The organism is Sporosarcina sp. FSL K6-1508, assembly GCF_038007465.1.
Classification (GTDB): domain Bacteria; phylum Bacillota; class Bacilli; order Bacillales_A; family Planococcaceae; genus Sporosarcina; species Sporosarcina psychrophila_B.
This window is the reverse complement of the sequence record NZ_JBBOXF010000001.1, coordinates 2,514,043-2,629,385: the sequence shown is the minus strand read 5'-3', so window position 1 is coordinate 2,629,385 and position 115,343 is coordinate 2,514,043. Positions and strand designations below refer to the sequence as shown.

At 40.4% G+C, this 115,343-nt stretch carries 104 protein-coding genes, 2 riboswitches and 1 other annotated feature (1 of these 107 running past the window's edge); of the genes, 21 read left to right on the top strand and 83 right to left on the bottom strand.

Going from position 1 to position 115,343, the window contains the following annotated elements; all coding sequences use genetic code 11:
- Window positions 1-394: 394 nt before the first annotated feature.
- From MKZ11_RS13055 to MKZ11_RS12945, 23 genes are all read right to left on the bottom strand, one after another.
- Entirely contained in the window at window positions 395-1,351 is a 957-nt protein-coding gene (locus MKZ11_RS13055; RefSeq protein WP_340794851.1) for a GNAT family N-acetyltransferase, read from the bottom strand.
- Between the two features lie 13 nt (window positions 1,352-1,364).
- Window positions 1,365-2,342: an N-acetylglucosamine kinase gene (locus tag MKZ11_RS13050; RefSeq protein WP_340794850.1), complete on the bottom strand. Its 978-nt coding sequence runs from the start codon at window positions 2,340-2,342 to the stop codon at window positions 1,365-1,367.
- Window positions 2,343-2,415: 73 nt separating this feature from the next.
- A complete protein-coding gene (locus MKZ11_RS13045; protein WP_340797008.1) occupies window positions 2,416-3,288 on the bottom strand; it encodes a MurR/RpiR family transcriptional regulator in 873 nt (290 codons plus the stop codon).
- A 52-nt stretch (window positions 3,289-3,340) separates the two neighbouring features.
- Window positions 3,341-5,482, bottom strand: a complete 2,142-nt coding sequence (locus MKZ11_RS13040; RefSeq protein WP_340794849.1) for a metallophosphoesterase family protein — start codon at window positions 5,480-5,482, stop codon at window positions 3,341-3,343.
- Between the two features lie 24 nt (window positions 5,483-5,506).
- Window positions 5,507-6,418 (bottom strand): N-acetylmuramic acid 6-phosphate etherase, encoded by a 912-nt coding sequence (gene murQ / locus MKZ11_RS13035; RefSeq protein ID WP_340794848.1) that lies wholly within the window; start codon window positions 6,416-6,418, stop codon window positions 5,507-5,509.
- Window positions 6,419-6,428: 10 nt separating this feature from the next.
- Window positions 6,429-7,577, bottom strand: coding sequence for an exo-beta-N-acetylmuramidase NamZ family protein (locus MKZ11_RS13030; RefSeq protein ID WP_340794847.1), 1,149 nt, complete (start codon window positions 7,575-7,577; stop codon window positions 6,429-6,431).
- A 47-nt stretch (window positions 7,578-7,624) separates the two neighbouring features.
- The gene (locus MKZ11_RS13025; protein ID WP_340794846.1) at window positions 7,625-8,242 is read right to left on the bottom strand and encodes a YesL family protein; all 618 of its coding nucleotides are present in this window, start codon (window positions 8,240-8,242) and stop codon (window positions 7,625-7,627) included.
- Between the two features lie 65 nt (window positions 8,243-8,307).
- Complete coding sequence (locus MKZ11_RS13020; RefSeq protein ID WP_340794845.1) at window positions 8,308-9,198, bottom strand: carbohydrate ABC transporter permease; 891 nt, start codon at window positions 9,196-9,198, stop codon at window positions 8,308-8,310.
- Between the two features lie 10 nt (window positions 9,199-9,208).
- Window positions 9,209-10,162 carry an ABC transporter permease gene (locus MKZ11_RS13015; protein ID WP_340794844.1) on the bottom strand — a complete coding sequence of 318 codons (954 nt, stop codon included), beginning with the start codon at window positions 10,160-10,162 and terminating at the stop codon, window positions 9,209-9,211.
- A 106-nt stretch (window positions 10,163-10,268) separates the two neighbouring features.
- Window positions 10,269-11,876 carry an extracellular solute-binding protein gene (locus MKZ11_RS13010; protein WP_340794843.1) on the bottom strand — a complete coding sequence of 536 codons (1,608 nt, stop codon included), beginning with the start codon at window positions 11,874-11,876 and terminating at the stop codon, window positions 10,269-10,271.
- 91 nt (window positions 11,877-11,967) lie between these two features.
- Complete coding sequence (locus tag MKZ11_RS13005; RefSeq protein WP_340794842.1) at window positions 11,968-13,596, bottom strand: glycoside hydrolase family 3 protein; 1,629 nt, start codon at window positions 13,594-13,596, stop codon at window positions 11,968-11,970.
- Between the two features lie 1,243 nt (window positions 13,597-14,839).
- On the bottom strand, window positions 14,840-15,721 hold the full coding sequence (locus MKZ11_RS13000; RefSeq protein WP_340794841.1) for a helix-turn-helix transcriptional regulator: 882 nt from the start codon (window positions 15,719-15,721) through the stop codon (window positions 14,840-14,842).
- 527 nt (window positions 15,722-16,248) lie between these two features.
- Complete coding sequence (gene xylF / locus MKZ11_RS12995) at window positions 16,249-17,319, bottom strand: D-xylose ABC transporter substrate-binding protein (RefSeq protein ID WP_340794840.1); 1,071 nt, start codon at window positions 17,317-17,319, stop codon at window positions 16,249-16,251.
- A gap of 12 nt (window positions 17,320-17,331) precedes the next feature.
- On the bottom strand, window positions 17,332-17,445 hold the full coding sequence (locus tag MKZ11_RS12990) for a helix-turn-helix domain-containing protein (RefSeq protein WP_340794839.1): 114 nt from the start codon (window positions 17,443-17,445) through the stop codon (window positions 17,332-17,334).
- On the bottom strand, window positions 17,426-18,877 hold the full coding sequence (locus MKZ11_RS12985) for a response regulator (protein ID WP_340794838.1): 1,452 nt from the start codon (window positions 18,875-18,877) through the stop codon (window positions 17,426-17,428). The genes MKZ11_RS12990 and MKZ11_RS12985 overlap by 20 nt, the downstream gene beginning before the upstream one ends.
- Complete coding sequence (locus MKZ11_RS12980) at window positions 18,858-20,318, bottom strand: sensor histidine kinase (RefSeq protein ID WP_340794837.1); 1,461 nt, start codon at window positions 20,316-20,318, stop codon at window positions 18,858-18,860. Before MKZ11_RS12980 ends, MKZ11_RS12985 begins: the two co-directional genes overlap by 20 nt.
- Window positions 20,315-21,295 carry a substrate-binding domain-containing protein gene (locus MKZ11_RS12975; RefSeq protein ID WP_340794836.1) on the bottom strand — a complete coding sequence of 327 codons (981 nt, stop codon included), beginning with the start codon at window positions 21,293-21,295 and terminating at the stop codon, window positions 20,315-20,317. The genes MKZ11_RS12980 and MKZ11_RS12975 overlap by 4 nt, the downstream gene beginning before the upstream one ends.
- 124 nt (window positions 21,296-21,419) lie before the next feature.
- Entirely contained in the window at window positions 21,420-22,538 is a 1,119-nt protein-coding gene (locus tag MKZ11_RS12970; RefSeq protein ID WP_340797007.1) for a sugar ABC transporter permease, read from the bottom strand.
- Between the two features lie 68 nt (window positions 22,539-22,606).
- The gene (locus tag MKZ11_RS12965) at window positions 22,607-24,127 is read right to left on the bottom strand and encodes a sugar ABC transporter ATP-binding protein (RefSeq protein ID WP_340794835.1); all 1,521 of its coding nucleotides are present in this window, start codon (window positions 24,125-24,127) and stop codon (window positions 22,607-22,609) included.
- 90 nt (window positions 24,128-24,217) lie between these two features.
- Window positions 24,218-25,324, bottom strand: a complete 1,107-nt coding sequence (locus tag MKZ11_RS12960) for a sugar ABC transporter substrate-binding protein (protein WP_340794834.1) — start codon at window positions 25,322-25,324, stop codon at window positions 24,218-24,220.
- Window positions 25,325-25,670: 346 nt separating this feature from the next.
- Window positions 25,671-27,485, bottom strand: coding sequence for an ABC transporter substrate-binding protein (locus MKZ11_RS12955; RefSeq protein WP_340794833.1), 1,815 nt, complete (start codon window positions 27,483-27,485; stop codon window positions 25,671-25,673).
- 30 nt (window positions 27,486-27,515) lie between these two features.
- Window positions 27,516-29,012, bottom strand: a complete 1,497-nt coding sequence (locus MKZ11_RS12950) for an ABC transporter permease (protein WP_340794832.1) — start codon at window positions 29,010-29,012, stop codon at window positions 27,516-27,518.
- 13 nt (window positions 29,013-29,025) lie between these two features.
- A complete protein-coding gene (locus MKZ11_RS12945) occupies window positions 29,026-30,447 on the bottom strand; it encodes an ABC transporter permease (protein ID WP_445326997.1) in 1,422 nt (473 codons plus the stop codon).
- Window positions 30,448-30,571: 124 nt separating this feature from the next.
- Between MKZ11_RS12945 and MKZ11_RS12940 the strand changes: the two genes are divergently transcribed.
- Complete coding sequence (locus MKZ11_RS12940) at window positions 30,572-32,311, top strand: ABC transporter ATP-binding protein (protein WP_340794831.1); 1,740 nt, start codon at window positions 30,572-30,574, stop codon at window positions 32,309-32,311.
- Between the two features lie 183 nt (window positions 32,312-32,494).
- Here MKZ11_RS12940 and MKZ11_RS12935 read toward each other — a convergent pair whose 3' ends face one another.
- The 7 genes from MKZ11_RS12935 to MKZ11_RS12905 all read right to left on the bottom strand — a co-directional run bounded on the left by MKZ11_RS12935 (window position 32,495) and on the right by MKZ11_RS12905 (window position 38,476).
- On the bottom strand, window positions 32,495-33,586 hold the full coding sequence (locus MKZ11_RS12935) for a sensor histidine kinase (protein WP_340794830.1): 1,092 nt from the start codon (window positions 33,584-33,586) through the stop codon (window positions 32,495-32,497).
- Window positions 33,570-34,256 carry a response regulator transcription factor gene (locus MKZ11_RS12930; protein WP_340794829.1) on the bottom strand — a complete coding sequence of 229 codons (687 nt, stop codon included), beginning with the start codon at window positions 34,254-34,256 and terminating at the stop codon, window positions 33,570-33,572. The genes MKZ11_RS12935 and MKZ11_RS12930 overlap by 17 nt, the downstream gene beginning before the upstream one ends.
- A gap of 39 nt (window positions 34,257-34,295) precedes the next feature.
- Entirely contained in the window at window positions 34,296-34,868 is a 573-nt protein-coding gene (locus MKZ11_RS12925; protein WP_340794828.1) for a TlpA disulfide reductase family protein, read from the bottom strand.
- Window positions 34,869-34,886: 18 nt separating this feature from the next.
- On the bottom strand, window positions 34,887-35,645 hold the full coding sequence (locus MKZ11_RS12920) for a cytochrome c biogenesis CcdA family protein (RefSeq protein WP_340794827.1): 759 nt from the start codon (window positions 35,643-35,645) through the stop codon (window positions 34,887-34,889).
- Window positions 35,632-36,291 carry a hypothetical protein gene (locus MKZ11_RS12915; RefSeq protein WP_340794826.1) on the bottom strand — a complete coding sequence of 220 codons (660 nt, stop codon included), beginning with the start codon at window positions 36,289-36,291 and terminating at the stop codon, window positions 35,632-35,634. The genes MKZ11_RS12920 and MKZ11_RS12915 overlap by 14 nt, the downstream gene beginning before the upstream one ends.
- A gap of 471 nt (window positions 36,292-36,762) precedes the next feature.
- Window positions 36,763-37,503, bottom strand: a complete 741-nt coding sequence (locus MKZ11_RS12910) for an alpha/beta fold hydrolase (protein WP_340794825.1) — start codon at window positions 37,501-37,503, stop codon at window positions 36,763-36,765.
- Between the two features lie 199 nt (window positions 37,504-37,702).
- Complete coding sequence (locus MKZ11_RS12905; protein ID WP_340794824.1) at window positions 37,703-38,476, bottom strand: nucleotidyltransferase; 774 nt, start codon at window positions 38,474-38,476, stop codon at window positions 37,703-37,705.
- A 772-nt stretch (window positions 38,477-39,248) separates the two neighbouring features.
- On the opposite strand from MKZ11_RS12905, the gene MKZ11_RS12900 reads away from it, so the two are divergent.
- From MKZ11_RS12900 to MKZ11_RS12885, 4 genes are read left to right on the top strand one after another with little or no spacing between them, the layout of a single operon-like run.
- Complete coding sequence (locus MKZ11_RS12900) at window positions 39,249-40,331, top strand: iron-siderophore ABC transporter substrate-binding protein (protein ID WP_340794823.1); 1,083 nt, start codon at window positions 39,249-39,251, stop codon at window positions 40,329-40,331.
- Entirely contained in the window at window positions 40,324-41,364 is a 1,041-nt protein-coding gene (locus MKZ11_RS12895) for a FecCD family ABC transporter permease (protein WP_340794822.1), read from the top strand. Before MKZ11_RS12900 ends, MKZ11_RS12895 begins: the two co-directional genes overlap by 8 nt.
- Window positions 41,361-42,392: a FecCD family ABC transporter permease gene (locus MKZ11_RS12890; RefSeq protein ID WP_340794821.1), complete on the top strand. Its 1,032-nt coding sequence runs from the start codon at window positions 41,361-41,363 to the stop codon at window positions 42,390-42,392. The genes MKZ11_RS12895 and MKZ11_RS12890 overlap by 4 nt, the downstream gene beginning before the upstream one ends.
- Entirely contained in the window at window positions 42,392-43,207 is an 816-nt protein-coding gene (locus MKZ11_RS12885; RefSeq protein WP_340794820.1) for an ABC transporter ATP-binding protein, read from the top strand. Before MKZ11_RS12890 ends, MKZ11_RS12885 begins: the two co-directional genes overlap by 1 nt.
- 513 nt (window positions 43,208-43,720) lie before the next feature.
- Here MKZ11_RS12885 and MKZ11_RS12880 read toward each other — a convergent pair.
- The gene (locus MKZ11_RS12880) at window positions 43,721-44,104 is read right to left on the bottom strand and encodes a VOC family protein (RefSeq protein ID WP_067207969.1); all 384 of its coding nucleotides are present in this window, start codon (window positions 44,102-44,104) and stop codon (window positions 43,721-43,723) included.
- A gap of 579 nt (window positions 44,105-44,683) precedes the next feature.
- Entirely contained in the window at window positions 44,684-44,833 is a 150-nt protein-coding gene (locus tag MKZ11_RS12875) for a hypothetical protein (RefSeq protein ID WP_340794819.1), read from the bottom strand.
- Between the two features lie 199 nt (window positions 44,834-45,032).
- Here MKZ11_RS12875 and MKZ11_RS12870 point away from each other — a divergent pair, with 199 nt between their 5' ends.
- Complete coding sequence (locus MKZ11_RS12870) at window positions 45,033-46,217, top strand: IS256 family transposase (protein ID WP_340792598.1); 1,185 nt, start codon at window positions 45,033-45,035, stop codon at window positions 46,215-46,217.
- 925 nt (window positions 46,218-47,142) lie between these two features.
- On the opposite strand, the gene MKZ11_RS12865 is transcribed toward MKZ11_RS12870, so the two are convergent.
- The 11 genes from MKZ11_RS12865 to MKZ11_RS12815 all read right to left on the bottom strand — a co-directional run bounded on the left by MKZ11_RS12865 (window position 47,143) and on the right by MKZ11_RS12815 (window position 55,027).
- A complete protein-coding gene (locus MKZ11_RS12865) occupies window positions 47,143-47,637 on the bottom strand; it encodes a metallophosphoesterase (protein WP_340794818.1) in 495 nt (164 codons plus the stop codon).
- Window positions 47,634-48,248, bottom strand: a complete 615-nt coding sequence (locus MKZ11_RS12860) for an XTP/dITP diphosphatase (RefSeq protein WP_340794817.1) — start codon at window positions 48,246-48,248, stop codon at window positions 47,634-47,636. Before MKZ11_RS12860 ends, MKZ11_RS12865 begins: the two co-directional genes overlap by 4 nt.
- Complete coding sequence (gene rph, locus MKZ11_RS12855) at window positions 48,245-49,003, bottom strand: ribonuclease PH (RefSeq protein ID WP_340794816.1); 759 nt, start codon at window positions 49,001-49,003, stop codon at window positions 48,245-48,247. Before rph ends, MKZ11_RS12860 begins: the two co-directional genes overlap by 4 nt.
- A gap of 100 nt (window positions 49,004-49,103) precedes the next feature.
- The gene (gene racE, locus MKZ11_RS12850) at window positions 49,104-49,898 is read right to left on the bottom strand and encodes a glutamate racemase (protein WP_340794815.1); all 795 of its coding nucleotides are present in this window, start codon (window positions 49,896-49,898) and stop codon (window positions 49,104-49,106) included.
- Window positions 49,899-49,907: 9 nt separating this feature from the next.
- Entirely contained in the window at window positions 49,908-50,315 is a 408-nt protein-coding gene (locus MKZ11_RS12845; protein ID WP_340797005.1) for a MarR family winged helix-turn-helix transcriptional regulator, read from the bottom strand.
- Between the two features lie 271 nt (window positions 50,316-50,586).
- On the bottom strand, window positions 50,587-50,811 hold the full coding sequence (locus tag MKZ11_RS12840; RefSeq protein ID WP_340794814.1) for a helix-turn-helix domain-containing protein: 225 nt from the start codon (window positions 50,809-50,811) through the stop codon (window positions 50,587-50,589).
- Between the two features lie 74 nt (window positions 50,812-50,885).
- A complete protein-coding gene (locus tag MKZ11_RS12835; protein WP_340794813.1) occupies window positions 50,886-51,329 on the bottom strand; it encodes an acyl-CoA thioesterase in 444 nt (147 codons plus the stop codon).
- A 145-nt stretch (window positions 51,330-51,474) separates the two neighbouring features.
- Complete coding sequence (sdhB, locus tag MKZ11_RS12830) at window positions 51,475-52,281, bottom strand: succinate dehydrogenase iron-sulfur subunit (RefSeq protein WP_340794812.1); 807 nt, start codon at window positions 52,279-52,281, stop codon at window positions 51,475-51,477.
- 5 nt (window positions 52,282-52,286) lie between these two features.
- Window positions 52,287-54,041, bottom strand: a complete 1,755-nt coding sequence (gene sdhA, locus MKZ11_RS12825; RefSeq protein ID WP_340794811.1) for a succinate dehydrogenase flavoprotein subunit — start codon at window positions 54,039-54,041, stop codon at window positions 52,287-52,289.
- Between the two features lie 214 nt (window positions 54,042-54,255).
- Window positions 54,256-54,864: a succinate dehydrogenase cytochrome b558 subunit gene (locus MKZ11_RS12820; protein WP_340794810.1), complete on the bottom strand. Its 609-nt coding sequence runs from the start codon at window positions 54,862-54,864 to the stop codon at window positions 54,256-54,258.
- Window positions 54,865-54,895: 31 nt separating this feature from the next.
- Complete coding sequence (locus tag MKZ11_RS12815; RefSeq protein ID WP_340794809.1) at window positions 54,896-55,027, bottom strand: hypothetical protein; 132 nt, start codon at window positions 55,025-55,027, stop codon at window positions 54,896-54,898.
- Window positions 55,028-55,101: 74 nt separating this feature from the next.
- Here MKZ11_RS12815 and MKZ11_RS12810 point away from each other — a divergent pair, with 74 nt between their 5' ends.
- Window positions 55,102-55,518 carry a DUF2507 domain-containing protein gene (locus tag MKZ11_RS12810; protein ID WP_340794808.1) on the top strand — a complete coding sequence of 139 codons (417 nt, stop codon included), beginning with the start codon at window positions 55,102-55,104 and terminating at the stop codon, window positions 55,516-55,518.
- Window positions 55,519-55,570: 52 nt separating this feature from the next.
- Here MKZ11_RS12810 and MKZ11_RS12805 read toward each other — a convergent pair whose 3' ends face one another.
- From MKZ11_RS12805 to zapA, 13 genes are all read right to left on the bottom strand, one after another.
- Window positions 55,571-56,788 (bottom strand): aspartate kinase, encoded by a 1,218-nt coding sequence (locus MKZ11_RS12805; RefSeq protein WP_340794807.1) that lies wholly within the window; start codon window positions 56,786-56,788, stop codon window positions 55,571-55,573.
- An 87-nt stretch (window positions 56,789-56,875) separates the two neighbouring features.
- Window positions 56,876-57,055, bottom strand: a riboswitch (Lysine riboswitch).
- Window positions 57,056-57,343: 288 nt separating this feature from the next.
- A complete protein-coding gene (uvrC, locus tag MKZ11_RS12800; protein WP_340794806.1) occupies window positions 57,344-59,137 on the bottom strand; it encodes an excinuclease ABC subunit UvrC in 1,794 nt (597 codons plus the stop codon).
- A 178-nt stretch (window positions 59,138-59,315) separates the two neighbouring features.
- The gene (trxA, locus tag MKZ11_RS12795; protein WP_186670203.1) at window positions 59,316-59,630 is read right to left on the bottom strand and encodes a thioredoxin; all 315 of its coding nucleotides are present in this window, start codon (window positions 59,628-59,630) and stop codon (window positions 59,316-59,318) included.
- 169 nt (window positions 59,631-59,799) lie between these two features.
- On the bottom strand, window positions 59,800-60,774 hold the full coding sequence (locus MKZ11_RS12790; RefSeq protein ID WP_340794805.1) for an electron transfer flavoprotein subunit alpha/FixB family protein: 975 nt from the start codon (window positions 60,772-60,774) through the stop codon (window positions 59,800-59,802).
- Between the two features lie 42 nt (window positions 60,775-60,816).
- The gene (locus MKZ11_RS12785) at window positions 60,817-61,590 is read right to left on the bottom strand and encodes an electron transfer flavoprotein subunit beta/FixA family protein (protein WP_340794804.1); all 774 of its coding nucleotides are present in this window, start codon (window positions 61,588-61,590) and stop codon (window positions 60,817-60,819) included.
- Window positions 61,591-61,615: 25 nt separating this feature from the next.
- Complete coding sequence (locus MKZ11_RS12780; protein WP_340794803.1) at window positions 61,616-62,389, bottom strand: enoyl-CoA hydratase; 774 nt, start codon at window positions 62,387-62,389, stop codon at window positions 61,616-61,618.
- 124 nt (window positions 62,390-62,513) lie between these two features.
- Window positions 62,514-63,095, bottom strand: coding sequence for a TetR/AcrR family transcriptional regulator (locus MKZ11_RS12775; protein WP_340794802.1), 582 nt, complete (start codon window positions 63,093-63,095; stop codon window positions 62,514-62,516).
- Between the two features lie 89 nt (window positions 63,096-63,184).
- The gene (locus tag MKZ11_RS12770) at window positions 63,185-64,882 is read right to left on the bottom strand and encodes an AMP-binding protein (RefSeq protein ID WP_340794801.1); all 1,698 of its coding nucleotides are present in this window, start codon (window positions 64,880-64,882) and stop codon (window positions 63,185-63,187) included.
- 321 nt (window positions 64,883-65,203) lie between these two features.
- Window positions 65,204-65,617: a DUF350 domain-containing protein gene (locus MKZ11_RS12765; RefSeq protein WP_340794800.1), complete on the bottom strand. Its 414-nt coding sequence runs from the start codon at window positions 65,615-65,617 to the stop codon at window positions 65,204-65,206.
- A gap of 128 nt (window positions 65,618-65,745) precedes the next feature.
- Window positions 65,746-68,055, bottom strand: a complete 2,310-nt coding sequence (locus tag MKZ11_RS12760) for an endonuclease MutS2 (protein WP_445327048.1) — start codon at window positions 68,053-68,055, stop codon at window positions 65,746-65,748.
- Between the two features lie 64 nt (window positions 68,056-68,119).
- Window positions 68,120-69,826, bottom strand: a complete 1,707-nt coding sequence (polX, locus tag MKZ11_RS12755) for a DNA polymerase/3'-5' exonuclease PolX (protein WP_340794798.1) — start codon at window positions 69,824-69,826, stop codon at window positions 68,120-68,122.
- A 101-nt stretch (window positions 69,827-69,927) separates the two neighbouring features.
- Entirely contained in the window at window positions 69,928-70,467 is a 540-nt protein-coding gene (locus MKZ11_RS12750) for a CvpA family protein (RefSeq protein ID WP_340794797.1), read from the bottom strand.
- A gap of 9 nt (window positions 70,468-70,476) precedes the next feature.
- On the bottom strand, window positions 70,477-70,755 hold the full coding sequence (gene zapA, locus MKZ11_RS12745) for a cell division protein ZapA (RefSeq protein WP_445327047.1): 279 nt from the start codon (window positions 70,753-70,755) through the stop codon (window positions 70,477-70,479).
- A gap of 72 nt (window positions 70,756-70,827) precedes the next feature.
- Between zapA and rnhC the strand changes: the two genes are divergently transcribed.
- A complete protein-coding gene (gene rnhC / locus MKZ11_RS12740) occupies window positions 70,828-71,763 on the top strand; it encodes a ribonuclease HIII (RefSeq protein WP_340794795.1) in 936 nt (311 codons plus the stop codon).
- 476 nt (window positions 71,764-72,239) lie between these two features.
- Here rnhC and MKZ11_RS12735 read toward each other — a convergent pair whose 3' ends face one another.
- The 4 genes from MKZ11_RS12735 to MKZ11_RS12720 form a co-directional block, all read right to left on the bottom strand.
- Window positions 72,240-75,398: a DEAD/DEAH box helicase gene (locus MKZ11_RS12735; protein WP_340794794.1), complete on the bottom strand. Its 3,159-nt coding sequence runs from the start codon at window positions 75,396-75,398 to the stop codon at window positions 72,240-72,242.
- A 215-nt stretch (window positions 75,399-75,613) separates the two neighbouring features.
- Complete coding sequence (gene pheT / locus MKZ11_RS12730) at window positions 75,614-78,025, bottom strand: phenylalanine--tRNA ligase subunit beta (protein WP_340794793.1); 2,412 nt, start codon at window positions 78,023-78,025, stop codon at window positions 75,614-75,616.
- A 13-nt stretch (window positions 78,026-78,038) separates the two neighbouring features.
- Window positions 78,039-79,076: a phenylalanine--tRNA ligase subunit alpha gene (pheS, locus tag MKZ11_RS12725; RefSeq protein ID WP_340794792.1), complete on the bottom strand. Its 1,038-nt coding sequence runs from the start codon at window positions 79,074-79,076 to the stop codon at window positions 78,039-78,041.
- Window positions 79,077-79,264: 188 nt separating this feature from the next.
- Window positions 79,265-79,495 (bottom strand) — a binding site (T-box leader).
- 60 nt (window positions 79,496-79,555) lie between these two features.
- Complete coding sequence (locus MKZ11_RS12720) at window positions 79,556-80,320, bottom strand: TrmH family RNA methyltransferase (protein ID WP_340794791.1); 765 nt, start codon at window positions 80,318-80,320, stop codon at window positions 79,556-79,558.
- Window positions 80,321-80,411: 91 nt separating this feature from the next.
- Between MKZ11_RS12720 and sspI the strand changes: the two genes are divergently transcribed.
- On the top strand, window positions 80,412-80,624 hold the full coding sequence (gene sspI / locus MKZ11_RS12715; protein WP_340794790.1) for a small acid-soluble spore protein SspI: 213 nt from the start codon (window positions 80,412-80,414) through the stop codon (window positions 80,622-80,624).
- Between the two features lie 143 nt (window positions 80,625-80,767).
- Here sspI and MKZ11_RS12710 read toward each other — a convergent pair whose 3' ends face one another.
- The 7 genes from MKZ11_RS12710 to MKZ11_RS12680 all read right to left on the bottom strand — a co-directional run bounded on the left by MKZ11_RS12710 (window position 80,768) and on the right by MKZ11_RS12680 (window position 86,754).
- A complete protein-coding gene (locus MKZ11_RS12710) occupies window positions 80,768-81,211 on the bottom strand; it encodes a small multi-drug export protein (protein ID WP_340797004.1) in 444 nt (147 codons plus the stop codon).
- Entirely contained in the window at window positions 81,211-81,699 is a 489-nt protein-coding gene (locus MKZ11_RS12705; RefSeq protein WP_340794789.1) for a hypothetical protein, read from the bottom strand. The genes MKZ11_RS12710 and MKZ11_RS12705 overlap by 1 nt, the downstream gene beginning before the upstream one ends.
- A gap of 2 nt (window positions 81,700-81,701) precedes the next feature.
- Window positions 81,702-81,905 carry a helix-turn-helix transcriptional regulator gene (locus MKZ11_RS12700; protein ID WP_340794788.1) on the bottom strand — a complete coding sequence of 68 codons (204 nt, stop codon included), beginning with the start codon at window positions 81,903-81,905 and terminating at the stop codon, window positions 81,702-81,704.
- Window positions 81,906-82,235: 330 nt separating this feature from the next.
- Window positions 82,236-83,198 (bottom strand): ornithine carbamoyltransferase, encoded by a 963-nt coding sequence (gene argF, locus MKZ11_RS12695; RefSeq protein ID WP_340797003.1) that lies wholly within the window; start codon window positions 83,196-83,198, stop codon window positions 82,236-82,238.
- 144 nt (window positions 83,199-83,342) lie between these two features.
- Window positions 83,343-84,431: a M42 family metallopeptidase gene (locus tag MKZ11_RS12690; RefSeq protein WP_340794787.1), complete on the bottom strand. Its 1,089-nt coding sequence runs from the start codon at window positions 84,429-84,431 to the stop codon at window positions 83,343-83,345.
- Between the two features lie 219 nt (window positions 84,432-84,650).
- Window positions 84,651-85,631, bottom strand: coding sequence for a diaminopimelate dehydrogenase (locus MKZ11_RS12685; protein ID WP_340794786.1), 981 nt, complete (start codon window positions 85,629-85,631; stop codon window positions 84,651-84,653).
- 16 nt (window positions 85,632-85,647) lie between these two features.
- Window positions 85,648-86,754: a hypothetical protein gene (locus MKZ11_RS12680; protein WP_340794785.1), complete on the bottom strand. Its 1,107-nt coding sequence runs from the start codon at window positions 86,752-86,754 to the stop codon at window positions 85,648-85,650.
- Window positions 86,755-86,917: 163 nt separating this feature from the next.
- Between MKZ11_RS12680 and MKZ11_RS12675 the strand changes: the two genes are divergently transcribed.
- From MKZ11_RS12675 to MKZ11_RS12660, 4 genes are all read left to right on the top strand, one after another.
- Window positions 86,918-88,084 carry an MFS transporter gene (locus MKZ11_RS12675; protein ID WP_340794784.1) on the top strand — a complete coding sequence of 389 codons (1,167 nt, stop codon included), beginning with the start codon at window positions 86,918-86,920 and terminating at the stop codon, window positions 88,082-88,084.
- Window positions 88,085-88,111: 27 nt separating this feature from the next.
- Window positions 88,112-88,155: riboswitch (PreQ1 riboswitch) on the top strand.
- An 87-nt stretch (window positions 88,156-88,242) separates the two neighbouring features.
- Window positions 88,243-88,740 carry a preQ(1) synthase gene (gene queF / locus MKZ11_RS12670; protein ID WP_340794783.1) on the top strand — a complete coding sequence of 166 codons (498 nt, stop codon included), beginning with the start codon at window positions 88,243-88,245 and terminating at the stop codon, window positions 88,738-88,740.
- Window positions 88,741-88,757: 17 nt separating this feature from the next.
- A complete protein-coding gene (locus MKZ11_RS12665) occupies window positions 88,758-89,399 on the top strand; it encodes a queuosine precursor transporter (RefSeq protein WP_340794782.1) in 642 nt (213 codons plus the stop codon).
- Window positions 89,400-89,461: 62 nt separating this feature from the next.
- Entirely contained in the window at window positions 89,462-90,007 is a 546-nt protein-coding gene (locus MKZ11_RS12660; RefSeq protein WP_340794781.1) for a DUF488 domain-containing protein, read from the top strand.
- A gap of 58 nt (window positions 90,008-90,065) precedes the next feature.
- Here MKZ11_RS12660 and recQ read toward each other — a convergent pair whose 3' ends face one another.
- The 8 genes from recQ to MKZ11_RS12620 form a co-directional block, all read right to left on the bottom strand.
- Window positions 90,066-91,844 (bottom strand): DNA helicase RecQ, encoded by a 1,779-nt coding sequence (recQ, locus tag MKZ11_RS12655; protein WP_340797001.1) that lies wholly within the window; start codon window positions 91,842-91,844, stop codon window positions 90,066-90,068.
- A 202-nt stretch (window positions 91,845-92,046) separates the two neighbouring features.
- Complete coding sequence (locus MKZ11_RS12650) at window positions 92,047-92,472, bottom strand: hemerythrin domain-containing protein (RefSeq protein ID WP_340794780.1); 426 nt, start codon at window positions 92,470-92,472, stop codon at window positions 92,047-92,049.
- A gap of 174 nt (window positions 92,473-92,646) precedes the next feature.
- Complete coding sequence (locus MKZ11_RS12645; protein WP_340794779.1) at window positions 92,647-93,099, bottom strand: OsmC family protein; 453 nt, start codon at window positions 93,097-93,099, stop codon at window positions 92,647-92,649.
- 127 nt (window positions 93,100-93,226) lie between these two features.
- Complete coding sequence (locus tag MKZ11_RS12640; RefSeq protein WP_340797000.1) at window positions 93,227-94,246, bottom strand: S66 family peptidase; 1,020 nt, start codon at window positions 94,244-94,246, stop codon at window positions 93,227-93,229.
- Between the two features lie 437 nt (window positions 94,247-94,683).
- Window positions 94,684-96,093, bottom strand: coding sequence for a SpoVR family protein (locus tag MKZ11_RS12635; RefSeq protein WP_340794778.1), 1,410 nt, complete (start codon window positions 96,091-96,093; stop codon window positions 94,684-94,686).
- Window positions 96,090-97,256, bottom strand: a complete 1,167-nt coding sequence (gene yhbH / locus MKZ11_RS12630; RefSeq protein WP_340794777.1) for a sporulation protein YhbH — start codon at window positions 97,254-97,256, stop codon at window positions 96,090-96,092. The genes MKZ11_RS12635 and yhbH overlap by 4 nt, the downstream gene beginning before the upstream one ends.
- Window positions 97,257-97,538: 282 nt before the next feature.
- A complete protein-coding gene (locus MKZ11_RS12625) occupies window positions 97,539-99,434 on the bottom strand; it encodes a PrkA family serine protein kinase (protein WP_340794776.1) in 1,896 nt (631 codons plus the stop codon).
- Between the two features lie 126 nt (window positions 99,435-99,560).
- Window positions 99,561-100,388, bottom strand: coding sequence for a DUF368 domain-containing protein (locus MKZ11_RS12620; protein WP_340794775.1), 828 nt, complete (start codon window positions 100,386-100,388; stop codon window positions 99,561-99,563).
- A gap of 194 nt (window positions 100,389-100,582) precedes the next feature.
- Here MKZ11_RS12620 and MKZ11_RS12615 point away from each other — a divergent pair, with 194 nt between their 5' ends.
- The 3 genes from MKZ11_RS12615 (at window position 100,583) to MKZ11_RS12605 (ending at window position 101,641) form a co-directional block, all read left to right on the top strand.
- Window positions 100,583-100,789, top strand: coding sequence for a helix-turn-helix transcriptional regulator (locus MKZ11_RS12615; RefSeq protein WP_340794774.1), 207 nt, complete (start codon window positions 100,583-100,585; stop codon window positions 100,787-100,789).
- Window positions 100,786-101,268, top strand: a complete 483-nt coding sequence (locus MKZ11_RS12610) for a hypothetical protein (protein WP_340794773.1) — start codon at window positions 100,786-100,788, stop codon at window positions 101,266-101,268. Before MKZ11_RS12615 ends, MKZ11_RS12610 begins: the two co-directional genes overlap by 4 nt.
- A gap of 217 nt (window positions 101,269-101,485) precedes the next feature.
- Window positions 101,486-101,641 carry a hypothetical protein gene (locus tag MKZ11_RS12605; RefSeq protein ID WP_340794772.1) on the top strand — a complete coding sequence of 52 codons (156 nt, stop codon included), beginning with the start codon at window positions 101,486-101,488 and terminating at the stop codon, window positions 101,639-101,641.
- A 43-nt stretch (window positions 101,642-101,684) separates the two neighbouring features.
- On the opposite strand, the gene trhO is transcribed toward MKZ11_RS12605, so the two are convergent.
- The gene (gene trhO / locus MKZ11_RS12600; RefSeq protein WP_340794771.1) at window positions 101,685-102,659 is read right to left on the bottom strand and encodes an oxygen-dependent tRNA uridine(34) hydroxylase TrhO; all 975 of its coding nucleotides are present in this window, start codon (window positions 102,657-102,659) and stop codon (window positions 101,685-101,687) included.
- Between the two features lie 411 nt (window positions 102,660-103,070).
- Between trhO and MKZ11_RS12595 the strand changes: the two genes are divergently transcribed.
- From MKZ11_RS12595 to MKZ11_RS12585, 3 genes are all read left to right on the top strand, one after another.
- The gene (locus MKZ11_RS12595) at window positions 103,071-104,585 is read left to right on the top strand and encodes a polysaccharide deacetylase family protein (RefSeq protein WP_340794770.1); all 1,515 of its coding nucleotides are present in this window, start codon (window positions 103,071-103,073) and stop codon (window positions 104,583-104,585) included.
- Between the two features lie 130 nt (window positions 104,586-104,715).
- Entirely contained in the window at window positions 104,716-105,099 is a 384-nt protein-coding gene (locus tag MKZ11_RS12590) for a GntR family transcriptional regulator (protein ID WP_340794769.1), read from the top strand.
- Window positions 105,100-105,102: 3 nt separating this feature from the next.
- Complete coding sequence (locus tag MKZ11_RS12585; protein ID WP_340794768.1) at window positions 105,103-106,209, top strand: DUF1648 domain-containing protein; 1,107 nt, start codon at window positions 105,103-105,105, stop codon at window positions 106,207-106,209.
- Window positions 106,210-106,389: 180 nt separating this feature from the next.
- Here MKZ11_RS12585 and MKZ11_RS12580 read toward each other — a convergent pair whose 3' ends face one another.
- On the bottom strand, window positions 106,390-107,373 hold the full coding sequence (locus MKZ11_RS12580; RefSeq protein ID WP_340794767.1) for an NAD(P)/FAD-dependent oxidoreductase: 984 nt from the start codon (window positions 107,371-107,373) through the stop codon (window positions 106,390-106,392).
- Window positions 107,374-107,656: 283 nt separating this feature from the next.
- Here MKZ11_RS12580 and MKZ11_RS12575 point away from each other — a divergent pair, with 283 nt between their 5' ends.
- Window positions 107,657-107,800, top strand: coding sequence for a methyl-accepting chemotaxis protein (locus MKZ11_RS12575; protein WP_340794766.1), 144 nt, complete (start codon window positions 107,657-107,659; stop codon window positions 107,798-107,800).
- 290 nt (window positions 107,801-108,090) lie between these two features.
- Here the strand turns inward: MKZ11_RS12575 and MKZ11_RS12570 are convergent, their stop codons facing one another.
- Entirely contained in the window at window positions 108,091-108,372 is a 282-nt protein-coding gene (locus MKZ11_RS12570) for a DUF6509 family protein (RefSeq protein WP_340794765.1), read from the bottom strand.
- Window positions 108,373-108,736: 364 nt separating this feature from the next.
- Here MKZ11_RS12570 and MKZ11_RS12565 point away from each other — a divergent pair, with 364 nt between their 5' ends.
- Window positions 108,737-110,434, top strand: a complete 1,698-nt coding sequence (locus MKZ11_RS12565) for a M3 family oligoendopeptidase (protein WP_340794764.1) — start codon at window positions 108,737-108,739, stop codon at window positions 110,432-110,434.
- Between the two features lie 73 nt (window positions 110,435-110,507).
- On the opposite strand, the gene MKZ11_RS12560 is transcribed toward MKZ11_RS12565, so the two are convergent.
- From MKZ11_RS12560 to MKZ11_RS12540, 5 genes are all read right to left on the bottom strand, one after another.
- Entirely contained in the window at window positions 110,508-112,187 is a 1,680-nt protein-coding gene (locus MKZ11_RS12560; protein WP_340794763.1) for a formate--tetrahydrofolate ligase, read from the bottom strand.
- A gap of 104 nt (window positions 112,188-112,291) precedes the next feature.
- The gene (locus MKZ11_RS12555; RefSeq protein WP_340794762.1) at window positions 112,292-113,275 is read right to left on the bottom strand and encodes a zinc-binding dehydrogenase; all 984 of its coding nucleotides are present in this window, start codon (window positions 113,273-113,275) and stop codon (window positions 112,292-112,294) included.
- A 136-nt stretch (window positions 113,276-113,411) separates the two neighbouring features.
- On the bottom strand, window positions 113,412-114,278 hold the full coding sequence (locus MKZ11_RS12550) for a metallophosphoesterase (RefSeq protein ID WP_340794761.1): 867 nt from the start codon (window positions 114,276-114,278) through the stop codon (window positions 113,412-113,414).
- Complete coding sequence (locus MKZ11_RS12545; protein ID WP_340794760.1) at window positions 114,278-114,769, bottom strand: helix-turn-helix domain-containing protein; 492 nt, start codon at window positions 114,767-114,769, stop codon at window positions 114,278-114,280. Before MKZ11_RS12545 ends, MKZ11_RS12550 begins: the two co-directional genes overlap by 1 nt.
- A gap of 91 nt (window positions 114,770-114,860) precedes the next feature.
- Window positions 114,861-115,343, bottom strand: partial view of a dUTP diphosphatase gene (locus MKZ11_RS12540; protein ID WP_340794759.1) — the 3' portion only. Its footprint extends 3 nt past the window's final position; only the last 483 of its 486 coding nucleotides appear in the window; its start codon lies off the right edge, out of view — the gene reads right to left on this strand; it ends in the stop codon at window positions 114,861-114,863.

Sequence of the window (115,343 nt, the reverse complement as noted above, 5' to 3'; positions counted from 1 at the left end):
TGAATTTAAATTTAAAAAGACGACATGTCGCTCTAAATGTCGCCTTCTTTTTTACTATTTTGAATGGGTACTTGGTCCGTCACTCCTATCGATTAAATTAGCACAGAATAGACTTTACTCTTTGGTTTTCCCCTAACCCTTTTCTTGGTTATACATGCTGTTTAAGTCACCATATGGTCAGCTTTATAAACATATATTTTTGCATTTTTATTAAATTCAAATTCTTCTTTCGTGCGACTAATTGATACAGTGCTTTTTGTATATTTTTTGACTAACCCATTAAACCCTCTTTTGACGATTTTTAATTAAAACGTAATTGTGTACACGTGGCATCCAGGATAATATTTTCATTCCTAATAGCTTGAATGTCATATTTCTTCTGATAACATTCAATCTATAGATTTTTTTTGTAAGAATAATATCCTTTCCAAACGTCGTATCCCATTTTTTTATAGAAATCTACTAACCCAGTCCAATCAATGACAATATTATTTATGTCACGACCCCTTAAAAATGTGATTGCGGCTTCAACTACTGCAACCCCATACCCTTGTTTACGTTCATTCGCATCAATACCTAGAGGTCCAATGCCACCTAACTCTTTATCAAAAAGGGGTGCCCAATACACATTTTGAGCAATAAACGGTGATTTAGCATCATTTATTCTAGAAAATCCAATAATTTTGTCATTCTTTTTAAGGACAACAAACTCTCTACCTGTGCCACCTTTTTGAAAATAATGCAACGCCTCATATTCCCATCTACCAGGAAAGCAACGATGAAGAAAATCTAAAAAATCTTCCTTATCCTTTGGATCAAGAATAGAAAACATTGCATTGTCAACTGTCGGTAATGAATTCTTATTATGACCGTCATAATGATTAATTAGGTCATACTCCTCTCCGTAAGCTTCATATCCTTTCCCTTCAAACCATCTTGCTACATCATTAAATTGCTGAGGTATTCCCGGGAAGTAATGCCAAGGATCTTTACCAAGTAGTACTTCCCTCATTCCAGCAGATTTCAACGTTGATTCGGCATGTCTTAATAATTCATCACCAATCCCTTGATTACGATACGTATGATTAACTAGAAGTACTTGTATCCAACCCGTTTCTTTCCTCATTTCAACACTTAGTTGCTCTTGCCACTTTTTCGCAACGATAAAACCAATTACTTTGTCATCACTATCTACAGCTATACGTGATGCTCTATAACAAATATTCTTATCTTGAAAACTGTTTTGCTCAAACAGTTTTCTGCTCATGGGAAAGCTTTCATTTAATTCCTGGTTCCAAAGATTAACTAAGCCCTCTATTCTTTCTTTAGTCCACGATATATACTTCGTCAAAATTCCACCTCTTCTATTTTTCATGTCTACAGAAAGCATCTGTAAACATTTTATTAATCTCTATCTTTTCTTCTAGTAAGGCAGCGATTACAGCTCCACCGACCGGTAATATTTGGGGTATAATAACTTCTATATGACTATCGTTATCTTTGACTGTTCTTTCAATAGATACTTTAAACAACTCATATCTGTTAAATAATCCACCAGCCAGCACAACTGGTATTGCTTCAGTAGCCAGCTCCACAGGGAACAACTTTTTTATCAAAGTAGATATAGCCTTACCTAATTGAATACCGTTTTCATTAATGATATCTTTAGCAATTTGATCGCCATAATCAGCTGCTTCGACTACTAACTTGCTCAAAGAAGCGATCACTCCTTTAGGATTTCCCCCTTGATAGATTGCTCCAACCACACATGGAAGTTCCTTCGCTTCGAAGTATTGTAAAATCAAATCGTGTAAATATGTATATTCAGCTAATCTATCATGGAACATAAAAGCTGCACTTAAACCATCTCTACCAATGGCATATCCACTACCATGGTCACTAAATAAATGCCCCCAGCCCCCTACCCGTCCTTGATCACCTTTTTGATTTATCCCATATGTAATTGCACCTGTTCCAGCAATTTGGACTATCCCTGGTCTTCCCATTGTCCCCGAATATAATGCCGTTATTGCATCATGATTGACAGTAACGTCCACACTGGGAGCAAGCAAAGAAGTGAGTATGTTTTGTACATCCGCTTTGTTAGATTTATTGCCTCCTCCTGCCATTCCTGCAAAAACTCTCGTTACTCGTAAAAAAGATTCATTGTTTTCCGCCCTTAATGTATTTATAAGCTTTGTTAATTCACCTTCGACTATGTCCCTACCCAAACTGTTTAAATTGGAGCCACCAACAGTTGCTTCTGCAACTTTTTCCCCTTTAATATTAGCAATTACCCCTGTTGTTTTTGTGCCGCCCCCGTCAATTCCTAGTACATACATATCTCAATAGCCTCCTCTTACAATAAACAAGCCACCCCTAAATCAAGTTAGCTCCCAATGGAACAAGTACAATTTATTTAGTATTATGGGTCCCATGTGTTAAAAAATTAACAGCATCCCTAGTCGCCTCAAGATGTTTAACTGTTTCATCATATTGCAAAGAGGCTACACCCATAAAGAGTATGTCAATCACTTGAAGTTGACCAATTCTTGATGAAGTTGCACCACTTCTAAAAGTGGACTCTCTTGTTGCCGATGTATACAATTTTATATCCGCATGTTTAGAAACAATTGAGCTTCCATATTTAGTTAAACTAATTGTATGGACACCTTTTTTCTTCGCCAATTCTAGTACTCTGGCAACTTCTAGTGTTTCCCCCGAGAAGGATATAGCGACAACGACGTCATCTTTATTAGCGTTAGCAACAAGTGTTGTAGCAATGTGCATATCTGGAAATGCAAAAGAAGTCTTATCAATTCTTAGAAATTTTTGCTGAGCATCCTGGGCAATTATATTTGAAGCACCTACACCGATAAAATGGACTGTTTTAGCAATCCTTAATAATTGAATGGCCTTTTCAAGCTCTTCTGTATATAACATTTCAGCTGTTTCTCGAATCGTTTTCACGCTATTATTTGTCATCTTATCAATAATTGATAATAACGGTTCATTTGGCTCAATATCACGAAATCCATGCTCAGTTGTCTTCTGAATATCACCAGCAACTCTTAGTTTTAGATCCTGCAATCCTTTTAAATCCAATGATTTACATAACCTAATAACTGCAGCACCGCTCGTTGAACTTTTTTCACCTAGCTCAATTGCCGTTAATGAGATTGCCTCCTGTGGATTTTTTATGATATATGTCGCAATTTTCCTTTCAGATGGCGGCAATGTCGGAAGCATTTCAGTAAGCATAACTAGTCCACCAGTAACAGATGACATGATATCAACCCTTTCTTTTTTCAAAACTAACTTCCTTTTATACGGTTCAAATTCATACAATTTTTATGTGATCAGCATCATTACTTTCTTTTACAATAATTTTCATCTCCGCTCGCTTCCCCGATACCTCAACTATTACCGTAGTATTACCCTTGTCAATTGCTTGAACAATACCTTGTTTATTCACTTTAACAACACTTTCGTTTTTGGAGGACCACTTTTTTCTGACTAAATCGAAATCTGTTATATCAACTATATAGTTTGAAAATAATTTCTTTATTTCAACCTGTATATTAAAACGATGTGAAGTTCCTTTTATCAAACTTAACTCTTTTATTCGAAGATCATTTTTTATCAAAAATACTTTTTCAACATACGGTATGAAATCATATTTAATGCCACTTGATGTCATATGTAGTACACCATGGCCTACTATATTTCCCCGATTATTGGCTACATATCCTTTTGATGCACCATTCCCTGTAATAATATAATTTACATCTTCTACATGCCATTGATCGATGACATGTAAATGTCCAAATAATACTGTAATTTGAGTAGATTTATTTTCCTTTTTGTAATTACCTAAGATTCTTTCTAACTTCATTGCATCTTCCTTTTGCATTTCATGCGAAGTACCAAATCTATCTTTTGTTGGTACATGAGTAATTATGACTATATTCTCTTGTTTATTCTCTGCTAGTAATTGTTCTAAGTAATCCATTTGTGTGGAATCAGAAATACAAATACTTTGATCGTATGCCGTATTTAAGAAAATAAACAATACACTACCATATGTAACGTGATATGTTGGTGATCCAAATAGACCCATATATGAATCAAGGTTGCCCTGGAATGATTCATGATTTCCTGGTACCGTCAGGATGGGTTTATCGCCTAGTAGCAGTAAATTTTCCTGCACACGAATGTATTCATCTTCCATGGACTGATCAACCATATCTCCCATTTGTATAATAAAATCCGTACCCTCATTAACTGCGCTACATAGTCCAGCCTGTCCATATTCATAGGAATGTGTATCTGGAATGACCGAAATCTTGAAATTATTTTTATCTTTAGGCTGATTTAATCCATTAACTGTGAATTTTTTTTTGATTGGGCCTACCTTATTACCTGAGCGATTCATTGCCATTATAGTGAAGTAATGCACACCATCAGTCAGCTCTTTTTTTGATACTGCATACCCCCAACCTGTTTCTTCATGATATGTAACAACCTGTTTTTCGTTGTCTATTGTTACAAGAATGTCCTTTGAATTTACCCCACTTTTTTCATCAATGAGATTAAATGTAATACGCGGTGTATTAGTATATACTAACGCTGTTTTTGTTGGTGTAATATTTGATAATATAGGCTTTCCATAGTCTGGACTAAGGTCAACAGTAATTACCTTTTCTATATACGGAACAGACTTATTGCCCGCGAAGTCCTTAGCTTTTACGACTATATGATATGTACCCTCCTCAACATTATTAAACGAATAACTGATTTTATTTAATTTTTCACAAAAAAAATGTTTTACTTTGTTGTTATTTACTTTTACGATAACCGAATTTGGATCAACACCGGACATATCATCTGTAGCTGTGGCATGAAATGTAAATGAATCCTTATATACCAGATCCTTTTTTGGGTATATGTTGCTAAATGTTGGACCCGATAAATCTTCATCATCTATATATACAAATCGTAAATGATCGATATAAAATATCCCATTATAGCTTGAGTCGCCCTGATACGCCTTATCAATTTCCACAGCATAAATATGCTCAAGCCTTAGTGGAAGTTTCCAATTCTTATCTAATGGTGCGTCCAGGTATTTCCACCCTTGCCAATTTATATTTCCAGCTGTGAGATTAACTGTTTTTCTCCCATCAAAGCCATCTAGGATAGATGCTCGTAACCACGGCGTTTTCCCATCACTATATACCCAAATACCAAGCTTACGCGGCATCACATCCGTACTCAAATTGTCTTTAAATTTGATAAACATTGCACCGTTTCCTGATAACCAACCACTGAAATTGTACTCTATTTTTAAACTACTCTTTCCATACATTGCTTGATCATTGCTAAGGGAGATAACATATGATTTAACAAAGCAATGATTCATTTCATATTTATTCATATTATTATGCTCAAAATCATCAAGTACTTTTTCTTTTAAATTCATAACGGTATCTCCCTTTTACATTTATTATTCTTTCTCACTAGCCAACTCAATAGCTTTTCGAACAAAACCATCTGCTTTAGAAATATTGTCTTTAGCCTCTTGATAGGGGACGTCTGCTTTAATCATAACAATTGCAGTTTTAACTTCATAATTTGCTAGCTCTAAAATGCCTTCAGTCTCAACATACGGAATCTTAGTTATTGTAGATAGAATACTTTTAGCCCGTTCCTTTAGCTTTTTATTACTAACAGACACATCAACCATTAAATTTTCATATATTTTACCCATTTTAATCATTGATGTAGAAGTAATCATATTTAAAATCAATTTATGTGCTGTAGCCGCCTTCATTCTCGTTGACCCAGTGATCACCTCTGGTCCAGTCAGCACATCAATTCTTATATTTGCATATTGACCAATTACTGAATTCTCATTACTAGATAAACTCACTGTTCTTGCTCCAATTCGATTTGCGTAATCCAGTGCCCCTATAACATAGGGAGTCCTTCCACTTGCAGCTATACCGATAACTACATCTTTTTTCGTTAAGTTTCTTTCTGCTAGATCGCTAGCTCCAATTTCTTCACTATCCTCTGCACCTTCTACTGCTTTCTCAATTGCTTTCATACCACCGGCCATTACTGCTTGTACTAAGTCTGGAGATGTACTAAATGTTGGCGGACATTCCACTGCATCAAGAATTCCAAGCCGTCCACTTGTGCCTGCACCTACATAAAAAAGTCTTCCACCAGATTTAAATGATTCACAAACAACCTCCACAGCCTTTTCTATCTCTGGTAAAACATCTTGTATTCTTTTTGCTACACTCATATCTTCATTGTTAATAAGAGTTAATATATTCTTTGTTGACATTTTATCAATGTTCGTCGATTTTTCGTTTCTCATTTCTGTTGTCAATGCCGAAAAATTATCCATTATCATCATCCTAGTTGTATAAGTTGTATGGTTCTTTTAGTTTCTGGAAGTATTCTAGTTGCTTATCAAAACCTTCAATGAATTCTATCGAAGTACCATTTAGTACATTTTCCTTTAACTGTTTTGTCCCCGCTAAAAGATCAAAGAAGTCTCTATTGTTTTTATTTTCTCTGAACTGAAAATCATTTGGATACATTTCAGCTATTGTTTCTACCAATAGTATTCCAGCTTTCAATGAATTTAATTCATTACGATTGACAACGTGCAATTGTATTCCTCCACAAATTTCATCTTTATATTTTTGATATGTAGGAATAAATGATGTTGGTCTTGCTAGTACACCCGCTATCTTCTTTTCATTAAATACTTTTGCCAATCTTTGTCCTTCAATAAATGGTGCTCCTATCCATTCAAATGGTTTCGTTGTCCCTCTACCTTCTGATAAATTAGTACCTTCTATTAAACATGTACCAGGATATAATATGTTCATATCAATGTTTGTTGCGTTTGGAGAAGGAGGTACCCAGAATAAATTAGTATCATCAAAATACATCTGCCGCTTCCACCCCTGCATTGGTACAACAGTTAACTCGCATTCATAACCAAACTCATTTTTATAGAGTAAAGCAAGTTCTGCAACTGTCATTCCATGTCTGTTTGGTATAGGTAATAAGCCAACAAATGATCTAACATCCTCTTCCACTAAATTCCCTTCCATTTTTTCACCTGAAATCGGGTTTGGTCGGTCAAGTACGACAAAGTGTTTTCCATGTTCTCCGCAAGCTTCCATTACATATGCCATTGTATATATATACGTATAATATCTTGAGCCGATGTCCTGAAGATCAAAGACTATCACATCAACAAGGTCCAACATTTCTTTATTCGGTTTTCTAGTTTCTCCATACAGACTGTATACCGGTAGATTTGTATATGGATCGATGGAAGACTTTACTTTTTCCCCTTCCTTTGCATCTCCACGGATTCCATGTTCAGGTGAATATAGCGCAGCCAAGTCAATATCAGAATGTTCATAGAATAAATCAATGGATGGAACCAGGTTTTTATTTACACCAGTCATATTTGTAACAAGCCCAATTCTCTTACCTTTGAATTGACTGAATTCCTTTTCTAAAAAAATATCTAGACCCAGTTTCATTTGTTAACACTTCCTCCTTATTTATCAAATCTCTAACCACTAAATTTTCATACATTTACATGTTCAAATTTAGAAAATGTTTTAGATGCTCCCCACGTTAAAACAAATGCTGTTACGCTCCCCCCAAAGAGAAACAAAAGTGCGGGTATTGTCATATAAGTTATATAATGAATTAACCCAATACCTGCAATTAGGACGATTGTAAGAATAGGATGTATAATTCCAATAATAAACGCCCACCTGATATTTTGAAGAGTGCTCAAGTTGAAGTGAACAAATATTGGAAAAATATACAGTAATATTATTAATAGGATGACACATAAGGCTAGAACACCAAAACTAGCGATAAAGTAAACCATACTTTCTTGAGTCCTCAAAATTTGTAGTTCGATATATAGAATATAACCTATCCCTATTAGGATATATCCCAATAAGTTCGACTTTACAAACTCCTTACGATAGGAATTCCAAAAGGTTGGGAATATTTTTATTTCAACATCTCCAGAGGCCCACTTTCTTGCAACCGCAAACATCCCTGCGGTAGCTGGCATTAGTCCAAAAATGCCTAATCCAACTATTGTAAATACAACCCATAGTATATTAACGTACGCTAACCGCATTGCCCATTCGGAAAATTGATAATAACCTTTTAGAAACCCCTTCATAGTTGTCCCTCCTGTTAGTTGCAGGATTTCATTTCAATTAAACTATGCATATTTCAGTAATAATCTTATTCCTTGATGGATCCAATTAAAACACCCTGAACAAAGAATCTTTGCAAAAATGGATAAGCTATTAGAAGCGGTAAGGATGATACAATAATAACCGCGTATTTAATAAGCCCCCCCGTCCTCACTTGTTCTATCAAGGATTCTGTCTGTTCTCCTGACCCCTCACCTAATTGCATTTGATTTACAACAAGAATTTCCCTTAGAATGAGTTGTAAAGGATATTTATCTCTATCACTCAAATAAATAAGCGCATTAAAATATTGATTCCATAAACCTACTGCATGAAATAGTGACATCACAGCTACAATAGGTAAAGATAATGGAAGAACAATCCGAAGAAATATATAGAAATCCGAGGCCCCATCTATTTTTGAGGCTTCAACTAGCTGATCTGGAATGCTTTGTTGAAAGAATGTACGCGCTACAAGTATTGACCAAGCTCCTACAACTCCCGGAATAACTAAAGCCCACATCGTATCTAACATTCCTAAAGTCTTAATAACTAAGTAAGTTGGTATTAGCCCACCACTAAACATCATCGTGAAAAGGATAATCCACAAAATATATTTACGTCCCATTAACTCTTTTCTTGATAAAGCATATGCACATGGCAACAATACAAACAAATGTATTAATGTACCTACAGTAGTGTAAAAGATAGTATTCCGATACCCTAACCAGATAGATGCGTCTTGCAAAATCAGCTTGTAACCATCAAATGTTATATCTATAGGTAACAGCCACATTTTACCGGAACTCACTGCTGCTGGATCACTTATAGATGCACTAATAACAAATATCAGCGGATAAACGACAATGATAACAATAGCCGTTAAGAATATTTTATTAAGTAAATCAAAACTTTTATCCGGCATACCAACTCTCTTCATATTATCCCCCCTACCATAAGCTATTATTACTTGTTTTTCTGGCAACATAATTAAATGTAATAAGTAAAGCAATGTTAATCAATGAATCGAACAATCCTATTGCTGCAGCAAAACCATATTGCCCTTCTAATAAACCAGCTTGATAAACATAAGTTTGTATCACATCAGACGTTTCTAAGTTCAAACTATTTTGCATTAGCAAAACCTTTTCAAAACCGACTGACATAAAACTACCTATGTTCAAAATAAACAGAACTACAATAGTTGGTAAAATACTCGGTATATTAATATGTAATATCCGTTGCATTCGTGATGCCCCATCGATTTCTGCTGCCTCATGGAGTTCAGGGTTTACTCCCGCTAATGCTGCTAAATAGATAATCGAACCCCACCCTAAAGACTGCCATACACCGGACCATACGAATATATGTCTAAACCACTTTGGACTATCCAAAAAACGAATTTGTTCTCCACCGAAAAGTACTATTAGTTGGTTGACTAATCCGTTAATCGGGTCTAAAAAGATAACAATCATTCCTACAACAACAACAACCGAAATAAAGTGTGGTGCATATGTAAGAGTTTGCGCCCATTTCTTAAATGCGCCATTTTTTAATTCATTTAGTGAAAGTGCTAAAATAATTGGTAATGGGAAAAGTAACAGCTGATACAAACTAAGAATGAGCGTGTTTTTGATTAATCTCCAAAAGTAATAAGAATCAAAGAATCGTGTAAAATGATCGAAACCTATCCATGGGCTTCCCCAGATGCCTTTATTAGCAATGAAGTTTTTAAAAGCGATCTGCACGCCGTACATAGGAATATAGTGAAAAATAATGAAATAACTAAGTGCCGGAAGTAAGAATGCATATAATTGCCAGTTCTTCAAAAAGTTTTTTCTCACTTTATTAAATCCACTATTTACCGGAAGTTTTTTTGGCGATTTTGCCTGGTTTAAATTCATATTTTGACCTCCTTTTAAATTCCTTTATTTGATTAACCGGGGAACGCTATTCCCCGGTTAAATTTAGAAGGTTACACTGAGAACACATTTACTTCTACTTCAATTATTACTTTTGATATCTTTCATATGCACCTTGCTCAATTTTCATATACTCTTCTAATCCCATCTTTTCTATTGTTTTTACATATTCATCCCATTTCGAAAATGAAGTATCTCCTGTTATGAATTTAGCTTGCATTTCAGTCACATACTTACCGAGATCAGCAGCTAAGATTGACATGTTGTCATTCTCCTTTGCTGTGTATGTGAAGCTTGGCCAAACCTCGTCGATAAGATAGGGCTCCAAAACCTTAGTTGCCTCTTTATCTGTTGCTGCATTTTCCGATCCAGTAAAGTAATCATCTGTAACCATGACCGGGTGATTGCCACCTGGATTTATTAAATATTTCGCTAACTCTTGTGTCATTGTTAATCCATCAGGACTATCAGTTATTTTGTCTAATAATACTGGGCCATTTGCTGTTTGTTCATATGTTTCACCCTCAATACCCATAAAGAACATCAAAGCACCTTCATCACTGAAGAAATAGTCCATCCATCTTACAGTTTCTGCAGGGAACTTGTTTTTATCAGTAATAACAAAGTTACCCATTCCCCGGAGTGGAGAAGTTACACCTGTATACATCTTTGTACCATCCGGACCTTCCAAAGCGTTACCTACAACATAGTCTTTTCCAATATCTTCTCCAAACAGTTCAATAGGATTATAGAACTGGGTAGATCCGTATAATTCTTCTGCAGCATTTGCAAGATATTGAGGTACATCAATAGAGTAAATATTTTGCTCAATAAGACCTTCCGTATACAATTTATTCATATATACAAGCATTTCTTTGTATTCGTCCGCTATAGGAAAGAAACGTAGTTCTCCCGACTTCAGATCAGTATCAATCAGCGTATGCAACTGTCCTTTATTTTGAATCCCATATGCACCTGAAATCCAGTGAAGGATGCGCGTCATTGAGACACTGCTTAATGGAACTTCGTCATGTTTTCCATTTCCATTTAAATCAGTCTCTTTAACAGCTTTAAGGTAAGCATAAAGTTCGTCTGTTGTTTCAGGGTTTTTCATGCCCAATTGATCTAGCCAATCCTGCTTAATCCAAGGCTTCGCTCCTATCAGTAATGATTGAAATTCTGGTGAATAAATTGTTGGAAACGAATATATATTTCCATCCGGGAATGTAAGACCCTTTTTAATATCAGGGTACTCTTCAAGTATCTTGCTTAAATTAGGGGCGTGCTTTTCAATTAAGTCATTTAGCGGTATAAATGTCCCTTGCTGACCGTATTTCTGTATATCTGCTACGGGAATAGTCGCCGCATAGAATACATCTGGTAAGGTTCCACTAGCCAATGCCAAGTTTCGCTTCTCTTGCAAACCATCTGCAGGAACTTGATTCCAAGTAATATCAACGTTTGTCATTTTTTCATATTCATCCAAAATTAAAACATTGTTCCAATCATCTGCAGTGGTTGCGGACTTCCCAGCAAAAATATCAAGTTTAATTGTTTCGTTCACAATTGGCATGCCGGATTCATTAAAGTTTTTGCTGTCTGTTTCTACTTCGTTATTTTCCTTATCTTTTCCACTACACGCTGCCAATAGCAACATCACTGAAAGAGCTGGAAATAATACCTTATTAAACTTCATGATCGATATCCTCCTAGTCTTTTTAACTTAATGTCTTGATTTTGGTAAGTTAAGGATTTATATATGAAATCTGTATTCAACTTTGCTCTCTCTATGTATCTCTCACCTCCTTAAATGTATGATTAGTTTCAGCTATTGTAACCGGAAGTTGTCCTTTGACTATTTCTTTTCCAAATATTGCACCTGCAGCAGCTTTCATTGCTAGGTAGGTAAATTCATACGTAGCAATGTATACCGGGACATTCGGAAGATACCTTAAATCGTAAGGGTTCCTCATAGCTACAACAATCAAGGTTGTCCCACTCTTCAGTATACTTTCAATCAAATCAATCTGATGGCTTCCTTCCTTAACCGATAATGTCCCAATAATAACTATGTCGTATTGTATTGCCTTATTAATTATTATCTCTATTTCATCTAGATTTACTGTATTTGAAATTTGATATACATCTGCACTTGGATTGTATTCTTTAACGGCTTCACCCAAAGATGTCTTCGAATCGCTTTTGTCCTCGGCTCCATATACTTGGTTATTTATTGGATTAATAACTAAAACTCGGCTTTTATTATCCGTTGCTAATGGAAGAATCCCATCGTCTTTAACTATTGTCACGCTCTTTTTGAAAATCTCAAACGCTAGCTCTTTGTATTCGTCACTTCCTACAATTTCAGGGACATGCTTCTTATTCTTTAGGGATATAGAATCCCAACTTAGATACTTTTCCTTTAAAACTGTAATCCGTTGAATAGATTGATCTACTAATGTTTCCTCAATCTCACCACTGTTTAATGCACATTGGATTTCTTTAATCGCTCCTATTTGTACATCGTGACTGTGAGAAATCATAACTAAATCTATTCCAGCTTTCAGGGCTGCAACTGCACCTTTTTCCGTTCCGATTGTCTCTGAAATAGCCTTCATTTCCATACAGTCAGTGGTGACAACACCATCAAACCCAATCTTTTCTCGCAATAATCCGTTAATAACTTTTTCTGATAACGTAGCTGGTACACCTTTTTTGTCTTCGATTGCTGGGAAATAGACATGTGCCACCATCACTGTATCTGCACCATCGTTAATGCATTCTATAAAGGGGCGTAATTCAACTTCTTCTAACCTTCTCATATCATGTGAAATTATTGGTAGTTCTAAATGCGAATCGATACTTGAATCCCCATGTCCTGGAAAATGTTTTAAACTTGTTACAATACCAGCTGCCTGCATCCCTCTCATAGCTGCTCGTCCGAATTCAGCAACCTTTTCCGATGAGTCCCCGTAAGATCGAACCCCAATCACCGGATTATCGGGATTATTATTCACATCTAAAACCGGTGCTATGTTCCAATTAATTCCCAATGATTTTAATTCTTTGCCTGTAACGAAGCCAACTATATAAGCATTTTCAGGATCATTTGTTGCTCCTAACGCCATTGCTCCTGGAAAAGTGCTTGTTCCTTTTCCTAAACGACGAACAACTCCATTTTCTTGATCAATACAAATTAAAAGTGGATATATATAACCTGCTTCTTTAGCCTCTCGTTGAAGACTAGTTGTCAAGTCAAGTACCTCATTAGGCGTGCCAATGTTTCGGCTGAATAATATAATTCCACCTATGTGGTAGTCATGAATTAACATCTTTACATTGTCAGGAACTATTTTCCCACTAAATCCAATTACTAATAATTGACCAACTTTTTTATTTTTCTGACTTCCTAGCAAAAAAACACCTTCTTTTATTAGATTTTAGTAATTTCTTATTATCCTCACCGTATATGGAATCGCTTACATTATCACTTTGATTAAGATATTTATCTATAAAAAAACGAACAATTTAACCACTCGAAAATAACTATAATTGATTGACTATTGCACCTAGTACCAATAATTAATAACATAACACAAGTAAACAGGATATGAAACCTCATTTTGAAAATAAAATCATATAGTTGTTTTTATATTTCAGTTCAATATCAATAATACGATATGCTCCTTTTATAATTCCCACTTCTAAACGGTGTGTATCGGGATAATTCAAAGAGGTGCAAGATAAATTGTGAGATAGGATAAGGAATGGATGAGATAATCTTTATAGAGGATTATGAGGTGAGTGAACTGAAATATCGCCTAAACTTTTAATAATATAAGTTTTTAGGCGATATATTTACTTTCAGGTAATTTTTTTCGTTTTCAGGATGAACGAGCATCCTTCTGCCTTTATATAGTAGCCCATTGTAATACCCGCTTGCCCTACGCCGACTATAACCACATCATAGTGTTTTATTAGTTTCGCCTCCTGCATTTTTGGTTACTAATCCCAACAAGCAAGAAGACTTGATCAAAAGTAGTGTTCTTACTGAAAAATCAAAATAGGCAAAAACAATACAAAGTATTAAATATAAAAGCGCAGTTTTATATAATTTAAATTTGGCTAGACTACCGTAATTGAATTAGAGGGAAAAAACCTTAAGGAGGAAAGCACTATTCCAAAAGGAATCCCACCAGAAAATTAGTGTTCCATTTTCGTGACGGGATTATGATATAGCCTATGGGCAGAGTTAAAACTAGTTATGCTATTATTTCAGTAGTTAAATTTACAACTTCTTTTTGATAAACAATAGCATTTTCATAAATACTTATAGATGGCTGAGATAGTTGCCATTAGTACTAATGTAGATATGGTAGAGTACCTGGGTTTCCTCTTCGTATCTTCTGTCAATTTCACGTGTATTCAGTCCAATAAATAAAGAAGTGAGTTCTTCAATGTCAGTTCTCAGTATGAGTGTGATTGTATCAGTGGTAACGACATTTAGAATTTCAGTTTCCCAATACTCGCTGGATTAACTGACTCTTTTGGTATGAAAGGGTTCTATCACTCCGCCCACTTGTTTGCTGTGCATATCATTTAGATCTAGTAAACTGAAACAAAACTGATTCTATCTCACTTTTTAGTACTCCTTTCTAATCAAAATTCTTCAAAAGATAAATTAACTGGTTCATCTAACATCTCAGGAAAAAACTCTATATTCGTCGTCTGTACACTTTCATCCACTTCTTCAAATGAAAATTTGTCCATCCAGATTTCCCCCACCCCTTGCAATAACATCCCGAAAGAAATACTTGCACTTTCTTTTGGGATATCCAAAATAATCGAATAATAATTCCAATCTAAAGTACCAACAATTGGACGGTTGCTCATATTGTCGAACTGCAATACATCACCACTTTGATTATCTACTCGCATCCATGCCCCTGCAAATCTCGCTACATTATCACACTTCACAAAACATGAAAGCTTAATTCTTTTTCCTTTATAATTGTCAGATTTGAATTGTTGCATCATCGTTGCAAACTCATCTTCTTCGAGAACCGTTTCTGATTTTAAATACCCTGATACTCTTCCTTCGTGAACAACTTTATGGTCAACATCCATTTTATAATGATATGGATGACTTCCACTTAAAAACCAACCTTTTATCGGACTTTCCATTTGACTTTTCTCTCCTTCTTTAAATGTAATTATTCTCATCGTTTTTCGAAATTCGCCAGGCGAAAGACCATACAGCTTTTTAAATGAACGGCTAAATGCCTCTTGTGAATTGAATTGAGCATCTAAAGCAATATTAATAATTCGTTCATCCGAATGAATTAATTGTACTGAGGCTAAAGCTAAACGTCTCATTCGTATGTAGTCATCAACACTCATATTTATCGTACTTTGAAAAATCCGATGAAAATGGAATTTTGAGAAGTTGGATGCTCTAGACACATCTTCAAGATAAATCTTTCGATGTAGATTTCTTTCAATCCAATCGAAAGAACATTGAATGACAGCTTCATATTTCAACTTTGCTGGCCACCTTTCCTAAAGTTAATCATACACAGCTTTTAAAAAACCTTTTGATAATAGTTGCGAATTTATAGTTTGTGACGTTTTTACAATTTAGCAATATAAATCAAAATTTATTTGGGTCAAAATGCTAAAGTTGCTTTATCAAAAAGAAAAGAGGATTTAAATAATGAACAAACACATTAAAGTCTGCCTTGCTAGCATAATTCTCGCCACAACAGTAGTTGTTATTCATGGGTTTATAGGCTATTTTTTCGTAAGTAAAATCTTTAATATTTTCAACTTTCGTTCATTAATTCTATTCATTGTTGTGTTTTTTGGAAGCATCACAACCATTGGTGAAGGTACTGAAAGAACTGACTAATTTTCCCAAGAATTCTATCTACCTTCCCAAAATAGACAATAAAAATAACACGCTCAACATTCATTGGATGAATAGAACGTGTTTTGTGTAGTTTAAAAAAACTTACTCTTGTACAATCAATTAACACATTGGCACTAAAACACTTAAACTATACTTCTATTTACTGCAACGTTGTTTTATAAACATCGTCAGGTGAATGAAATCCATCAAAAATAACCGTGCTATCCAAGTTGTGTTTGTTTACAGCAATTGGCGTTAGTAACACAGAAGGGACTTCAATTTTCCCATTATTAACTTTTTGCTCAGCAGGTATTTTCTCACCTTTTGCCATTGCAACCGCTAATTCTGCTATTTGCTGTGTAAGCATCTTAATCGGCTTATAGACTGTCATTGTTTGTGTTCCAGCAACAATTCGCTGTACGCCTGCCAAATCTGCATCCTGCCCGGCAACTGGTACTTGACCGGCTAGTCCAATTGCTGTGAGTGCTTGGATCACTCCACCTGCCGTGGCATCATTCGCAGCAATCACAGCATCAATCTGCTTGTTTGTTGTCCGGAGAGCTTCTTCCATATTGGATTGCGCATTCACTGGAGTCCAATCCTCAGTCCATTGATCATAAACAATGGTAATATCCCCACGATCAATATAGGGACGCAGCACATTGAACACACCTTTTTTCAATAAATGCGCATTGTTATCCGTAATAGCCCCGCCAATATAGACGTAATTCCCATTCGGTACGAGGTCAGTAATCGCTTTGGCCTGCATTTCGCCCACTTGTTCATTATCAAAAGACACATACAGATCGAGATTCGCATTTTTGACAAGTCTGTCATAGGCAATTACTTGTATCCCTGCAAGATGGGCCTTGTGTACAATCGCAGCTGTTGCCTCAGCATTGTGTGGAACAATTACTAAAAGGTCGATCCCGCTTTGAATAAGGGCCTCTGCCTGTGAAATCTGAAGTGCATCATCTCCATTCGCAGCTACAATCTCGACTTCCGCTCCTAGTGCTTCAACGGCATCCCTGAACAAATCTCGATCTTTCAGCCAGCGTTCTTCAAGTAATGTATCCATCGAAAATCCAATACGTATCGGCTCATGCTTCTCACTGGGCGGTGTCGTTTCCTCAGATTCTCCGGTTTCCGGTATCTGCTTTGACGTACTTATACTAGCAACTAGAAGCAAGGCTATCCCCGCAAGACACACGACTCTAATCTTCTGTTTCATCTGCTCCCCCTTTCAAACTTCAGCTTTTTTACTCAATAACGTTCTTCGGTATTCCTTCGGGGATATTCCACACATTTTCTTGAATACCTTGCTGAAATAATTCGGCTCATGATAACCGACCCTCAAATGTAATTTCCTTTAAACTTCTCTCTGGATCATTCAAAAGTTTTTTTGCTTTTTCAATTCGGCACTCCGTCAAAAAATCGATGTAATTAATACCCAATTTTCCCTTGAACATTTTACTAATGTAAATCGGGCTTAAGTTGACCCGTTGCGCGAGAATATCCAATGAAATAGCCTTGTGTGAATGTTCGTAGATGAATTGTTTAATTTGGTGTATCTTATCATCCTCAACCTGATCATAATGCGCGTCGTAGATAGCATTCATGCGTTCCAGCAGAAGAAGCGTTTCCGTTCGTAATTGACGGTAATCCTGTACTTGAAACGGGAAAAAAGGGGCGTTCGCTTCCATTCCCATCTCATCCATAACCCGGTTCGCAACCCAGAGCAACTCGAGCACCCGCTGCTGAGTGTAGATCAGTGAATTCCCTCCATTCTCATGCTGCCGAATCAAATCCAACACACCAGAACGAATGGACACCCAATTCCCTAAACGAATTTGGTCAAAAAAATCTTTCTGTTGCCGCTTGATAATTTGATTGTCCGTTTCTAAACTTAAAGCTGGAACGTCAGCATAAAAACGACTTTTTGCCGCTAGCGTTGTATCTATGGTCGCAATGAGCGCTTCTTGATACGACTGACGTATTTCGTCTAATGGCTCATAAACCTGGCCAATCCCTATAAACCAACCCGAACCCATTTGCTTTTTGCCCAATGATAAAATTGATGCAGCTAATGTAATCGCTTGTAATCGAAAAGATTTCTCCTGATCACGGAACATAATGATAGGAAGCTGACGTCCATATAACGCACCTATCCAAGCAGTTCCGTTTTCGCGCACCTTTTCCTTGATGGATATATAATAGTGCTCTCCCCCCTTCGGCAGTAAGACCACTAGAACAAATTTTTCAGCAGTGGAGCGAATATTCAGCATCTCAACGAGCATATCGATATGTACTTCATGTATATGGTCAAATAATAGCTGTGTCACGATATCTGTTTCCGCTAGTGTCAATGCTTGTTGCCACTTTTCATGCTGTATCTGACTTGTTGCCTCTGCCTCACGTTCACGCCTACATTCCTCTAGAACCCTACCCACTGTGTCGACAATTTCACTTGCCCTACTCGGCTTCAGCAAGTAATCTTTTACACCGAGCTTGATAGCTTCTCTCGCATAATCAAACATATCAAATGCCGTCACCATTACAAACTTGATAGAAGAATGCTCTGCCTGGATTTTTTCTATAGCTTCAAGCCCTGTCATTCCAGGCATCATAATATCCATTAAGATTAAATCCGGTTGAATTACATTTGCTAGTTCAATTGCCAATTTACCATTTTTCCCTTGGTATATAGTAAGATCGGGAAATGCTTTTTGTAAGATTGCCTGCATCCCTTCTCTTTCAATTGGTTCGTCATCAACGATAAGAAGCTTCATCAGCAACTTCCTCCCTTGCCGTTGGAATTTGTATGATTACTTTTGTACCCCGACCTTCCTTGCTATCAATTGCGATTAAATCCTCTGCTCCATAAAATAACTGTAATCTTTTCACCACGTTCTGAAAGCCGATTCCTGTAGAATGTCCTTCCATTGGCGCGACATCTCCATTTATCAGTTGCTCCATTTTCTCTCGAGCTATCCCTTTTCCACTATCTTCGATTTCAATGATGACCCCTGATCCATCCTTCTTAATCCTGAACCATATGATTCCCCCGCTCTCTTCGGGTTCAATAGCATGGATTACGGCATTTTCAATAATGGGCTGAAGGGTTAAACCCGGGATTTTCACCTGTAAGCAAGATTCATCAATGTCAGATTTAAATTGTAAACGATCTCTAAATCGCGCCTTTTGAATTTCCATATACTGATTCAAAACAACCACTTCTTCAAACAACGTTACAGAGCGGTCAATCCGCTTCAAATTATAGCGTAGCAAGCCTGCTACGCTAACTATGAGATCACTTGTCTCCTCCGCACCATCCAAATACGCCTTTTTCGACAATGTGTTCAATGTATTGAATAAAAAGTGTGGGTTTATTTGGCTTTGTAAGCTCCTAAATTGACTCTCTTTCAACAACAACTTGCTTTGCTGAAGCTCATGTTCAAGCTGGGCCTTTTGCCGAATTTCCAATATTAAGTCATTAATGTTTATACGCATTTTATCAAAGGTCTTTGCTAAAAAAGCGATCTCATCATTGGATTTCACGTCAATTCGTTGATTAAAACGACCTTGTGACAATTCATTAGCCGCCTGTGTGAGCTGATGAACCGGTCTCGTAATGCTAATTGAAAACCAATATGTAGCCAATAGTGACACGACGGTGATCAAAAGCAATAACCAGATCCCCAGCTTTTTCAGCTCCTGCGACTGTATGATAATATCCCTATAAAATCGGTCATACGTCTTCAATTCCCGATCTAAAATCGTTAAGGTCATTTCAGATATGTACATAGAAATACGATTTGCTTCATTGAATTGGTTGGTCGAGCCTTCCATGTCTTTTGCCTCTGAAAACATAATGGAGCGATTGGTCGTCTCGATAAGGCTATCGATTAAATGAATATAATTGGTTACTGAAAATGCATTTTCTACGTTTCGCAGCTCCGCTACATCCAGTTGTACCTCTTCAATAAAGGCGATGCTCTTCTCTATCTGTTGCTTATGATTATTTGTCGTGTCGAATAAATAATTATTTAAATTGGTAATTATCTGCTGACTAGCTGTTGTCACTTCATTCATTCGCAAATAACGCTGTAAAATAGCATTGGATTGTTCCTGCGTTTTCTGATTGTAATGCGTAAGCGTCAACCAAATGACCCCCATAATCAGCAACATAACGGAAACGAGGATCCAAATCTTCTTTTGGATTGTTGTCATAGTCCTTCAGCCTCCACTACGACCATGCGCGTTTCGGTAAGATAACCATTCGAATCAAGCGGGACAGTTTCGCCTGAAATCCATTCCATCAACCATTTCACACTCTCACTGCCCATCTCTTCCGGCTTTTGTTCCAAAATCCCATCAAGCTTACCTTGTTTTAATAAAGCTGTTGATTCAGCCCCATCATCAAAGGTATAAATATGATACGGCTCGACCTGCGTGCGTCTTCCTATTTCTTGAATCATCGGCCCTGCATAATTTGCATTGATGGCTATAAAAGCAGAGACCCACGGAACTTCATTCATTGCCTGCTGAGTCGTTGCCATGATTTGTTCCTTTGTATCCGCGGTCCCTCTAATAATTATTTCAATTCCTGGATATCCGCTTATTACATTCTGAATACCGGCTAAACGTTCCTTCTGATAATATGCTTGCTCTTGATCGCCAAGTATAATTACTTCTCCTGTCTGCCCCATTTCTTTTATCAATTGACGGGCAACCACTTTTCCTGCCAAAAATTGATCCGAACCCACGTAGGTTTTTCGCAAGCTCTCTTCCACAGGAACATCGTTTGCTACGGTAATAACAGGAATCCCATAAAAAGCTGCTTTAACCTTTGTCAGCTCTTTAAATTCTTCATTATCTAGCCCTTGTACGATAATTCCGTTCACTTTTGAATGAATGGCAACCTCCATTTTCTTCAAAAAGTCAGCTTGGTTGGTGCCATAGCTTCCCCACACTTCGAGTTGAACATTTTCTTCTTGCGCCTGCTTTACAGCCCCTTTACTGACCTTATTCCAAAAAGGAGTATCAAGCTCTTGCGTAATGAGTACGAGACGAATAGATGCCGGTGCAGAGGAGAGGTTAGCAGGCATCTCACTAGTTGAACGAAAGGCTTTAGTTGCTGATACAATAGTCAAATAGCCAAAAATCACAATGAGCGCGCCAAGCATAAGAACAACTTTTTTCCGCATACACCTTCCTCTTTCCCCATGCTTTTTCCTTTCATCTTACCACTTGCCGAGAAATTAACAATGACTTACAAAACGATATCAGGCACCCCACAAACAGGATGCCTGATTATTCTAGCCTTCACTTTTAAGCCCGTTGCTTACGAGTCATTACGTCGAAGATTACTGCTCCGGCTAAAACACCGCCGCGTATCATATATTGATAGGAAATCCCGACGCCCAGTAAGTTCATCCCGCTTGATAACGAAGCCATCACGATAGCTCCAATTATGGCACCTGTCACTTTTCCAACACCGCCTGCTGACGAAACTCCCCCCACATATGCTGCTGCAATGGCATCAAGCTCAAAGAGAGTTCCGGCTGTCGTCGTTGCGGATTGAAGCCGTGATGTAAAAAGAATTCCGGATAATGCAGCGAGCATTCCCATCGAACCAAAGACGATATATGTAATCTTTTGTACATTGATTCCACTTAAATGTGCAGCCTCCGGGTTACTACCGACTGCATAAATGTGACGACCGAGTACTGTTTTAGTCGTTAAGAAATGGTAGATTACTACAACGAAAATTATAATGACAACCGTCCAAGAAAATCCATTATAGCCTGCTAAAATCCATGTAATATAAGCAATGATAGCTGATATCAAAACAAGCTTTACGCTAAATATCCCCTTAGACATTACATCAAAGCCATACGTCAATTTGTTACGACGATTGGCGATTTCATTGTATATATATAAAAGAACTCCAACAAATCCTACTAATAACGTCAGTAGATGCAAGCCATTAATTTGCATAATCGATGGAATAAATCCATTCCCAATCGCATTGAATTGTTCATCCCTAACAATAATCGTTCCCGTTTTTTCTGTAACCTGGAGGAGTGCACCACGGAAAATCAACATCCCAGCCAGCGTAGCAACGAATGATGGAATTCCAATTTTAGCAACTAATACCCCGTTAAATAATCCAATGATAGCGCCTAAAATTAAAATCAGTGGAATAGTAATCCATACTGACAAGCCCATTTGCGTCAAGAAAATGGCTGTAATCGCACCTAGAAATCCTGCTAAAAAGCCCACCGATAAATCAATATGACGAATGACGATAACAAGGGTCATCCCAACTGCTAAAACCGCAATATAACCAGCAGAATCCAGTAAGTTACTTATGTTTCGAGAAGACATAAACAAGCCGTTCGTCATAATCGTAAATGTTAACAAAATAACGATTAACGCAATATACATCCCGTAATCTCGAATATTGGCTTTGACGAGCGCTTTAGTTTCTTTATAAAATCCCAACGTTATCCCTCCTATTGCGTCGCAAGTTCCATAATCGCTTCTTGTGTCGCTTCCTTCATGGCCAGTTCTCCTTTGATCGAGCCATTTGCCATAACATAGATACGATCACTCATCCCTAGCACCTCACCAAGTTCAGAGGAGATCATAATAATACTCATACCTTCGTCAATCAACTGATTCATAATCGTATAAATTTCGAATTTCGCCCCAACATCGATTCCCCTTGTCGGTTCATCTAAGATTAAGATCTTAGGTCCAGTAAACAACCATTTCCCAAGCGAAACTTTTTGTTGGTTTCCCCCACTCAATTTGCCAACTATTTGCTCTAGTGAACTCGCTTTAATATACAAAGAGTCTTTGTACTCTTTACCAACCTTCACTTCTTCATTTAAATTGAGAATCCCCTTCGTCGAAATACCTTTCAGATGCGCCGCTGAGACATTACTCTTAATATCCTGTAATAAAAACAGTCCGTCTCCTTTTCGATCCTCCGTCACATACGCAATACCAGCCTTAATCGCATCACTTGTATGCTTCAGTACTTTTGGCGCCCCTTGAATTTCCAAATCCCCTTGTAACTTATAGTTTTTCGGATTCCCAAAAATGCTAAGAGCAAGTTCTGTACGACCGGACCCCATCAGACCAGCAATCCCAATAATCTCGCCTTTTTTCACGTGAAGATTGATGTTTTTCACAACATTTCTTCCTAGTTGCGTGTCATACGCTGACCAATTATCCAATTTGAGGACAGTGTCTCCGATTTTCTTGTCAGGATGTTTCGGATAAATGTCTTCGATTTCACGTCCTACCATATTTTTGATAATGACATTTTCCGCTACTTCCCCTTTACTTGCATCTAGCGTACAAATCGTCTTGCCGTCCCGCAAAATCGTTACTTTATCCGCTATCTCGATAACTTCCTTCAGCTTATGAGAAATCATGATGCAGCTAATTCCTTGGCTTTTTAATTCCTTTAGGAGTTTTAACAGATTTTCACTGTCATCTTCATTCAGTGCTGCCGTCGGCTCATCTAAAATCAGCAGATTTACATCTTTACTTAATGCTTTGGCAATTTCTACGAGCTGCTGTTTTCCTACACTTAATTCCCTAATCAGTGTTTCCGGCGTCACTTTCAGCTTTACTTTTTTCAGTATCTGCGTAGCTTGAACGATTGTTTGATTCCAATCAACGAACGGACCCTTTTTCACTTCATTGCCAGCAAATATATTTTCATAGACGGACAAATCCGGAAAGAGTGCCAACTCTTGATAAATGATGCCAATACCAGCCTTCACACTATCGCTAATCTCATTGAACTGTTGAATTTGATCTTCAAATACGATATCTCCGTCGTATGTGCCAAATGGATAAACTCCGCTCAACACCTTCATTAGCGTCGATTTTCCAGCACCATTCTCCCCAACCAAACAATGAATCTCTCCTTTTCTCACTTTGAAATTCACGTTTGATAGGGCCTTGACTCCCGGGAACTCTTTAGATATGTCATTCATCTCTAAAATATATTCGCTCATTCTATCGCCTCCCTAACCCAAACAAAATAGAAATGGAGAAATAGTGATAGATTACACTATCACTATTTTCCATTTTCCAATGTGATACTTTTACTCTAAACCTGTGAATTCGCTTGCCTCGTAGTATTCAGAATCGATTAGCTCAGATTTCACGTTATCTTCATTCACCACGATTACGTCCGTTTGTTTCGCTTTAATTTCAACTGAACCATTATCATAAGAACCTGTTGTTTCTGGTGTATTGCCATCTAAGATTTCAACTGCCATACCCATCGCATCTTTCACAAGTGCACGAACGTCTTTGAATACCGTCATCGACTGTTTTCCGTCGATTATATATTGGATAGATGCTTTCTCTGCATCTTGCCCAGTCACAAAGTAACTTGAAATTACACTATCAGAAGCAAATACGTCTGCGATTGACCGAGCTGTTCCATCATTCGGAGCTAGAACTGCAACATCACCTTTTAAGTCGTCACCCGCAGCTGTTAAGTGTGTTTGTGCTTTGTTTTTCGCATCATTTGCATCCCAGTTCGTTGTAACTTGACCAATAATTTTTCCTAGTTGGTCGCGCGAAAGATCGACTGAATCTTTTAACCCCTCCGCTTCACTTGAGTTAGCAATTTTAAAGGTACCATCTGCAATTTTCGGTTGAAGCACTTTCCAGGCCCCTTCGAAGAATAAAAATGCGTTGTTATCTGAAGCCGCCCCTGCATAAAGGTATAGCGGAACGTCAGACCCCTGTGCATTGTCCACTAAATACTGTGCTTGTGCAGCACCTACTGCTAAACTATCGAATGTTACATAATAATCCACTGCATCCGTATCTGTAATTAAACGGTCATACGCTATAATAGTTACACCCTCTTTTTTCGCTGCTTCTACTGCAGATGCAGCAGCCGCACCATCATGAGGAGTGATGATCAATACCTTGATGCCTTTATTTAATAATGCCTCTACATTTTCTTTTTCTTTCGCTGAAGACCCTTGACTAAATAAAATTTCCGTTGAATAATCTGAATCTGCTAATGCATCCTTGAAACGTTGCTCATCCTGTACCCATCGAGGTTCATCCTTCGTCGGTAATACAATACCTACGTCAACCGAACTACCTCCGTCATTGTTACATCCAGCTGCGACGAGTGCGAACACCATCAAGATTGCCAAAAATGTTAACCCCTTAAACTTCTTAATCATTTTTTTACCCCTCTCTTTTTGAATAAAAAGTATTTACTACTTAATCATAAACTCTGAAAATTCAATATGAAAGCGCTATCAACGGTGTTTTTTTAACATTAACTATACTTTTTTAGCTTTTTGGTGGAATAAATAATTTCGGCTTTGAAAGAGAGACCTCCATTTTTTTTTGAATTGATACCTTACTTTGCTTGATTTTGGCACTTCCGATACTGCCCGCTTTAATCAACCGATTCAGACGCCATTCAAGGTAAAATAATACGTCAAAAAGCCAGTGGAGCATTATGCTCCACTGGCTTTTTGAGTCTACTTCCTCATAACACAAGGAAGATTGGTCTCGATTGTTTTATTTTGTTGCTTTATATTTTTCCAAATACTCTTTTGCCTTTGCAGAGTCCGCAACAAGTTCATTACCTGTATTCACAAGTGGGCTTACTGTGGAAAATGCTTTTTTCTTATTCCCTTGGTAATAGCTTAAGAATTCGTCTTGGTTAATTGAATAAAGCACTGCTTTTCTTAAATCCTCGCTTGTTGCAACTTCGCGATTGGCCGTGTTGAATAGCAAATACGAAACTGCATTGCTATCATTCTTTTGCAAGAACAGTTTATCATTATTCTCAACAAGATCATACTTTGTTTCCGGTACACCATTGAATAAGTGAATTTCACCATTTCGTAATGAAGATAATGCACTATCCGCATCTGCAATGAAACGCACAATGACATTTGAAATAATTGGTTCAAAATCCGTACCAGGTCGGTACGCAGGATTTTTCACGAAATCTGCTTCGTAGTCATTCTTTTTCACTAAAATATAGGGTCCACTTGCATACAGTGTATTGTTGTAGCTTGCACCTTCCGTAACAGTATTTTGATCACCGTATGGAATATCCTTGTTCACATCAAATGCTGCAACATCATAGGTGTTAATACTTTCAACTTGTTTTTTCGAAACAATTCCAGCAGATTGATGTGCTAAATAATTCAAGACTTGTGGGAATGGTTCAGTTGTCGTCATTTTAATAACTTGGTATTTTCCTTCTTTACTGTTTGCCTTAGTTTTGTCCCCCACAAGTTCTGAGATTTTTACGTCCAACCCTATTTCAAGCGCTTCTTTGACCGTACCGCTACCATCTGACTGTTGGATTTGATCAAGAGCAGCAAGATCTGTTACAACTTCTGCGTCTTTAATATGCTCATGCAGACTGTATGTCCGGTGATCAGGAACTGAGTCTTTGTCTTTTGCACGATTTAACGAGAAGATAACATCATCTGCCCCTACGCGCTCTCCGGTATCCACAGCCTTCCCATCTGCAACCGCTGCAAAGTTGATGTCATCTCGAAGAATAAAATAGTACTCCGAATTTCCTTCAGCGATACTGTGATTATAAGATAGAGAACCATCTGAAACGACAACATCATCATCCGTAAGATTTACAAGTCGAACATATAAATTAGTGTTTAACGTATTAATGGAACCGTCATTTCCTTTAATCGGGTCAAGAGATGTCAGTGCACCCAACGCTTGCTGCATAATTAAAGGTTCTTTATCTCTCATAGACGCATCATTAAAGTCAATTGTTTCCCACGCAACCGCACGTGATTTTGCGAGTCGAACCGTATCTACATTCAGCACTTCCTTATAAACACCTTGTGCTTTGAATGAATTGTAAAGCGGCGCAATATAGGCTTTCTCCGTAACAAGCTGTTGTTCCAACTGCTTATATGTCTCAACAAATTCATCTGGCGTTTCTGTGCTGGCTTTATCGACTAATTCATCAACTACAGTATCTGCTAAAATACTATAATCGCCGCCTGTTTTGAATAAAGAACGGACTGCATAATCTGGATTTCCAGTAACTGTTGTCCAACTAGATACAGCAACATCATAATTCCCAGCATCTTGTTGGGCTTTGAAACTGCCATAATCGGGCTGAATATTTAATTTTACTTCAAATCCATTTTTCGTCAATTGATCCCGTACGATATTCATGTCCTCTTCACTAGAACTCATACCAAGAACTTCAATTTCAGCTTTTGTATCGTCTTTAACGCCACCTTTAACTGTATCCTCTTGTTCGCTGACATCCGATTTCGTTTGCACACAGCCAGTTAAAACCAATATCACTATCAGTAAGACTGGAAATAAAACTTTCTTCATGAACTTTTTCCTCCTTCATCTTGTGTTCAGTTAGTCTAACTTTGGATCTAATGCATCCCGCAGTCCGTCTCCTAAAAAGTTGAAAGACAGAACAAGAGCAATGATGGCAAGCCCTGGAAAAATAGCCAGATAGGAATGAGATTCAAGATAGGTGCTGCCGATTTTCAGTATATTCCCCCACTCCGGAATATGCGGCTCTACGCCAAGTCCTAAATAACTTAAACTACTTGTTGCAATTACCGCGCTCCCGATTGTCAATGTCGACTTAACAATCATCGGTGCAAGAGAATTCGGCACAATCTGTTTAAAAATAATCGAGAAATCCGAAGTGCCAAGTGCACGCGCTGAATCGACAAAATCATAGTTCGATACCATTAATACATTCGCTCGCATCGTTCTAGCATATGTCGGGATGGACCCAACGCTGAGTGCGATAATAAGATTTGTTGTATTGGCGCCAAAAGCTGCAATAATGGCAATTGCCAGTAGAATTCCGGGAATGGCATATAAAACATCAAGCAGACGCATAATGATATTATCCGTCCGATTGCTATAATAGCCGGCAATCGCCCCCAAAAACCCTCCGATAATTGCCGGAATCGCAGTTGAAGCAAACCCAACAAGCAAGGAAATCCTAGCTCCAAATATAATTCTTGAAAACAGATCCCTGCCGAAGTTATCTGTTCCTAATGGATAAGCAAGACTTGGGCTCTGCAAAAGATTCCCATAATCATTATCTACGGCAAACTCATAATCAAAGGTGAACTTACTAACGACCGAGATTGTCAGCAGTAGGATAATGAATAACAAGCCCATGCCTGCTGTGGAGTTGCGTGTAATTTTCCCCCACATCGTGTTCCATTTTATAATTCTTGATCGATCACGACTTTTCGACTTTAGTAACAAACTATAGCCTAGAAGTAGCGCAAAAACATTACCAGATAATGCGGTAATAATCGCTACGATAGCAATAATGGACATCACTGGTGAAGCCGTTGTATCATCGACAAATTTGATCACAAGAATTAGCGCAATAAGATAAAAAAACGCAATTCCTATTAATATACTCATCGCCGGTAAAAAGGTATCTGAAACATACGGTTTAAATAAATTAAGTGCAGATATCGCAATCGCAAAAATCTGTGTTAGAAGCATATAAACGGCAAATGTATACTCTGGTGTTTTTTTCTTGTTTATCAAACTAAATGCAAATGCTATCGTGAAAATATTCCCTGTACACAAGCTGAATAATTGAATAAAACCAAAACGTCTTGTCACATTTTGAATTTCACCGTACCTTATTAAATCTCTTTTCACCTTCCAAGTAATAAATACTTGAATAAGCATGAACAAAGCATAAGCAATGGAGAGCATAAACATATTCCTATTTACATCACCAGATTTAATATCAAAACTGTTCGAAAGAAAAATCACTGTCAAGACCAAGGTAATAATCCATGTGAAAATTGACTGTGAATATTCCCCAGACAATTTTAGGGCATGTCTTTTCGTCGATGTTGCTTTCATTTTCACACCTACTTTACGATTGTTTCATTTTGGAACGAATACGTGGATCAAGGAAAGCATACAAAATATCGATAAGTAAATTGACCAGCGAAATGGTAATAGCAATATAGACGACCCCACCCATAATGGCGGGAATATCCGGAATGAACTGCTTATCAACAATATAGCTACCAATCCCCTTGATATTAAAAACTTTTTCCGTCACAGCTGCTCCACCTAACATGCCTCCAAATAACAAACCAATGACTGTAACAACAGGAATCATTGCATTTCCCACCGCATGCCGCCATAGTACTTGGCGTTTGTTTAACCCTTTTGCTTTGGCAGTAATAATATAATCTTCATGAATGATCTCCAATAAAGAAGAGCGCATCATCCTAGCCACAGATGCTGTCAGCCCCGTTCCCAGCACAACAATCGGCATAATCATCGACAACCCATTCTGTGGGCTGTACGTAGCAGGCAACCATTGATGTTTTATCGAAAAGTTCAAGATAAAGATGAGTCCTTGCCAAAAGTTTGGGATTGACAGACCTATCAGTGCAATGAACATAAACGTATAATCCAGAAAAGAGTTTGGCTTTGTCGCAGAAATGATCCCAACTGGAATTGCAATCAAAATTGCCATTAACACAGAATACATTGCAATTGTAAATGTGACTGGAAATTTATTTGCAATACTTGCTGCCACATCTTCATTCCCGGCAAAAGATGCACCAAGATCGAATGTTGCAATCCCCTTAACAGCGTTCCACAATTGCTGCAAGTAAGGTAAATCCAATCCATACAAATGATTAAATGAAATAATTTGTTCTTTTGTTGCAGAGACACCAATAATATTTGAAGCCGGGTCAAATGGTGATATGTAGAGAATTGTAAATACAAGAACAGCAACACCCGCAATAACGAAAACACTTTGCACAAGTCTTTCTATTACATATTTAATAAACGGATTACTAAGCAAGAAGAGAAGAACATACATAAAAATACCAGGAACAAAAGAAACAAGTAAGAAGGAAGGTCGAGCAAATAACGACTCAAAATAGGTGGAATAGCTTGGCTTCCCTATCCCTTTTCGTCCAATAATCTCATCCGTCTTTTCGATTGTTTTCTTTTCAAATTGTTCTTCAGCCAGTTGAGTAGCTTGCTGATTTGTTTTCTCTTTGTTTACTTCCTCCTTAAAAAAAGCCTGTTTCCTAAGCAATTGCTCTTTATACAAACCTAGTAAATCTTCCTTGTGACCAGCTACGATCATTTCGCTCTTTACTTCTTCCAAGGTAGAAAAATAGGTATGATCCTTTCTTTTAAATAAGTAGAAAAAATAAGTTATCAAGTGAATTGGAAGCCCGGCTAGTAAAAGCAAGTACTTATACATCCATCTCCCTTGCATCTTCCTATGGGATCGCTGTAAGATATCCGACACCACCTGTCCCATTAAATAAAACCTCCTCCCTAAATTGCATAATCCCTATCTGTAAACTATACTATATGTAATGAACACAATATTGTCAATTCTATTATTTATTGTTACTAAATATGTCTACAGGAAGGTGTCTACATTGGATACTATTTTAAAAGTTACCGACTTGCATGTCTCTTTCATAGCCCGAGAGGAGGATTTCAATGCAGTACGTGGTGTTAGTTTCGAAGTTAAGAAGGGTGAAACGCTAGGAATCGTGGGTGAGTCTGGCAGTGGAAAAAGTGTGACAGCCCGCTCTATAATGCGCCTCCTTCCTTCTCCCCCTTCCTATATGAAAGAAGGCACAATCGAATTCCAAGGTCAGAACCTTACGCAAAAAACGGAAAAAGAGATGGAAAGCATTCGCGGTCGAGATATTAGTATGATTTTTCAGGATCCCATGACTTCTCTCAACCCAACTATCAAAATTGGAAAACAAATTGCTGAAAGTTTGATGAAGCACCAAAATCTTTCGAAGCGAGAAGCCAAAAAGGAAGCACTTGATCTACTGAAACTAGTGGGGATTCACAATGGCGAAGCACGGTTCAGTCAATACCCTCATGAGTTTTCGGGAGGAATGCGCCAACGCGTGATGATTGCCATCGCACTTGCCTGCCGCCCTTCGCTTCTTATTGCAGATGAACCGACGACCGCACTTGACGTAACAATCCAAGCTCAAATATTAAACTTAATGAAGCATATGCAAGAACGTTTCGGAACATCCATTATCCTAATCACACATGATCTTGGGGTAGTTGCTGGGATGTGCGACCGGGTTGCTGTTATGAAGGATGGAGAAATTGTTGAAACCGGAACTACAAACGAAATTTTTGAGAATCCGCAGCATACTTATACGAAGAAGCTATTGAACGCGCTGCCAAGATTGGATGAAAAGAAAAAGACTAAAAAACCTCCCCTTATTAAAGATGGGATAAATTCTACCACCCCATTACTTGAGGTAAAGTCCTTAAAGCAGTATTTTGATGCTGGAAAAGGGAACTTGACGAAAGCTATTGATAGCATCAGTTTTCATATTCAGCCCGGTGAAACACTTGGGCTGGTTGGCGAATCGGGATCAGGAAAATCCACAACAGGTCGTGCCATTTTGCGCCTTCATGAACCAACTGATGGTGACGTGCTTTACCAAGGAATGGCTGTGAATAGATTATCGAAAAGTGAAATGAAAACAATGCGACGTCATATGCAAATGATTTTCCAAGATCCTTATTCATCCTTGAACCCACGCTTTAAAGTACTTGATATTATCGGTCAGGCGCTGGATATCCATCTATTATGCAAAAACAATGAAGAACGTAAAAAAAGAGTGGAGGAATTACTCGTTATGGTCGGATTGGAGCCATCACATGCCATGCGGTATCCACATGAGTTTTCAGGAGGACAACGTCAACGAATCGGTATCGCACGTGCATTGGCCGTAGAACCTGATTTCATCGTCTGTGATGAGCCTTTATCCGCACTCGATGTATCAATTCAGTCACAAATCGTAGAATTACTGGAAGACCTTCAACATCGCTTGGGATTAACCTATCTTTTCATCGCTCATGATTTATCGATGGTCAAACATATCAGTGACAGAGTCGCAGTCATGTATGCTGGAAAAATTGTTGAGCTTGCCGAAAGTGAAGAATTATACAACAATCCGCAACATCCATATACAAAATCATTGCTTGCCGCTATTCCAATTCCAGATCCCCGTATCGAATCGAAGAAAAAGCGAATTCTTATGGAAGAACATACAACAGAAGACCGCTACCAACTTGAAAATTCCGAGTTTGTAGAGGTATTCGATGGACATTGGGTAGCCGTTCCTATTAAATGATTTGTGACTGTACGAATTATCGTTTCGTACTTAACACTAAAAAAAGCAATCTGACCTTTTCATATGAAAGGGCCAGATTGCTTTTTATAATGACGAAAATTAGGATAATATAAGATGTTAATGATTTTCTTTAATTTATTCGTATAACCACTCAAGTTCTTCATTAAATAGTCGGACATCACTTTATCGTCCCGGCAATACAATCCAAAATGTATTACTATTTCTCGTCGTGTCAATCCCTATCTTTCCTTGGTGATGACGTTCTACGATTTCCTTTGAAATCGCTAGTCCTAATCCTGAACCACCAGTCAATCGGCTACGAGAAGAATCAAGTCGGTAGAACCGCATGAATACCTTTTCCCTTTCGTTAACTGGTATAGGATTACTGGGTCCTGTTATGGAAATACAATAATCTTTCCCTTGTTTTTTCCCTATTACTAAAATTGGCCCGATTCCTTCATAATACAGCATAGCATTTTCGAGCAAGTTGCTAATGACTTGTTGTATACCTTCAATATTAATATATAGTTTACATGATTCAACCTCTACTTGTATCGGTATACTTTTCTGCATCAAGGTCCTATCAAACATTGCAACACATTGAGTTAGTAGGCTTTCTATTTCATGTGTTTCTTTTTTTACAACCGATTGGGTGGATAAGTAATCCCATTCCTTTAATTGTTCAAGTTGCTCAATCATTTGTGATAATCGGCTTGATTCCTGATGAAGGGATGCAAACAGGACTTTATCGCCTACTATATCTCCATCCTTCAATGCTTGCAGATAACCATTTAAGTTTGATAAAGGAGTTCTTATTTCGTGGGAAAGATCGGAGACCAGTTTTTTTCGTTGTAGTTCATTCGATTGTAACTGTGCAATCAGCCCATTATATTGTGTAACCAATTGACCAATTTCATCTTGTTTATAAACTTTCACGGGTTCCGGGTAATGTCCGAGCTTCAGCTTTTCTGTAGATTGAATCAAGCTTCGGATTGGTTTGATTAAGCGTTTTATTAAATAAAAATGTAGAAAACTTCCCACAAAAGCAGCAGCAATCATGAATATCCATAAGTAGTTTAGAAGTATACTGTTAAATCGCTGTTGGGTTCTGCCATCTAGATCTCCCACTCCAGCTGCCAGAAAACAGGCTGTATTATAGATAGCCCATCCACTGATGGCCGTCGCTGTCACGATAACTAAAATGTTTAAAAACGTTAAACGCCAAAGGAATCCAGAAGGGATTAATGTGGTAAAATAGTTATTTATTCGCGACAAATTTATACCCCATTCCCCTGATGGTTTGTACTCGTTTCGGGTTCGCTGGAAAATCTTCAATCTTTTCACGAAGCTTCTTAATATGTGCATCGATGGTTCGATCCATTACAGTATGCTCCTCGTTTGGATAAATCATCGTAATGAGCTGTTCTCGTGACAAAACTAGATTCGGATTTTGCATAAAGTAATGAAGAAGACTAAACTCGAACTTTGTCAATTTTATGTCTTTACCGTAAAGCAAAACTTGACCTTTTTTCGGCATTATACATAGCCCTTCAGCTACAATCTTTTGACAAAAGTGACTTGTGCGGCGTAAAACTGCTTCTACTTGCGCGATAAGCTCGTTTGGATCAAATGGCTTTGTCATATATGCATCTGCACCTAAATTTAAGCCTGAAATTTTATCGTCAATTCTTGCTTTAGCTGACAGCATAATAACCGACACATCATTTTGATCTTGCTCAAGAATCCATTCATAAAATTCCTCGCCACTTATTTTTGGGAGCATTAAATCCAATATTAGTAGGCAGGGCTGATGTTCCAGAAAAACTGCTTTCGCATCTTCTCCATCACTTGACTCCACAACTTCATAACCACTTTTCTTCAAATAAATCGCAATTAATTCCCGAATCATTTTATCATCTTCGACAACCATAATCGTTTGTTTCACACGAATCACCCCGCTACTAGTTTACACGACAGAAGGAACCTATTGCATCATTTCAAATCCCTGGACCATAAAGTCATAATTCAAGGCACCCATTACAACAGATTGAATGCGACCATTTGAATCAATCATAAATGAGGTAGGATAAGCTACAATCTGATACTGATTTGATATAGCAGATTCTTCATCCAATGGAATAGTCAACGTCAGCTTCAGTTCGTCGACAAACTTTTGAACGTTTTCTAGACTTGATTCTGTACCAAGTAAATTTACAGCTAAAATCTGCACATCCTTATCCCTCTTGAATTTTTCCATATCAGGCATTTCTGCACGGCATGGCGGACACCATGTTGCCCAGAAGTTAAGCATGACCCGTTTCCCTTTGTAATCGGACAACCTTACTGTCTCACCATCCAATGTCTTAAGTTCAAAATCTGGAGCTAATTGCCCCTTACGAATCCCCACTTCATTGGATTCAAAGGATTCTTCTTTGATGTTAGCATCTTCATACTCAGATGTTTTTATATTACCTCCCTCATCAGCTGAAAGAAAGAACTCATATACAGCCCACCCAAGCATTCCCACTACAATCAAAATAAGTATTGCCTTTTTCATTTAGCATTACCTCCATTTTTATCCTAACTTTTCGAACCATGTATCTTGCACTAATTTAAGAAGAAATTCGGTGATGCGTGGCATTTGACCAGTAAATAAAATCAAGCCCATAAGAATCATAATAATGGCTCCTGTTTTCATAATCACTTGACTATGGCGAACAATCCATTTGGTTGATCCAAGGAAAAAGGTCAGGATTAGAAATGGCAAGGCAAAACCGATGACATACATCACTGTATACAAAATACCTTGGCCCGGGTTACTTGCCGCCAAAAATAAAATGGATCCGAAGATCGGTCCAATGCACGGTGTCCATCCAGCAGCAAACCCCATACCGACGAAAAAAGTGCCTAAATAGCCAACTGGCCTTTTTGAGGATTGGAAACGCTTTTCTTTCATTAAAGTTGGAATAGTGACCCAACCTCCAACAAAAAGCCCCATAACTATAATGAACACTCCGGCTAACCGCTGTATTAGTAATCCAGAATCACCTACTAATAACGTTTGAATCCATTGTCCTAAAAATGAAGCCCCGACACCCAAACTGATAAAGACAAGTGAAACACCTAACAAAAAGAACACAGAATGGCTTAATAATTTACTACGTATTTTTACGTCATGATTTCCTTGCAATTCTTTAACACTAATCCCAGTGATATACGATAAATACGCGGGAAAAATCGGTAACACACAAGGCGATAAAAAAGATAGCGCACCCGCCCCTACTGCCAAAAACATTCCCACCACTAACATCGTATCTGCATCAATTCCGCCCATTTACGACACCTTCTTTCTTTTTTAAAATGATTACTATCAAACAAATCACTAAGATTAAACCCAAAAACCACGGAGCCATTGTATAACCGAACACCATCATAAACGGCATCACAAATGTCAATCCAAAAGTACCTAAAGACCAACCAATTGCCATGATTATATTTAGCCTAAAGATTGTTACACGGGCATGGATGGCAACGAACGTAATAATCAGCACGGCAAGTAAGCTCATGTATTTAATTGAATATGTATTGTTATTCCATACAATTAGAATGAATTCATACAAGAATGATGTTATTAAAAACACATGTATAAAAGCATTTATAAAGCGAGTAAGATCAATCTTTTGTCGTTTGGACTTAATAGCAATTGTAAAAAAGCTTAGGAACACAGCAATATAAAACGCAATCGAATTACTTGGATATGCTAAAATAGCCAACGGATCCTTTAAGAAGACAGAAAGATTTAACAGAATTTTACCCAGCCACATAAACAGGACAAAATTCGTAAGTTGCGATGCTAATTCACCCATATAAATTTTCTTTTTCGTTTTTGATAAATCACCTATAAAATAAAAAGTGAAAAACCCCGCACTCAAACTTAAAACGATAATAGCAATTGACGTTTGTGCACTTGCCGTTACCATAGATGTTCACCTCCCGCTCAAAAGCACCTGCACTTCATATTACTAAAGCTATATGAAGGTTTGATGAAAATCGAAATTCATTCGAAATATTTTTCGGTATTGAATACTAATGCTCTTTTACAATCTGGTTTCAATCTTTACAACAGACGGAACGAGTAGACGTAAAAATTGCCTTTCGCATAAATCTACGAAAGGCAAAACTTTTGAATGACTATGATTCTATCACTTGGAATTATTTCTTCTCAACCTTCTTAACGAACAGTTAATGTTCCTTCTCAGACGCTATGAATTTTCACTTCTAACTTCACATCGTACTGCTTTTTTTCTTAAGGTATGAACAAATAAAATCAATGGCATGAATGTCTTGATAAATTGTCTTCATTTCATGCATGTTGAATAGTTGACTCCCGCTATTGAATGTATCACTTCTGATGTAATTGTAAACTAATTATTTCATCAGAATGGAAGGGGCTACTCCCTTAGCCAGTCATCTACTAGTTGATTGAATCCTTCTGGTTGAGCGAATGAAAAACCGTGCCCCACTCTCGGAATGACTACCAGCGATGATGTTGAATAGTATTCAGCAATCTTGAGCGCTGATTTCCTCATAACACCTCTCTCTTTTTCACCGACAGTTACCAATACCCGGGTAGTCGTTTTGATTTGTGTTCCCGGTAACCTGTAAGATAAGTTCTCCCGTAGCATTGCAATTAAAGTGCTGGATTTCATTTTTATGCTATCTTGGTAATATCTTTCGAAATAAAGGTCATCGATATATAATTGTTTCGCTTGTATTTTAGAAAATGCTCTATTTTTAATCAGAGGTGCGGTCAATCGGATTGATGGTGCAATAAACAAATTGGTAATTTTCATTGGTATAACAAGGGCACTATTAATGAGAGCCCTGTTAACAAGATTCGGAGCTAGATTGAGAATTTCAAGCGTAATTTGAGCCCCTATGGAAAATCCCACTATGTTAACCGCTCGCCCATTCTTTTTTTCATTAATTAGTTCTATAATTTCCAGTGCATTTTCCATTATAGAAAAACTAGATTCTCCACCTCGGATCCCATGCCCTTGTAGTGTTGGAATCAAGCAATGATAATCGGTAAAATAGTCTACTTGCTTATCCCACATCCAACCGCTCACACCACCTCCATGCAAAAACACTAAAAGGGGGCCTTCCAGACAGCCCTGTTCGATATAATGCATAACCAGATATACCTTCCCCTCTGCCGTTGACTTTGAAATGTATGTCTTTCATAGCTTAACTAGATTTCATTAATAATACAGCATTACTATAATTTCAAAACATTGAAATCAAGTGAAAAATTTAATACTAGGATCCTTCTGGTTATCAAATTTTGAATACTTCATACTTAATTTTCCCACTAAATTCAAAGCTTCTATCTTAAGTATATATAGAAGCGTCAAATTTATAATCGGTAGCAAGTTCCCGAATTAAATTCTCGACAACATACAATGCATTCAAATAGGCGCTATTTAACTCTACTTCATTTAATTTAGAAGTAATTGAAGCATATTCTTTATATGCTTTTACTGACAAATCGACCTCTAAGTTTTTAGTGGAATTCAGCCAACGTTCTACTGTTTTTTCACGGATTCTAGTCAGGCTTAACACATACCGCTGAACGTGTGACAGGCATTCCAGCGAACGTGCAAGTTCTCCTCTATTTAAAACGTTAACACCCATTAGCCAAGCCTTAACGAAATTATTAAAAGCAAAATCCACATTATCGTCAGTCATTCTATCAGGTCCATCGCCCTTTAGAAAATCCAAACACGCTGTTAATTTACCAGTTATATCGTAAAGAAACATGGATTCTATGTCAGGAAAAACTCCTGTATTTTTAAATGACTTTATAACCTCAATGTTAGATTCAGCGAGAAAATGAAATTCGCCTCTGACTAAATTTGAAAAAATGACAACTTCAGTACCGAAGTCATTTAAGAAAAGTAAATCATAGGGTGCAATATCGCTAATCCAGTTAGATGAACTGAAATCTTGAAATTCCTCATTTTTTAGAAAGATATAGAACTCAACATCAGAGTATTGGTCTCCTTCACCTTTTGTAAAAGACCCATACATCATACAAGCTGAAATACTAGGATGACTCTCACACTTCTCTTTAATCATTTTTATTAATTTTTCCTGTAGTAGCATAAATAAAACATCCTCCTATTTTTGATTTAAAGGGAAGTTTTTATTTCTACTACCGGACAACATGAACAACACATATAAAATTCTCCTTTCACTTACACCATTTCAATAGTATCAATACTCTTCTTAAAATCAAGTACAAAACATCTTATTTACCTAAACGCACACTACCAGAACACGTTCTTTTACCTCCCTCCCAATGATTGGTATCTGAATAATTGAGTTGTTTTGTTGCGCACAATTGAGCTCTTTCCAACACTTACACCAAGGAATATTGAACCTAAAAGCGTAAATATCTTTCCCCGTTGGAGAAACGAATCAATGATTGCTTGTTTTGGATCATCAGGATTATATAAGATATTGATTATTTTCCCAATCTCGATCCCGGGTGTTTGATACGTAGAAGAAGTTTTATATTTGGATTCCCAAAATCAAGAGAACAGTAATCCTTTAACAAAAAACCACAGGTAACGCATTGGTATAATTATAAATAAAAACCAAATAGATCAGTGAAATATATGGCAAATAGCTCTTATAATTTTTCATTGACAACCCATCAAAGAGAATATACATTAAAGATAATGATTATCATTATCAATTAGGAAAAGGAGACAAACAACTTCATTCTCTTGTTGCTGATTCTCTGATCATGATCAGCACCTCCGTGGAAGACATGTCGGAAGAAAAACTCAATCTCACCAGCATTGGAGCGGAAAGTAAAAAACTCAAAAAGCAATAATTAAAAATACAGTTTATGATAAGGATGGTTATGAAAATGAATACAAAGCTAAAAATCTCATTAAAAGCATTACTAATTTCGGCAATGGTTATGATACTACTAGTTGGTTGTTCAGGTCAGAAATCAAGTTCAACACCTGATTCATCATCGGTAAATACCGAAACATCTAAAACAGAAAAACCTGCTTCCCAAGATGGAAGTTCTGAATTTCCGATCGTCATCAAGCATGCATTTGGCGAAACTGAAATTGCAAGCAAGCCTGAACGAGTTGTTACAGTTCAATGGGCTAATCATGATGTTGTTCTCGCTCTCGGAGTTGTACCTGTAGGCTTCTCAGCGGCTAATTATGGGGTTCAGGATGACAGCGGACTTTTGCCTTGGACAGCTAAAAAACTCGAGGAACTCGGCGCAGATGAACCCAATATCTTCCAGGATACCGATGGTCTTGATTTTGAGGCTATTTCAGATGCAAACCCTGATGTAATTCTTGCAGCTTACTCGGGTATAACACAGGAAGACTATGATGTTCTTAGTAAAATCGCTCCGGTCGTGGCCTATCAGGAGGCTCCTTGGGCAACCGAATGGCGTGACCAAGTTATATTAAATTCAACAGGTATGGGAATGAAAGCAGAAGGCGAACAACTTATTAAGGACACTGAGAAACTAATTGAGGAGGAATCAAGTAAATATCCTGAGATGGAAGGCAAAAAAGTTGCCTGGGTCAACTTCTCGGCTAAAGATATGTCTAAACTCCATCTTTATACACCAGCAGACCCTCGCGGTGCATTTTTGATTGAGCTAGGTATGGAATATCCTGAAAGTATCACGAAACAGATTACCGACCCTACAAGTTACTCATTGAACTTAAGCGCTGAAAATGCTGACATCCTTAACGATGCTGATATCTTAATTGGGTATGGTGATGAAAGCCTATATGAAGCCGTTAAAGCTGATCCTCTACTTGGTAAAATTCCAGCTATTAAGAGAGGTTCTGTAGTGTTCATTGGTAACGATACACCTTTAGCTGCTTCTGGAAACCCAAATCCACTTGCGATATCTTATACGATTGATGAATACCTTGAATTAATAGGGGGAGCCATTAAGAAGTTAAATGAATAGTTTATCGGTTTCAAAATTAAAAAAACCAAGCTTACATATTCCGAGGAATTTTATCACGGTTCTAGTGATTTGTTTTCTCTTGCTCGGCTTGTGCATATTTGCATCCCTGGCTTTAGGTTCTCGAATGGTGGGATTAAATGAAGTGATGGACGGTTTATTTCACCCAGATGTAAACTCCTATGAAGCAAATGTGGTTCGCAAGAGGATTTCACGAACAGTTTTCAGTTTACTTTGTGGTGCAGCACTCGGAGTTTCAGGAGCGCTTATGCAAGCGGTCACCCGCAACCCGATTGCAGACCCTAGTATACTGGGAGTTAATACAGGTGCATCATTGTTTGTTGTTTGCGGAATTGCATTCTTTAACATAAGCAGCGCAAATCAATATATATGGCTAGCTTTAGCTGGGGCTGCGCTTACTGCGGTTTTCGTATTTGGAATTGGCTCTATGGGGCGTAGTGGCGCTACGCCCATTAAGCTTGTTTTGGCGGGAGCCGCCACAAGTGCCGCCCTTTCTTCCCTAGTCATCGCAATAATGATTCCACGTTCTCATGTCATGGATCAATTCAGGTTTTGGCAGGTAGGAAGTGTTGGCTCAGCAAACTGGAGCGTTATTACGACTTTTACCCCTTTTTTGATAATTGGAATACTGATAGCTATTATTTCTGCACCAGCACTAAATGCACTTGCCCTGGGAGACGATGTTGCAACCGGACTCGGCGTTAAAACAGGAATACTAAGGCTTGTTGCAGCTCTTGGGGCCGTTCTTTTGTGCGGCTCAGCTACTGCCCTGGCAGGTCCAATTGGCTTTGTTGGGCTTTTATCAACCCACGTCATGCGCCTTATTCTTGGCCCTGACCTGCGTTTCGTTATACCGATGTCAGCTATTTCAGGAGCCATCATTTTGACTGTATCAGATGTAAGCGGCAGGCTCATCGGTAGCCCTGGAGAGCTTGAAGTCGGTGTAGTTACAGCATTTATAGGAGCACCGATACTAATACTATTAGCTATGAAATCGAAAGTGCGGTCATTATGAAAAATGAATCTGTTAAGTTTATTATGGCGGGCAGACGTCAAAGACACCGTCGATGGATACTTGTTACCGGCTCCCTGGCAGCACTCGCATTCATTCTTTGCTGTGCGATGCTTTTACTGGGGAACACCATCTATCCCGTAATAGATGTAATCCGAGTACTTTCTGGAGAAGAACTCCAAGGTGCTTCTTTTGCCATTAATACCATACGTCTACCAAGAATGCTGGCAGGTCTTTTCGCTGGATTCGCTTTCGGCATTGCCGGAAACACCTTTCAAACTATGTTGCGCAATCCCCTTGCAAACCCGAATGTAATCGGTATTACCACCGGCTCGAGCGCGGCAGCTGTGTTTTGTATAGTCATACTTCATACTAGCGGAGCTGTTGTTTCCATTGCTTCCGTGATTGCTGGCCTTGCTACTGTAATACTAATTTACATATTATCTAGGGGAAAGTCATTTTCAATCGGGAGATTAATTCTTATCGGAATAGGCATACAAGCCATGCTTGGCGCTTTAATATCCTATCTTTTGCTGATCGGTGCAGAACAAGATCTCCCCGCAGCGTTCAGATGGCTCAGCGGTAGCCTCAATGGCTCACAAATGCACGAACTTCCGCCTTTGATACTATCAGTTTTCATCTTTACACCTATCATTATAGTACTAGGAAAACACCTAAGTATACTGGAACTTGGAGAACAGTCGGCCACTTCTCTCGGAGTGAATACGGACAAGACAAGAATTGTACTTATTTTTAGTTCCGTCTGCATGATTTCTCTTGCTACTGCTACCACGGGTCCAATAGCATTTGTCTCCTTCCTCTCCGGACCGATTGCAAAAAGACTAGTCGGAGTTGGCTTCTCAAGCACAATACCCGCGGGTCTTGTTGGCGTTAATTTAGTTTTGGCGGCAGATCTAATCGGGCAATTTGCTTTTGTGGCCAGATACCCCGTGGGCGTCATAACAGGAATACTCGGAGCGCCGTATCTGATCTTCTTGCTAATCCGAATGAATCGAAGGGGAGAATTATAATGAAACCGACACATGTTTTTCAAGCCGAAGAAATAATAGCGGGCTATGATAATAAAACGATCATCCATGGAGTCAGCCTTATTATCCCAAGTAATAAAATAAGCGTTATTATTGGAGCAAATGCCTGCGGAAAGTCTACGCTTCTTAAAACACTATCAAGGCTTATAAAGCCTACGTCTGGAAAAATCACTCTTGACGGAAGACCCATCAGCAAAATCCCATCAAAACAATTAGCTCGTGTTTTAGGACTGCTACCGCAATCCCCCATTGTTCCAGAAGGAATTTCTGTCGCCGATTTAGTTGGACGCGGAAGATTTCCGCACCAATCATTGCTCAGCGGTTGGACAAAAAAGGATTATGATGCAGTCGCCGAAGCTATGAGTATTATGGATATAACTGAGCTTGCAAATAATGATATTGACGAGCTTTCTGGCGGTCAAAGACAGCGCGTCTGGATCGCAATGGCTCTGGCTCAACAAACAGATATTTTATTTCTTGATGAACCGACAACCTTTTTAGATATCACCTATCAAGTCGAAATTCTTGACCTACTCACAGACCTTAACCGAAAGCATGGAACTACGATTGTAATGGTTCTTCATGATATAAACTTGTCCGCGCGCTATGCAGACTATATTTTTGCACTTCGTAAAGGAAAGCTTATAGTTGAGGGTGAGCCATCAAAGGTTATTACAAGCACATTAGTTAAAGACATATTCGGCCTCGATTGTATGGTGATAAAAGACCCTGTTTCAGGCTCTCCTTTTGCCATACCAAAAGGACGTTATCATGTTAATAATGAATGTACTCCTTAAATTAAGAAGCCAATTAAAACCACTGGTATTTTGAGTTATTCTTAAAATGACTCAAACAGTAACTCAAACTAAACTATATTTTTAGCCATTCATCATTGTGCTTATGTGCACATTCATTTCCATACGGTGGATACAATTAACTTCAGGCATTACCAGCATTCCTTTTGACCTCCACTGATTTGATTCGACAGCAATACAGTAGAGAATTTTTGAAAGGCTGGCAAGCTTTTTTATTTTTTTGTGGTGCACGACACTATAAGTAAATATAAAAAAGTCCAATTTCTCAACATTAATGCTGAGAAATTGGACTTTTTCGTTACTCCGGAAAAGCGCCCTTTAATGGAATAACCTTACTTCTGAAGCAATGCTGATTAACCGTTCAGTGAATCTCAAGCTTGTTTAAATAAAAACTCCCTACATACGCAGATACTCAGTTTATTCCTATACCAAACGCTTTGGTGCCGCGCGTAAATAGATTTCTTTACTTAACTCTATTCTGTCATCCGCATAATGTTACTGCTGGATTATCTGAATATGGTTTCCGCATGTATCGTCGAAGACAGCTATTGTAACTTCGCCCATTTCTGTCGGCTCTATAGAAAAGTTCACGCCATGTTTCAATAACCTATCGTACTCTTTGCGAACATCTTCAACACCAAACATTGTTACAGGTATGCCTTCTTCAAATAATTTCTTTTGATACTCTTTGGCTGCTGGATGATTATTTGGTTCGAGCAAAATCTCAGTACCTTCTTGCTCCTCAGGAGAAACAAGTGCAATCCATCTAAATTCTCCGGTGGGAACGTCATGCTTTTTTACAAAGCCCAGCGTTTCTGAATAAAACTCTAGTGCCTTGTCTTGATCTTCTACGAATATACTAGTAACAATAATTTTCATACTGTTTTTGCCTCCTTTGATATTTGCCACGTGTAGTGTCTAACATTTACGGGGCAGTTCAGTGTATGAGGTCACTTTTATATAGGAAGATACCCTTCCTATATATCGGAAACTATGCCCCCTATTTCCACAATAAGCTCTGTTTGAACTCATAAGGAGAAACAATGAAAGCAAATCAACATCAAAGCATAGGAACGCTCACAGGATGTTCTCAGATGGCATTATCTATTTTGACAATACAAATAAAAAACGAGATAAACACTTGGTTAACTCGCCTCATTGCTACTCGTATTCTCTCGCCTCTCGCCCCCTGAACTTGCTCTATACGCTCTTTTGAACTCACCTAAGCCCCATTATACATTTCCCTTCGTAGGAGCGCTCGTAAGCTATTCTCTGACCTCGCACTTGACCTATCAATCTTATACCTGCTCATGTAAAAGAAGGATTTTACTTTAATCCTCTTTAAATATTCAAATTATAATATATTAAATACTTAAACAAGTGTTATACCGTCACTAATTCTTAAATAGCCTTTTGCCATTGGTCTATTTTTGATAATTCCGAAGATATATCTTCCTTTTATTTATCTGTTTGTTTTTGCTTCTTTTTCAAATACTCCGCACGTATTTTTTCAAGTTGCTGCTTTTTATCAAATTTGGCAGGCTTGTGTTTTTCATGAAACTTTGTCACAGCTGCCTGACCTTTGGTATCCAATTGATATTTCCCCACTTTGTTCACCTACTCTTCCTGTCTTTAAAGAGAATCTATTCAACAAATATAATATACCTTATTTTACTGAAGTAAACCTTATTAGTGTACTGCTAAGAGAGTGTAAAATATCTTGTGTAAATGAATAATTACAAAAAGGAAGACCTTTTCTTGGTAGAATTAAGTCACCACAACCAATCCTAGAAAAGAGGCCTTCCCTATGACTCAGTTTACAACAGATATTGTTCAAGCACTAGTACAAAAACAAGATATTACCGAGGTTTTTCGTTCGCATTTAGAAACAGCGGTTAATAGTTTACTGACTACTGAACTGACAGCTTTTTTAGATTATGAAAAATACGACCGAATAGGCTTTAATTCAGGGAATTCACGTAATGGTTCGTATGACCGAACGCTACACACGGAATATGGTGACCTCCGAGTTACGATTCCCCGTGATCGCAACGGTGATTTTAAACAACAGACAGTTGCGCCTTATAAGCGGTCAAACGATACACTCGAATCATTTGTCATTCACATGTTTCAAAAAGGCGTTACCATGTCGGAAATCGCAGATTTAATCGAGAAAATGTACGGTCATCATTACACACGTCAAACCATTTCTAACATGACACAGGTAGTGGGCGAACAAGTAGAAGCCTTTAATAGAAGGAAACTCAGTGCGCGCTATGTCTGTGTTTATTTAGACGCAACCTATATTTCTGTTCGACGTGAAACGGTCTCTAAAGAAGCTGTTTATATAGCTGTGGGCATTCGCGAAGATGGATCAAAAGAAGTAATTGCTTACACAATCGCTCCAACAGAATCAGCATTCAATTGGAAAGAGCTCTTACTGGAAACAAAAGAGCGTGGCGTAGAAGAAGTCCTTCTCTTCCTTTCAGACGGCTTAGCAGGCATGATTGACACGATTACAAGCGTATTTCCTAAAGCGCAATTCCAAACATGTTTAGTGCATGTGGCACGCAATATTTCACATAAAGTACGTGTCGAAGATCGTGCTGAGATTTGCGATGACTTCAAAACAGTTTACCGAGCAGATGATCAGGAAGCTGGGCAAGTCGCGTTAGATAATTTCTGTTCCAAGTGGAACAAATCATATCCAAAGGTAACAAAATCACTCGCTACAAATGATCATCTACTTACCTTCTATAACTTTCCAAAGGCAATTTGGCGCAGCATCTACTCAACGAATTTAATCGAGTCCTTTAACAAGCAAATCAAGAAATATACAAAGCGCAAAGAACAGTTTCCGAATGAAGAAGCACTCGAACGCTTCCTAGTCTCGCAGTTTGAAGAGTACAACCAACGCTTCGCCGTACGATGCCATATCGGTTTCGATCAAGCACGTGCAAAGCTGGCTGAGTTGTTTGAAGTGAAAGAATAAAAGTGTGATGATCTTTAAGAAGAGGTTGGATTGTCATTTACACATAAATATTGACACTCCCACTGCTAACCTTGCATATATCAATAAAACATTAAAAACTTAGTAAAATAATTCATCGTCAAATGGTATTCATTATACTTATCTATTCGATCTTGAATTTGCTGATTCATTTTAAAGTCGTCAATCAAATCGCTAATTTTGACCCAAACAAAAAGACCCCCTTATAGTTGCCTTCACCCCTTTAATAGAAGTAGTAAGCTCTTTGGTTGTCAGCATGAAATCCACATTAAATAATACCCTTCTTTTTCGTCATAATAAAAAAATCCTCCCTTCAGTTGAATTGGAAGATAGTTGATGTCTTATTATACGTAAAATGTAAGGGTATAAAAAAGGGATTCTGCATCAGTGACCGAAGCCCTGACCGAATCCCTAGTTTCTCACAAATCCAATTGTATCAACGGTTTGTGACTGATTTAATTATGTCCCAGGAGGGATTCGAACCCCCGACCGACGGCTTAGCTTACCACTATGGTTTTCACCACCAGCGAAATACTGTTTGTAGTCTGGACTATAACTTCACCATTTCAGGTGCGACACGTTTAGTCTCTACGGAACCTCACGATAATCATATGATTATACTTTAGATTTTCTACCCCCGGTTGAACCGGACCTTCGAATATCCTTGATCTTGATTATGTAAATAAAGATCGTAAGTTTCCTCGGTATTGCCATCAGCATTATCTGTTAAGGTTTCACCGATACGGTGTCGTCCACTTTACAAGTTCTCTTTCCTTGTAAAGGCTCCTATTGTTGAAGGCCGTTGCTCTATCCAGCTGAGCTACTGAGACGTGCGTTTAAGCATTTGCTTGTTTCTTAAGGACAAGCTTTAGTATAGATAGAAACGAAACAAAAGTCAACGCTTTTATTAAACTTTTTTTATTTCCATGAAATCAACTGTTTCAAACGACATGTTTTTGAATGTGACACGCACTGTTTCATCCCATTCTACAATCGCATAAGTCGCAACTTTTCTGCCACGCGGCTGCATTGTGCTACCCGGATTCACAAATAATATTCCATCTTTCATCTCAGCTCCATACAAATGTGAATGACCAAATAAAACTACATCAGCCCCAAGTTCTTTCGCATAATAATAAAGCCGCATCAACGAGTGTTTTACATCGTGCTCATGGCCGTGTACAACTAATACCGTCTTCCCCTCTACCTCGACCACAACAGACGCTGGAAACCTAGCATCCCTATCACAGTTCCCACGCACCCTATGCATTGTCTGTAAAATTGAATCGTCGAATGACAGTTCACTATCGCCACAATGGAAAGTCGCATCCGCAGAAAGTGCAGAAACGGCTTTCACCGTTTCCTTGTCTCCATGCGAATCACTCATAACAACAATCTTCATTCTAAATCACCTGTACCTGTCATGTATTGCGGTAATTTGGATTTCAACTGGGTTAACGCCGCTCCCCTATGCGAAATCTCGTTTTTTTCTTGGGCTGACAACTCCGCCATTGTCCGATTTAATGCTGGCACGAAGAAAATTGGATCATAGCCAAAACCGTTCGATCCTTGCCGTTTAGTATGGATCAGTCCTTCGCAGCTCCCAGAAAACGTTTCAGTTTTTAAACCGGGTCCAGCTATCGCCAAAACACACCGGAATCTAGCGCTACGATTGTCTGTAGAAGCCTTTTCCAGCTCGTTTAGCGCTTTATCGATATTAGCTTCATCATTCTTCTCCGCACCGGCATAACGAGCGGAATACACGCCTGGAGAGCCTCCCAACGCGTCAATTTCAAGCCCGCTATCATCTGCGATAACAATTTTACCGAGTAGACGTGCAACCGTTTCTGCTTTCAAGATTGCATTCGCTTCAAAAGTGTCACCCGTCTCATCTACATCGATATCGCCTTCGATATCATTCAATGTAAGGACTTGTATACCAAGTGGCCTGAACAGCGTTTCAAAATCTTTTGCCTTGCCGGCATTATTCGTCGCGATTAATACTTCCTTCATGATTCAATTTGATCTTCCGGTTTGATCAATTGTGCAACGAGTCCAAGTGCTTCTTTCTGTACATTGACTAGTTGGTTAATGCCTACTTCTGCAAGTTCTACAAGGCCGTTCATCTCAGCACGTGTAAATGTCGATTCTTCGCCCGTTCCCTGTAGCTCGACGAAAGCACCAGCGCCAGTCATAACAACATTCATATCAACAGCAGCTGACGAATCCTCGATGTAGTCAAGGTCAAGAATGAGTTCACCTTCAACCGTCTTGCCTACACTCGTTGCGGCAAGGAAATCAGATACCGGAAATTTAGCTAATCCCTTTTCCATGTGCAGTTTCGAAATCGCTATCGCCGTTGCGACGAATGCGCCTGTAATCGACGCTGTACGTGTACCTCCATCCGCTTGGATAACGTCACAGTCGATCCAAACCGTTCTTTCTCCAAGTGCCTCTAAATCGATGACAGCACGCAGAGCACGGCCTATTAAGCGCTGTATTTCCATCGTTCGTCCGCTAACCTTTCCTTTTGAAGCTTCGCGTTGCGTCCTTTGACCAGTAGCACGCGGCAACATTGAATATTCCGCCGTTATCCAGCCTTTTCCACTATTTCGTAAAAAGTGGGGAACCCGTTCTTCTATAGAAGCCGTGCAAATCACCTTCGTATTTCCAACTGTAATCAGAACAGAACCTTCGGGATGAATTAAATAATCCGTTTCTATCGTTACCGGTCTAATCATATCGGCCATTCTTCCATCATGTCTCATATCGTGTACCCTCCATCATTCAGATTGCGCATTCATCTTATCATAACTCATTTCATATACGCAAAAACCCGGATGCCCAAATCAGGACATTCCGGGTTTCTCACAATTCAATATAGCTTACATCAGGCTTTTCAATCGACAACCAGTCTTCAACAATGTCTTGGAAAGTTTCCGACTCCCCTGTTGTATAAAAAACAGGCGACACTCCACTGTCAGCAATGCGTTCAATGCCGTTAGAATGCAAAATACGTTCAACATCACACACTGTTTCTACCGCTGATGAAATGATCTTTACATTATTCGGCAGCGAAGTTGAAATATGCTGCTGCAATAACGGATAATGCGTACATCCCAATATCGCTGCATCAAAATCTTTCCCCTCGAGTTCACGCAGCGTTCGGTCAACAATGACACCTGCATTTTTCGACTTATACTGACCACTTTCGACAATCGGAACAAATTCAGGACACGCAAGTGAGTAAACCATCGCATTCGGTGAAAGAACGTGGATTGCATCATCATAAGCGCCACTTTTAATCGTTCCAGCGGTTCCAAGTACGGCGATTTTCCCAGCTTCGGACGCATTCACTGCAGCCCGTGCACCTGGCGCAATAACACCGATGACCGGAAACGGAAATTTAGCCCGGATATCATCGAGTGCAACAGCTGTAGCTGTATTACAGGCAATAACAAGCATTTTTATCCCTATTTTAGATAATGCTGATGCCATCTCCATTGTAAACTCCCGGACTTCTTCGGTCGGCCGTGGTCCATATGGACAACGTGCATCGTCCCCTATGTAGACAATGGGTTCATGCGGTAGTCGATTGAGTATCTCCTTGACAACGGTTAATCCGCCGACACCCGAATCAATTACGCCTATTGGTGCTTCCACTGTAATCCCTCAATCCTTTTTCATCTCTTGATGCAGTTTACTCAACAAATCTGAGAAATCTTTCACTTGCTTTTCATCGAAATCTGCCAACACCGTGTTCAAATAATGACGGCGCTTATCAATTACTTCTTCGATAACGCGCTCTCCCTCGCTAAGCAGATGGATTCGAACCACACGACGGTCTTGAGTATTACGGACACGTTTTACAAGTGAATTCTTTTCCATCCTGTCGACTAAATCAGTCGTAGTGCTGAATGCGAGATACATCTTGTTTGACAGATCCCCGATTGTCATATCTCCGTGTTCAAATAACCACTGTAAAGCAACAAATTGGGGCGGTGTAATTGTATAATTACTTAAGATTCTACGGCCTTGCTGTTTAATGATGGCAGCAATATACCGTAATTCTTTCTCCATATGTGCAACTTCTTCTGTATATTGAATTTTTGGTGTGTCTTTTTCCGTCAAGTAAACCAGCTCCCTGAAAACGATTACTGTCTACCTATTGTCTCCCTTTTCGCGGCATATGGCAATACCTAATATGATGGCACAAAACGGCAGAAAAAAATAGCTGTTTGAAAACTGCAGATCGCAGGTCAAACAGCTACTGTTACGGAATATTCTTTGGCCAGCTATGCAAGGTTCAACTGAATTTGGTTCTTGTTGTTCCTCATTATGAACACCAATTTTAACGCAATTGTAACTCTCCCAGCCTTAACAACTCGATTATCGCCTGTGCCCTGCCGGAAACCCCTAGCTTTTGAATCGTGTTCGAGATATGGTTTCGAACAGTTTTTTCACTGATTCCAAGCCGTCCTGCGATATCTTTGGTCGTTTGATCATCAACGAGCAGATGAAAGATTTCTCGTTCTCTTGCCGTTAGCAACGAACGGTTTTTTGATCCTTCTGTCAAGACGCGCCCCTCCTATCCACTTTCACTTTAAAATATGTGAAGGAGGCGCGGGCTGTGCCGGCTATCTGATCTTTTTAATTGGTAAAAAGCAACTTCTCCTCATCTGTCCATGGAACTCCCTTGCCTGTATGCCTGCCAATTTGGACCATGGAACCGCGTCCAGTGAAGGCGATATCTCCTTCGCTATTCTGGGCCATGTAATGAATATCGACAGAACTGTTTCCAATAGCCGCCGCTTTCACGTAAATCATAAGTACTTCATCAAAAAAGACTTGCTTGGCAAAATCACATTGCAAATCTGCGACGACCGGAAACGTATCACTCGCTGGGTCAAGCCAATTATTCATTAGTTTAATTTCTTTTAAAAATTCAATCCTCGCATGTTCAAAATAAGTAAATGGAATCGTATTGTTCAAATGCCCGTACATATCTGTCTCTGAAAACCTGACAGATACCTGAACGCAAAACTTAAATTCCGATGACCAAGTTGCTAAATCTTTTATGTATGACGCTCTCATCTGTTAAACATCTCCTCTGACTTGTAGAATGAATGATCATTCATTCTACAAGTCTATCAAACATCACGAGATAAATGAAGTATGTATTTTAAATTAGAAAAGCCCCGCCAGGCAAATAAAGCCGGAGCGGGACTTGAGACTGAAATCAGTCTACCATATGGTCACTTCCGAAGAAGTTTTTGAACATTTGTACGTTCGTTGCACGGTTCATCGCAGCAATCGAAGTTGTAAGCGGAATCCCTTTCGGACATGCAACAACACAGTTTTGTGAGTTACCACATTCACCAATTCCACCGTCAGTCATAAGTGTCGCCAGACGTTCGTCTTTGTTCATTGCACCAGTTGGATGCGAATTGAATAGGCGTACTTGCGAAAGAAGAGCAGGACCCATGAAGTTCGTATTGTCGTTCACGTTTGGACATGCTTCAAGGCATACGCCGCATGTCATACATTTTGAAAGTTCATATGCCCATTGGCGTTTGCGCTCAGGCATACGAGGTCCTTCTCCAAGATCATATGTTCCGTCAATAGGAACCCATGCCTTAATTTTTTTCAACGAATCAAACATGAATTCTCTGTCAACAATCAAGTCGCGGACGACAGGGAATGTTTTCATAGGTTCAAGTTTAATCGGCTGTGTGAACTGATCTACAAGTGCTGTACAAGATTGGCGTGGACGTCCGTTGATAACCATTGAACATGCACCACAAACCTCTTCCAGACAGCTCATTTCCCAGTTAACAGGAGTAGTTTTCTTACCCTCTGCGTTGACTGGATTACGACGAATTTCCATCAAAGCAGAAATAACGTTCATATTCGGTCTATATTCTATCTTAAAGCTTTCCCAATAAGGTTTCGAATCAGCTGTATCCTGACGCAGAATTTCAAAACTGACAGTTTTCTGTGTGGTCTGCTGATTACGTTCCTGTACTGCTGTACTGTTCTCGCTCATTTACGTCAATCTCCTTTCTTCGCGGAGTAGTCGCGTGTACGTGGCGGAATCAAAGAAACATCGACTTCTTCATAATGGAAGATCGGTGCGGATTGTCCATCGAATTTCGCCATCGTTGTTTTCAAGAAGTTCTCATCATCACGATTCGGGAAGTCCGGTTTGAAGTGGGCTCCACGACTTTCGTTTCGGTTTAATGCACCAAGAGTGATGACTCGAGCCAAGTATAACATGTTTTTCAACTGACGCGTAAATGTCGCGCCTTGGTTGGACCATAGCTGTGTATCGGTGATATTAATGTTTTCATATCGTTCAAGGAGCTCAACGATCTTATCATCCGTCGCTTGAAGTTTGTCATTATGTCGAACTACCGTTACGTTATCCGTCATCCATTCACCAAGCTCTTTATGAAGGACATAAGCGTTTTCAGTTCCGTTCATTTTGAGTGTGTCATCCCATTTTTGTTGTTCTTCTTTCACGGCTTCGTCAAAAATTGTTGAAGGCAAATCAACTACAGAACGTTTTAGGTGCTTCATGTAATTAATAGCATTCGGACCCGCGACCATACCCCCGTAAATTGCTGAAAGGAGTGAGTTTGCACCAAGACGGTTTGCACCATGCTGCGAATAATCGCATTCTCCTGCTGCGAAGAGACCGGGAATGCTTGTCTGCTGATCATAATCGACCCATAGTCCGCCCATTGAATAGTGGACAGCCGGGAATATCTTCATCGGCAGTTTACGTGGATCTTCACCAGTGAATTTCTCATAGATTTCAATAATTCCACCCAGCTTAATATCGAGCTCTTTTGGATCCTTATGAGAAAGATCCAAATACACCATGTTTTCGCCGTTAATCCCAAGTTTTTGATTAACACAAACGTCAAAAATTTCACGGGTTGCAATATCTCGAGGTACCAGGTTACCGTAATCCGGATATTTTTCTTCAAGGAAGTACCAAGGTTTCCCGTCTTTATAAGTCCAGATACGACCGCCTTCACCACGTGCAGACTCACTCATAAGTCGGAGTTTGTCGTCTCCAGGAATCGCTGTCGGGTGAATTTGAATGAACTCACCATTTGCATAATATGCTCCTTGCTGATAAACGATGGAAGCAGCAGAACCTGTATTAATGACAGAGTTTGTCGTTTTCCCAAAAATGATACCGGGACCACCTGTCGCCATAATCACTGCATCGCCTTTAAATGCTTTGATTTCCATCGTTTTCATGTTTTGTGCTTTGATACCGCGGCATACGCCTTCTTCGTCAAGCACAACACCCAAAAATTCCCAGTGTTCATATTTTTGAACAAGTCCATCAACTTCAAAACGTCGAACTTGCTCATCAAGTGCATATAGAAGCTGTTGCCCTGTTGTCGCTCCTGCAAATGCCGTACGATGGTGCATTGTACCTCCGAAGCGTCGGAAATCCAAAAGTCCTTCCGGTGTCCGATTGAACATTACGCCCATACGGTCCAGCAAACTAATGATTCCTGGCGCTGCAGCCGTCATGGCTTGTACAGGTGGCTGATTCGCAAGGAAGTCTCCGCCATATACAGAGTCATCGAAGTGGATTTCAGTCGAGTCTCCTTCACCTTTCGTATTCACCGCACCGTTAATGCCGCCTTGAGCACATACAGAGTGGGAACGTTTAACCGGAACGATTGAGAACAAGTCAACCGGCGTACCTTTTTCAGCCGCTTTGATAGTTGCCATTAGGCCGGCAAGTCCGCCGCCTACGACAATCAAACTGCTTTTTGCCATTATTGTTTCACTCCTCAAATTATAGGTGATCTCGTGTTTCAATAAAGCGAAACCCCAATCAGCGGGGAAGGTTTATATCCCCCATTGATTGTCAATTAAGCCATTCGGACTTTTGGGGCAGTTAATCCCCCACTTACTTATCTTCTTATTTCACGAAGACATGTAGAAGAGTCTAACTGCCCGGTAGTTAATGCGGGATAAATCGATTTGTTAATTAAACAAAAGCAAGTAGTGCTTGTACACCAATTACAGAAAGAACTAGGAATGCTACAATCGTGATATACGAAACGATAGTTTGCGAACGAGGAGACTGTGTGATTCCCCAACTTACTAGGAATGACCAAAGCCCATTCGCCAAGTGGAACGTTGCTGCGATTACACCTGCAATGTAGAAAGCAAGCATGAACGGGTTCGCCAGAATGTCAGCCATCATATCGAAGTCAACGTCAGTACCCAGAGCTTTCTGGATTCTTGTTTGGTAGATATGCCACGCAATGAACACAACCAAGAATACTCCTGTTATTCGTTGCAGCATGAACATCCAGTTACGGAAAGTTCCGTAACGCTGTACGTTATTTTTCGCTGTGAAAGCTACGTACACACCGTAGAACGCATGGAACATAAGTGGGATGTAGATAATGAACCATTCTAAAAACAGTACGAATGGTAAGTTCCCCATGAAATTGGATGCAGTGTTGAATGCCTCTGGGCCGCGTGTTGCAAAATGGTTAATCACTAAGTGCTGGACAAGAAAAAGCCCCACTGGAATGATTCCAAGCAGTGAATGAAGACGGCGCAAATAAAAATCTGATTCTCTCGACAAGTCTTTTACCCTCCCTTATTAACTGAGTCCGTCAGACAACTTCTGTCATCATTTCGACATGAAGCGACCGTTGACGACGTACCTCATCGTGGTACAATATTATGACATAACCATTGTACTCCTCTGTTTTGAAGAGGTCAAGACGATATAGGCTTTTCAGCACGCCCAAATATATTATACTTTTATTACCGAACTTTTAATTACGCCATCATTTAACCGAAAGGGTTGTATATTCGATTGGAAAATACTACATACGATTCGCCGACCCGATTCGGCTATGAAATTTTACGAGATCATGTGTTGCCAAGTATTCTCGGCAACCATGAAGACGAAATCCTCTATTGGGCAGGAAAAGAAGTGGCTAGGAAATTCCCGATTTTCGGAGTTGATGAACTTCCTGAATTCTTCAAGGAAGCCGGTTGGGGTATTCTCACTTTCGTGAAAACCACAAAAGAGGAAACCTTCTATACATTGGATCGCGAAGACGGAACGAATGTCCAAAACAGATCCTGTCGACTCGAAGCGGGATTCATCGCAGAACAGTATCAGAAAGTGAATGGTTTCCTTACTGAATGTTACGGAGAATTGAATGTAAAGGACAGTCTAGTCTATTTTCAAGTGAAATGGGATTTGAAAGCTAAAACTGGAGTATGAAAAGAAGCTGTACCCATTCAGGTACAGCTTCTTTTCATATAAATCATTTCATTCAATCTGCGTCCAATCCGAATTGTTTGTGAAGCGCAGCTACTGCTATTTCAATGTCCGATTCAGGAATAACGACAGAAACCTTAATTTCAGATGTACTGACCATTTTAACTGGAACTGATGCGCCACGAAGTATCTCAAACATTTGTGCAGCGACTCCTGGATTGGAGACCATTCCACTCCCGACAATGGATACTTTCGCAAGGCCGACTTCAAAATCTGCCCTACTGTAACCAAGGGCTTCTTTTTCTATTTCTAAAATATTTATTGCCTCTGCGAAATCCTCTTTCTTAATAGAAAATGAAACAGATGGCTGTACACCTTCCATGATTGTCTGAACAATAATATCAACGTTTACATGGTGATTCGCGAGTGCAGTGAATATATTCGCAAGCGAACCATTGTATGGAACTTCATACATAACTGTAATCCGGACGATATCTCTTTCAAATGCAATACCTCGGACAATTAGATTGTTTTCCAAATTGATTTCCTCCTTGATAACCGTTCCTTCACCATCCATATGTGCCGGTCTGACCCGCATTGGCATATGATGATTTTTCGCGAACTCGACCGCTCTCGGATGAAGTACACCTGCACCAAGATTTGCGATTTCAAGCATTTCATCATACGATATTTCCTCGAGCTTCTTCGCCTGTCCAATTAATCTCGGATCGGTCGTAAACACCCCTTCGACGTCTGTGTAAATATCACACACAGCGGCATCGAGAGCAATAGCGATTGCGACGGCACTCGTATCAGATCCACCGCGGCCGAGTGTTGTCAACTCACCGTAGTTATCGATGCCCTGAAAGCCAGTAATAACCGCAACAGCACCCGATTCAATCGTCGACATGATTTTGTCTGCGTTTACTTGCTCGATTCGCGCATTGCCGTGAATTGCTTCTGTTGTTACGCCCGCTTGCCAGCCTGTATAGGAATGTGCTTCCAATCCTTGCGCTCCAATCGCCATCGCGAGAAGGGATGCAGTTACTTGCTCCCCCGTGGATAACAGCATATCAAGTTCGCGACGGGCAGCTTTCGGATTAATTTCTTCAGCAAGTCTAAGTAAATCGTCCGTTGTTTTCCCCATTGCAGAGACGATGACCGCCACTTGATTCCCTTGATTGACTTCAGCCAAGACTAGTTTTGCAGCTCGGGCTATCCTTTCGGGATTCGCTACTGATGTCCCGCCAAATTTCATTACGATTCGTTCCATAGTCATTTCCTCCATTTCCCCCTGAACGCAAAAACGGCCCCCAAAATGAGAGCCGGTCCGATTGGAGCAATTATTGAAAAGATACTCCGTTCAGATAGCTCTCCAGGTATTTTTATACCTGACAAACTTCCATTTATTCAATGGAAATCCAGCAGAACAATCGCGACAGCCGATTCAACTACTTCGGCGAATATCCCTTTCAATCCCCTTCATCAGGCTGCCGCCTTCCGAGGATGTACTATTAGTATTCGCGCCTCTATCTTCACTACATATGAAATTATAAGGAACAAAAGCACAAACGCCTGTTCAGAGGCAACAAGCACAAGATGGATAAAGGAAAGCAGTCTAAGTTCTCGACTTCATGTCCCAACAATGAGAGATGAAATTCAATCACTCCCCGCTGGACCGACTTTCAAGGAACCCACAACCTTTGGATATCCGAGCCTCCAGGCGCTGGTTTCTATACGTGAATTCTCTATGATATACATTACCTACAGGAAGAGATTTCATAATTTCTTATGCAGTGAAAAAATTCAGTGCATTCACTCTACCACATTACTTTTCTTCCCGCAATGCTTCCTCGCGGAAATACGTCTCAACTGATTCAGCAACAGCAGCAGGCAATCCCGCATCCTGTAACTGTTCAATAGAGGCTTCACGAATCTTTTTCACTGATTCAAAATGCTTCAGCAACATCGTTTTTCTTTTCGGCCCAACGCCAGGTAATCCATCCAGTGCTGACGTCAATGAATTGGATTCACGCCTTTTTCTGTGGAACGTAATTGCAAAGCGGTGAACTTCGTCTTGAATTCGCTGTAGTAAGTAAAAAGCCTCACTCGTTCTTTTCAGTGGAATCAGTTCAATCGGATTGCCGTAGAGGAGCTGCGCCGTCTGGTGTTTATCATCTTTTGCAAGTCCAGCAATCGGAATGGATAGGTTTAGCTCGTCTTCAATGATTTCCCTGGCCGCCTCCATATGCCCTTTACCGCCATCTATTACAATGAGATCAGGCAATGGAAGGTCATCTCTCAATACTCGGATATAACGTCGTCGTACGACCTCACGCATCGCAGCGTAGTCGTCATGTGCTGCCGCCGTCTTTGTCTTATATTTCCTGTAATCTTTACGATTAGGTTTCCCATCGACGAAAGATACCATCGCAGAGACAGCATCCGCCCCGTACGTGTGAGAGTTATCGAATGCTTCAATACGAAATGGTACAGTAATATTCATCGCCTCACCAAGTTCTTCACATGCACCAATTGTACGAAGCTCTTGTCGTTCAATCAACTGGAATTTTTCTTTTAATGATATCTCTGCATTTTTAATCGCAAGTAGGACGAGATCTTTCTTCTTGCCTCGCTGTGGAATAAAGACATTCACATTAAGAAGCCGACTGATGATTTCACTATCGATTCCTTGTGGCAACAAAATTTCTTTCGGAATAAGATGTTGGGACTTTTCATAAAATCGTCCGATAAATGTCAACAATTCTTCTTCTGGTTCTTGATATAGCGGAAAAAGGGAGACATCCCGTTCGATCAGTTTTCCTTGGCGAACGAAAAAAACTTGGACACACATCCAGCCATTATCTACCGCAAATCCGAAAATATCACGGTCAGTGAAATCATTCATCGTCATTGCCTGTTTCTCCATAACTGCTTCAATATTAGTAATCTGATCTCGGTACTCTTTTGCCCGCTCAAATTCCAGATTTTCTGCTGCTGCAGACATTTTCTCCGTCAATTCTTTTTTAACTGTTTTATAACCGCCGTTTAGAAAACGGCTAATATCATCAACCATTTCCTTATATCTATCCACACTTACCTCATTGACACAAGGAGCTAGGCATTGACCAAGATGATAATAAAGACAGACTCGGTCCGGCATCGTCAGACATTTTCGGTAAGGGTAAAGTCGATCCAGTAACTTTTTCGTTTCACTCGCTGCGAACGCGTGCGGATAAGGACCGAAATACTTCCCTTTATCCTTTTTCACCTGTCTAGTAATAATCAGCTTCGGATGACGCTCTGCCGTTAACTTTAAATAGGGATAAGTCTTGTCATCTTTTAGCATGATATTATATTTCGGGTCGTACTGTTTGATAAGATTCAGCTCAAGGACTAAGGCTTCGAGATTGGACGACGTAACAATATACTCAAAATCCATGATTTCCCCGACAAGCCGCTGTGTTTTTGCATCATGGCTACCTGTAAAATAACTACGCACCCGATTTTTCAACACTTTCGCTTTACCAACATAGATGATTGTCCCTTGTCTGTCTTTCATCAAATAACAGCCTGGCAATTCTGGTAATATGGCCAACTTCTCTGCAATTAGTTCATTCATATCATTCACCTACCCAAAAAACCGGGCGCCAATGAAGGGACCCGGTTATTCTATAAAATACGCCAAGATTTGATAGGGTATTTAACTCAAATTGACTCCCATCAAAATCTATGGCATCCGCCGAAGGCTTAACTTAATTCGGCAGGGGATTGAAGTTCTGCTTGAATTAAGGTACTAATTAAGCGTGTTTTGCAATCAATTCAGCAAGTGCTTCTTTCGGTTTGAAACCGACAACTTTGTCAACAATCTCTCCGTCTTTGAAAAGGACAAGTGTAGGGATTGACATGATACCGTATTTACCAGCTGTCTCCTGGTTGTCATCAACGTCAACTTTTACAATGTTTGCTTTACCTTCAATTTCGCCGTCAAGTTCTTCAAGAACTGGAGCGATCATTTTACAAGGTCCACACCAAGGTGCCCAAAAGTCAACAAGGACAAGTCCTTCTTTAATATTTTCATCAAAGTTCTGATCGGTTGCGTGAATAATAGCCATAATGAAATTTCCTCCTCTTAATAAATAAACTATGTCTGTATTATAGCATGCACCTATATGGCGGGCTAAATATATGCTTTGAAAAGCGGAAGCACCTGTTTAGACCCGACTTCCACAGACTATAAATAAACAAAAGCTCCCCGCTGTTGTAAGGGAGCTTCAATTTTAATCAGTTTGTCTTAATCTTTTTAATTTCTTCAATCATCATCGGAATAACCTCGAACAGGTCGCCAACAATTCCATAATCCGCTACTTTAAAAATATTCGCTTCCGAATCTTTATTGATGGCAACGATTACTTTCGAATTGGACATTCCCGCCATATGCTGGATTGCACCTGAAATACCTGCAGCAATGTACAAGTCTGGTGTAACAACTTTACCAGTTTGTCCAATTTGCAGAGAATAGTCACAGTAATCCGCGTCACATGCTCCGCGAGACGCACCAATTGCTCCACCTAAAAGTGTCGCAAGTTCTTGCAATGGTTCGAATCCTTCCGCACTTTTCACACCGCGGCCCCCTGCAACAACAACTTTCGCTTCTGAAAGATCAACACCATCTGTCGATTTACGAATAACTTCAGAAATGATTGTACGAAGATTTGTCACATCAACAGATAGGGCAGCTACGTCGCCTGTCCGGCCTGCGTCGTGCTCTAAAGGTGCAATGTTATTCGGACGTACTGTAATGAAAAGAAGACCATCTTTGTTCTTCACTTTTTCGAATGCTTTACCAGAGAAGATTGGACGGATGAATACTGCAGCATCGCCTTCGCCTTCAATAGCCGTTACATCAGAGATTAGCCCTGATGCTAGTTTACTAGCAATCTTAGGTGACAGATCTTTTCCTAAAGCTGTGTGACCGAATACAACAGCTTCCGGTTTTTCCTGCTCGTAAACCGCCATGAACGCTTGGCTGAATGCATCAGAAGTATATAATTTCAAATGTGGATGCTCCACAGTGACGACACGATCCGCGCCGTAATGGATCATTTCTTCCGCAAGTGACTGAACAGCATCGCCAAGTAATACACCGACGACCTCTCCGCCTCCGGAAATCTTTTTAGCAGCTGCAATCGCTTCGAATGAAACGTTACGCAATGCCCCTTCTCGTGCTTCCCCAAGTACTACTACTTTTTTAGACATCTATAGTCCCTCCATTACAATTAAAAGTCTGATTATATTAGATTAGATTACTTTAGCTTCATTTTTAAGCAGATTTACCAGTTCATTCACTTGATCAGAAATATCGCCTTCAAGAATACGTCCAGCAGCTTTTTGTGGCGGAAGATAGATTTCGATTGTTTGCGTTTTTGCTTCTACGTCATCTTCTTCAAGATCCAGATCATCAAGCTCAAGCTCTTCAAGCGGCTTTTTCTTTGCTTTCATGATCCCCGGAAGTGATGGGTAGCGAGGTTCGTTAAGACCTTGCTGTGCTGTCACTAGCAGTGGTAATGACGTTTCGATTGTTTCAGAATCTCCTTCAACATCACGAATGATTTTGACGGAAGCCCCAGAAATCTCAAGGTTTGTAATTGTTGTCACATAGTTAATGCCAAGAAGTTCAGCTACACGTGGTCCTACTTGTCCTGAACCGCCATCAATAGCAACGTTTCCTGCAAGAATCAGATCAACTTCTTTATCTTTCAAATACTCAGCGATGATTTTTGCAGATGTAAATTCATCCATCTCATCAAGGTCATCTTCAGTATTAATAAGAACTGCTTTATCAGCACCCATTGCAAGCGCAGTACGAAGTTGTTTTTCTGCGTCTTCCCCACCGATTGTAATGACAGTCACTTCACCATCATTCGCGTCGCGTACCTGGATAGCCTCTTCAATTGCATATTCGTCATAAGGATTGATGATGAACTCTGCACCATCCTCAGAGATTTTACCATTTGAAACCGTGATTTTTTCTTCTGTATCAAATGTCCGTTTTACTAGTACATAAATATTCATATTGCAGACCTCCTCAACTTATTGGTTATTTTCCTTTAAATACGGGCAAACGCTTTTCAAGGAATGCTTGGATTCCTTCTTTTGCATCTTCAGAGACGAAAACTTCGCCGAACGAATCAGCTTCTGCTTTCACACCTTCATAATAGGAAGGATGCTTCGTAAATTGCAGCATCTCTAGTGCAGCTTTCACTGCGACAGGACTTTTCTTGGCGATTTTTTTAGCGAGCTCCATTGTTTTTGGCAGAAGTTCGTCGTCTGTGCAGACTTGATTGGCAAGTCCCAGACGAGCTGCCTCTACTCCACTGATCGGGTCACTTGTTAATAACATCTCCGCCGCTTTCGGCATGCCAACATAGCGCGGCAGACGTTGCGAACCTGCAAATCCAGGGATTAGACCTAATTGCAATTCGGGCAATCCAAGTTTCGCATTTTCTGTTACGATACGCATGTGACAGGCCATTGCCAGTTCAAGCCCTCCGCCTAGTGCCGCGCCATGGATGGCAGCAATAACTGGTTTAGAGAAACGTTCAAGCCGTTCGAAAACTTCTTGTCCGCTTGCCGAAAGTTTTGAAAACTCTTCGCCTGATGTTACAGATGTGAATTCTTTAATATCTGCTCCAGCTGAGAAGAATTTGCCTTCCCCATGAAAAACGATGACCCGTACTGAATCGTCCCCCTCTACTTGGTCAAGCAGTGCGTCCACTTCGAGTATAAGTGCTCGTGAAAGCGCATTCGCGGGTGGCCTGTTGATTGTCGCAACAGCTACGCCATCGTCAATTGCTACTGTTAGAAACTCCATTTCATCCCCACTTTCCATCAATTACGCCTCAGCTTAATTGCGTCCAAATTTTTAATTGCGCTTGCGCAATTAAACCCCTTCAAAATTTGTAACATCCGCCGGAAGCTGCTTAACTTGATTCAAATTAAGCTTTCATTCCATTCATAATCAGCCTATGTACTTCAGGTGATAGTTTCATTAAATCATATTTTTGATCATTCATCACCCATGAAGTGATTGTTTCGTCAATTGTTCCAAATACCATCTGTCGTGCTAGTCGGACATCCAAGCTTTCATCGAGTGTCCCATTATCGATTCCCTCTTTCAAAATCGCGTCAAGAAGCACTAAATATTCCTTTAACACATCGTTAATTCGCAGACGTAACTCTTTATTCGATTGCCTAAGTTCAAGCTGGGTGACTATTGCAAGGTGGCGATCTGCATGGAGCACACGGAAATGATTATCGATCATTTTGAATAACTTTTCGGATGTACCTATATCCTGTTTCAATATGACTTCGACATTCGTTATTAGAATCGCCATCTTTTCTCTAAAAACAGATATTAGGATGTCTTCTTTATTTTTAAAATAAAGATAAATTGTCCCGTCAGCAACGCCCGCTTCTTTCGCTATCTTAGAAACTTGCGCTTGATGGTATCCATTCTCAGCGATGACAATTACCGCTGCGTCCACTATTTGCTTATATTTGGGTTTATCCCGTTTCATTATTAATCACCACCAAAAAAGAAAATATGAATGATGGTTCATTCATATTTTCATATTAGTTGTTAATGGCCGTTATGTCAAGCATTACATTATAGTGGAAGTAATTCCTTTTCGTGTTTCTTTTTTTCTTCATCAACAAGCGCACGTCTTAAAATTTTTCCGACGGCAGTCTTCGGCAGTTCTGTACGGAATTCATAAAGGCGCGGAACTTTAAATGATGCCAAATTCTCCCTACAATACGTATTGAGCTCTTCCTCTGTTACAGTTGCGCCTTGCTTCAAGACAATATAAGCTTTCACAGTTTCACCTCTGTATGGATCCGGGATACCTGCAACGACACATTCCTGTATCGCATCGTGTTCATAAAGAACCTCTTCAATCTCCCGCGGATAAATATTGAAACCGCTTGCAATGATTATATCTTTTTTGCGATCAACAACATAGAAATAACCCTTGTCATCCATATATCCAAGGTCCCCTGTCAAGAACCAGCCGTCGCGAAACGTTTGTTGAGTATCTTCCGGCCTGTTCCAATAGCCCTTCATTACTTGAGGACCTTTCACCGCAATTTCACCAACTTCTCCATTCGCCAGTGGTTCTGATGAGTCAGGACCGAGTATGCAAGAATCAGTATCCGGCCATGGAACACCGATTGATCCTTTAGCGCGTTTTTCTGCCCATACAAAATTCGAATGAGTAACAGGAGACGTTTCTGTAAGTCCATATCCTTCAACCAGTTTGCCGCCGGTAACTTGCTCGAATTTCTCCTGCACTTCGAGCGGCAATGCAGCGGAACCGCTAATACATGCTTTTATTGAAGAAAGATCATATTTTTGAAGATCAGGATGATTTAATAGTCCGATGTAAATTGTCGGCGCCCCTGGAAATAATGTCGGCTTTTGTTTATCAATTGTTTTCAAAGCCGTTTCAAAATCAAATTTTGGCACAAGTACCATCTTGTTACCTTGCATGACAGATAGGATCAGTATAGTTGTCATTCCATATACATGGAAGAATGGCAGAATACCCATAACAGTTTCTTCGCCTTCTTTACACTCATACAACCATTCGCCACACATCTTAACATTAGAAATCAGATTAGCATGCGTCAACATGACCCCTTTCGGAGGACCTGTTGTACCGCCCGTATATTGAAGCAATGCAATATCTTCCTCGTAATTAAATTCATAACTGATTGGATCCGGGTTGCCGACTTTCATTATTTCAGTAAATAAATGATTCATCCCGCGATGCTCAACTTTTACTTTAATTCCAGTTTCTTTTTTCTGGATGAACGGATAAATGAGATTCTTAGGAAATGGCAAGTAGTCTTTTATGCCTGTAATTATGACATGTTCCAGTTGCGTTTCTGCAACGATCTTTGAAATTCTCGGAAACAAGATATCAAGTGATATAATTGCTTTCGCTCCGGAATCCACCATTTGGTATGATACTTCACGTTCGGTATAGAGAGGATTCGTTTGAACGACGATTGCCCCGGCATACAAGATACCATAGTAAGCAATAGCGCTTTGCGGACAGTTTGGAAGCATAATTGCGACCCGATCCCCTTTGACGATTCCAATAGTTTTCAAATAGTTTGCGAATTTCAAAGACGATTCATGAAATTCTTTAAACAAAATGTCTTTCCCAAGGAAATGCATAGCGGTCTTGTCTGGATATTTCGCACTGGACCTAGTCAGAAATTCCTGTATCGGAATTTTTTCATAGTCAAGCGTCTTGGAAATTTCGGCAGGATACAAATCCAACCACGGTTTCGTTGTCATAAAAAGCCCCCCTCTTTCTCCTGGTCAATACTTTGAATATTCCTAATTTTAATTATAGAGGTAAATGATGAAGGTTTCAAATAGAAATTAAAATGACCGCTAGAAAAGTGCAAGCGCCTGTCGCCTCTGAGCGACTAGCACCTTAAGTAGAGATATTGGTTCGATTTAAAAAACGTATGCTTTATCATCTTTTTTAAAAAACCTTAATCAGTATGAACTGATTAAGGTGTATTTGAGGACATCCAATAAATTCCTACAACAATAAATAGGACACAGACAACGAGTAATACTTTTGCTAATTTCTCCATAACTTCACGGCTCCTATGAAATACTTGCTCCTATAACGAATGATAGTCCCACTGATATCGTCAAAGAGATAAAGCCGACGGAACGATTATCTGCTTCAATTTCTTTATCAATATTAAACTTTGGTGTTAGGAACTCAAACAATAAATAAGCTAATATAAGCAGGGTAAATCCGAACAATCCCCATCCAATCATCTGCGGCAATGAATTATGCTGTTCGATCGAATAGCGGAAAATGTTTGCAACACCGAAAATCTTTCCGCCTGTCGCAAGGGATACAGCAACATTTCCTTTTCGGATTTCTTCCCAATTGTTATATTTCGTAACGAGCTCAAAAAGCACCATCGAAACAATTAGGCATAGAACGACTACACTGAAGTAGCCTGCAGTTTCTACTAAGGGATGACTCCAAAATCCGGTTTTCGTCATAGTTTTCGGCTCCTTTTACGTTCAGTCATTCCTTCCTATACGGATAAGCACGTAAAAGGTTTCAAGAACAGTAATATATTTCTCTTCATTGCATGAACCTTGAAAAAAGGCTTCTGCTGTCAGCAGTATTATTTTAGTTCGACAACTGTGACACCATGTCCGCCTTCACTCGCTTCGCCGAAACGGTATGTTTTTACGCGGCTATGATTTTTCAAAAATTGTTGGATACCTTGCCTTAACGCACCTGTTCCTTTTCCATGAATAATTGACACTTGGTGATAGTTCGATAGGAGCGCATCGTCCAAATACTTTTCCGTTCGGAAGATTGCATCTTCATAACGCTCTCCCCGCAGATCGAGTTCCAATTTCACTGTTGAATCTCTTCCTTTTACAGAAGAGGATATATACGGTTGTTTTTCTTTTTCAGGTTTAACATATTCCAGTCCCGACTGGTCGAGTTTCATTTTCAAAATACCGATTTGAACAATCCATTCGTTGTCCGAGACTTTATCAATAAGTGTTCCTTTTTGACCGTAACTGAGTACTTTCACTTCGTCACCTGTTTGAAGGGCTCTTGGTGCCGCCTTTGCTTTAACTGCCTTCTTTTTCGCTTCTGCAGGTGCCGCGCCTTCAAGGCGTTTCCGTGCTTCAATCAATTCATGTTCTTTTACGTTTGCACCAACATTTAGACGCATTGCACGTAAGTCTGAAATGACCGCTTCGGATTCACGCTTCGCATCTTCAATAACTTTTTTTGCCTTCTCTTTTGCTTTTTCTTCCATGCGTTCTTTCATGGTATCGAACTCTGTGAGTTTTTCTTCCAGTTCACGTTTCAAGCGTTCCGTTTCAAGTAAGATATCATGTGTTTCTTCCGCATCTTTTTCTGATTGGACACGGCTTGTTTCCAGTGAAAGAATCATTGAATCTACTTCACCGCGATCAGTGCCCGTGAACTTTTTCGCTCGATTAATGACCCGGTCTTGCAATCCTAACCGTTTTGAAATTTCGAACGCATTACTGCGTCCGGGAACGCCTATCAACAAGCGGTAAGTCGGACTTAGCGTGTCAACATCAAATTCAACGCTAGCATTGGCAACACCTGGACGGTTATAGCCGTATGCCTTCAACTCTGGATAATGGGTTGTCGCCATTACTCTCGCCCCATGGCCGTGCACTTCATCCAGAATCGAGATGGCAAGAGCAGCACCTTCCTGCGGATCCGTACCTGAACCGAGCTCATCGAATATAATAAGGGATCGGTCATCGTATTTTTTTAATATATCGACGATGTTCACCATATGGGAGGAGAATGTACTAAGACTTTGCTCAATCGATTGCTCGTCCCCAATATCAGCATAAATCGACTCGAATACGGCAACTTCAGAGCCATCGAGTGCGGGAATCGGCAAGCCTGCCTGCGCCATCAATGTGCATAGTCCAACCGTTTTCAATGTCACAGTTTTTCCGCCAGTATTCGGTCCCGTAATGACGATTGTTGTGATGTCATTACCGAATTCAATTGTATTTGCAACTGCTTCTTCAATCGGAAGCAACGGGTGTCGTGCTTTCGCTAAACGTATATAGCCTTTATTATTCACTTCTGGTTTCGTACATTTTTGTGCGATCCCAAATTTAGCTTTAGCGAGAATGACATCGATTTCAGATAATATGGCCACAAGTGTGAACAAATCATGTGCAACTTCCTGTACTTTCGCAGATAGTTCAATAAGAATCTTTTCAATTTCTTCCTGTTCCTGCAACTTCAATCTTCTGATTTCATTATTAGCCTGTACAACTGCATCTGGCTCAATGAACAACGTCTGGCCTGACGATGACATGTCGTGGATAACACCACGATAATGCGAGCGATACTCTGACTTTACAGGGATAACATAACGGTCGTTCCGAATTGTGACAATCGCGTCAGATAGCATTTTCGCTGCGTTTTTGCCACGCGTATAACTTTCCAGCTTCTCACGCACACGTCCTTCTTGGATCCGTAAACCCTGCCGGATTGTACGCAGCGATCCAGATGCACTGTCAACCACATGTCCATTGTCATCGATACATGCATTAATTTCATGTTCTAAGCCTGTCAAAATCGGAATAGCATCTTTTTTCGTAATAAAATGGGGTATTTCAATGTCTTCATCCGCTATAATCGCTTCAATAAATTGACGAAGATTTCGGCTAGCACGGATTGTGTTAGCCGTTTCCATTAATTCATAAGCACTTAGCATGCCACCCATTTGTGCACGTTTAGCATGGGGTCTGATATCGCTGATTCCGCCCATTGGCACATTGCCACGGACACGAAGTATTGACAACCCTTCATCTGTTTCCTCAAGTAATTTTACAACTTCATCAAAATCGCTGACGGGAACTAATTTCTCCATATAAGAACGACCGGCAAATGATGTGCAGTGAACTGCAACCATATCTCGGATTTTATCGAACTCAAGTGTTTTTAAGACACGGTTTTCCAATGTCTTACACTTCCTCTCACTTCCGCACAATAGCACGGATAAATTTATCGAGCGGCCACGTATTAACGACCGTCTCTTTTTTCAGCCAAGCTTTTTTACCATAGTTTACACCAGTAGTCATATAATTTAGTTGATCGATCGCATGTGCATCTGTATTGATAGCGATATTTACTCCAGCTTCTTGTGCCATAATCAGATGATCTGTCGCAAGGTCAAGTCGGTATGGACTTGCATTCAACTCAAGTATTTTACCATATTCTTTCGCCCACTGAATGAGTTGAGGTACATCAGGGTTGTATCCTTCCCGTTGACCAATGATGCGGCCAGTCGGGTGCGCAATCATATCAACGTGTGGATTTTTCATGGCCGTATGAAGCCGTTCCATAATCACTTCCTGTGATTGACTGAAATTCGAATGAATGGACGCGATAACAAAATCCAGTTCACTGAGCAATTCATCATCAAAATCGAGTGACGCGTCTGGAAGGATGTCCATTTCTGTGCCGCAAAAAATCTCGATGTCATCATATTCTTTATTCAACATACGAATTTCTGCAATTTGTTCACGTAAGCGTTCCGGTGTGAGACCGTTTGCAACTTTCAAGTATTGTGTATGATCTGTGATGACCATATAGGAATAACCTTTAGCACGGCATGCCTCAACCATTTCCCGGATTGAGTACGCCCCGTCCGACCACGTCGTATGCATATGAAGGTCTGAACGAATGTCCTCTTCTGCCACTAACCCGGCAAGTTCATCGACCCGATCGATTTCACTGCCATTTCTGCGGACCGCAGGGGGGATGAACGGTAAACCGAAGTAAGCGAAGAACTGTTCTTCTGAATCAAACGTCTTGACAGAACCGTCCTCATTCTCCACTCCGTATTCACTTATTTTCAGCCCTTTAGATTTTGCAAGCTGGCGCATCCGAACATTATGATCTTTCGAACCCGTGAAATGGTGAATAGCACTGGCGAATTGTTCTGCCTTCACGAAGCGAAAATCAGCGTCAATTGCCTCTTCCAAGTCAAGCGTTACAGATAGTTTTGAATCTCCTGCCGCAATCGTCGCGACAAGCGGTAATGTTGCAAGCAGCTTTTCACGTACAATTGCGGGCTCGTCCGTCACAATGATGAAATCGACATCACTGCTTTCTTCTTCCGTCCTACGGTAACTTCCCGCCACAGAAAAACGGGTAATTTCCGGAATCAAATGGAGCTCCTGCTCAACAAAAGTAACGACTTTCTCCATTTGCCAAATTGGAAATTTCCCTTGTCGTGTTCCTAAGATTTCAATTTCACTCAGTATATTTTCTTCAGTCTTCTTGCCAAAACCGGCAACCTTACTCACTTCTCCTGCAGCGCATGCCGCATGGAGTGATTCGACCGAATCAATGCCGAGCGATTCATGAAGTTTGGCGATTTTCTTACCGCCAAGCCCCGGTATTTTCAGTAAAGGGACAAGCCCTTTTGGCACAGCCTCTTCCATTTCTATCAGAAGATCAGACTCCCCTTTTTCTAGCAAGTCGGTAATGACAGCACCCGTCCCTTTACCAATTCCTTTCAGCGATAAAATATCGTCCATTTCGGTTAAACTGCGTGGATCTAATTCAAGCACATTGGCAGCTTTTCTAAATGCAGACACTTTGAAATGATTTTCTCCGAGCAATTCCATATATAAAGCGATTTTTTCAAATGTACGAATGATTGTTTTTTTATTCAATAAAAGCCCTCCTGTTCTGGAATACTGAAACGGCCCATATCCCTCACCGCCCCAGCTTGACAGTTCTAGAAAAAAGCCTCCCTCCAAAAAGGGGGAAGCTGTCAGTTTGTATAGATGTACCACCATTTTTTCACAGTTTCAGACAATAGTGGTGTATGTTCAAACATCGACTTGGCAAGCAAAGAACTGCTTATTCTGTCTTGGATAAAATCTATCGGCAGCATGGCAAGCAGATAGAGTACCAAAAACATGAGGATATAGAACTCTATGAATCCGAACACAGCTCCTGTAAAACGAGCAACAAAACCGAGAACCGGTAAATACTTCAAAAAGTCAAACATTGACGCTATTAACTGTAGGCCGAATTTGACAACGAGGAAAATTAAGACAAATGCCAGTAATCGATAAAAAGTCTCGTCAAGATCAAGCTTATCGACCGTTGTGGATAATTTTGAACCAGCAGTAACACCTGGATAAGGAATCCAAAGAACAAATTTTTCCGCAAGTTGCTTGTAGTACGAGTAAGCAACAACGAGTGCGATGATAAATCCTGTCATATGTATAATTTGAACAATGAGTCCTCGTCTGAATCCTGTTACGAGTCCCCCGAAAAGGAGGAAAATAATTAATAAATCAAGCATGTAATACCGTCAACCCTTCAGCTTATTCAATTCTTCTTCCATTTGTTCAACTTGTGTTTTTAATTTAAGATAATCATGTACACTATTAACAGCGGTAAGCACAGCGATTTTTGTACTGTCGAGATAAGGGTTATGGGCACTGATCTCCCTCATCCTTTCATCGACCATCGAGGCGACCAGCCGCATATGAGTGCTTGTTTCGGTACCGACCATTTTATAGGTCTGTCCGTATATGTCAACTGCTATGCGCGTCTTCTGTTCGTCTGCCAATGACCTTACCTCCCACATAAAAACTCTGTTATCAATCATACCACGAAATGGTTTTAGTTGTGAATTAAGTCGACGAAAGGAAGTTAAAAATTGAGTAATCAAGTTATTATTGTAAACAGTGAAGATATGAAAAAAGTGATGAATCACTATGCGTCATCTAAAGTCGTACGCAATGCCCCAGGAGTCGTTTTTGCCGCAAAGCTACCAGATACATCAATCACAGCCTACAAGTCTGGGAAGGTGCTGTTTCAAGGCTCAGGATCTGAACGGGAAGCTACGCGCTGGGGTATTGCGGAAGTTAAAGCGGGCTCAGCCGCCGTGAAAACAAAAGGTGATTTGTTGCCTGAACGGTTAGCACAACTGTCCGTTCTTGGTTCGGATGAAACTGGAACCGGTGATTTCTTCGGGCCCGTAACTGTTGCAGCTTGTTTCGTCCGTGCCGATCAAGTCGAACTGGTTCGCGAACTCGGCGTAAAAGATTCTAAAATGCTGACCGATGATCTCATGCGGAAAATCGCCCCTGATTTGCAGGAAGCGCTTATTTATAGCGTTTTGACGCTTGACAATGCAAAATACAATGACGTGCAAGCGAGCGGTTGGTCGCAAGGGAAGATTAAAGCACTTCTTCATAATCAGGCACTTAAACATGTACTGCGGAAAATGGACGGCGAGAAACCCGATTATATTTTGATTGACCAATTTGCGGAACGCGGCATTTATTATAATCATATTAAGACGGAACCTGAAATAGTGCGTGAGAATGTGTTGTTTTCAACAAAAGCGGAAGGACTTCATATGTCAGTTGCAGCTGCGTCAATCATTGCACGTGTTGCATTTTTAGAAGAAATGGACCGGCTGAGTGGTATTGCAGGAATTACACTTCCAAAAGGCGCGGGCCCGCGAGTGGATGAGGTGGCCGCCAAGATTTTATTAAAAAACGGTGAAGATACTTTGAAATCGCTGACGAAGTGGCATTTTGCGAATGCAGGGAAAGCTAAGAATCTCGCGGCCAGGAAAAGGGGTTGATTTCGTCTTCAGGCTTTTCCGAACTATCCCTCGAAACTCAGACACTTTGAAAAAGGATCTGACATTCGGGGGTTCAATTTAATTATCGTGGTTTTGTATTTATTCGGGATAAAGAAATGGATAGTAAACTAGTCCAAAAACGGTCCCTTCACAGTATCCCCCTGTTAATCACTAGGGACTTTGCCATTTGTAGTGTACACATATAACTCGAGTAGTTAAGCATGGTCTTTTTATTTAAATATCCCTGCAACCAGTCTCGTATGTCTGCTTAACATCTCGAAATAGTTGATTTAAATATTGGCTGATTTAATCGTGAGTTGTTTAAAGTATAAAAAACCTCGAAAGGCATTTAGCCAATCAAGGTTATAAAAATCATTTTAACTAGTTAATCATTCATTTGTTCTTTATGGAATCCTTTATAATTCAACTCTCATTAGCTGTTGCTATCTCTTTCTTTTATCAGTACCTTTTTTCATCTATATCTCCAGCAACTCCCGAATATTATCCACGGTGAGTGATGTACTTGTAGTATCTTTCGGGTCAATGATTTCTTCAATCAAATCTCTTTTCTTCTCCTGTAATTCATTCATTTTATCTTCAATCGTTCCACGAGCAACCAGTTTGATGACATGGACGACCCGCTTTTGACCGATGCGATGGGCGCGGTCCGCGGCTTGTTCCTCCACTGCTGGATTCCACCAAAGATCGTACAGTATGACCGTGTCGGCCCCTGTCAAATTGAGACCAGCTCCACCCGCTTTCAATGAAATAAGAAACAAGTCACGCTCTCCTGCGTTGAATCGATTGCATATTTCCAGCCGGTCTTCTGAAGGTGTTTGGCCATCCAAATAGAAAAAAGGGGTTCCGTTCATCGCTAACTCTTTGCCGATAATTCCAAGCATTTTCGTGAATTGCGAAAAGATCAATACCCTTCTTCCTGCGAGCTTCGATTCTTCAATTAGTTGTTTCAGCTGCTCAAACTTCGCCGAACTTCCTTGATAGCCATTCACGAACAATGCCGGGTGGCAACAGATTTGCCGCAACCGGGTCAGTCCGGCGAGGATTTTGATTTTATTCTTTTGGATCGTATTCTTATCCAAGTGCTTTAACGTATCGTGGCGCAGCTTTGCTAAATAGGCGGCATAGATCATCTTCTGGTCAGGAAGCAGATCCGAAGTCTCCATTGACTTAATTTTTTCCGGAAGCTCTGCGAGGACATCTTCTTTCAGCCGCCGCAACAAAAATGGTCGAATGCGACGGGATATCGCTTTCGGTGTGAGTTCACTATATTCACGCAACCCCATGAATAGTTCGGGAAATACGACGTGAAATATGGACCAAAGTTCTTCCACTGAATTTTCAACAGGGGTTCCCGTCAGCGCGAATCGATTGTCAGCATGCAACTTTTTCACTGCGCGTGCTGTTTGAGTGATTGGGTTTTTGAATGCCTGCGCCTCGTCAAAAAAGATCGTCAGAAAGTCTTGTTTCTCAAACCATTGGATATCCCGACGAATCAACTGATAGGAGGTAATTAATACATCTTTGCCTTCTATATCATTCTGCCGCTTCGTCCTTACCTTTTTTGGCCCGTCCATGATTGCCGCATTAATTTCAGGAGTGAATTTTTGAAACTCACTAAGCCAGTTGTACGTTAAAGAAGAGGGACAAACAATTAAGACCCGCCGTTTTTTATCACGAATTTCAGGAAGCACCGACAGGATGAACGCAATGCTCTGCAATGTTTTGCCAAGCCCCATATCATCCGCCAGCACGCCCCCTAAGCCATGGGATGCTAAGGTTTTCATCCACTGGTACCCCTGTTTTTGATAAGTTCGAAGAACCGTTTCCAATTGCGTAGGCACCTCAATTCCCGTACTATCAGGATTAAGGAGGCGTTCAAAAAACTGACGCGCCGATGCTTCTAGTGAGAACATTCCCTCCTCATCGGCACTATCGAGGAAGCGGATTCCGCGTCCTATCGGAACGGTCAAGCCTTTTTCTAGGTCGTCCAGCCCATCAGGAACTTCATTCAAAAAACGTTGGATGTCTTCAAATTCCTTTGTTTCTAATGAAAGGAGGGCTCCATCCCGCAAGCGGTAATACTTCCTTTTTTCCTCCAAAGCTTCAAGGACTTCATGTATTTGCTTGTCCGGTATACCGTCCAACTTAAATTTAAACTCAAGCCAGTTTGTTCGCTCTTCCTTTGATTTTACGCGAATCCGTGGACGGGCATGCCCTCTAAAAATCCGATTCTTGACCGCTGTCGTCGCATATACCCTCACGAGTTTTTGCAATTTCGGAAGGGTATGCTGTAGAAATTCATATTCCAATGCTTCATTGTGCAATAAATAACCTTCATCGTTTTCCGTAAACGAACTTTCTTTCATGAACGCAAGGATGTTTCCTTCCTTCTCCAAGTCACGAACCAGTACCGAGCCCGTCGGCAAATCCCCTTCCGTTAATGGATTAATGACGATATGTTCGTATTGGAACTCCAAACTTGCAAGAAGACGATTATTTACCCGATCGACGTACAGCATGGCTTGCAATGGAGATTTCACGAGTTTGTCCAAAACTATTTCGGCAAGTTGGACTTCACCTATTCTCCGCAACCCCGGGACGACCTTTTCTAGGAAAAAACCGATTTGTTCATTGGATATCGGCAGTTGACGGGCTCCTGAGGTTTCGACCATCTGCTTGAGATCAGCAAGACGTTTGCAATCCTCACTGTCCAGCTGAAACAATTGCCCGTTGCATAGGACGGAATGATAAGCTTGAAGAACAAGAACATAGGCCAATCCGTCAATTTCCAAATAATGCCCCTTGCTTTCCAGCCTGTCAAAACGAAACTTTACGGGCAATGTCCCATTTGAGAGCGGCACGCCGACAATGCGTTTTCCACCATGCTCCGACCTTACTAGTGGTGCAAGGTTCAAAAACGGTAGTAGTCTATCCCAAGATGTGGGTGGGATGAGTAACGTTTGCGGGCTGATTGAGTGGTCGGCTACAGACATCTTTTCCTCTTGATTAATTCGAATGAGCTGTTGGAGAACAGCATCCGCTTCTTGCTGGAAACAATGGAGGTTCGAATCAAACGTAAAAGTTGGCGAAAGGGCAGTAGGTTTTCCTTCATTCACCTGACTCAAAAAGCCCCGGATATGCTGCACGGAAACTGAACCGATTTGTATTTCGATGCCGAGCATATGTCCGCCCTTGACGGCAACAGGCATCCACGTGAAAAGCAGGTCAATCACTTCCCGGTCTTCAAAATGAAGCTGATGCCCACTTGACCTTGTAGGCTTTTCATTAAAAAGGGATAACAGACCGTCAGTCACCGCAGAATCTCCTGAAGGCTCGTCAAGTCGAGAGATGGCATGCATTACCGCGGCGACATGCTGGCATTTGTACGGATAGAAAGGAAGCGATGGACAACTGCACTCCGTCCGAATCCCGTCTTCCCCTTCATCGTCGATTGTGACATGAAAGTTTTCCCTTCCGGCCACGGTCGCTTGACAATGCATGCCGGTATATTGTTCAATCGTCACTTTCCCCGAATGATGAAAGGCTTCGCCTCTTTTAAACGAACTGTTCCCGCACAAGTCCATTATTTGCTTTTGCGTGATTACGACGTCCAACCTCCTTCCCAGAACCACTGAATTCCTAATATACATTTCATTATATCAAACAAACGTTCTTTAGTATGATGCCAATCACCTAAGGCATGATAACAGAAATAACAAGTTAGTATGTAACTATAACTCTTCATTTTTAATTGCAACTTTTCTTTTCTAATTGCATTTCCCCCAAAAGAGGCACACAGAATAGAATTCTGTGTGCCTCTTGATTTTATTTATCCCCGAAGCAAAGCTCCTGCTTCTGTCGTTAATGCGTTCAATACTTTTTCGTGCGCCTTGACGACTTCTTCGTCTGTCAATGTGCGTTCAGGAGCTGCATACGTCAGAGAGAATGCAAGTGATTTCTTGCCATTCTCAACGTTATCCCCTTCATATAGGTCAAACAATCTAACGTCTTTCAACAACTTGCCCCCAGCATGCCGTATAACATTCTCAAGCGTACCTGCTGAAGTTTCGCTCGATACGACAAGTGCGATGTCTCTCGAACTTGACGGGAAACGCGGAACCGGAACGTATACCAATTCATCCGTTTCGACGGAAAGGATTTTAGCAAGATTCATTTCCATGACATAAGTGTTTTTCAAATCACGTTTCTTCTGTTCCGTTGGATGGATTTGACCAATCAAACCTATCCGTTCTCCGTTATGGAATATATTCGCCGTGCGACCCGGGTGCATCCCGTCGAGAACAGCTGTTTCAAATGACAGTTTCTCAACTAGACCAAGACTATCCATCATCCCTTCAACAATCCCTTTTAGAACAAAGAAGTCAACAGATTTCGTTTCGGCTTGCCATGCGTGGTCGATCCATTTTCCTGTAATGACAGCTGCCACATGTTCAACTTCTTGGGGCAGGCCGTCTTCCTCTACTCCAAGGAATACCGAACCTGTTTCATAAAGCGCTACTGAGTCCATACGGCGTGCCACATTGTATGTTGCCGCCTCAAGGAGATGCGGGATAAGGCTTTGACGAAGAATACTGCGCTCTTCACTCATCGGCATCAGGAGCTCTGTTACGGGTGCTGTTTCAAGTGCATAGTTTTGCGCCTGTTCCTTAGATGTTAATGAATATGTCAGTGCCTGGTAGAGGCCTGCACCTTCAAGGAACGCTCTGACTGTTCGACGTTTCGCCTGATATGGCGTCAATCCACCCGGCCTTGATTCGGTTACAGGAAGTGTCATTGGAATCAAGTCGTAACCATACATACGAGCAATTTCTTCGATAATATCCTCTTGGATTCGAAGATCCTGCCTGCGTGTCGGCGCATCTATGATAAGTTTTCCGTTCACAGCTTCTGTTGGGATTTGCAACCCGTCTAAAATAGTTAGCATCTCTTCAAGTGGGATTTTCATGCCAAGACGGTTGTTGATATAATCCGGTGAAACAGTAATTCGTATAGGCGTTTTATCGAGTTCATCAACAATGACAGATCCAGCAAGCACTTCGCCCCCCGCAATTTCAGCCATAAGCTGTGCGGCACGTTCTGCTGCCGCTTCGACTCGATTAGGATCGACTCCTTTTTCAAAACGTGTACTCGCATCACTACGAAGCCCAAGCTCTCTCGAAGTGCGGCGGACAGATCCTGGTGCGAAGTAAGCAGATTCGATGACAACCGTCGTCGTTCCATCATGTACTTCCGTATTTAATCCACCCATTACGCCAGCAATCGCTACAGGTTCTTTACCGTTCGTAATAACAAGTTGATGCGCTTCCAACGTTCGTTCAGTATCATCCAACGTCGTAATTTGTTCACCTTGTTCCGCAAGACGAACAGCGATTTCACCTGTTCCAAGACGGTCATAGTCAAATGCATGAAGCGGCTGACCGTATTCCATCAAGACAAAGTTTGTGATGTCGACAACGTTATTGTGTGGACGTACGCCAGCAGCCATCAAGCGGTTCTGAAGCCATAATGGCGATGCTGCTACTTTAACGTTTTTCACGACTTTCGCTACGTACATCGGATTTTCTTCTTTTGCATCGATACGCAGTTTCAGCATATCTTCGGCTTTTTCATTTGAAGCCGTGTAATTAATTTCAGGGAGCTGGATGCCTTGTGATAAAATCGCTCCAACTTCATACGCAACGCCTATCATGCTGAGTGCATCTGAACGGTTTGGCGTTAAATCGAATTCAAGCACTTGATCATCAAGGTCAAGCAGCGGAAGTGCGGATTCGCCTGGTATAGCTGATTCAGGAAGCACATAGATTCCTTCTGCATATGCTTTTGGTACAAGCTTGCCTTCAATTGCAAGCTCTTGAAGTGAACAGATCATTCCGTTCGATTCCTCACCACGCAGTTTTGCTTTTTTAATCTTCATGCCGCCTGGTAGTACTGCGCCTGGACGTGCAACAATGACTTTTTGACCTTCTGCAACGTTGGGAGCACCACAAATAATTTGTGTGGTTTCTTCTCCAACGTCCACTTGACAAATATTCAACTTATCCGCTTCCGGATGTTTGACACATTCCAACACATAACCTACAACTACGTTCGTCATCCCATGAGAACGGTCGATGATGGAATCGACTTCAATGCCCGAACGTGTAATTTTCTCCGCAAGGTCTGCCGTAGCAATTCCCTCTATATTTACATATTCACTTAACCATTTTGTAGATACTAACATATTTGTCTCCTCCTCAAGCTTCCGTCCGATGGAATTGTGATACGAACCGCACGTCATTTGTATAGAAATGACGGATATCTTCCACACCATATTTCAACATTGCAATTCGTTCAGGTCCCATACCGAAAGCGAAACCTGATACGACAGCAGGGTCATAACCAGCCATTTTCAACACGTTCGGGTGTACCATTCCGGCTCCCAAAATTTCAAGCCAACCGGTTTTTTTACATACGTTACAGCCATCTCCACCACATTTGAAGCATGAAATATCCATTTCAACAGAAGGTTCCGTGAATGGGAAGAAGCTTGGGCGCAAACGAATTTCACGCTCATCGCCGAACATTTTCTTCGCGAATAAAGAAAGTGTACCTTTCAAGTCGCTCATGCGGATATCTTCAGCAATGACAAGACCTTCAATTTGTGTGAACTGATGTGAATGCGTCGCGTCATCACTGTCACGACGGTACACTTTACCTGGACAGATAATCTTAATCGGCGCTCCGCCTTTTGCTTCCATCGTTCGTGCCTGTACAGGTGATGTATGTGTACGAAGAAGAATATCTTCGGATATGTAGAAAGAGTCCTGCATATCACGTGCTGGATGGCCTTTTGGCAAGTTCAGCGCTTCAAAGTTATAATAGTCTTTCTCAACTTCAGGGCCCTCGGCAATTTCATAACCCATGCTAATGAAGAAGTCTTCGATTTCCTCAACAACACGTGTTAGTGGATGGTGATTCCCAGTACGTGCAGGACGTCCCGGTAGTGTCACATCAATTGATTCTTTGGCAAGCTGTTCGTTAATTGCCTGTTCTTCAAGTGTAGCCATACGTTCTTCCAGAACTTCTGTTACCGCTTCACGGATGACATTAACGAGCGCCCCAATCTTAGGACGTTCTTCTGCGGGCAGTTTCCCCATTCCTTTTAGAAGATCGGTAATCGGCCCTTTTTTCCCTAAGTAGGCAACTCGGACTTCATTTAAATCTTTTAAATTTGTCGCTTCTTTAATTTTTGCAAGTGCATGTTCTCTTAATTCTTTCAATTGTTGTTCCATGTCAATTCTCCTTTCAAAATAAACAAAAGTGTAGGGCGCCTGCTTAGACGCGACTAGCACAAGGCTAGCCTGCGAAGTGGCGCTCTTTCGCGCATACAGGAGAGATATAGTTCAATCCCTCCCAATTGGCTTCTGACCTCGAGCCCCTGGTGCCTAAAACTAGACGAAACAAAAACCCCGCCCCTTAAAAAAGGGACGAGGACGATTTCGCGGTACCACCCTGATTACCATACCCGAAGATATGATCACTCAAATCGGAATAACGGTCCGGCACCGGCACACCTTTACAGCTTTCGCTGGTCCTGGCGGCAGCTCACGAGGTGAACTTCGACAACCATTTACCCATCGGCGCTTTCAGTCTTGGCGCGGACTCCCTTTCGGTTCATGTGTTGTTTACTTTTCCCGATCATTGCTTTTTATTTCTGTTCATAACAGTTAGTATACCCGATTATGATTTGTTCATCAACAACATGCTGATTTCAAAGTTTAGAGTACGTGTACAGAAGGATTCCCGTAGCAACGGCCACGTTTAACGATTCCGCTTTTCCGTACATTGGAATCTTGACTGTATTGTCCGCCAACGCAAGCAATTCAGGATTGACACCGCTGCCTTCATTTCCAACGATTAATGCGAATTCAGCTTGCGGCCAGATGTCGGAATGAATCACAGCGTTTTTTAGTCCAGTTCCTAAAACTTGTATACCCGCTTCCTTCGCCTTAACAGTCCATTCAATAAGATCGCCTTTTACAATTGGTATATTGAAATGCGAGCCTTGCGCGGACCTTACTGTTTTCGGGTTAAAGGCATCTGCTGTTCCAATGCCAAGAATAACTGCATCCATTCCGGCAGCATCAGCCGTCCGGATCATCGTACCCACATTACCAGGATCTTGGACAGCGTCAATCATCAATAGTTTCTTCCATGACGCATAGCCCTCTTCCGCCTGCTCCGGCTGACGGCAATGTGCGTAAATGCCTTGCGACTGTCCCGTCTCTGAAATTTCTTTAGCGATCGCTTCTGTTATTTCAATAAGCTTTACGCCCTCAATAGACCATCCTTCGGGAATCTCTACACCGTCCCGAAGGATCAATGATAAAATTGTTTTGTCATTTTTTATTGCTTCTTCGACTAGATGAAAACCTTCGACAAGGAATTCTTTCGACTGATCGCGTTCTTTTCGCGTCGTGACAAGCTTTTTCCAATGTTTCACGAGTGCGTTTTGTGAGGATTCAATGCGTTTCATATGTAAGTTACCGCCTTTTTCTTTTCAGTGTATCAAATGACGGTATAGTTGGCGATATTTGTGTACAAAATGAGTGTGGGAGGTTGATAAAATGGATTTCCAAATACGAGATGCAATAACGGCAAACATGACGAATAATACCGCGGATGATATCCGAAACGTCGTGGAAGATGCCATCAAGCGAGGCGAAGAGCACCTGCTACCAGGACTCGGCGTATTTTTCGAAAAGCTGTGGAACAGTTCAGGAGAACAGGAAAAAACAAAGATGGCCGGAGAGCTAGCACAAGTATTTGCGGCGAGTTGAATTGTGTATGAATTGCGCGGGTGACTGTCACCCGCGCAATTATTGTACGAAAAAGACTTCTTTTTTCACTGGTCTATTCATTTTAAGCCCCTTTCTAAATTCATCAGTTTCCCTCATTCAAACATGGTAACTTGACGCGGTTTTCAGTTTTTAACGAAAAAATCGAAGCCCATCGCTGTCGCAATGCCGAATACAAGCGTCCATAATGCAATGCTAATCGTCATCCAAATGGTCGTATTCACTTTGCTTGCTCCAAATAACAATCCGATAAAAGCTGCAATATGTGTTCCGATTAAAATTGGACCAAGTAGCGCCAATCCTGGCATACCGTATTTATTCCAAATTCGTTTACCTCGTTCCGTCCGCTTCGATTCCCCTGTCCCATCTTTCTTTTTCCTAGCCTCCATCCATTCCTTCACCTTTTGGAATGCAATAATGAGAATCAGCACCGTCAGCATATTACCAACAAACGCAAGAGTCATAACCCAAAATGGGGATAAACCTCTAAGGATTCCAACAGGTATGACGAGTGCAATTTCTAACCATGGAATCGCGGCACCTAGAAACACTAAAAAATATTCAACCATCATTCATCCACCTCCACATATTTCTTGATTTGTGTGTAATAAATTAAATATTGCCCCATCGAAAGAAGCAAAAGACCCATTATCATCCCAATCGTTCCGAGTTGAAGTCCTAAAGACAAACCAGCAAAAAGTGGAATGGACCAAACAAAATAAGTATAGACTTTCTTTGTCGCACGTTTCGTAAACTCTTGAAATAGTTCGTCATCCTCCATATATTCTTGTGGCTTCCATGAGAAAACGTTTATTTTATGATTCGGCATCCGTTTATTGTGCTTAGCAACATTCCAAGTAAATAACGCTAAATAGAAAACGAAAACAAGCAGTACAACTCCCCAAACCACTCCCCATTCCCCTTGAATATTGACCTCCAAGGTCCTATCGCCCACTGTGAAAACTGAAGATAAACCAACCAGCCAAGTGAGCAACATTGCTATAACGATGACTCCCATTTGCCATAATGGATACGTAATTCTCATATCATTCTTCATTGTCATTCATCCCCTTCCAACCAAAATAATTCGTTAATGTCACATTCCAATGCACGTGCCAGTCTCAATGACAGTGTCACAGACGGTGAAAATTCCCCTTTTTCGATAAAGCCAATTGTTTGTCGTGTCACGCCAACGCGTTTAGCCAGTTCAATTTGTGTGAAATCATGTCGTGCCCGCAATTCTTTTAGTCGATTCTTTAACATCGTGACACCTCCTATTCAAAATGTACACTAAACTTAACATTATGTATAGTATTATTAACTCTATGTTAAGTTTAATGTACAAAAAAAGCCCAGGTATCAGAACCTGGACTTTTTAACCTATAGAAGTTTAATTTTAGTAATTGCCCTGAATTTTAATGCGTTTTTTGATCTAGTCTCGACTATCGATTACGTTATGAACGCCATGGAGCCTGTTATGCTCGCCATGGGTATATTTATGACCGCCTCGAAGCCCGTTATGACCACCGTGAGACATATTTATGACCGACACGCGTTACTCACACAAAAACCTGGACTTGTTAACCTATTTTATTACACCAATGAAGCAAGCACCGCTTTTTGCGCATGCAATCGATTCCCAGCCTGTTGGAAAACATAAGAATTCGGACCATCGATAACGGAGGTTGCGACTTCTTCCTCACGGTGTGCTGGCAAGCAATGCAAGAACATATAATCTTTTTTCGCATGAGCAACCAATCCATCATTAATTTGAAACTCTTTGAACACTTCTAGGCGTGCTGCCGTTTCTTCTTCTTGGCCCATACTCGTCCAGACGTCTGTATAAACGACATCTGCATCTGCAACAGCCTCAACTGGATTCGTTGTTTCAAAGACACTTCCACCGTTTTTAACAGCTATCATTTTTGCTTTCACTAGAAGATTCGGATTGTATTCAAACCCTTTCGGTGTTGCAACAGCTACATGCATGCCCATATGTGCAGCGGCAATCACTAGTGAATGCGCCACATTATTGCCATCCCCGACATATGCTAATTTCATTCCCGCTAATGAACCTTTCACTTCCAAAACTGTTAGCAAATCCGCTAACGCCTGACATGGATGAAAGATATCCGTCAAGCCATTGATCACAGGAACCGAGGTATGTTCTGCTAATTCTTTCACCATTTCATGCGAGTTTGCACGAATCATAACGCCATCCAAATACTCAGACAATACATGCCCTGTATCATAAACCGACTCGCCGCGCCCGATCTGCAAGTCGCGCGCATTCATGAACATCGCATGCCCGCCCAGCTGAATCATGCCGACTTCAAACGAGATACGTGTACGCGTTGAATGTTTTTCAAAAATCATTCCGAGCGTTTTCCCGGCCAGCAAGTCCGGCATTTTCCCTAAAGCCATATCTTTTTTCATGTCATTCGCCATATTCAACAAATACGATATCTCACCATGTGTGTAATCTAGAAGGGTCAGTAAGTCTCTTCCTTTCAACCCTTCAGCAATTTTTGTTTTTTCCGTTTCAATCGTCAACATTCCTTCATCCCCTAACGTCTTTTTCAATTGGTATCTCTGATTATATGTATGCATAAATATAAAGTCAAGTGTATTATTATAGATTTATCAGAATAAAAAAACTGCCCAAGCCATTTTTCTAGCTTGAGCAGTTTATTCGTTTTTTTATTCGAATGTAATCTTATTCACTGTGTCACGGTCCAATTTCTTAACGACCTCAACAATCAGTTTCACTGTATTTTCATAATCATCGCGGTGCAGAATGCCTGCATGCGAATGAATATAGCGAGTTGGTATACAGATTGCAAGTGATGGTACACCTTTTCCAGAAAGATGGATGGAGCCTGCATCTGTACCGCCGCCTGGGATTGTTTCAAACTGATAAGGAATACCGTTTTCTTCAGCCGTATCAACAACAAGCTCGCGCAAACCTTTATGCGAAACCATTGAAGCGTCAAAGAGTAGAATTTGTGGACCGTCTCCCATTTTTCCCGTTGCTTCTTTAGATGTGACACCTGGCGTATCGCCTGCTATTCCAACGTCAACTGCAAATCCGATGTCCGGCTGGATTTTCGTTGCAGCTGTACGAGCTCCGCGAAGACCAATTTCTTCTTGTGCAGCTCCAACTCCAAAAACGATGTTCGGGTGTTTTTCATCTTTAAGTGCTTTCATTACGTCAATCGCAATTGCACAGCCGATACGGTTGTCCCACGCTTTTGCAAGCAGGTATTTTTCATTATTCATCACAGTAAATTCGAAATATGGTACAACCATGTCTCCAGGCAGGATGCCCCATTTCATTGCTTCTTCTTTCGAATTTGCACCGACGTCAATGAACATATCCTTAATATCAACTGGTTTTTTACGCGCTTCCGGTGATAGGATATGCGGTGGTTTCGATCCGATGACGCCTGTCACTGTATCGCCTTTGCGTGTAACGATTGTTACGCGTTGTGCAAGCATCACTTGTGACCACCAGCCGCCAACTGTTTGGAATGATAGGAAACCTTTATCGTCAATTTTAGAAATCATGAATCCAACTTCATCCAGATGTCCTGCCAACATAATTTTAGGTCCGTTTTCCTCGCCTGTTTTCTTTGCGATTAATGAACCAAGACCGTCCTGTTCAATTTCATCTGCAAACGGCTCTATGTACTTTTTCATTACTTCGCGTGGTTCACGTTCGTTACCAGGAATTCCTTTTGCATCTGTAAGCTCTTTTAGCATCACTAATGTTTCGTCTAATTTCGTCAATTCCTTCGACCTCCTAAATATGTTGTACAAGAGTAGTATATGCGAAATGAAGATCATTATCAAAACATTTCGGATTTAAAATTATCAGATGAAAACTATCCCTCAATCATTAGAACGATCGAGGGATAGTTTTCAAATTATACAAAGAAACATAATTAACATGATTGTTGTGTTTGTTTCAGAATTGCCTAGGTGACTGTCACCCAGATCCAAGTCGTTTTATAGCAATTCTTTCCGCAAATCTGCAGCGCTTTTCGGCGATAGCAAACCAGGAGCGATATCAAATACTGTTTTTGCACCCGTTTCACCGTTTTGATTTAACCTGTAAGCTGCACGTGCATATGCAACAAGTACGCTTGACGTAAATTCGGGATTGCTATCTAGTTTCAATGAGTACTCCATCACTTGTGCGTTGCCTTCACCTGTCTTGCCGCTGCGAATTACGAAACCGCCATGTGGCATCGCTGAGTGTTCCCTTTTTAATTCCTCCGCCGTAATGAATGTTACTGTCGTGTCATAGTCAGTGAAGTAGTCGGGCATCGTCACGATCGTATTTCTCACGTTTTCTGCGTCAACGCCATCCTCTAAAACTACGTAACATTCGCGGGTATGCTTCTCACGCGTCGTCAATTCAGGCAACGAGCCACCGCGTACTCGGTCAACTGCGTCCGGAACAGGAATCGTATACTGGACGGCACCTTTAACCCCCTCAATTCTTCTGAGCGCATCGGAATGTCCTTGGCTCAATCCTTTGCCCCAAAATGTGTATGTCGCGCCTTCCGATAAAACGGCCTCGCCGTATAAACGGTTGATGGAGAATAAACCCGGATCCCAGCCGACAGAAATGATTGCAGTCTTACCATTCGGTTTTGCAGATGCATCGACCGCTTCAAAATAACCTGGAATTTTGGCATGTGTATCAAAGCTGTCCACCGTGTTGAATAAAGTTGATAGTGCCGGGCCCTGCTCAGGTAGATCATTTTTCGATCCGCCGCAAAGGATGAGTACATCAATTGCATCAGTATATTTTTGAATGTCATCCATCATATGAACGGGTATATTGCCATTCAGCAATTTCACGTCTTCCGGATTTCTTCTTGTAAACACGCCGACCAGTTCCATATCTTTATTTTGACCAATTGCGGATTCAACACCACGTCCCAAATTTCCGTAACCTGCAATTCCAACTCTGATCGTCATCGTTATATTTCCCCTTTCAATCTCTTGCATTCAGTTTCAGCAATTTATGGTATAAGTTTATCTCTTTATTGGTCATTTTTCTATATAACTCGTCTGCTTTCACAAGAAAATCTTCATCAATCGCAACGAACCCATAGCTACCGCCAGTTTGTCTCAGCACAGGAAGGCCTTCGTACTGGAGCGGATAGCCGCTGTCCTCACGAATAAATCCTTTTAACGAGTTCATATATTGCAAAATTTCACTATGCACTTTTTCATTGCCATACATCGATTCTGATGATCTAAAGATAAACGTCGTCGTCTCACCGTATAAACCCGTTCCGCTTGGATCCGCTACATTTTCTGCAATCCATCCAGTAAACTTGCCTTTGACACCTAGACGGTTAATCTTATCAAAAGCTGTACGCAGAATTTTTATTTTCATCAAAGATAAATCTAGCTCTGTCCCCAACTTCCCATTATCAAAATGCATGACCCATCCGGTGGTCGTCATTTCACGTTCTGTTAGGCTTTCCAGCTCGATGAATGGTCCGGATTTTCTGGGTTCGTCACTATACAGTTCTGCGAAAGTGATTTGCAGATCTTCTTGGACCGCTTCCGGCATGTTTACAAGCAATTGCTTTTCGATTGTGAACACTTCATTCATAACTCGTCCAAAATAGAATGGAATCTCTTTTTGAACACTGATTAATGCAGCAGCCAATCTCGATTTCTCGTCATCAATACGGATATTCAGCATAAATGGAATCGTATCCACCCGACCGTCACTCTTCCAAATAATTGCTTCCATCACTATCCTATCAACGGATGATTGCGCATGTTTCACCGTAATACCCGCTTTGATGACTTTCTCCAAATCGAAATGATCGGTTTGAATGAACAATTCAAGGGAAGTATCTGCTTTGATATGCGGGATTAGTGACGCTCCTGCGGCGAATGAATTGTGAACACCCATATATTCAGGTCGCTTCAAATCTACCGCTGGCTTATTTAACAAATCCCTTGCATAAAACGGTTCGTAATAATGCTCCAAGTCAAGCTGAACGAAAATATATTGCTTTTCGATTTCATTGACAATTTCAGTATCGTCTTGCTTTTTAAATAAGTTTTTAAGAAAGCCCACTCACCGTTTCCCCCTTTATCCATTCATATATTTCATTAATCTTATCGTTATCCTTCATTAATTGCCAAAGAATATGTATTGTTCACAATCTGTCCTTTTCCCCTTAGGTCTAAAAAATGCTAAAGTATACTAGGGTATCTATCATTTGAAAAGAGGCTTTAATATGCGCGGTTTTGTTTATCTTATTGTATTTTTCTCGTTTTTTGATTTATTTTCGCAACTGCCCGTGATGAGCCCGTTTGCATTATCACTTGGTGCAACGCCATTTTTGGTCGGACTTGTGGTCGGTATGTATTCATTCTCAAATACAATCGGGAATATCATTTCCGGTTTCATGACTGACAAAAGAGGACCGTTCCTCATACTCGTATTGGGTCTGTTCGCATCAGCGTTATCCCTCTTCTTTTATACAGTCGTATCCGGTCCGATGTCACTGCTTGGTGTCCGATTTGTCCATGGTTTCATGGAAGGCTTGATTGTCCCTGCGGCTTTCACTTTTCTGGCAAACCGTGCAGAAGAATCGAAACGTGGTAAAAGTGTTGCAATTTCAGGTGCATTTGTCGGAATGGCTGCAATTGTTGGTCCGGCGTATGGCGGAATTGTTGCTGCTAAAACAAGCACGCCTTTCATTATGACGGTCAACGGCGGCATCATGATGTTACTGGCAATACTTGCATTCTTCGTTCTTCGTTCGTTTACATATGTGCGAAAACAATCTTCACAAAAAGCGGAAAATTTTCGGGTCATCCACCTATTCCGCCATCCTGGAATGGTCAGAGCATTTGCAGGAGCGTTCTTTTTAATGTTTTCACAGGGTGTACTTGCCCTTGTCCTGCCTTTAAAAGTTGAGTCGCTTGGATTTGATACAAAAACAACCGGTATTTTGCTGAGCACATTCGGTGTAGTCGCAATTCTGATCTTTTTATTGCCGATCAATCGGATATTTGACCGGGTTCGGCCAGTTGTGACACTAGCATTCGGTATATCACTTATGGGAGTGAGTATGTTGTTCCTGAGCCAAATCGAGGAATTGACTAACTTGTATCTAGCAATGGCTATTTATGGTGCAGGATTCGCTTTCCTGTTTCCATCCATCAATTCACTGCTGATCGATTCATCTTCGGCTGAATTCCGCGGGAAAGCATATGGGTACTTTTACGCGTTCTTCTCGATTGGTGTGGTTGCAGGATCAGGTGTGATTGGTCTTCTGAATCTGGACTTCCAAGGGGCTTTCATGTTGACAGGGTTCATCTTGCTGGCAGTCGCACTATATACTCTGATCGGATTGAAGAAAAAAGGGTCTATTGACAAATCATCTTCAGTCGTTTAATGTCAGAGACGAAACGAATAACCCTGTTCGGGAGAGGTTCATAGCGACCCTCTATAAAAAACTATGGATGACGGAATCTACGCCATGTCCATTCGACATGGCTCTTTTTTTCGGCGCCTATGGACCTCCCTGACAAATTATACGGGAGGTTTTTTTAATTGGCTGGAAGAGATGAATCAACATTGACCGACTTAACTTTGCTCGGCAATCAAAACACGAAATACTTGTTCGAGTACAATCCCGACATTTTAGAGGCTGTCGACAATATGCATGTGGAACGCGATTACTTCGTCAAATTCAACTGTCCGGAGTTTACATCACTTTGTCCGATGACGGGCCAACCCGATTTTGCTACGATGTATATCAGTTTCGTGCCGGATAAAAAACTAGTGGAAAGTAAAGCACTTAAATTGTATTTGTTTAGTTTCCGCAATCATGGTGATTTCCATGAAGACTGCGTCAATATTATTATGAATGATTTAATTAACCTGATTGAACCGCGCTATATCGAAGTGTGGGGGAAATTCACTCCACGTGGTGGGTTGTCAATTGACCCTTACTGCAACTACGGCAAACCGGGAACGAAATATGAAGAAATGGCAGAACACCGTATGATGAATCACGATATGTATCCGGAAAAAATTGATAACCGATAAGAAGAGGTGTAGCAACTATGCTTTATTATTTGAATGGGCTTTTCGTCGGATTATTGATTTTGTCCAATATATTGGCAGTGAAATTATTCAGTATCGGCGACTGGATTGTATTGCCGGCCGCTGCACTTATTTATGTTTGCACCTATCCGCTCCTGGATGTCATAACAGAGGCCTACGGAAAAGAAGCCGCTAGAAGAACCGTCCTAACCGGGTTTATTGCACAGCTTTTCGCAATCCTTTTCATCTGGATTGCAATTAAGTTACCTGCAGCACCATTTTACGAACATCAACAATCATTCGAAACGATTTTCAGTGCAGGCTTCCGTGTGACAATCGCGAGTTTGGTTGCTTACCTTATAAGCCAGAACCTCGATGTTGCAATTTTTGATAAACTAAAAAAACGACATGGCACAAAGAAATTATGGATCCGAAATAATGCATCCACGATGGTGAGTCAGCTAGTCGATACGGCGATTTTTATATCGATTGCTTTTTATGGCACAATGCCGCTAGGTGTTTTAATCGGAATGATCTTCAGTCAATATATCTTCAAGTTTATCGTCGCCATTCTGGATACACCAATTGTTTATGCACTTGTTGCAATCTGCAAAAGAACAGAGAGAAAAGAAAAGCTCAACATGGAAAATGTCAGAGCTTAATACAGTGAACGTTTACCCCTCCCTACTTTGTGGAATTAAATAAGTAGGGAGGGGGTTTTCTTATGGATATTTTTACGGTTGGTCATTCTACACATACAAAAGAAGAATTTTTGGAACTGCTAAATGACGCAAAAATAGAGACCCTTGTTGATGTGCGCGCATTTCCCGGAAGTCGAAAATTTCCACACTTCCATAAAGATGAAATGAGCATCTGGTTGCCTCATTCTGGTATCTCATATGTACATAATAAAGAACTTGGCGGCAGAAGAAATAAATCCAAGACAGTGGACGATGAAATAAATGATGGGTGGAATAATCAATCCTTCCATAACTATGCAGACTATTCCCTTGAATGCGAATTTCTAAAAGGGCTTACACAATTGAAGGAGTTAGCCTCAAAAGACAGAGTGGCATATTGTTGTTCAGAGCGCCATCCGGCACGCTGTCATCGTTTATTGATCAGCAATCGGCTTTCGTTGAACGGATGGTCTGTTCTTCATATCCTTGATGGTTCTAAAGGGGTAACTGAAATCGTTGAACATAAACCTGGTCAATGGGGAGCGCAACCTGAATTACGTAAAGATGGATCAGTTGTGTATCCGAACTAAAAAAGAGGCAGACTGCATCCCGATTGGAAATGTAGTCTACCTCCTTTATTCACGATCATTAAACGTTTTGCATCTGGAAATTTTTGATTTCTTCCATGAAAGCTTCTCCATATCTCTCCAACTTTGCAAGCCCTACACCATTGACTTCGAGGAACTCATCATTCGTGATTGGCATCCTTGCCGCCATATCTCGCAATGTTTTATCTGAGAATACGACAAATGGCGGTACACCCGCTTCTTGAGCCAATTTCATACGAAGTGTACGAAGCTGGTCGAATAATGGATCATCGTTCGCAACTTGCACTGTAATAACCGATACTTTTCGGTTGACGGTCACTTTGCCAGTTAGCACATCTTTCCCCTGTTCACTGACGTAAATGGTTGGAAATTGACCATTTTCTACCCCCAAATAACTTTCCGAGATGATGAACTCAATGAAGTCGGAAATATCTTTTGCGCTGCGCCCTTTCATCAAACCATATGTCGTTAATTTATCGAAACCGAATTCAATCACTTTCTTGTTCCGGGAACCTGTTAATACTTGTGCAATCATCGCCTTGCCAAATCGTTGGCCCATTCGTATCACACAGGATAATACTTTTTGAACGTCTTCAGTGACGTCCACACTTTCCCGTGTGTCGGTACAATTGGCACAGCGGCCGCAGTCCACAACATTCGTCTCTCCAAAATACATAATAATGAACTTCTGAAGGCATGTCTCTGTATGACAATAATCAATCATTGACTGCAATTTTTCAAGCTCTGCTGGAATTCTACTTTGGTCTTGCGATTGATCAATTAAGAAACGTTGTGTCTGAACATCTTGTGATGAAAACAGCACTGTACAAGCACTATCCAGCCCGTCACGGCCTGCACGTCCTGCCTCCTGATAATAACTTTCCATGTTTTTCGGCATCTGGTAATGGATGACGTAACGGATGTTGGATTTGTCGATGCCCATGCCAAATGCATTCGTCGCAACCATGACAGCAGCTTCGTCATTTAAAAAGCGGTCTTGTCCAGACTGGCGTTCAATATCCCCCAGTCCCGCATGATATTTCGCAACTTTTACCCCACTTTTTTGAAGGATGTCATGGACAGAATCGACAGCTTTCCGTGTAGCTGCATAAATGATTCCTGCTTCTCCTTCATTTTTTCGCACATACTCTTTCACGAATTTCTCGCGATCCTGACCTTTAACGACGGAAAAAGTAAGATTTGCCCTTTCAAAACCAGTCATTACCGTATTCTCTTCACTGATTCCTAACTGTTTGCAAATATCTTCCCGAACAGCAGGTGTAGCCGTAGCCGTAAGCGCAAGAATAACCGGTTTTTCATCAAATAAAGAAACAATGCTGCTGATATTTCGGTAACTTGGACGGAAATCGTGACCCCATTGCGAAATACAATGTGCCTCGTCGATGGCGACCATTGGAATTGTCATCCTCCGCAACTGATTTTTGAAAGACGGTGAGTCAAGACGTTCCGGTGCCACGTATAGAAGCTGGAATTCGCCTAGAACGGCTCTCTCCATCGTCTCAAAGTATTCCTCTGAAGACAGTGAACTGTTGATGTATGCAGCGGGAATCCCTACTTGATGAAGCGCATCGACCTGGTCTTTCATCAAAGAAATAAGCGGTGAAATAACAAGAACAGTCCCTTCCATCACAAGTGCAGGAACCTGATAACAAACGGATTTTCCGCCTCCGGTCGGCATAACACAAAGCGTATCCTTATTTTGCATAACACCGCGAATTACTTTTTCTTGCCCTGTTCTGAAAGAAGGATACCCAAAATACGTTGTCAATATTGATAAGGCTTTTTCGATTTGGACCATCTCCTTACTAGTAATCAATTTCAAAAGCGAAAGCACCTTAGATGAAAGGTAGCCTTATATCAGGCCCGCGACGCGGTATGCTTTATCGCATGCTGGACTGACGACAGTACGATGAACTTTCCAGACTCTTTATGATCCGAGCTCCTAAGTAGTAGAGCTTAGACGAAGAAAAAAGCACCGGATTATGGTGCTTGTTGTTGGTTTATTTTTCAAAAAGCATACGTTCTTCATCACGGCTATGTATTTCATTGACGACAAGTAAAGCATGAAATCGGTGAAGAACGCCCGGGCTCAAGTTCTCCTCTTCGCGCAATTGCTCAATGTCTCTTACAATAATTCGCAATAAATCGTGATCCCTAGTCAATTGAACGACCGCTTCTTTCAATTCTGGCTTCAGTTCCGCGACTTCGTCATAAAATCCTTGCTCTTCTGCATCCGCATGACTGATAACACGCGTCTTCCAGTATTCAATCAGATCATCCGCTGCCTGGTTCGCTAATTCAAGATCACCCTGCTTTAAGAAGTCCATCATACCGTCCGTCTTACCAACTGCTCCAGAAAGCCCGCCTTCATGAATTGCACGGTGGGAATGAAGTTGTTTAAGTGCCGGTCCAGCCATTTCAATCATCCTTTCGTCACGAGCATTTCTTTAAGAATACCAGATTAAGCAGTATATTGGAATGAAAGACCGTTCGTTTCTCGGCAAACTAAAAAGTCCCTGCTGCGATTGCGATCGCAGAGGAACTACATGTATAATACCAATTCGTTTGGCTGTGTGCGCTAGTAAATTGGTGAAGTTATATTAACCCTTTATCCAATTTGACGTTACAGGAACACCCGCATCGACAAGTAAATTCATCACAGGACATCTTTTTTCAACAGACTCTTTTAAGTGTTGAAGGCGCGCATCCGTTTCGTTTGTTTTGATAACAATATCAAAATCTACAGATTGAAAATGAGGCGATACGCCATCCACGCCCATCAATCCCTGTACATCAAGTGCACCAGCATTCTTAAATTCAACTGCTTCATAAGAAAAATTTAATTCTTTGGCAATGATTGAAATCATAACTGACGTACAGCCGGATAATCCAGCAAGCACATATTCAACCGGATTCGGCCCTTCATCGTTGCCGCCAAGACTCTTTGGTTCGTCGATGATGAATGGTTCAAACTCCCGGACCGAAATCTCGGTTTTTACTCCACTAATCCAAACGCCACTTGTTTCGACTGTTATTAACTGGCTTGTTGACATTTTAGTCACCCTTTCAAATCATAGTAAAACAATATGTTTTATTAACTATAAGAGAAAAGATAATAATCAGCAACAAGTTTTTCGACAATTCACAAATAAAATCCAAAAGAAAAAATATTTTTCCTTGCTATATAAATCTCGTCGTGACTGAGGCTTTTCCTCCTGCCACTTCGATTTCTGCAATTGCTCCATTAACGAACGTCATTTGGGGAGGCACATGCCCAATATCCGCATTGTAAACTACTGGAATTCCAGTCAGTTCCGCAAGCCTTTCCATTGCATCTACATCACTGAAACCACCTTTTGCCAATCCTGCGGCCGTTCTGCCGAATATGATTCCAGCTGCATCGTCAAACCATCCTGCATTATGCAATTGAAGAATGGAACGGTAGAAATCCGGCGCATCCATTTCACTATTTTCCAGTGCCCAGACGACTTTTTCACCCGCAATGAACTTTTCTTGAAACTTCTTCACATCACCAAAAGGAGTTCCGACCAAATGGCGGATTGTATCGATACAGCCGGACAAGAGACGGCCTTTAAACTGGACCGGTTGATTGCCGATTGTCTTCCACTCCGTCTCCGTATCCAGTTTAAAGACGTACGGATCCGCGGGTGCGTCATGTTGCCATTCGGACTGGTATTTTTCAGATGAATGCTGGACAATTGTGTCACCTGCGGAAGCAGTTAGCAGTTCAATAAATTTAGAGGTAACAGAATCCCATGCATCACTTCGCAAATCGACGAAATTCGTTCCATGGACTGTCGCGATACCAGTTAGTAGCGTAATTGGTAATAGCAACGTACTTGTATCTGAGTAGCCCATAATCCACTTAGGTTTCAATTCTTTAAAATCAATGAGCGGCAGTAATTCCAATAGAAAATGACCACCCCATGGAGGAATTATCGCACAAACTTCTTCATCCGCCATCATCTCCCTAAACTCTGCCAAGCGCATATCTTTCGGCGTCGATGTAAGCTTTTCATTCGTCCATACCGTTTCACCAAAATTTACAGCGTAACCTCTCTTTTCAAATTGATGTGCAGATTCTCTTAACAGATGATGCAATTCACTCTCAACGCCCGATGATGTTGCAGTAACACCAATAGTTTGTCCATTTTTTAGTGGGTCAGGATAACGGATCATCGTCAATCCCCTCTCTCGTTTTTAAATTTATCAATCAATTTCTACAATCATCCGTCTTTTCAATACTTCGGTCAACCTTAACTATATATATTGAACAATTGAATACCTATATTTACTGAGCAGGGACATCCCCTAGCAAGATCAGTGAAGTTTTTTATTTCATTAAATATGGTAAAAATAGTTCGTCTCGTATAAAAGCGTCCTGCGACTGATCACATTCCCTTGTCTACCGACCATAAATACCGTATGACCGATCAAATCTCCCTGTCTAACATCGCATGACCAATCATATCTCCTCGTTTACCGTCCATAAATGCTCCGAGACCGATCAATATCTACCCCCTCTATCCAGCAAGCGTCTATAGTTTAAACATAAAAATACCCCAAGACCGAAAATCCAGTCGTGGGGCAACACTATTTTCACAATCAACCCTCACCTATACATACCGTCGATATACCTTGTTTCGATCATACGAATAGACAACTTGTAAATTCTCAACATTCGTTTCTATATGCACAATCCGTCCCCATAATTGATAAATATAAGGAAGCACACTTTCCAAATACTTCAAATCCAATTCCGTGCCTTCATACTTATGCACTAAATATAATTCTCCATTTCGCAAGTAATCCCCATTTTCAACAACGATATACGGAAAACCGCCATTTACACGCATGGAGACTAATTGATTTCTTATATCTTCATAATCTTTAGTGGTAATTTCATAATTGTTGCCCTTTTTTTCAAAAAGATATAAATCCTCTTGTTGGATCAATTCCTTCGTGACATAGTTTCGAATAAAAGAAATATCCGATTCGATTTCTCTCACTTCAAACATTTTCTCTCTTCCCGTGTTCGGTTTAATTCCTAACTTCTTCATTTTTTCTGTTGGATGATTGTATCTCTTTTCGATATCTTCGTATATTTTTAATCCAAGATAGTAGGGATTGATTGTTGTTTTTGAAGGTTGAATAACATTCGCGTTCAATGTAGCAAACTCTATTGTTTCTCCAGATGTTAAATTCATTTCCCTTAAAATCCGTTGATGCCAAAATGAGGCCCAACCTTCATTCATGATTTTTGTTTCAAGCTGCGGCCAAAAGTAGAGCATTTCCTCTCGCATCATCGTTAAAATATCACGTTGCCATTCTTCCAGTTCACGACTGTATTCTAAAATAAAGAGCAAAATATCTTTTTCCTGTGTCAGGGGGACTTTCTTTTCTTTTTGACTTGGTACGATTTTCTTCTCAGATACTTTTTTACCTAAATTCCATAAATCATCATAAGGGGTTTTTCGTATAACTTCTTCTTCAACCTTCTCATCCATGGCTTCAGCGGGACGTTGATACCTTAGTATAGAAGGATCTATATGTTCTTGAATCGCTAACACAGCATCTAAAAAATGCTCTACTTCGTCTTTGCCGTAAACCATTTCATAATTCGCAATACGTTCAGCCGTTGCCGTCATACTTTCTACCATGTCCTTCCTCGTGTTGGAGAAGCGGACATTATTTTTGAAAAAATCACAGTGAGCTAGAACATGGGCAACAATAAGTTTATTTTGAATCAGGCTATTCGTATCTAGCAAAAATGCATAACAAGGATTCGAATTAATGACAAGCTCATATATCTGGCTTAGTCCAAGATCATATTGCAGCTTCATTTTATGAAATTGTTTCCCAAAACTCCAATGAGTAAAGCGCGTTGGCATGCCATACGCCCCAAATGTATAAATAATATCAGCGGGACATATTTCATAACGCATTGGATAAAAATCGAGGCCAAAACCAGTTGCAATTTCTGTGATTTCATCAATCGCACGATGAAGCGCTTTTATTTCCGTCAATCGAATCCCTCCAAGTTTTTATGGAAGAAGCTTTTAAGCGCAAAATAGACATCCCGTTTTTCCTTCAAAATATAATGACGGAACTTCGGATCATCGATTTTTTTAAACGAGGACATCATTGTAGAAAAACGATTATAGGCATTTACCTCACCGTAACCAAACATATTGGAAACTGCCATGATTTCTTCAACAAGTTTTATACATTTTTCATTATCAGATGACATATTTTCACCGTCTGAAAAGTGAAATGGATAAATATTATAACGTGCGGGATTATATTTTTTCTCAATGAGCTCAAGCGCCGTTAGGTAAGCGGAAGAACAGATTGTGCCCCCACTCTCCCCTTTCGAAAAGAAATCTTCTTCTGTCACTATTTTGGCTTCAGTATGATGCGCAATAAATTCAAATTCGACCGTTTCATATTTCGTTCGTAAAAAGTTTGCCATCCAAAAGAAGAAACTTCTCGCCATCATTTTCTCAAAGTTACCCATTGAAGCACTTGTATCCATCATCGCGAGCACAACTGCTTTGGATTCAGGTTTCCTTACATCATCCCAAGTTTTAAAACGTAAATCATCATTATGGAAGGGTGCAATTTCAGCATTTCCTTTCATTGCATTCCTTTTAATAGCCGTTAAAATGGTTCGCTTTTTATCTATATTTCCGATAAGCCCTTTTTTACGAATATCATTGAACTCAATTTTCTCTGCTGTATTATCAGCTTGTTCTTTTTGTTCTAAGTTCGGCAGTTCCATTTCTTTAAACAAAGCTTCTTCTATCTCTGCAATCGAAACCTCAGCCTCATAGTAATCTTGCCCGGCTTGATCGCCTGCTTTTTTTCCTGTCCCAGTACCACTTTTCCCCTGCGAGCCATCGCTCGCAATCACATCGCCGACTTGGCTCTCACCAGTTCCTTGCCCTACATGCTTTGACTTTTCCCGATTATAACGAATTTTGTATTCATCTAGTGAGCGAATTGGTATTTTAATGACATCGCGCCCTTTTGACATGATGATACTTTCCTCACTAATTAAGTCCGGTAAATTATTTTGGATGGCTTCTTTTACTTTACCCAAATGACGTTGTTGATCTTGATGGCCCTTTCGGTGGAGAGACCAGTTTTCCTGTGAGACGGCGAAATGATCATTGTCTTTTTCATTCATTTTCATCCACACCCATCTTTTATCCAATTTATTGCTATTGATTTTTAGAAAAAAACAAGACCAATACTTCATCAGTCTTGTTTTCTTCTGTTCAAGCATTTATCCCGCAATAACGGATAGTAAAACTCCCACTTCAAGTCTTCGAAGAAAAAAGAATAATAAGTAGGGGATCAACTGCCCGTAAACGCCCGAATGGCTTAACTAGCAATCAGTGGGGGATGAGGCAGACTAAGTACGCGACGTCCTGTGCGTCGAAAAACCCCCACTGATTAAAGTTTCGCTTTATCGATTAAGCAGACTTCCGACGTAGCGTAGCAATTCGTTCGCAGAAATGGAATTATAGCCATATTCATCAATGAGTCTCGCAATCACTTCATTCACCTTTTTAAGATGCGATTCATCTGGCGTTTTAGAGGACGTTGTGATTTTGACAACATCTTTTAAATCTGAAAATAATTTCTTTTGTATAGCTTCTCGTAAACGTTCATGAGAATTATAGTCAAAACGTTTACCTGTTCTTGCATAAGCGGAAAGCCGAATTAAAATTTCCTCTCGAAACGCTTTTTTCGCATTTTCCGAAATACCAATTTGCTCCTCAATGGAGCGCATAAGTTTTTCGTCAGGATTCATTTCTTCGCCAGTTAAGAAGTCTCTCAATTTATTTTTATTACAAAAAGCCTCTACATTATCGAGGTAGTTATCCATCAACGATATCGCAGACTCTTCATACGAATAGACAAATGCTTTTTGAACTTCTTTCTTTGCAATTTCATCAAATTCTTTTCTGGCGATTGCAATATAGTTCATATATTTATCTCGGTCCGCTTGCGAAATCGAGGCATGCTGGTCTAACCCGTCTTTCAAAGACCGTAAAACATCCAGGGCATTAATTGAAGAAACTTCTTTCCGAATAATAGCCGATGAAATACGGTTGATCACATAACGCGGATCAATCCCATTCATACCTTCGTTCGGAAATTCCTTCTTCAAATCCTCTACATCCATCTGATTAAATCCTTCTACATTTTCTCCATCATAGAGCCGCATTTTCTTTACAACATCGATTCCTTGTTTTTTAGAGTCTTCAAGTCGCGTCAGAACAGAAAAGATAGCAGCCACTTTTAAAGCGTGCGGAGCGATATGAACATGCGTCATATCACTCTCTTTTATCATTTTTTCATATATACATTCTTCCTGACTCACTTTTAAATTATAGGGAATAGGCATCACAATAATTCTCGAGTGAAGAGCTTCATTCTTTTTATTGGAAATAAAAGTTCGGTACTCAGTTTCATTCGTATGCGCCACAATCAGTTCGTCTGCACTGATTAATGCGAACCTACCCGCTTTAAAATTCCCTTCCTGCGTCAACGATAATAAATGCCATAAAAATTTCTCATCCAATTTCAACATTTCCTGGAATTCCATCATTCCCCTGTTTGCCTTATTCAATTCACCATCAAAGCGATAAGCACGCGGATCTGATTCAGAACCAAATTCAGCAATTGTAGAAAAATCGATGCTACCCGTTAAATCAGCAATATCTTGGGACTTCGGATCAGAAGGTGTAAAGGTTCCGATTCCGACTCGTCTGTCTTCTGAGAAAAAGATTCGTTCCACCATTACATTTTCAATTTCTCCGCCGTATTCCTTCTCCAGCCGCATCGTATTCAGCGGGGACAAACTGCCTTCAATACGAATGTCATAACTCTCTAAGAAATCTTTGCGTAAATGATGCGGAATTAAATGAAGCGGGTCTTCATGCATCGGACAGCCTTTTATAGCGTAAACTGCGCCCTCATCCGTTTTAGAATAGTTTTCAAGCCCACGTTTCAATAAAGTAACAATCGTAGATTTACCGCCGCTAACAGGACCCATCAATAAAAGAATTCGTTTGCGAACTTCTAGTCGTTTGGCCGCGGGATGAAAATACTCTTCAACAAGTCTTTCGATTGACTCTTCAAGTCCAAAGATTTCTTCTCCAAAAAATTGATAGAGCCTGTTTCCATCTTTCTCCACCAGGCCAGAGCTTTTAATCATATTATAAACGCGTGAATGTGCTGTTTGTGCGACTTCTTTTCTTTCCTTTACAATGGCCAAATACTCTGCAAACGTACCTTCCCACTTAAGCTTGTTTTCTTCTTCTCGGAACCTTTTTACTTTGTTTAATATATCCATCAATTTCCCTCCAGTCAGGGCATGGTTTTATCCATAGTATGCGGGAGGGACAATTATAATGCCGAACAATGAGAAAAGTGCCGCGTCCAGAAACAATTTAATCCGTTTCAGACGCGGCACTTTTCACTAGTTATTTACGATAGTTATTTTGTTTGGAGAACTGAACATATTCGCAACAATTAGACCTGTAAAGAACGCAATAACGCTCATAACAAATGGCGTTCCACTGTCCGGAATCCCTGGATAGATGACAAACACCGAACCGATGATGAGACCAATAATTACAGCGAAGGTGATATACGTAAAGTGTTTCAGTAAATAACTGATTGCCTTACTGCTGACAATGAATCCCACGATTACACCTGCACCGATAACAGCAATAATCGGTAAATTTAGGTTTGATAATGCTCCTATAGCTGTGGAATAAACACCTAAAATCAGCAGAATAAACGAACCGCTAATTCCTGGCAACAACATAGCCATACTGCCTGCCCACCCTGCAAAAAAGAGGCCAATCGCATTCGTCGCAGTCAAGGTCGTGATAGCCGTCGTATCATGCGGCTTAATGAATGCCAATGAAGCGAGTGCCGCTCCAACCAACAAGATGAGGAAGAAGTGTTTCCAGTTAAAATTCTTCTTTACACCCGCTTGTTTTGTGATGAAAGGCAGCACACCGATGACAAGTCCCATAAAGAAAAACTGGGTAGGAGCAGGATAATTTTCAAGTAAATACTCGATTACTCTACTAAACAATAATAGCGTAGCCCCAATTCCAAGGCCTAATGGCAATAAAAATCCTATATGCTTTTTCCAATTGCGGCTAAAAAATCCGCTGATGGACGTTAATAATTCATCGTAAATCCCCAAAATGAACGCTATTGTTCCTCCACTCACTCCAGGTATAAGATCGCTAATCCCCATAAAGAATCCGCGATATAAATTTCTCCATTGCATAACTATAGTTCCTCCAATTTCAATTGAATGTTCTTATTATAACACTTTGAAAGGTCTATAGGTAAGGAGATTAGTGACAAAAATCGATTACCTAAATGTAAAGTCAACTGTTCTAAATGTACAGTACACTTTACAATTTGATTGATCTACTTTACAATTCTATTATCATACTGCAAGAAAGAGGAGGAATCCGTTTGCTTACCAACCGCGTGAAGGAATTAAGAGCACGTTTCAATATGACACAAGGCGAACTTGCAGAAAAAGTCGGCGTAACAAGGCAAACAATCGTCTCGCTGGAAAAAGGAAGCTATACCCCTTCCTTGCTGCTAGCTATGAATATAGCAGAAGTCTTTGAAATGCCGATTGAGGGGATATTTTCGAAGGAGGAGAAGAAAAGTTGAGTATGTACATTACAGTTTTTTTAAGGATTATGCTACTGCTGTCTCTAGCGGTAATGGTTTTTGATTATTTAAGGGTTGAGCAACTATTTATCCAAATGGACCGGGGCTTTATTGATGGGTTTGAAGTCTTTATCAATCGATGGCCAGGGTTTATTTTTATAATTATCGCCATTTTATTTGTCATCATTAATGCTGTACAATTTATTCTTGTCCGTAGAAACAAACATTCTATTTTAAACGCATTCTTAGCGGCGGAGTATGATGTTTCAGATGAACGAGCTGTTCAAATTACTCATAAGGCAGTCAGTAATGCATTCGTCATTATTTTAGTTTACTCATTTTTCATAATTGGTTCTTACATGTTCATTCCAAATTATTTTGTTGACTACATTTGGTATCCACTCTTTACAACGGCCTCCATTCCTATAGTTGGATTGCTGACGTATTTGATTTCATTTAAAGTACTACAATATAAATAATGAAAATGTGGGGATTTCAGAGGAGAAGCTTATTGATAGCCATATCTCTTAAAGTATTGATAATTATCACATTTAATTTCTATTATGACTCACCTACTTCTCTAAGCAGCTCAAGAATTTATTTCATGGTCACCTTTTGGTTTGTATTAGGGATCATTCATTTACAATAGTATAAATTTATAAAGAACAGTCCTGACATCCGTTTTATTATAAAAAAATGATTTTGCCTGAATTTAATTCGAATGATGAACGGGAAGCAGATATAACTGGAAAAGCGGCAAAAGATGCGCTTACAGCCATACTTATTTTCACTCCTATCGCCATTATTATTTACAATAAAAAGCTGATGAAGCACTTTCTGTCCATACAATAAAAAAACGCCTGAGCAGACCTAGATCTGTTCAGGCATCTTTCATTTAGATCGCGTGCGTTTCATTTCTCCGGCGCTCAATCGCTTCAAGACGCTCATCGTATTGTTCTACCGTTAAGTTATGCTCAACGAAGTAACGGTTACGTGGGTGTGTACGGCATTCGTCCGAACAGCTGCGCATATACATATGCTCATTTTCTTCGGAACAAATGATTTTTGCGTTACATATTGGATTTGCACAGTTTACATAGCGTTCACATGGCGTACCGTCAAAATGGTCACGGCCAACGATTACATGTTCTACTTGATTGATTGGAACTGCAATTCGCTCGTCAAACACATAACATTGTCCATCCCAAAGCTGACCTTTGGCAACGGGGTCTTTTCCGTATGTGACGATTCCTCCGTGCAATTGTCCAACATCCTCGAATCCTTCACGAACAAGCCATCCGGAAAATTTTTCACAACGGATCCCCCCCGTGCAATACGTTAGAATTTTTTTCCCTTCGAACTGTTCTTTGTTGTCACGAATCCATTCGGGTAAATCCCGGAAATTTTCAATTTCTGGACGAACCGCACCACGGAAGTGTCCAAGATCGAATTCATAATCATTGCGTGCATCGATGACAACTGTGTCTTCATCTTGCATTTGTTTGAAGAACTCTTCAGGACTTAAGTAAGTGCCCGTTAATTCATTCGGGTTAATATCATCGGCGAGGCTCAGGTTAACAATTTCTTCCCGTGCGCGCACATGCATTTTCTTGAAAGCATGACCGTCTGCTTCGTCAATTTTAAAAGCCATTTCTTTAAAACGATCATCGTTTTTCATCATGTCCATATACGCTTCCGTCTGTTCGATAGTACCTGAACATGTACCGTTGATACCTTCACTGCCAACTAGAATACGACCTTTTAAACCAATTTCCTTACAAGCTGCCAAATGTTCAACAGCAAACGTTTCAGGATCTTCAATCGTTACGTATTTATAATAGAGAAGAACCTGATATGAATCTTTTTCCATTTTTTCCAACCACCTTGTTTTTATAATTGCATGTTATAGTCAACAACCGGCTCGGATTATTCACAAATAATTGTAAACATACAAAAGCATACCCGCATTTGCAAAATCCGGGACGATGATATTATAGCATAAGTCAACAAACGAAAAAAGAATCTTTCTCTCTGAAAGACCGATTTTACGGTGATTATGTCAAGAATCCTTCACAGTTTATTTATACTCGAATTCACTGCCTACTGAATAGGGGAAAACTGTATCTTCCGAATTTATGTCAATCCTTGGTACCTTCATTTTTTTCATGTATACTAGAAAAGTATGTTTAATGCTAGAGTTCGACAAAATACATAACTTTTTGAAACTATTAACGAGATTCAACCGTCTAACTTTTTATAAACAGTAAAGGAGTCTTTTTTCATGAAAAAACCGCATCGCAAACGCCGTTCTTCCTGGATTGATTTTACATTTTCAATCGTTATCATCGCACTAACCGTCTCTGCCATTTATTTAGTTTCACTAACTACTAAGAATGAGACTGCTTCTCCTCCCGAAAATAAAAAAGCAGCAACCTCAGCTGGAGTTGTGGTCGATACAATTGACTCCCATTATCCAGGTATTAAGCTCATTACTGAAACTTCGAATGACATATATGCACCATTTGCCATTCAATATCCCCAAAGTTTACATAGCACATTCAACAAAGCGATTTCTAGTTACATAAAGGATGCAAAACGCGATTACTTGACGACGATGGAAGAAAACAAACAAGGCAGCGGTGAATTAAAAGGTGAATTGAATATCTCTTTTGAAACTCTCCCCCATAATTCAGGAAACTATTCTTTTGTACTTGTTAACAGCAGTACAACCGGAGATGCAAACGGTACGACTGAAATTCGGTCATTCCATTTAAATCCTGAATCAGGTGAAAGTTTTACAATCGCCGATGTCTTCGGACGTGATCCGAAACAACTTGAGATTCTTTCTACTTTAATACGTGAAGCAATATACGAAGATCCTTTACTGGCAGACTATCTTTTTCTAGAAGAAGTACATACCCAGACGGAACCTCTCTGGTCGAACTTCGATAATTTCGCAATTACGGATGAATCTCTTATTTTTTATTTTGACGAAAATGAGCTGGCATCAGGAACAGTCGGTCCACCAGTTGTAGCAATTCCGTTAAGTGATATAAATGACTTACTTTCCGAGAAATTCCAATTAGTAATTGAAGATACTGACGAAAATACGATTACCAAAGACCCTGTAAAGGAGGAAAATACTGCTATCCCTCCAAAAAAATCAGACTCCTCCACCAATCAAGACGACAGCGATGGGGATACTGTTGAAAAAGAAGGAACTGAAGAAGAGAGTAGCAACGCCATTAAGAAAGTCGCCCTCACATTCGATGATGGACCCGATCCTAAAGTGACAATGCAAATTCTTGAGACGTTGAATAAATACGATGCAAAAGCAACATTTTTCATGCTTGGCAGCCGGGTTGAATACTATCCCGAAATCGCAAAAAAAGTGCAGGAAGCAGGCCACGAGCTTGGGAATCATACATGGAACCATCCTGATCTGACGAAAGCAGATGTAGAAAAGGTACGTAGTGAAATCAATAAAACAAATTCCATTATTGAAGATGTCACTGGTCAGAAAGTAACTGCTTTCAGACCCCCTTATGGTGCTGTTAACAAAACTGTGCGCAGCCAAACAAGCTTGCCGATTATTCTTTGGGACGTCGATACACTTGACTGGAAACACCGTGATCCAAACAAGCTTCTCACGAATGTGAAAAGTGCGACAAAAGATGGCAGTACCATTCTAATGCATGATATCCATCAATCGACAGCAGATGGCCTTGACGCAGTTTTAGCATACTTGCAAAGCGAAGGCTATACATTCGTTAAAGTTTCAGAGCTTAATCAGTAGTTCCTAAACGCCCCTGGACTAGATGTTCAGGGGTTTTTATTATCGAAAATAGTAATTGATTAGGCGTTTGTTCTATACGTTCTATAACACATCTGTTAGTATAGAATTAGAACAGTTAGGAGGTACTCAAGTGTTCATCCAAATCGAACCGACTTCAGAAATACCGATTTACGCACAATTGGCTTCCCAATTAATTGAAGCGATTGCTTGTGGCAAGCTGGTAGGCGGAGATGCACTACCGTCCGTTCGGTCATTAGCAGCAGACCTTGGCATGAATATGCATACCGTCAATAAGGCCTACCATGAACTTGAAAGAAAAGAAATTATTCGTATTGTTCCTAAGTCAGGAGCTATCGTAAATACACTTTCACAAAATGGAATTCGAACAGTTCATCTTGAAAGGATTTCCGCAGAAATTAAACCGATTATAGCGGAAGCAATTGTGCTTGGAATGGGTGCAGAAGACATTAACAAACTTGTTTCATCTATACTCGTCACTATTAAGGAGGAATAAAGAATGGTAATCACTATATTTCTTATCATTATCGGTTTTATCTTTGTACTGCAATCTGCCATGCCATTTTTATTGAAACGGACCATTGCATTTGGAGTCACCATTCCAGAAGGTCATACAGACGATCCAACAATTGCTTCATTTAAGAAAATATATGCTGCAACTATTTTCATTACCGGTCTCGTCTCACTGATTGCGTATTTTATTTGGACGAAAAACAGTAACCTGACGGAAGAGAAAGTTATGTTAACCGGATTAGCGATTCAGTTTGGGATCATCTTTTTGAGCATGGGACTCTATTTTTACTTTCACGCAAAAACAACACATTTAAAACGGTACAATGACTGGGGGCAAAATTTAAAACAAGTCCGGATCACTGATTTATCAATGCGGGCAAAAGACGAAATGCTTCCTTCATTTTTCTATGCATTGCCAATGATCATTACGGTTGGTCTAATTGCTTATACTGCTACACAATACAATAGTATGCCCGATATGATTCCAACCCATTGGGGGCCGAGTGGTCAGGCGGATGCCTTTAGTAGAAAAACACCTTTTTCCGTGATTGCCCTTTTGCTAATTCTCTTGGTTATGCAAGGTATGATGCTTGGTATCAATGCTTTCACAAAACAGTCAGGCATCAAATTAAATGCCGCAAAACGACAAACGTCTCAAATTCAGCAATTGTCGTTCCGCAAATATACAAGCTGGTTTTTATTTATGACAAGTGTACTCATTACTGTACTTCTCGGATTCCTGCAGCTTACAACAATCCATGAAGGACTCGGCAATGCAGCACTCATGCTTGCATTACCGTTAGGTTTTTTATTAATCATTCTTATTGTAACAGCTATATATGCATTCAAAGTCGGGCAGAGCGGTTCACGGATCGATGTCGCAATGGAAGATGATTCTATTGCAGGTATAACTGACGTTGATGACGATAAATTTTGGAAAGCGGGCATCTTTTATGTGAATAAAGACGATTCCTCCATTTTCGTTGAAAAAAGATTCGGCGTTGGCTGGACAATAAACATGGGGAACCCCATCGGATATATCATCATTTTGTTACCATTGATGCTTATCTTAGCTATCACTTTCCTATTATAATAATAAGAGCAACAGAAAAACCACCTTGATACATCTGATTTTTCTGTTGCTTATTTTAGTTATGCGGTCCATTGGTGAATGCTAGTGTAGGATTCTACTTCTCAAAACTTTTTCCCATACTCTTTCTACCTATTCCAAGCAATAAAAAAACCGCACAAGGCGGTTTTTAAATTATTTTATTCAGCTGAAAATACTTGTACTATGAAGCGGCTGCAATCTTGCTTTTGGGTCGACGTAGGCTTTTGCGTGATTCACTGCAATCGGAGCTTCACCGAGCCCGACAGCAATCAACTTCACTTTGCCATCATAATTCGTTACGTCTCCTGCTGCGTAAATGCCTTCAATGTTCGTCTCCATACGCGTGTTAACCATGATTGAGTTTCGATCCATCTCAAGACCCCAATCTTTCAAAGGTCCAAGTGATGAAATATTACCGTAGTTAACAATTAAATGATCCACCTCAAGACGTTCTTCGGTCCCATCTTTTTCGGCTAAGACAATCCCACTGACAGTACCGTCTTGCCCTTCAATCGCTTTCACCGCGCGAGAAGTTTTCACGTCCACTTTCGATTCCATCAGTTGATTAACACTCGTTTCATGTGCCGTAAAACGCTCACGACGATGAACGAGCGTCACTGTGGAGGCGATATCCTCCAACATGAGTGACCAGTCAACTGCTGAGTCCCCGCCACCACAGACGAGCACATTTTTATCCTTAAAGATTGTTAGATCTTTAATGCTGTAATGAAGCGTGTTCCCTTCAAATTGTACTTCTTCAGGAAGGCCTATTTTACGTGGTTGAAATGCACCGATTCCAGCTGTCAAAAGAATAGTGCGTGTTAAATGGACCCCTTTATCCGTTTTAAGTATGAAATGATCTCCGTCACGTGTTGCTGATAATGCCGTTTCTCCGAGAAGGATTTCTGGTTTCGCATAATGAGCCTGTGTTACCAGATTCGCGACGAAATCTTTCGCAAGGATTTTCGGAAATCCGCCTACATCATATATATCTTTATCGGGATATAGTTCAATCAGCTGACCCCCAAGCTGGGGCAAGCTATCTATTATTTTCACCGACATTTCTCGCATTCCAGCATAGAACGAAGCAAAAAGCCCTGTTGGCCCTCCCCCGATAATTGTAATATCAACGATTTCGTTATTCATATGCAAACACTCCAATTAGATTAGTCTCGGAAAAAGATTTCTTCTCTTTATCCACTCTACACATTATCTAACAAATTACAATAAAACACACACAATCTGATTTATACATTACCAGTCTCCGAAGAAGACGGTTTATTTCGCAATATCTATAAATACTGCTTATTTGGTTTCAGTATCATTCTTTTTATTCAGTATATTGTTGACCGTGAGAGCAGATGAACTGGAAGCTTTACAGCAAAAAGAAATGCAGAAGGCCAAAAAGGGACTTCTCTTATTATAGCCATTGCCGAACAGACAAATTGGCTGGCTTCAAAGTGCTACCATTGCAGCTACTCGCGCTGGCGGTCACGGGAGAGAGTTTGCCGTTGTTGCTAAAGAAGTACGTAAATTGGCGGAGCAGTGGAAAAAACTAAGCAACCAAAATTGAAACGATGATGGATTCCATTCGGGAAGAAACAGCGAAAGCAGTTCTTTCCATAGAGGATGGAAGCCGTAGTGTCGCACGAACTGGTTATAAATGAAGAAATCTCTTCAAGCTCTCAAGAACTCGCCTTAGTAGCAGATAGTTTACAAAAAGAAATCAACAGGTTCCAGATTTAAGGAAAGAAAGGCGCAATACACTTGGAGTCTAGACATTTTACCAGGTTAAAAAAACTTATACTTTCCTTTTGAAAAGGCCTGTACACATATCAAATGTGTACAGGCCTTTACTAATTACTATTCGCGATGTGTTCTGCAATACTCAAGAACAATTGCTTTCTCATCATCTTCCAATTCGAAATCAAGAACTTTCTCACTTGAACGCTCAAAGAAATGATAAGAGGCAATCCGACCTTCATCCTCGTCAATTGCAAAGATTACTCGAAGACCGGTCCCGCCTTCAGAATAAAGCTCATCTTCCTCGTCAAGATTAATATATAATCGGTATTCAAAACGTTCTCCCGCAATGATCCCGGTAGGATCGTTAATTTTTTTGATAATGTACTCAGTAATTTCCATAGTAATACCAACCTCTCACTTACAATTTTGGTTTCCCCGGCTCTAAAGCCACTACACCCCATCATACATCATTCAACACAAAAAGGGGAAACTTTGGCCCTAACTTTTCTTTTTGTTAAGATTTTTTAAACCTTTTAACTTAAGAGGCAACAGACTTATAACACAAATCACTAGCCCTTCCTTTCATATGTGTAAACCTGATTTCATGGTTTTTTCCTGTTCCAAAAGTATATTGTACCCCTATATCCAACTCCTTTTTCGATAAATTGGATAAAATACGAAAATTTCTTTTGCAATATTCCTGAAATTCGTGAACAATAGAAACAGTGAGTATATCACTAGTAAAATTTCAGGGGGAATCATTTTGGTTAAATTTGAAGACTATCAATACGCAAGGCCTGATATGAAAGAAGTAAAACTAGATTTTAGTGCGTTGTTGCAGGAATTCCGTTCCGCAAGTTCTTATGACCAGCAAAATGAAGTCATTGAGAGGATTAACACAATCGGCAAAGACTACTCGACAATGGCCAATCTTGTCTATATCCGCGCTTCCATTGATACAAATGATGAATACTATCAGAAAGAACGCGATTATTTCGATGAAATCGGACCGGAGTACCAAGAACTTGAAACCGCTTACTATAAAGAGCTTGTCTCCACTCCTTACAGAGCACAACTCGAAGAAAAATGGGGAACTCAACTATTTGCATTGGCTGACAACTCCATAAAATCATTTTCTCCAGAAATTGTTGGCATGCTGCAAAAAGAAAACAAACTAACTTCTGATTACTCGAAACTTGTTGCCTCTGCACAAATCGATTTTGACGGAAAAACACTTACATTAGCTCAAATGGGCCCTTATGCAGAATCAACGGACCGTTCCATTCGTAAGTCAGCAATGGAAGCTACCTACAAATTCTATGCCGACAATGGTGAAAAGTTTGATGAAATTTACGACCAACTTGTTAAACTCCGTCATGAAATCGCGACGACACTTGGTTATAAAAATTTTGTCGAGCTTGGTTACCTACGAATGGACCGCATCGACTATGATGCAGATATGGTTAAGAAATTCCGTGATCAAGTACGCGACCATATCGTGCCGCTGGCAAACCGACTTTATAAGCGGCAGGCTGAACGTATAAACGTTGAGGAGTTGAAGTTCTATGATCAGTCCCTAGACTTCCTTACAGGCAATGCAACACCTCAGGGATCTCCTGAATGGATCATTGAAAACGGCAAAAAAATGTATGCTGAACTTTCACCTGAAACGGATGCCTTTTTCAAGTTCATGACGGACAAGCACTTACTTGACATCGAAGCGAAAAAAGGAAAAGAAGCAGGCGGCTATTGCACATTCATCGATAATTACGATTCGCCTTTCATCTTCTCTAATTTCAACGGAACGTCTGGTGATATCGATGTGTTAACACACGAAGCCGGACATGCATTCCAAGTGTTCTCTAGCCAAGATATTGGTATACCTGAATATATGTGGCCTACATCTGAAGGTGCTGAAATTCATTCGATGAGTATGGAGTTCTTCACATGGCCTTGGATGGAACTTTTCTTCAAAGAACAAACCGATAAATACAAATTCGCACACCTAAGCAGTGCATTGCTCTTTTTACCCTACGGTGTCGCAGTCGATGAATTCCAGCATGTCATCTATGAAAATCCTGAAATGACAGCTGCAGAACGAAAAGCAGCATGGAAAAAGATTGAGGATATCTATCTACCTATGCGTGATTACGATGGCATTGAATACTTGGAAGCAGGGGCTGTTTGGCAGCGTCAGGGTCACATTTATGAAAGCCCATTCTATTATATCGATTATACGCTTGCCCAAATTTGTGCGTTCCAGTTTTGGAAACGCTCATTCGAAGACCGTGATGCGGCATGGAAAGATTATTTACATCTTTGCACACTCGGTGGTTCAAAGTCGTTTACAAAACTAGTTGCCGAGGCAAACTTAATCTCGCCTTTCGAAGACGGCTGTGTGGAGTCCGTGATCGGAACTATTGAGTCTTGGCTCGATTCGGTTGATGATAAAGCACTTTAAAACAAAGAACGAGGCTATCCCAGTACTTTAGGATAGCCTCGTTCTTTTTCTTACTTACCTACAATTTTAAAAATCACATTAACCCGACAGCATTCCCTTGTGAATCGATATCCATCTGCAGTGCTGCAGGCGTTTTCGGCAATCCCGGCATCGTCATAATATCTCCCGTCAGGCAAACCAGGAATCCAGCCCCAAGTTTCGGAATAATTTTCCTGACAGTAATCGTAAACCCTTCAGGACGCCCGAGTATTTTTGGGTCATCCGAGAATGAATACTGCGTTTTAGCCATACAAATCGGCAAGATGCCCCAGCCATTTTTCTCGATATCTATGAGATCTTTAAGTGCTTGATCTGTAAAAATAACACCCATTCCACCATAAACTTTTTGAACAATGGTTGTAATTTTATCGCTTACGGACTGTTCTACATCATAGAGCGGAGTAAAGTTATTTGGTTCATCTAGAAGCTTTATAACTTCCTGCGCCAGAGCGATACCGCCTTCACCACCACGTTCCCAGACATCCGTAAGCGCTACTCTTATTTCATTTTCCTCACACCATTCAAAAATGATTTCCAGTTCAGCAGCAGTGTCTGTGATGAATTTGTTCAACGCAACGACAGGCTGAACACCGAATGCACGAATAGTATCAATATGCTTTGCTAAGTTTACGATTCCATCTATAACCGCTTGAACATTTTTACTCGCAAGCTGGTTTTTCGGTACTCCGCCATGCATTTTAAGTGCACGCACTGTTGCTACAATAACAACAGCGTCGGGTGAGAATTCGCCTTGGCGTGCTTTTATATTCATAAATTTCTCCGCACCTAGATCTGCTCCAAACCCTGCTTCTGTTACAACGATATCGGCCAGTTTACGTGCAGTATTTGTTGCAATCAATGAGTTACAGCCATGAGCAATATTTGCAAAGGGTCCACCGTGAATCAGCGCCGGGGTTCCTTCAATCGTTTGCACTAAGTTTGGTTTAAACGCTTCTTTCAGCAGGAGTGCCAATGCTCCTTGCACGCCAAGGTCACGCACGGTTACTGCCTCTTTGTCATACGTGTAACCAATCACGATACGCGCAAGTCTCTCTTTCAAGTCTTGCAAACTTGTCGCCAAACAGAACACTGCCATAATTTCAGAAGCAACTGTAATATCGAAGCCCTCTTCCCTCGGAACACCTTGCGCAGGCCCGCCGAGTCCGATTGTTACGTTACGTAAAGCACGATCATTCATATCCAAAACACGTTTCCAAGTAATTCTCCGCGGGTCAATCCGGAGCAGATTTCCTTGGTGAAGATGATTATCTATCAGTGCACTGAGCGCATTATTCGCAGTTGTAATTGCATGGATATCACCGTTGAAATGCAAGTTTATTTCTTCCATCGGCAACACTTGGGCATAGCCACCGCCTGTAGCCCCTCCCTTCATCCCCATAACGGGTCCAAGGGATGGTTCTCTTAATGCAATCATTGTTTTTTCTCCGAGCTTTGAAAGGGCGTCAGCAAGCCCTACGGTTACAGTTGACTTCCCTTCCCCCGCCGGCGTTGGGCTGATTGCTGTGACAAGAACCACTTTTCCCTCCTTGCTACTTTCGGTTAACTTTGTTATATCAATCTTTGCTTTGAATCTGCCGTAAGGTTCAACTGCCTCTTCGGGTATGCCTGCTTCCCTTGCTATCGTCCAAATCGATTCCATTGTGGCTTGTGATGCTATTTGTAAATCAGTCAGTGGTGATATTTTTTCTGTCATACCTGTCCCACCTTTCTTTGTTTTAAGTATACCGTATCTATGTCTAATGACAGTTAAAATTCCGCAACTTTCGTTCGACATGATTATTCAGATGAATTGCTACGTTACCTTGTTATTCGCAGTACCACTTTTCCAAACTGCTTACTCTCTTCAATATAATCGAATGCCTCTACTGCGTCGTCCAACTTGAACACTTTGTCGACAATTGGATGCGTCCCGTATTTTTCGACATGCGCAATCATATCACGCAGTTCTTCCCGACTTCCCAACGTAGAACCGAAAAGCTGGTATTGTCCGTAGAAAAACGCCCGTAAATCCAAGTCAACCGTATCGTCAGTCGTTGCGCCGAACACGACAATGCGCCCGCCTTTTTTCAATATACTGAGTGAACGGTTAAACGTCGCCCGGCCTACACTTTCGATAACAAGGTCAATCGTCTCTCCCTCCAGTTCCTTATTCCAATCCCCATTCGTATCAAGGGCAAGATCCGCACCAAGTTGAAGCGCCTGCTTACGCTTAGCTTCACTGCGTGAAGTAACAATCACACGTGCCCCAATGTTTTTAGCGAACGCAATAAGATATGTGGCTACTCCGCTGCCAGCACCTGGGATGAAAACTGTATCGCTTGCTTGCAATCCTCCTTTGGTAAAGAGAGCACGATAGCCTGTAAGACCTGCTAGGGAAAGAACTGCTGCCTCTTCCCATGACAAGTGAGCAGGTTTCCTTTCAATCTGTTCAGCCGAAATGGCAATCTTCTCCGCAAACGTCCCGTTATCAGGCATTCCTAAAATATCAAAAGAAACCGGCGGCGCCTCACTATTTTTAAACCAACGCAGCGAAGGATTAATCATTACTTCATCCCCGACCGCAAACCCCGTTACCCCTTCGCCTATTGTATCGATTACTCCCGCCCCGTCAGATCCCAATATCAATGCTGGCGCTTCATCTCCTCTTCGTCTAGGTATGTATAAATCGCGACGATTCAACCCAGCCGCCCGGATCGCAACAACGACCTCACCACTTCCCGCAATCGGTTCTTTCATATCGTTTAGTTTCAACTGCCCGAACTCATGAATAAATGCTTTCACTTCAATCAGCCTCCCTTAAATACGTACCTCCTTCATCATAACTGAATGATTGGTACTTTTCATACTCTTCCAAGTAGTTTAGGAAGTGTTTTTTAAAAACAAAAAACCTCCATTCATTATTGAACGGAGGTTACGCTTATTCAGTTTTTCTCAAGGTTACAACGACTATTTCCGGCTGATTAAATAGCCGTACCGGAATGATGCTGTTGCCAAGACCCCGACTGACCACTAAGTGACTGCCATTCTTTTCATGGATGCCCGAAGAGTATTTTGGAAACCAGCCCTGACCTGGAGAGATAAGACCACCGATTCCGGGGATTCGAAACTGGCCTCCATGGGCATGGCCACTGAACGTCAAGTCGATCTCCTGTTCAGCGTATACATTAAATTGTTCCGGTCTATGTGACAAAAGAATTTTAAACATATCATCAGGTACATTTTCAAATGCTTTTTCAATAGATAGCTTAACAGCTTCGTCATCTTCAAGCCCGCTTGCCAGCGGGTCTTCTATGCCGCCTATTGCTATTGAGCTATCCGGAAACAGCGTAATCACATCAGCTTCGTCAGATAAGACCCGGACACCCAGATCTTCGAGGGCTTCATGAATACGTTCCATATCCTGCGTAGCAATTTCATGATTTCCTGTTACGTAATAGATTGGAGCGACAAATTGAAGTTCTTCAATAAGAATCAGGCTTTGTTCAAGATTATACCGATTGCTATCGATAAAATCGCCAGTAATGAATATCGCTTGAGGTGTAATCATTTTCACTCGATTGACAACTTCCGAGTGATTGTCACCAAATTCAGCATCATGCAAATCAGAAATCTGGACGATTCTGTATGTGTCGTAAGCATCAGGAATCTTGTCCGACACGATTTCATACCGCGTTACTCCAACAGTCGCATTTCCTTTGTATATGACAAAGCTAAGAAGACCAATAATGAGTAAGATGAAAAACCATTTACGTCGGGGCGGCTTCTTTAGTTTCGTTGTTTCCATTACATCCAGCGTTTTTTTAACTTTGCAAGCTCTAAAAGTTCAAGCACTTCTTTCTTCGGCAGTTCTGTCAATATACCAAGCATTTCAAGCTCTGCACGTCTTCTGCCTTTTCCGCTTCTATATTGTTCTTTGTGTATTGCATCTAGTTCTGCATAAAGCTCCGCTGTATCGCTTTTCTCTATCTCTACTACTTCGGTGGTAATATTTTCCCTTAACTTGTCGTAAAGCATATCTACATTTGTAGAACTTGAACCCTTAAATGGCTTTGATGTCTTCGCATTACCAAGAATTAGTTCATCGGTTGAAACATTGAACCGTTCAGAGATTTTTGCTATCCATGCTGCTGAGGGTGCATTCTTCCCTTTTTCCCAATCTTTAATACGACTTGCTGATGTTCCAATAGCTGTTCCGAACGCCATCATTGACAGTCCACGTTCTTCACGCAATTTTTTTAACCGTACACCAAAGTCTTCCTTGTTCCAATCGTTCACTTTGACGCCTCCTCAAAACTTATATACTAACTCTATTATTTTTTATTTGAAGGCTTCTGTCAATCTATTTTTTGATTTTTCTATAAAACAATTAATAACCTGTTTTTTGTCGTGTATAATTTTCTTCATTCTTTGCTAAGTATGCAATAATAATATCTTCATTTGAAAAACCGAGTTTTTTGGCGATGGCTCCATAATGAATCCAGACTTGCTCATAAGCAGCCATGGTAAGTTCATTCAAAAAGCGGTGAATCACAGCTGTCGTCTCTAGAAATAAGTGTGTCAATTCCCCTTCAACTTCACCCTCAGGCCAGTTTGTAAGTGTATGCAGGTTTTTCTCAATACCAAGCGAAAGAAGAAAATGAATCGAATCCACATACTCTTCGAGGATAACAGCATCGTCCGAAGGTCCTTTCGTACTCCAAAATTTAAAGCAACGGGTTTCATTAGCAAGTTCCGCTAATTCGACTAGGAGTGCCAGTCCCTTTTCTTGAAAAACATCCGTCTGTTTCTCTCTGTTATTTTGGATAAATAAATCGAGTTCACGCTGCATGGCAAATAGTTTTGACAGTTC

What these genes read in the sequence shown, in the direction of transcription:
- MKZ11_RS13050 (WP_340794850.1), bottom strand. Translation starts at nt 2,342, where the DNA reads ATGTATGTACTAGGAATTGACGGGGGCGGCACAAAAACAACAGGGGTA.
- MKZ11_RS13045 (WP_340797008.1), bottom strand. Translation starts at nt 3,288, where the DNA reads ATGTCATCTGTTACTGGTGGACTAGTTATGCTTACTGAAATGCTTCCG.
- MKZ11_RS13040 (WP_340794849.1), bottom strand. Translation starts at nt 5,482, where the DNA reads ATGAATTTAAAAGAAAAAGTACTTGATGATTTTGAGCATAATAATATG.
- murQ (WP_340794848.1), bottom strand. Translation starts at nt 6,418, where the DNA reads ATGGATAATTTTTCGGCATTGACAACAGAAATGAGAAACGAAAAATCG.
- MKZ11_RS13030 (WP_340794847.1), bottom strand. Translation starts at nt 7,577, where the DNA reads ATGAAACTGGGTCTAGATATTTTTTTAGAAAAGGAATTCAGTCAATTC.
- MKZ11_RS13025 (WP_340794846.1), bottom strand. Translation starts at nt 8,242, where the DNA reads ATGAAGGGGTTTCTAAAAGGTTATTATCAATTTTCCGAATGGGCAATG.
- MKZ11_RS13020 (WP_340794845.1), bottom strand. Translation starts at nt 9,198, where the DNA reads ATGAAGAGAGTTGGTATGCCGGATAAAAGTTTTGATTTACTTAATAAA.
- MKZ11_RS13015 (WP_340794844.1), bottom strand. Translation starts at nt 10,162, where the DNA reads ATGAATTTAAACCAGGCAAAATCGCCAAAAAAACTTCCGGTAAATAGT.
- MKZ11_RS13010 (WP_340794843.1), bottom strand. Translation starts at nt 11,876, where the DNA reads ATGAAGTTTAATAAGGTATTATTTCCAGCTCTTTCAGTGATGTTGCTA.
- xylF (WP_340794840.1), bottom strand. Translation starts at nt 17,319, where the DNA reads ATGAAACAGAAGATTAGAGTCGTGTGTCTTGCGGGGATAGCCTTGCTT.
- MKZ11_RS12985 (WP_340794838.1), bottom strand. Translation starts at nt 18,877, where the DNA reads ATGAAGCTTCTTATCGTTGATGACGAACCAATTGAAAGAGAAGGGATG.
- MKZ11_RS12980 (WP_340794837.1), bottom strand. Translation starts at nt 20,318, where the DNA reads ATGACAACAATCCAAAAGAAGATTTGGATCCTCGTTTCCGTTATGTTG.
- MKZ11_RS12975 (WP_340794836.1), bottom strand. Translation starts at nt 21,295, where the DNA reads ATGCGGAAAAAAGTTGTTCTTATGCTTGGCGCGCTCATTGTGATTTTT.
- MKZ11_RS12970 (WP_340797007.1), bottom strand. Translation starts at nt 22,538, where the DNA reads ATGTATATTGCGTTAATCGTTATTTTGTTAACATTTACGATTATGACG.
- MKZ11_RS12965 (WP_340794835.1), bottom strand. Translation starts at nt 24,127, where the DNA reads ATGAGCGAATATATTTTAGAGATGAATGACATATCTAAAGAGTTCCCG.
- MKZ11_RS12960 (WP_340794834.1), bottom strand. Translation starts at nt 25,324, where the DNA reads ATGATTAAGAAGTTTAAGGGGTTAACATTTTTGGCAATCTTGATGGTG.
- MKZ11_RS12955 (WP_340794833.1), bottom strand. Translation starts at nt 27,485, where the DNA reads ATGAAGAAAGTTTTATTTCCAGTCTTACTGATAGTGATATTGGTTTTA.
- MKZ11_RS12950 (WP_340794832.1), bottom strand. Translation starts at nt 29,012, where the DNA reads ATGAAAGCAACATCGACGAAAAGACATGCCCTAAAATTGTCTGGGGAA.
- MKZ11_RS12945 (WP_445326997.1), bottom strand. Translation starts at nt 30,447, where the DNA reads ATGGGACAGGTGGTGTCGGATATCTTACAGCGATCCCATAGGAAGATG.
- MKZ11_RS12925 (WP_340794828.1), bottom strand. Translation starts at nt 34,868, where the DNA reads ATGAAAAAGGCAATACTTATTTTGATTGTAGTGGGAATGCTTGGGTGG.
- MKZ11_RS12920 (WP_340794827.1), bottom strand. Translation starts at nt 35,645, where the DNA reads ATGGGCGGAATTGATGCAGATACGATGTTAGTGGTGGGAATGTTTTTG.
- MKZ11_RS12915 (WP_340794826.1), bottom strand. Translation starts at nt 36,291, where the DNA reads ATGGTAACGGCAAGTGCACAAACGTCAATTGCTATTATCGTTTTAAGT.
- MKZ11_RS12910 (WP_340794825.1), bottom strand. Translation starts at nt 37,503, where the DNA reads ATGCATTATATCGAACAGGGCTGTCTGGAAGGCCCCCTTTTAGTGTTT.
- MKZ11_RS12905 (WP_340794824.1), bottom strand. Translation starts at nt 38,476, where the DNA reads ATGCTACTACAGGAAAAATTAATAAAAATGATTAAAGAGAAGTGTGAG.
- MKZ11_RS12900 (WP_340794823.1), top strand. Translation starts at nt 39,249, where the DNA reads ATGAATACAAAGCTAAAAATCTCATTAAAAGCATTACTAATTTCGGCA.
- MKZ11_RS12895 (WP_340794822.1), top strand. Translation starts at nt 40,324, where the DNA reads ATGAATAGTTTATCGGTTTCAAAATTAAAAAAACCAAGCTTACATATT.
- MKZ11_RS12890 (WP_340794821.1), top strand. Translation starts at nt 41,361, where the DNA reads ATGAAAAATGAATCTGTTAAGTTTATTATGGCGGGCAGACGTCAAAGA.
- MKZ11_RS12885 (WP_340794820.1), top strand. Translation starts at nt 42,392, where the DNA reads ATGAAACCGACACATGTTTTTCAAGCCGAAGAAATAATAGCGGGCTAT.
- MKZ11_RS12880 (WP_067207969.1), bottom strand. Translation starts at nt 44,104, where the DNA reads ATGAAAATTATTGTTACTAGTATATTCGTAGAAGATCAAGACAAGGCA.
- MKZ11_RS12870 (WP_340792598.1), top strand. Translation starts at nt 45,033, where the DNA reads ATGACTCAGTTTACAACAGATATTGTTCAAGCACTAGTACAAAAACAA.
- MKZ11_RS12865 (WP_340794818.1), bottom strand. Translation starts at nt 47,637, where the DNA reads ATGAAGATTGTTGTTATGAGTGATTCGCATGGAGACAAGGAAACGGTG.
- MKZ11_RS12860 (WP_340794817.1), bottom strand. Translation starts at nt 48,248, where the DNA reads ATGAAGGAAGTATTAATCGCGACGAATAATGCCGGCAAGGCAAAAGAT.
- rph (WP_340794816.1), bottom strand. Translation starts at nt 49,003, where the DNA reads ATGAGACATGATGGAAGAATGGCCGATATGATTAGACCGGTAACGATA.
- MKZ11_RS12845 (WP_340797005.1), bottom strand. Translation starts at nt 50,315, where the DNA reads ATGGAGAAAGAATTACGGTATATTGCTGCCATCATTAAACAGCAAGGC.
- MKZ11_RS12835 (WP_340794813.1), bottom strand. Translation starts at nt 51,329, where the DNA reads ATGAGAGCGTCATACATAAAAGATTTAGCAACTTGGTCATCGGAATTT.
- sdhB (WP_340794812.1), bottom strand. Translation starts at nt 52,281, where the DNA reads ATGAGCGAGAACAGTACAGCAGTACAGGAACGTAATCAGCAGACCACA.
- sdhA (WP_340794811.1), bottom strand. Translation starts at nt 54,041, where the DNA reads ATGGCAAAAAGCAGTTTGATTGTCGTAGGCGGCGGACTTGCCGGCCTA.
- MKZ11_RS12805 (WP_340794807.1), bottom strand. Translation starts at nt 56,788, where the DNA reads ATGGAACGAATCGTAATGAAATTTGGCGGGACATCAGTAGCGAATCCC.
- uvrC (WP_340794806.1), bottom strand. Translation starts at nt 59,137, where the DNA reads ATGAATGAACTAATTGCAGAGAAGTTGGCCATATTACCAGAATTGCCA.
- trxA (WP_186670203.1), bottom strand. Translation starts at nt 59,630, where the DNA reads ATGGCTATTATTCACGCAACCGATCAGAACTTTGATGAAAATATTAAA.
- MKZ11_RS12790 (WP_340794805.1), bottom strand. Translation starts at nt 60,774, where the DNA reads ATGTCTAAAAAAGTAGTAGTACTTGGGGAAGCACGAGAAGGGGCATTG.
- MKZ11_RS12785 (WP_340794804.1), bottom strand. Translation starts at nt 61,590, where the DNA reads ATGAATATTTATGTACTAGTAAAACGGACATTTGATACAGAAGAAAAA.
- MKZ11_RS12780 (WP_340794803.1), bottom strand. Translation starts at nt 62,389, where the DNA reads ATGGAGTTTCTAACAGTAGCAATTGACGATGGCGTAGCTGTTGCGACA.
- MKZ11_RS12775 (WP_340794802.1), bottom strand. Translation starts at nt 63,095, where the DNA reads ATGAAACGGGATAAACCCAAATATAAGCAAATAGTGGACGCAGCGGTA.
- MKZ11_RS12770 (WP_340794801.1), bottom strand. Translation starts at nt 64,882, where the DNA reads ATGACAACGAAACCGTGGTTGGATTTGTATCCTGCCGAAATTTCCAAG.
- MKZ11_RS12765 (WP_340794800.1), bottom strand. Translation starts at nt 65,617, where the DNA reads ATGACGAAAACCGGATTTTGGAGTCATCCCTTAGTAGAAACTGCAGGC.
- MKZ11_RS12760 (WP_445327048.1), bottom strand. Translation starts at nt 68,055, where the DNA reads ATGGTTGCAGTTCACTGCACATCATTTGCCGGTCGTTCTTATATGGAG.
- MKZ11_RS12750 (WP_340794797.1), bottom strand. Translation starts at nt 70,467, where the DNA reads ATGCTTGATTTATTAATTATTTTCCTCCTTTTCGGGGGACTCGTAACA.
- zapA (WP_445327047.1), bottom strand. Translation starts at nt 70,755, where the DNA reads ATGTGGGAGGTAAGGTCATTGGCAGACGAACAGAAGACGCGCATAGCA.
- pheT (WP_340794793.1), bottom strand. Translation starts at nt 78,025, where the DNA reads ATGTTAGTATCTACAAAATGGTTAAGTGAATATGTAAATATAGAGGGA.
- pheS (WP_340794792.1), bottom strand. Translation starts at nt 79,076, where the DNA reads ATGGAACAACAATTGAAAGAATTAAGAGAACATGCACTTGCAAAAATT.
- MKZ11_RS12720 (WP_340794791.1), bottom strand. Translation starts at nt 80,320, where the DNA reads ATGAAACGCATTGAATCCTCACAAAACGCACTCGTGAAACATTGGAAA.
- sspI (WP_340794790.1), top strand. Translation starts at nt 80,412, where the DNA reads ATGGATTTCCAAATACGAGATGCAATAACGGCAAACATGACGAATAAT.
- MKZ11_RS12710 (WP_340797004.1), bottom strand. Translation starts at nt 81,211, where the DNA reads ATGGTTGAATATTTTTTAGTGTTTCTAGGTGCCGCGATTCCATGGTTA.
- MKZ11_RS12705 (WP_340794789.1), bottom strand. Translation starts at nt 81,699, where the DNA reads ATGAAGAATGATATGAGAATTACGTATCCATTATGGCAAATGGGAGTC.
- MKZ11_RS12700 (WP_340794788.1), bottom strand. Translation starts at nt 81,905, where the DNA reads ATGTTAAAGAATCGACTAAAAGAATTGCGGGCACGACATGATTTCACA.
- argF (WP_340797003.1), bottom strand. Translation starts at nt 83,198, where the DNA reads ATGTTGACGATTGAAACGGAAAAAACAAAAATTGCTGAAGGGTTGAAA.
- MKZ11_RS12685 (WP_340794786.1), bottom strand. Translation starts at nt 85,631, where the DNA reads ATGACGATCAGAGTTGGAATTGCAGGTTACGGAAATTTGGGACGTGGT.
- MKZ11_RS12675 (WP_340794784.1), top strand. Translation starts at nt 86,918, where the DNA reads ATGCGCGGTTTTGTTTATCTTATTGTATTTTTCTCGTTTTTTGATTTA.
- MKZ11_RS12665 (WP_340794782.1), top strand. Translation starts at nt 88,758, where the DNA reads ATGCTTTATTATTTGAATGGGCTTTTCGTCGGATTATTGATTTTGTCC.
- MKZ11_RS12660 (WP_340794781.1), top strand. Translation starts at nt 89,462, where the DNA reads ATGGATATTTTTACGGTTGGTCATTCTACACATACAAAAGAAGAATTT.
- recQ (WP_340797001.1), bottom strand. Translation starts at nt 91,844, where the DNA reads ATGGTCCAAATCGAAAAAGCCTTATCAATATTGACAACGTATTTTGGG.
- MKZ11_RS12650 (WP_340794780.1), bottom strand. Translation starts at nt 92,472, where the DNA reads ATGATTGAAATGGCTGGACCGGCACTTAAACAACTTCATTCCCACCGT.
- MKZ11_RS12645 (WP_340794779.1), bottom strand. Translation starts at nt 93,099, where the DNA reads ATGTCAACAAGCCAGTTAATAACAGTCGAAACAAGTGGCGTTTGGATT.
- MKZ11_RS12640 (WP_340797000.1), bottom strand. Translation starts at nt 94,246, where the DNA reads ATGATCCGTTATCCTGACCCACTAAAAAATGGACAAACTATTGGTGTT.
- yhbH (WP_340794777.1), bottom strand. Translation starts at nt 97,256, where the DNA reads ATGAATGAAAAAGACAATGATCATTTCGCCGTCTCACAGGAAAACTGG.
- MKZ11_RS12625 (WP_340794776.1), bottom strand. Translation starts at nt 99,434, where the DNA reads ATGGATATATTAAACAAAGTAAAAAGGTTCCGAGAAGAAGAAAACAAG.
- MKZ11_RS12620 (WP_340794775.1), bottom strand. Translation starts at nt 100,388, where the DNA reads ATGCAATGGAGAAATTTATATCGCGGATTCTTTATGGGGATTAGCGAT.
- MKZ11_RS12605 (WP_340794772.1), top strand. Translation starts at nt 101,486, where the DNA reads ATGATTTTGCCTGAATTTAATTCGAATGATGAACGGGAAGCAGATATA.
- trhO (WP_340794771.1), bottom strand. Translation starts at nt 102,659, where the DNA reads ATGGAAAAAGATTCATATCAGGTTCTTCTCTATTATAAATACGTAACG.
- MKZ11_RS12595 (WP_340794770.1), top strand. Translation starts at nt 103,071, where the DNA reads ATGAAAAAACCGCATCGCAAACGCCGTTCTTCCTGGATTGATTTTACA.
- MKZ11_RS12585 (WP_340794768.1), top strand. Translation starts at nt 105,103, where the DNA reads ATGGTAATCACTATATTTCTTATCATTATCGGTTTTATCTTTGTACTG.
- MKZ11_RS12580 (WP_340794767.1), bottom strand. Translation starts at nt 107,373, where the DNA reads ATGAATAACGAAATCGTTGATATTACAATTATCGGGGGAGGGCCAACA.
- MKZ11_RS12570 (WP_340794765.1), bottom strand. Translation starts at nt 108,372, where the DNA reads ATGGAAATTACTGAGTACATTATCAAAAAAATTAACGATCCTACCGGG.
- MKZ11_RS12560 (WP_340794763.1), bottom strand. Translation starts at nt 112,187, where the DNA reads ATGACAGAAAAAATATCACCACTGACTGATTTACAAATAGCATCACAA.
- MKZ11_RS12550 (WP_340794761.1), bottom strand. Translation starts at nt 114,278, where the DNA reads ATGGAAACAACGAAACTAAAGAAGCCGCCCCGACGTAAATGGTTTTTC.